Here is a 115343-nt window from a genome sequence, read left to right as displayed (position 1 = left end):
ATAAGGGATTCATCATGGGGGACTGGATTGGACGTGAGGCCAAGGGTGGCCAGGCGTGGCTGACCTATCATCTATCGGGCAACGAGTGGGTTCAACTGGAATATTTGAATAAGAAGACGCCTGCGAACTTTATTCCCGGCGGAACGACGCAGAACCAGTACAAGGCAAGCGTGGTGAAACGACTGGGAAAAGACGTCGAGCTAAACGCATGGTTTCAGTACGAGCAATGGAAGGCGCCGGTCTACATGCCAGGGCTTCAGAAGAATACTTCGACCGCAGTGCAGCTTACGTGGTATCCCCAGTTACGTTCCTATCCTTCGCTTCACTAGCGCCCCGGGCTGAGCGTGTTACGAATCAGGTAACACTTTTGGACCATATAGAGTCCATAGCTCATCTAATCCTCCTTCCCAAAGGCCCCCTCGGGTAGACTAGAGCGAATGGGTTCTAAAAATACGCAGCCGCCGCTTGTGGGTGTTCCGGAAACGAACCAGGCAGGGTTCAGTACTACGGTTACAGATACTACGCTGTCTGAAGCACTGATTGTGCTGCGGAAACGCAAGCTGGTCCTGATAATTGCGGCATTACTTGCACTTGCGTACGGCATCTTCAAAGCAGAATCCCAACCAAAGCTCTATGAGTCCTATGGGCGCATTCAAGTTCGGTCCGGCTCGTCGAATGAATACCGGGTCAGCACGGTGCAGGAGTATGGCGGCGATTCCAACGCGAAACTATTGAGCGAGATCGAGATCCTGAAGAGCGATTCGCTGATGCTGACTGTGTGCCGTCAGATGGATCTTGCCAACAACGCAGACTTTCTCGAGCAGAAGGGCCCTCTGGAGCATGCGAGCCTGGATGACGCCGATACCAGGCAGGATACGGTCCATCGAATCCAGAGCAACCTGCACATCACCATCGTTCCGAAGACTGACATTATCCGCATCAGCTATAGCAGCCTGAATCCGAAGCTTTCGGCGGATATCGTCAACAAGGTGATCGCGGACTATATGCAACACACCTATCAGACGCGATTTGAGTCTTCGCAGCGCGCCTCTGTGTGGCTTTCGGGCACGCTTGATGGCTTGAAGCAGGAGGTCGAGGCATCGCAGGAACAGATGATGGACATGCAGCGTCGGCTCGGCATCCTGGGATTCGATCCGACCCACAATCAGATCACCGCGTCTCTTGACGACCTTGCCCGGGCGGCAGGTGCGGCAAAGCTGCAGCGCATCATCGCCGAAGCCCGCTACCGGGTGGTAAGCGGAATGGATCCCAACACGCTCGAAGGTACGATTGAGTTGACTCCAGGAACGGCGCCAGGAGAGCTCAACATGCTGCGTGGACAGCTCGCGGGAGCAAGAGCGAGCTATGCGACGCTGGAGTCTTCGCTGGGACCGAATCACCCGCAAGCCAAAGCCATCAGGGCGCAGATCGATGAGTACGTCAAAGAGATCGACGACGAGCAAAACCGCCTGATCACGCAGGCGAAGCAGAACTACGTCATCGCGAAGGCGAATGAAGACCAGACGACTGCCGCGCTTGAGACCCAGAAGACCGAGGCCTATAAGCTGCGCGATCAGTTGGTAGAGTACACGCTGCGACAGCGGGAGTATGAGGCCAACCGAACGCTGTATGATGGCCTGCAACAGCGCTTGCGAACGGCCAGTGTGCAGTCAGGACTTGAGTCGCTGGAGGTCGATGTTGTCGATCAGGCGCTGCCACCGGCCCAGCCTCTGCTGCGGCCGCAGTCGACGGTGATCCTGACAGCTCTCGTCTTCGGCCTCTTGGCAGGCGTAGTGGTAGCCTTCCTGATGGAGAGCCTGGACACGGGACTGCGGAGCATCGCGGAGATCGAAAGCATTACGGAGCTGCCATCACTCGCAATCATTCCGCGAGCTCGCAAATCGTCAGTGGATCAGGCCGCGACACTCACAACGGCACAACGAAATGTCGGTATTCTGACACAGCCAAAGTCGCAGTTTGCAGAAGCGTTCCGTTCCCTGCGAACGTCGCTGCTACTCTCCAATACCGGACATCCGCCGAAGTACATCGTTCTGACCAGCGCTACGCCCTCTGAAGGAAAGACGACGGCTGCGAGCAACCTTGCTGCGATCCTGGCGCAACGGGACACTCGCGTTCTGCTGATCGATGGAGACCTTCGCCGGCCCAATATCCATCATCGGTTCGGGTTGAACGGCAAGATCGGGTTGACGACCGTATTGACCGGCGCAACCAAACTGGAGGATACGGTCCAGAGAGTGCCTGAGATTCCCAACCTCGATATTCTGCCGAGTGGACCTGTTCCGCCATTCCCTACGGAGATGCTAAGTTCGGATGCGATGGAGACCATTCTTAAGCGCTGTGGAGATCTGTATGACTACATCGTGATCGACTCTCCGCCAATCCTCTCCGTGACCGATGGCGTGATTCTGGCGCGCCAGGCGGACGCCGTTGTGCTGGTGGTGCGTCATGGCAAATCGAGCAAACATGTGGTGCGAAGAGCAAGAGATCTGCTGCTACGCTCTGGGGCAGCGATTACTGGAATTGTGCTGAATGCAGTTGATCTGAATTCGCCCGAGTACTACGGCTATTACGGCTATTCGGGTTACTCCTACTCAAGTGTGGATTCGGACAGCTGGGAGTCGCAGACTGTCGCCCACGGAGACCACACCAAGGGCGGGGAGACCAAGCGATGAGACAGAAACAGGAAGGCCGAACTGGCGCAAGCAAGCTTGTGAATCAGGTCGTCTGGCGCAGGGTATGGTTTGCTTCAGTTGCTCTTCTCCTGATGGTCGTCTCCGCTCGCTACGCCGAGGCACAGTTCAGCGGGCCTGCACTCGGGATCTCGAGTGAAGTAAATCCCCCCATCACGATAACGACCGATCCGGCAATTTTGTTTCCCGCGGGCCGAGACCCCTATTTGGGGGTCGGGGATGTTTTCTCAGTTCGGATCTTCGGAAACGCGGACTACGTTGCAGGGGCACGGATAGGCCTTGACGGTACAGTCCAACTACCCCTGATCGGGAATGTGACGGTGGACGGTCTGACACTGCATCAGGCCCAGGATCTGATCGCGCAAAAGCTGAAGGCGGCGGGGATGTATCGCGACCCCCAAGTGTCAGTCCAGGTCACAGACTCGCCCAATCAGATCGTCACTGTCATAGGAGAGCTGCACGGCATTGTTCCGGTGATTGGCCAACGGCGACTGTTCGATGTATTGGCGGCACTGGGTTCCGGAGGCGGAGGCGGAGGCGGAGCGACAACAGTTGTATCCGGAGGCGGCGGACTGCCCCCGACGGCAAGCCACGTGATTACGATCAATCGTTATGGCATGGCGGAGCCGATTGTGATCGACCTCGGAACCGATCCTCAAAAGAGCGCGCTGATCAATATTCCGATCTTTCCACGCGACACGATTATTGTGCCTCGGGTCGGCGTTGTTTATCTTCTGGGCGCCTTCAAGACCCAGGGCGCCATTCCGCTGCAACAGAACTCCCCAATCACTTTGATGAAGATAGCGGCGCTGGCAGGAGGGCCCGGATGGGAAGGTAGATTCAACGATCTCAGGATCATCCGCACGACGGGTACAACCCGACAGGTGGTCAAAATCGACCTCTCGAAGGTGATTAACGGGAAGGCACCTGATCCTGTGCTTCAGGCCGAAGACATCGTGTTCCTACCTACCAATCCTATGAAGTCGGCGATCAAGAACGGCGGTATCTCTACGCTGTTGGGTATCGTTTCTATTTTCCTTATCGCTGTTCAGTAGTAGCCGTCACATCGTTAGCTGGTTTTGCACGAGAACCGAAAAAAATATGGTTTTACCACCGTCAGGGGTCGGCAATGGGTTGAAAAACAAGGTGAGGCTGGCCTATCTGGTTAGCCACCCTATCCAGTACCAGGCTCCACTGCTGCGGCGAATCGCGCAGGAGCCGGACATCGATCTGACCGTGTTCTTCGGCTCGGACTTTTCGATTCGCGGCTACCAGGATAAAGGCTTCGGCATCGAGGTAAAGTGGGACGTGCCGTTGCTCGATGGATACCGTCATAAGTTTCTGCCGGTGATTCGTGACGATGGAACGCAAACCGTGACGACTCCATTGAGCTACGGCATCTTCAGCGAGCTTCGCGGCCGCAACGGTGAACCCGGGTACGATCTGCTGTGGACGCACGGCTACAACACGGTGAATGCATTCCATGGAATGCTGGCCGCCAAAGCGCTGGGGATTCCGGTGCTGCTACGAGCGGAGTCGTGGCTGCGCGACCGTTCGCGAAGTGGGCCAAAACTTATTTTGAAGAAGATGTTCTTTCAGTTCTTGAAAAACATGGTGGCCGGTGTTCTGCCGGTCGGGACGATGAACGCGGAGTACTGGCAACACTATCTTGGCGATGATGTGCCGACCTTTCTGATGCCCTACGCAGTCGACAATGAATACTTTCAACGACGAAGCCGCGAAGCGGTCGCAAGACGCTACGAGTTGCGAAAAGAACTAGGGCTCGACGCGGCAAGACCGGTCATTCTGTTTGCTTCAAAGCTGCAACAACGGAAACACTGCGTCGATCTACTGGATGCCTACGAGCGTCTGATCAACGACAAGACGGACCATCCACAACCTTACCTGCTCATCGTTGGCGACGGTGAGGAACGAAATGCACTTGAAGAGAGGACCAAGGCGAAGGGATTAGCCGGCGTGCGATTCTGCGGTTTTCGCAATCAATCGGAGCTGCCAAGATTCTTCGATCTTTCAAGCGTGTTTGTGTTGCCTGCACGTCATGAAGCCTGGGGATTGGTCGTGAATGAGGCGATGAATGCCGCCCGGGCTGTGATCCTCTCTGACGATATCGGGTGTCAGCCCGATCTGGTGACCGACGGCGTGGAGGGATGCGTCTTTCCCGTGGGCGATGTGAACGCGTTGACTGAGGCGTTGCGCCGCGTGCTTGCTACACCTGAGACCGCGGAACAGATGGGCCGGCATGCGCTCGATCGAATTAACGCATGGAGCTTTGAAGAGGACATTCTGGCGCTTCGCGGAGCCATTGCACAGCTGACACGTAAGATCGTTGCGTAGAGTGGGCCGCTAACTTCCATGGGATCTCCTGACCGAAGCCGACAAGGATATGATCGGGCTTCGACAAGCAATCGCATCCGTGACAAGGAGGTTGTCGACGTAACTACCACTTAAGTTCGCGCAGGCTTCGAGGAGAACTCTGCTGCTATGCTTAAGAGTCGATAGTCAAAGATTTATGCGGATTCTGCACATCATTGGAACACTGAACCCTGCGGCAGGCGGCCCTACGGAGTCGGTTCGGGTTCTGCTCAGCTACGGTCCGATCGGCTATACCGGCGAGGTGGTAACGCTGGACGATCCGTCAGCACCTTACCTGAACGATGTCGGATTTCCGGTTCACGCGTTGGGTCCGGTGCGTACCACGTATGGCTTCAACTCAAAGCTGTTGCCCTGGCTGCGCGAAAATCGTCATCGCTTTGACGGTGTGGTGGTGAATGGACTTTGGCAGTACTGCGGGTATGCGGCGTGGCGAACGCTCGCGGGCAACACTCCCTACGTTGTGTTTACGCATGGCATGCTCGATCCCTACTTCAAACACGCGTTTCCGCTGAAACATATCAAGAAGTGGCTCTACTGGATACCGGCGGAGTACTGGATCCTGCGCGGAGCGTATCGGGTGCTGTTTACTTCGAAGGCGGAGAAGCGGCTCGCGGAGCAAAGCTTCTGGCTGCATCGCTGGAATGGCTATGTGGTGCCGTACGGTGCGAGCGGTCCGACGGGCGATCCTGACGTGCAGAGGCGTGCTTTTTTTGCGAAGTGCCCTGAAGCGAAGGGCAAGAGATATCTGGTGTTTCTCGGGCGGATTCATCGCAAGAAGGGTTGCGATATGCTGATCGACGCGTTCGCGAAGGTCGCAGCCGATGACCCCGATCTTTACCTCGTGATGGCGGGACCGGACCAGCAGCAGTGGAGCGCGAAGTTGAAGCAGACGGCCGCGAACCTGGGGATCAAAGACCGGGTCTTCTGGCCGGGCATGGTCACCGGAGATGCGAAGTGGGGAGCGTTTTACGGGTCGGAGGCTTTCATCCTGCCTTCCCACCAGGAGAACTTTGGGATTGCGGTTGCCGAGGCTCTGGCTTGCGGAAAACCCGTCCTGCTGGCCGATAAAGTGAATATTGCCGAAGAGATTGCTGAGGACGGTGCGGGGTTGATGGAACTCGACACCCCCGATGGCACCTTGAAGCTGCTTAGGGGTTGGATCAGTATGACAGTTGCCGAGCGTCAACGCATGGCTGAGCTGGCATATCAGTGTTTCCATCGCCGTTATGACATGCGCGAGAATGCGAAGGCGATCATCCGGTTATTTGGAACGGCTACAGTACTCACTCCCACCGCAGTGGAATCCGAGTAGGAAGCGGCGATGCCGAAGCAGATTCACTACAACGCGGCAGAGCATATCTCGGCGGAGACAGCCGCGGACCCCTATCTGCGTCCGGCGTTTTCGTTGCAGGACAGGCTGCGGCGACTGAACTGGAATCTGTGTTGGGCAATCTTGTATAGAACGTCACCACGCCCGTTACATTCCTGGCGTGCGTTTCTTCTTCGTCGGTTCGGAGCGAAGATGGGGCCGAACTGTCACTTCTACCCGCGCTCGAAGGTATGGGCTCCGTGGAACCTGATCTGTGCCGAACAAGTGACGGCCGGAGACGGCGCCGAGATCTACAACCCCGCGCCGGTGACGCTCGGTTCGCACGCCATCCTGTCTCAGGATGCGTATGTTTGCGCGGCGACCCATGACTATGACGACCCGGCGTTCCCTCTGATCGCTTATGCGATGCAGATTGGGGCATACGCCTGGGTCTGTGCGAGGGCGTCAGTGGCGCCTGGGGTGAATGTGGGTGAGGGAGCTGTCCTCGGGCTGGGATCGGTTGCGACGCGAACTCTCGAGCCCTGGACTGTGTATGCGGGGGTGCCTGCTGTCAAAGTAAAGGAACGACGTCAGTTCCCTGTTTCTTCTTCGACCCAGGAGCAACCGTAATTTTGTTTTTTTAGCAAAAGAAAGCAGGACCGAAGTGGTCCCGCTCTTTTCGTCGTTTCTTATCACGCGGCCGAAGAGTTAGCCGCGCAACTTTGCCAAAAGATCGGTAGGGTGGACGGGCTTCGCGAGGATTTCGAACTCGTGCCCTTGCGCGCGAGCTTTTTCGAGCAGATCCGCAGTAGCGGCCTGGCCTGAAAAGAGCAGGATCTTACAACTCGGCAGCTTGCTCCGGGTGATGATTGCTGCTTCGATCCCGGTCATACCGGTCATGATGACGTCGCTGATGAGCATGTCGGGTTTAAAGCTCTCAAGCGACTCGACGGCCTTCTCGCCGCTGAAGACTGCGCGAGCTTCAAAGCCCGCCTGATTGAGGATTATTGCCAGAGTATTCGCAATCACCTGCTCGTCGTCAGCGACCAGCACCTTGGGCTTGGGTGTTGCGGTAGAGGTTAAATCTGCCATGCTAAGTTTCCCCAAAAGTAGAAGGTTCAAGGTTCAGTTTTAAATTGACGTACGCAGGCAGCAGATTGATATTTCTCCCCGCTCAGTAATGATACGCTGAGCGCAGAGGTGGTTGTCTGACAAACCGCCACAAAAATCCTCAGACTGCTTCCGTACCACCATATTTCCTATGCAGACAGCCATCATACGTGCCGAACGCGTCGAAAAATACTACGCGCAACCAAGCGAAAATCGCATTCAGGTAATCTCGCCGACAGACCTGTCGATCGGGGCCGGCGAGATCGTTGCATTACTTGGGCCGTCAGGCTCTGGGAAATCTACTCTTCTGCGAATGTTGACCGGTTTATCGACGCCTTCTGCCGGCGAAGTTTACTGGCACGAAAAGCCAATTGCAACGGCAAGTGTAAACGTTTCCATCGTGTTTCAAAGCTTCGCTCTCTTCCCGTGGCTAACGGTGCTCGAGAATGTCGACGCGCCACTGAAGGCGCGCGGCATGGAGCCGGCGGAGCGCCGAAAACGCAGCCTCAAGATCCTCGATACGGTTGGTCTGGACGGCTTCCAGGCCGCTTATCCGAAGGAGCTGTCGGGCGGCATGCGACAGCGCGTGGGTTTCGCCCGCGCGCTGGTTGTTGAGCCTGAAGTATTGTTCATGGATGAGCCGTTCTCCGCTTTGGATGTGCTGACGGCAGAGAATCTGCGCAGCGAACTGCTGGAGCTCTGGCAAAACAAAACGATTCCGACACAAGCAATCTTCATCGTTACACATAACATCGAAGAGGCGGTTTTGCTGGCCGATCGCATCATCGTGCTCGGTCGGAATCCCGGCCACGTGAGGACCGACTTCCAGGTCGCAATTCCGCATCCACGCGACCGAAAGGCGACCTCCTTCACGCAACTGGTCGACTACATCTACAAGGTGCTGACGCAGCCGGATGCACAGCCACCGGCGCTACCGCAGACCTCGACCGGCAAGCCCGTACGCGATCAAAGGCAGATGCACTACCAGATGCTTCCGCACGCGCGGCCCGGTGGAATCGCAGGTTTGCTTGAGCTAGTGCTAGACCACAACGGCAAGGACGACATCTACCGCCTAGCCGATGATCTCGCATTCCAAATCGACGATCTCCTGCCCATTGTGGACGCCGCGCAACTGCTTGGCTTTCTGACGGTTACAGAAGGCGACGCTGCCATTACTCCCACTGGCGCCGAATATGCGAACTCAGAGATCCTGCGCCAGAAAGAGCTCTTTCGCAGCGCCGCAGTGGAGAACGTTCTGCTGCTGCGCCAGATCGTGCGCGCGATCGAGTCCAAGAGCGACCGCAGCGTGCCGGAGGAGTTCTTCCACGACATGCTCGACGAGCAGTTCAGCGAAGACGAGACCCTTCGTCAGTTGGAAACGGCGATCAACTGGGGCCGCTACGCAGAGATCTTCGACTTCGATGCGTCTCGACGACGTTTCATTCAGTCCGAGAAGCTGCATCACGACGCGGACACAAGCTCCACCGCGGAGATCGATGCATGATGAAGTTTCCGGAGAGCTTCAGCAACATCCCCGGAAGGGAGACGCTAGCCCGCTCGCAGGTGTTACAGCGCAGCTGGCCTGTGTTTCTCGATCTCTGCGTCGCCGGAATCGGCCTGGCGTGCTTCTACGGCGTCGTCGTGATTGCACGTTATTGGTTCGGTCATCCTGAGCCGGAGATCGTCATCTCGCAAAGCCCGCGCGCGCTGCCGCAATATGCGTTCTATTCCGTCGTGCGCATCTTTCTCGCATACCTACTGAGCCTGATCTTCGCCATCGGCTACGGCTACATCGCCGCGTACAGCAAGCGCGTGGAGCCGTTGATGATCGCAGGACTCGACATTCTACAGTCGATTCCAGTGCTCAGCTTTCTGCCTGGCGTGATGCTGGCAATGGTAGCTCTGTTTCCCACCCGACAGATAGGCGTCGAGATGGGCGCAATTGTGCTGATCTTCACCGGCCAGGTGTGGAACATGGCCTTCAGCTTTTACTCCTCGATCAAAAGCATCCCGCGAGAGCTTACCGAAGCCGCAAACATCTACAAGTTTTCGCGCCTGCAGAAGTTGATCCAGTTAGAGCTTCCCTACGCAGCCATTGGCTTAGTGTGGAACTCGATGGTATCGGTTGCGGGTGGATGGTTCTTCCTGATGGCATGCGAGATGTTCGTGCTGGGAACGCGCGACTTCCGGCTTCCTGGGCTTGGATCGTACCTGCAGACCGCAGCTGGAACCGGAAACTACATGGCAATCACATGGGGATTGTTGACCATGGTTGCGATCATCGTCGCCACCGATCAGCTCGTCTGGCGGCCGGTGATTGCATGGAGCGACAAGTTTAAATTTGAGCAGGTAGAGAGCGCATCGCGAGTGCACTCGCCTATGTTGCATCTGTTCCAACACTCGCGCGGGCTGCAAAGTCTGCGGCGGTATACGGTTGTTCCTTTAGAGGAAAGCCTGTATCGACGACTTGCGGAAGAGCGTGGCGTCGGAGCAAACACAAACGCTGCGAAGCCCGTGCGACGAAAGGCAAAGAACGGAATCTTGTCGACCGTGCTGCGCGGGCTTGTCATACTAATTGCCTCGGCTGCAGTTCTCTACGCGGCCTGGCAGGCGTTGACACTGCTGCGTGAGGTACATGGAAGCCAGTTCGCCGGCATTCTAAAGGGCGCCATGGCCACCTTCCTGCGAGTGAATGTGTCGCTCATTATTGCTGCTGCGTGGACCATCCCAGCCGGCGTTGCGATTGGGTTTCATCCTCGACTGGCACGAATCGCTCAGCCCATCGCGCAGATTGCAGCATCCGTTCCCGCCACCGCGCTCTTTCCCGTCATCCTCCTTGCTCTTATCCGTATCGGCGGCGGCATGAACATCGGCTCAATCGCTCTCATGCTTCTGGGCACTCAGTGGTACATCCTGTTCAACGTGATCGCAGGCGCAATGGCGATCCCCTCCGATCTGAAGGAGGTCGCGACGTTGTTTCACTTCACGACCATTCAGAAGTGGAAGACCGTAATTTTGCCTGGAATCTTTCCGTTCCTGATCACAGGCATGGTGACCGCGTCGGGCGGCGCGTGGAATGCGAGCATTATCGCCGAGTACTTCCGGCTGAAGAATCAAACGCTGCAGACGGTCGGGCTTGGAGCTACCATCAGTGCGGCGACAGACAGCGGACAGTTTCAGATTCTGCTGCTGGCGACGATCGTGATGGCGATCATGGTGGTTACGATCAATCGGCTGGTCTGGCGGCCACTCTATCGACTCGCAGAGACACGTTACAAATTAGGCGGCTGAACGAGCCGAAGCCCAGATACTCATCTCCAACACCTGTCATTGCCCACAGTAAGAGATTGTTTTCCTTATTTTTGCGTTTTCTTTGCACATACAGTGCAGGTAAGTTCATGCGGTCCTACTCTTAGGAATTCCCCAAGCATCCAATCGGAGGAAACATGAACTTTTCGTCTGCCTCAAAAGCCATGACCGCAGCTCTGTATAGAGCTAATCAAGGATTTCGTTGGAATATTATCGTCTTGGCTCTCGTCGGCGTCTCTGCGCTTGCAGTTACGCCCGCTGCTTATGCTGACTCCTACTCTTTCTCATTCAGCGGCGGTGGTATGAGCGGCTCTGGTGAAATCACGTATTCCCCAACAGCAGTCCCAGGCGTACCTGGCGCGTATCAGATCAACGGTATCTCCGGTAGCTTCACCGATACGAATGCCGGAGTCTCAAACGCCGCCATCCTGGGAGTGCAGAGCACAACCCTGCCCACCGTCAACCTGGACGGCACCTTTCTTCCCCCAGGCGGAGACGCTGCGGGACTTCCATACTCGTTTGATAACCTCTTCTATCCCGGCGGAAACTCCCCCGCAGTCTGTCCTCCTCCCGCGCCTGGTGACCCAGAGCCGCCATATCCCTTCGGCGGCGGATATCTCGATATCTATGGCCTGTATTTCAACGTCGCAGGCGGCTACGGTGTCGATCTGTGGAGCAACGGCGTCGTGCCCGGATTCGGTCTGACCTACGGTGTAGGCGATGCTCTCAACGGAACTGGACTCAATACCTACGGAGAACCATTCTCGGGCACCAGCGTAAATGTCTCCGTTGCCCCGACTCCAGAACCAGGTACTCTCTTGCTTTTGGGCACCGGGATGATTGGTTTCGCAGGTTCACTATCTCGGAGACTGCGTAAACGCGCCTAAGCAACAGGCTCACCAGAACATGACGGGAATAGAAAAGCTATCGTTCCGAGCGGACGATAGCTTTTCTGTCTGTGGCGAACTGACTAGACGGAAGAACTCGGCTTGCGAAACGCGAAGATAACCGCGAGCAGCGGGGGCGCTAGCAACACTCCCCAGAATGGGATGAGGATGCCCAGAACAATAGGTCCAAGAAACGCCGCCCACCACGGCACTTTCGTCGTACGGTGCAACACATAAGGCCCGATCACCAGCCCCTCAAGAATCACAATCAGTCCGTAAAGTCCCAGCACAAGACCCAGCCGCCACTCATCATGTCCGCTAAAGGCTACCGCTAGAACCGGCCCGATCAGTGCGATCATGCCCCCAAACGTCGGGACAATCTGGAGGATGCCGCCAAGGATCGCCCAGAACGGAGCGAACGGAACTCGTATCAGTTCGAGGCCGATCAACCACAACACGCCGACGATGAGTGCATCGAGCGTAGCGGCACGCCACCAGTTCAGCAGCGCTCCACCGGCGGTCTTCAGGTGAGTGCCCGTATTGTTGTTTCGAAGGTCCATACCAACCTGAGCATCCTTCCGCGCATCTGACCTGCTGAAGCAGAACTATAAACCAAGCCACTTCCTTCGATGCGAACATGCTGGCGGTATTTTTGCCGGTCCATGAAGCCCCTCGTGCGGACGGCGAACAATGGAGCACGATCAAGATGGCTGTCATGATGCAGGCGTTTTACTGGGATGCCCCCAAGCTGGAGAAAAAAGAAGGCGAATGGTGGAACTTCGTCGCCGAAAAAGTTGAAGATCTGGGCAAGACAGGATTCAACGCACTCTGGCTTCCTCCGGTCTCGAAAGCCTCCGACCACACCTCGATGGGCTATGACCCCTACGACTACTTCGACCTCGGCGACTTCGACCAGAAGGGTGGCACCAAGACCTTCTACGGCAACCGCGCAGAACTGGAAGCGCTGATCGCCAAGGCGCACAAGAACGGAATCGGGCTGTATGCGGACATGGTCATCAACCATAACTCTGGCGCCGACGAGGAAGAGGTCAATCCCCTGGATGGCGAAAAGCGTTGGACAAAATTCAACCCCAAGAGCGGAAAGTTCCCTCGCGACTGGAACTGTTTTCATCCCAGCCGCTATGAACAGGTGATGATCGAAGGCGAGAACTTCGCAGGCTTCCCCCACCTATGCCATCGCAACCCCGTCGTCTACACCGCCATGTTCGAGTACGCCCGCTTCCTCATCGAAGAGCTTGGCTTCGACGGCTTCCGATTCGATTTCGTAAAGGGCTTCGGCGCGTGGATGATCGGCCTGCTATCGAAATACCGTTACGTCAAAGACGGCAAAGACTTCATGCCCTATGTCGTTGGCGAGATGTGGTCGGGCACCGAAGACATCGATAAGTGGCTCGAAAGAGTGAACAGAATCACAGACAACCAGATCGCAGCCTTCGACTTCCCTCTTCGCTACAAGCTGAAGGATGTCTGCGACAAGCCGAGCTACGATCTGCGCAACCTGACCGACGGAGGAGCCGTCGTGATGAAGCGGCCAATGCACGCCGCCACCTTCGTCGACAACCACGACATGGGCGACAACGCGATCATCAACGACAAGATGATGGCCTACTCGTTCATCATGGTGCATGAAGGTTACCCGAGTATCTTCTGGTACGACTACTACAACAACGGCCTGGCGCGACCGCTAACGCCAAACGGTATCGACGCCTTGGTCAACGCACACCATAAATACGCCGGTGGCGACTCTCAGATCCTCCACGCCGATCCCGATCTCTACATCATGCAGCGAGTCGGCTTCAAGGACGACAGCGTTGACCAGCCGGGGCTGATCTATGTCTTGAATAACCTCGGCGACAAGTGGTCGGGGACCTCGGTAAAAACGAAGTGGGCGAACCAGAAGTTCGCTCCAATCGCCTGGGACGGCCACGACACCGCGCACCCAGATGAACGGACGACCGACGCAGACGGCAACTCCGAGTTCCCTGCTCCGCCGCGCGGCTTTGCCATCTACGCCCCGGTCTAAGTCACTTCGTGAAGCGTAACCGGCCTCACCCAGGGCCTCCCGTTAGTCCGCGAAAGATATCTCATCGCGACCAACGGGAGAGCCAACCGAAGGGGTATACAAGTCACGAAGTGACCGCCCCGCGCGCAGCGGGTTTTTGCCTCTAAAAATAAATCCGGAAAACATGGCGTATTTTTAGCACCCAAAAAACGTGGTGCCAAAACTCCACGTCAGCCACGCAAAACACCACGTTCTCACCACAAAAAAACCATCATCTTGCGCGGTGGAAAACAACAAACACCCTGTAAAACCGCACCCGCCACCATAACCATAATTTTTTCCGGATTCGCACCCGTTTTTCGAGCTTCGGCGAGTGAATGCTATCCTTAAAGTATGAAATTTGGCGTTTTGGTCTTCCCCGGGTCCAACTGCGACCATGACACCCACCATGTAGTCGATGCGATCGCGCACCAGCCTGCAACCTACCTCTGGCACGCCTCCGAGGACCTGCAGGGCTGCGACGCCATCCTCGTTCCTGGCGGATTTGCCTACGGCGACTACCTGAGAACAGGTGCCATTGCACGCTTTGCGCCCGTAATGCAATCCGTGAAGAAGTTCGCGCAAAACGGCGGTCTGGTCATGGGAATCTGCAACGGATTTCAAATCCTCTGCGAAGCAGGCCTCCTACCGGGAGCGCTGATGCGCAACGCCAGCCAGCACTACATCTGCAAGCAGACGTTTCTGCGCACCGAAACCAACGACTCGCCGTTTACGCACGGACTGTCTCGCGGGCAGGTGCTGCAGATGCCGATCGGGCACATGGAAGGCAACTACTTCTGTGACGCAGGCACACTGGATGCACTGAAAAAGGAAGACCGTATCGCGTTTCGCTATGCGACGCGCGAGGGCGCAGTGACGGCTCAGACGAATCCGAATGGGTCCCTTGAGAACATCGCGGGCGTGCTCAGCGAAGGCCGCAATGTGCTGGGGTTGATGCCACATCCGGACCGTTCGAGCGAAGCGCTGCTTGGCTCGTCCGATGGTCTGTTGCTATTTCAGGCCATGGCGGAGTCGTTGGCTTCGGCTCGATAGAGTGCGGCCAAACTGACGTGGTGTAACCTAGCTACGCAATGATTGACATTCACCATCACCTTCTGTGGGGCATGGACGATGGTGCTTCAAGCCTCGAGACCTCGGTGGCCATGGCGAAGATGGCTGCGGCGGATGGGATAACTCATATCGCCTGTACGCCGCATTCGAACGGGCAATACTTCTACGACCCTGCTGACATCGACGCAAAGATTGCTGAGCTGCAGGGCATCCTCGATCGTGACGCGGTGGGCCTGAAGCTAGGCCGTGGATGCGACTTCCACATGTCGTACGAAAATATTCAGGAAGCCAAGCTGGACCCGAAGAAGTTCAGCATCAATGGACTGGGATATCTGCTGGTCGAGGTTCCGGACTACGGATTGCCTCGAGGGCTTACTGAGATCTTCTACCAACTGCAGCTTGCGGGACTAACTCCAATTTTGACGCATCCGGAGAGGAACCCTACGCTGCAGAGCGACGAGTCCAGAGTCGCAGAATGGCTGCAGCGTGGCGTGTTGGTGCAGGTCACGGCAGGCTCGGTGCTGGGACGAATGGGCAAGCGCGCCGAGCGGATGGCGCATGAGCTACTGGAGAACCGGTGGGTGCATTTTCTAGCGACCGATGCGCACAATACAACCTCGCGCGTTCCGAAGATGCGGGAGGCGCTCGAGCTAGTAGCTAACAAGTATGGCCCGGACTACGCGCACCTACTGTGCGTGTCCAATCCTCTGGCCGTGTTTCTGGGCAAGCCGATGCCTCCGCAGTTGGAGCCGCTGAAGCTCTACAAAGAGTTCGAGGAGAAGAGCTGGTGGCGCAGGGTGCTGGGCGTTTAGATACTGACGCTACAGGCCCAGTCCACCGTCGACGGCGAGGAGTTGGCCAGTGATGAAGTGCGGCGCGGTTGCGAAGAAGATGGCGGCCGCAGCTACGTCGTCCGCAGTGCCGTTGCGCTGCATCGGGGTCTTGCGCGCCAGGTGCTCGTAGGCCTCGTCGACCTCTCCCTGAACGATCATCCCGGGAGCGATGCAGTTGACGCTGATCTCTGGGGCCCAGGCCTTGGCCATTGTCTGCGAGAGCATGTGCAGAGCAGCCTTCGAGGTGCAGTAGTGGGCATGCGTGGCCCAGGGGTGCAGGCCGCCCAGCGAGCCGATGTTCAGGATCCGTCCTTTGACGGCGCGAAGATGGGCGTATGCGGCTTGGGCCATGAGAAAAGGTGCGCGGGTGTTGGTGGTGAACATCGCGTCCCATTGATCGGCCGAGATCTCTTCAAGGGCCTCGGATGCGAAGATGCCTGCGTTGTTGACGAGAAGGTCGATGCGTCCGAAGTCGTTGATGACGGTGGAGACTGTTTGCTCGATATCTTCGGGGTTGCGGAGGTCGCATCGGATAGCGAGTGCGTCGACGTCGTGGGCCGCGAGTGCGTGCACCGTCTGCTCGGCTTCGGCCTGGGAGGCGAGATAGGTGATCACCACATCCGCGCCGCGTTCGGCAAGGGCCAAGGCAATGGAACGGCCAATGCGCTTAGCCGCTCCGGTTACGAGCACAGTCTTTCCTTTTAGCAGCCTGTCCATAAACTCCTTCTTGCTACTTTCCGTTATTGCTGGGGTGTTGAGTTCGGAGTCGCAGGCTGCTGCGAAGTTGCAGGGGGAGTACTGGGTGCCGGCTTGGCGGCAGGCGTGGTCGGTCTGACTGGCTCCTGGACGCCCGGCTTTCTGGTGGCGTCTTTGCCCTCATTGTTCACATAGGAGGAGATCTGTTCCTTTGGGCGGACCATGGCGATGGAGATCTCTTTGGTGGGATCGTTCACCTGATACTCCTCGGCAAAGGTGGCAAAACCGGGAGCGATGACCTGAACGCGGACGGTGCTGCCGGTGGGGATAACGTCGATGGTCGCTTTGCCGTCGGGGTCGGTTTTGACTTCGAGGTTGCCCTCGTCCTTGCCGTCCATGGAGGGGTTGAAGACGACCGCGGCATTCATGATGGGCTTGCCGTTGAACTTCTTGAGGACAGTGACCTCGATGTGCGAGGTGGCCGGGGGAGCTTTATACTTGCGGCCGCGCTTTACGGGAGCGTCCTGATCCTGAGCCTTAGTCGGGAGACAGGTTGCGAAGGCCAGCAAGAGAACGAGACACGAGAGAGACCAGACGGTGCGACGTGACGACATGGGCTCATTTTACGACTTTTGAGCTTGGATTGTGGGGATAGGTCCCAGACGGGAGAGTCTGGGCGAGGCTTGCGCGAGTTTCACTCACATTTCACGTATTCAGGTTGACAACAAGAGGCGGCCTGACTATCGTTAGCAATCGGAAGGCTTGAGTGCTAACAGCTCTCTGGTTTGCTTGTAAGCCGGGCCCTGTAGCCTGTTCCATTCATTTATTTGCGGCTGCGGCCAGCGGTTGACGGCCGATGCTGCGCTCAACAATCGCGGACGGCTTGCCGTTCGCCAAATCGCACTAAGGAGATGTAAAGCAATGGCGACAACATCGTTTACACCGCTGCACGACCGGATTCTGGTTCGGCGCATTGAAGAGGGCGAAAGCATTCGAGGCGGGATCATCATCCCGGATTCGGCAAAAGAGAAGCCGCAGCAGGGCGAGGTGATCTCTGTCGGCAAGGGCAAGTCGAACGACGAAGGTAAGGTATTTCCGCTGGATGTGAAGGCCGGCGACAGCATTCTGTTCGGTAAGTATTCGGGTACCGAGATCAAGATCGACGGCGAAGAGCTGCTGATTATGCGCGAAGAGGAAGTTCTCGGCATCCTCAAGAAGTAGCGACTGCGCGTCGAGACGAAACATGCTCCGGCGCGAAAACGGAACGTCGCAATATCAACATATTTGATCAGCTCTAGCTGAAAACAGGAGTAAGACAATGGCAAAACAGATTCTGCATGGAGAAGATTCGCGTCAAGCTATCCTGCGTGGTGTCAATATTTTGGCCGACGCAGTGAAGGTGACGCTTGGACCTAAGGGTCGCAATGTCGTTATCGAGAAGAAGTTCGGTTCGCCGACGATCACCAAGGACGGCGTGACCGTTGCCAAGGAGATCGAGCTCGCGAATTCGCTCGAAAACATGGGCGCGCAGATGGTTCGCGAAGTTGCTTCGAAGACTTCGGATGTTGCCGGCGATGGCACCACCACTGCAACTGTTCTCGCCCAGGCGATCTATCGCGAGGGTGTGAAGACAGTTGCTGCCGGAGCGAACCCGATGGCGCTCAAACGTGGTATTGACAAGGCTGTCGAGGCCATCATCGGCAAGCGCGATGAGAACGGCGCTCCGGTTGGCGGAGAACTGAGCAAGCTATCGAAGCCTGTCTCGGGCGATATGATCGCCCAGGTCGGGACCATCTCGGCAAACTCTGACTCTCAGATCGGCGTGATCATCGCGGAGGCGATGAAGAAGGTTGGCAAGGATGGCGTCATCACCGTTGAAGAGTCGCGCACGATGGAGACTCAGCTGGATGTCGTAGAGGGCATGCAGTTCGATCGTGGCTATCTTTCGCCTTACTTCGTAACCGACGCAGAGCGGATGGAAGTTGCCCAGGAGAATCCCTACATCCTGATCTACGAGAAGAAGATTTCGTCGATGAAGGACCTGCTGCCCCTGCTCGAGCAGATTGCACGCACCGCCAAGCCCCTCGTCATCATTGCTGAGGATGTGGACGGTGAGGCGCTTGCAACTCTCGTCGTGAACAAGCTCCGTGGCACTTTGAATGTTGCGGCTGTGAAGGCTCCTGGTTTCGGCGATCGTCGCAAGGCGATGCTGCAGGATATCGCGATTCTGACCGGTGGCAAGGCGATCACGGAAGACCTCGGCATCAAGCTCGAGGGCGTGAAGATCGAAGACCTCGGCACTGCGAAGCGCGTGACGATCGACAAGGACAACACCACCATCGTTGATGGCGGCGGTAAGGATGGCGATGTCGAAGGCCGCGTGAAGGAGATTCGCGCACAGATCGACAAGACCACCTCCGACTACGACCGTGAGAAGCTGCAGGAGCGTTTGGCCAAGCTGGTTGGCGGCGTTGCAGTGATCAAGGTGGGTGCGGCGACCGAGACCGAGATGAAGGAAAAGAAGGCTCGTGTCGAGGATGCGATGCATGCTACTCGCGCTGCGGTTGAGGAAGGTATCGTCCCGGGCGGCGGTGTGGCGTTCATTCGCTGCACGGCTGCGGTTGATACGGTGATCAAGAGCCTTGAAGGCGACGAGAAGATCGGTGCAACGATCATCCGGCGCGCGATCGAGGAGCCCTTGCGCATGATCGTCTCAAACGCTGGCGAAGAGGGCGCAGTCGTGATCGGCAAGATCCACGAATCGAAGGAGGCCAACTACGGCTACAACGCCGCGACTGGCGCCTACGAGGACCTGGTGAAGGCTGGCGTAATCGATCCGACCAAGGTAACGCGCACTGCACTGCAGAACGCGGCTTCGATTGCTGGGTTGATGTTGACCACCGAGGCGATGATCTCGGATATCCCGGAGAAGAAGGAAGCCGGCGGCGGCGGTCATCAGCATGGCGGCGGCGGTATGGACGGCATGTACTAAGAAGTTGTTTCAAGAAAAAAAGTGGAGCCCCGGTGCGCACCGGGGCTTTGCTGTTTTTGTTGGAGTTTTGAGGGGTATTTTGGAAAAAACGTGGTTTTGAACGTGGTTTTTCGATGGTGAAGTTGTGGTGTTTTGCATGGTAAACGTGGTGTTTTGGACGCATGTTTTTCGGTGTCAAAAAATACGCCACATGAATGGAACTTTTCTGTGGAAATTTTGATTTTTCTTGAAAGTGGAGACTATTGGCGTTGCGGAGAGTACCACCGACTGGCCTGGGTTGGGTTCGGACGAAGATTTGACGATTGGCTGACGACGGTGTGACAAGACCAGGGTCGGGGGAGTGATAGTTTTCTCTTGTTCCCATAGTCACGGGGAAGGCTTGTCACAAATGCCACAGGAGATGCCAGTCAGAACGTTGTTGAGGGCGACTCTACCGAAGAGTTTGTATGGAGGGCTTCGTTCCGTTAAGAGTTCTCCTGCACGTGCGTTTCAGTGGACGATGGACCGGTGCGGATTTGTGGTGGCGCGGAAGAGCGACTACTACTCCCCGCTGCCGTCGCGCGAAGCACTGAAGTCTACGAAGAGACGTTGGAGCGGGCCGAGTTCGCTGCTGGGTGTGGAGTACGACCTGGAGAGGATGAAAACGAAGCTGGCGGATCTGCTGGGCCGCTATCTCGGCGAATTTTCCGAGATATTCACCTCGTATGAAGAAGCGCTACAGCTTGGGTTCGGGCCTGGGTATCCGAGGTTCGATGCGGAGGTTCTGTATGCGATGCTGCGGGCGAGGAAGCCTGCGCAGTATGTCGAGGTTGGTTCGGGGCTGTCGACCTACTATGCGAGCCTTGCAGCGATGAAGAACGCGCGTGAGGGCTATCCGATGAAGATTACGTGCATCGAGCCTCATCCATTTGCTGCTCTGAAGACGCTCCCCGGGATTAGCGTCCTGCAGCAGGAGGTGCAGGATGTGGGGTTAGAGGTGTTTACTTCGCTCGGCAAGGACGATGTGCTGTTTATCGACTCGAGCCACATTGTTCGGGTGGATGGGGATGTGCCGTTCCTGTTTCTTGAGGTGCTGCCGGCTTTGCATTCGGGCCCGCTGATTCATATTCACGATATTCCGTTTCCGTATCACGGTCCTTATCCTGCGGAGTACTGGGTCTATAAGAGTGTCTGGCCGATGTGGTGGAACGAGTCGATGCTGCTGCATGCGCTGCTTTGCGGGAACAGCCAGTTTTCGGTGACGTTGTCGACTCCGTTGATTCGCCATCATGATGAGGCGTTTCTGCGGACGGTTGCGCCGGGGTATCGGGGGATCGACGAAGAGCCCAATACGTTTTCTTCGATCTGGATTGAGCGGGTTTAGCGGTGGATCTTTTCGCGGACCAGCTCGCCCCTGTGGAACTTCCGGTATGCAGACCATCCCGGAATAACTGACGGAAAGAGCATTTATCGTTACTCATTGCGTGCGGGACCTTGAGGGTTAGCGCAGCTATCTTTCGGATGATTCGTAGGTTGTGTGAAGTGGCAGGAAGATGCGGATGGTTGTGCCGTGCCGATCCGATTCACAGATGCTCTCAATGCTAATTCGCCCCCCGTGCCCTTCGACGAATTGCTTTGCGACGAACAGTCCAATTCCTGTGCCGACCGTAGCCCGTGTCGTGAAGAAGGCGTCGAAAACCTTCGGCAAATCCGTCGGGGCAATTCCTACTCCATCGTCTTCAACAATCAGGACAACCCCGTCTCCCGTACTCGAAGCATCACTAACGGAAAGCGAGAGCGTTCCACCCCTTGGCATAGCATAGATTGAGTTTGCAATCAGGTTAGAGACTACTTGCATTATCTCGCCCCGGCGAAGCACGATCTTGGTCGAAGGATCGATTGATCTCCTGACGGCAATGTCGACTGCGGTACAGCGCGGTTCGTAGATGGTGAGCGCATGCTCTACGATTTCACTGACAGACGCCAGGCTAGCCGCGGCATGCTCGCGATAGTACCCCAGAGTTTGCTTGGCGATATGGGACACACGTCCGAGTTCTTCTTCCGCGGTCGCCAGAAAGTTGCGGCCTTCGTCATCTGTGATCTTTGTTCGCAGCAGATAGAGCAGGTTCATTACCGCTGCAAGTGGATTGTTGACCTCATGCGCAATCGTCGCGGCCATGCGCCCCGTTGCGGCCATTTTCTCCGCTTGCAGAAGGGATTTCTCCATTCGCTTGCGGCTTGAAACATCACGAAGGATCTTGGATGCTCCAATCACCGTGCCCTCTTCATCCTTGATCGGCGAGACTGTAAGCGACACCTCAACAAGCCTTCCATCCTTGGTGAGCCGGACTGTTTCGAAGTGTTCGACCCGTCGCCCAGCGCGAACGCTTTCGATGATCGTCTTTTCGTCCGAGTGAAGGTGCTCTGGAATCAGTTTAAGAATCGAAGTTCCGATCATCTCGTCCGCTGAGTAACCGAAGACCCGTGTCGCAGCATCGTTCCAGCTCGTGATAGTACCGTTTAGGTCTTTGCTCACAATGACATCGTCGGAGGATGCGACGATCGCTGCGAGTTCGCCAAGACGTTTGGCACTCTCTCGCGTCCTCTCGCCGCTCTCCTGAAGTTGCTGTGCAGCGGTCATTTCACGAGTAATATCCTGGCAAACTACGAGTACACCGAGCGCGTCGCCGCCTGCCCCGAAGATCGGACTGTAGCTGTAGGTCCACCGGATATCCTGCAGTCTCCCATCTCGGAGGATCGGGACGACGGCGTTTTCGTGCGATACCGTCTCTCCATCATGCATGACGCGTTTCAGGTTTGGGCCGACGATATGCCAAGCGTCCCACCAGCACTCCTGGGCCGTTTGTCCCAGCCCCGAGGGATGTCTCTCGGCGAGAAGGGGAATAAAAGCATCGTTGTAAAGCTGTACCAACTCCCTACCCCAGAAAATCAGCGAGGGAAAAGCGCATGAAAGCATGAGGTTGGTCGATAAGAGGAGGGCTTCGGACCAATCTTCGATCGGTCCAAGCGGAGTTGCACTCCAGTCATGAGCCTGGATCAACTCAGCCATTCGGCCTGTGCTGCGTATCAGGCTTTCTGGATTACTTTCGGTTTTGCGATGAACTGACGATTCGATTGGCATTGGGAGAGTGAAACATTCAAACAGCTTGGCTGGATGGGCCAACCGCGAAACCTAAGCATTCACGAAGCTGCTCAGCAGAATACTCCCCGAGAGGAACGTTTCAACAGAGTAATTCCCTCTTCGAGGTGGAGCGGCCCTATCGGTAGCTTCAATATAGGGCAATTTTTGTGCAAATTTCGAACCTCGCTCGCATAAACAGGCTTCCGTGCAGCAGTGTCGCTCGGATGCTTAGTATAAATCGCTGAGTCACTTATCGAGTCTGATTTGTAACGACAACTCGTCATAACGGGAGTAATTCTCAATCCGCAGACGGCGGCTCCTCTTGAGGAGCCGCCGTCCGTGGTGAGATGTTTGTGGATTAGTTCGAAACGATGGTTCCTGGACGTACTTGAGAGGGGGCACGAAGCTTGGTCTTCGGCAGATCGGTTGAGGTTTTCAAACCGACGAGTTTCTTGTTGGAGTCTGCAGAGAAGGTGGCGACGTAGGTATTCGCGATGTCGTTCTGAAACTGTTTGAGGTACGGCGCCATGGAGACGGGGTTCTGGCCGGTGCTTTGGTAGAGGGAGAGGCCGCCGGTTCCCTCTGCTAGTTCAGCCAGGTAATTTTGTCCGCTGAAGCTGCCGCGGCCACGACCGAATCCGGCATCGTTGAAGAAGATGGAGTAGACGGGGACGCCTGCGCGCTGCGCGTCGGTGACCGTGGCGTCGACGTAGGGGCTGTTCTGATTAAGCGGGCTGGTGCTGCCGTTGTAGGGGTCGACGCCGTTGGTGATCATGAGGACGAAGCGTGGCTTGTGGGTGGGGCCTTCGCTACGCTGAACGGGGTTGATCTCATTCTCGGCGCGACCGGGCCAGTTCTTTACGAACTCAGAGAGACAGAAGTAAGGGCTGGCGCTAGAGCCGGGAATGCCGCTGGGAATGCGGATTCCCTGGGCAACGGCTGCGAGATTGGAGGTGAAGCCTGAGGCGCCTGTGCCGGGGAAGACTGTACCGTTCTGCATGTAGCCGACGTAGACTTCGGTGCCTGGGGGGAGGCCGGTGATGAAGGCACGCAGGTTGTTCATCTCGCGTGCGACGCTGGTGCGCAGGCCGTCGTCGATGAGGAGCGCGACCTGGGCACCGCCGGGCGGAATGGCAGTGAGGTTGGTGAGTTGGCTGGCGCGGTTGTCTACTTTGATCGTGAGGTTGTTTGCGGCGGGGCTAACGGGATTTTTCGAGTCGAATGCGACGAGAGCCTGGGTGGCAGTGAGGCCCTCCTGGGCGTTTGCTGCCGTTGCTGCGAGGAGAGTAAGTGCAAGCAGATATCGGGTCATTTTTGTTTCCCTTCGGTGAATTAGACGGTGCAGCGTGGCTCGGTGATTCAGAGAGCGCAAGAACATACAAGATAGAAACACCGAAGAGACAAACTTAGTTGCCACCACCGATACGGATCTTCATTCCGGCTCGGATGGTGAAGGGCAGGCCGGGATAGCCGATGGGGCCGATGTGTTGCTGGCTGAGAAGATTGTCGAGCTGCGTGAAGGCAGTGACGTGGCGGGTGGCGTAGTAGAGGATGTTGAGGTCTAGTTTGGCATAGCCGAAGTCGAGATCGCGGTTGGGGAGCAGGAGTGTGTTGCCGCCGTTGCGATCGTTGTGGAGCTGGAAGGTGGAGTCGTCGCTGCGGCTGGCTAACGCGCCGCTGATAGAGGCGGAGATTTTCTTGGATGAGTATTGGACGGCGAAGAAGCCTGTGTCGGGGGGCAGGCGGAAGGGACGGTTGCCGATGATGGGCGAGAGAGCGCCGATGGGGATGCCGGGGAGTTCGGGGTTGAATGCGGGAGTGACGTTGTCGGAGGTGAAGGACTGTTCGACTTGAGAGTCGAGGTAGGTGTAGCCGCCTCGGAGGAAGAGGCGAGGGAGTGGCTGGTATTGCAGCTCGGCTTCATAGCCGCGGGCGATGTAGGCGAGGGAGTTTAGCGAGGCGCTGGGTATTTGGAGAGCTATGTTTGCGGGGATGCCGAAGAATTGTTCGAGGCCGTTGGGCGCGAGGCGTTCGAGCTGATGGCTGAACTGGTTGTGGAAGTAATCGGCTTTGAGGATGAGCTTCTGACCGACGATGCTCTGGTCGACGCCGATGTCGAAGGTGCGGGAGCGTTCGGCGGAGATTGGGCGGATGTTGTAGGTGGCGATTGCGGATTGATTGCCGGTCTGATCGAGAAGCGTGGAGAGGCTGGTGAATTGATCTTCGAGGGTGGGCTCCTGAACGCCGGTGGCGCCGTTGGCTCGAATGACGGTCCCGCGAAAGAAATCGTTGCCTTGAGGGGCCATAACGTATGTGAGGCCGAAACGCGGTGTGCCTTCGGTGCCGTAGAGGTGATTGCGTTCGATGGCTCCGCCGAAGGAGTAGAAGACTCGATGGTTGAGATCGCCGTGGAGTTGGAAGGTGTATTGATAGTTGGTGCGATCGGCCTGCTGGTTGAAACCGCTGGTGGGGTTGTAGAGGCGGCCACGCTCGTCTTCGTAATGGAAGCCGAAGAGGGTGCCGATGCGGAAGGGAAAGATGTAATCGGTCTGGTAGTAGAACTCGTCACGGTTGTGGACGTTGTCGAGGGTGGGAGAGATGAAGGCAGCCTGACCGGTGGCGGTGTAGCCGTTCGCTCCGCGAAGGGTGACTATGTTGCCGTAGTTGATGGTGGGTTCGGTGATTCCGTCGATAACTGTGGTGGATTGGTCGAACTGCTGCTCTTGTTCGCGCTTGCGGGCGATGCCGTAACGCGCAAGGTTGTGCCAGTTCCCTCCTAGTACGTTTTCGATGGTGAGGCCGGAGTAGAGGTCCTGGTCGGCGTGTTTGCCGGAGGCGGAGAAGCCGTAGATGTCATGCGCCTGGGGGAGGCCGACGGCGGAGTCGGCGTTGCGGATGGTGAAGCGAGCGGAGGTGTTGGAGAGGATGTTGTAGCCGATGTTGGCGGCGCTGGTGATCAGATGGTATTGATCCCGCGGGAGGGCGTTGGAGGTGTTGAAGCGGCTGAAGGCGGCCTGGTAGTCGAGCCTGCTAAAGGCGCCGGAGAGGATGGCTTCGTTGCGGTAGGTGCGGAAGTTTCCGGCGTCGCCGGTGTAGTTGATGGTGGGACTGAGGAAGTTGCTGCTGGTGGTGGCGAGGTTGACGACGGAGGCTTCGGCGCCCGTGCCGTAGAGGGCGCTGTTGGCGCCGCGATAGATCTCGGGACCGTTGAGAGAGGTAGTGGAGACGCGGCTGAAATCGAAGTTGCCGCCTATGTCGGTGGCTGGGATGGTGTCGATGAGGATTTTGTTGGCGTCGGGGGGGCCTCCGCGTACGTAGAGGGTGATGGGACCGCCAGCCTGGCCTGTCTGGACGGCGTTGGTGCCGGAAACCTGGCGGAAGCCGTTGAGGAGATTGACTTCGGTATCGAGGTCTTTTTGCGGGATGAGGGTGATGGCGGCGGGGACCTGCTCGATGGGCGTGGAGATGCCGGAGGCGGTGATGGCGAGCTGTGGAGTGACCTTGGAGTACTCCATGACGATGCCGCGGGTGACGACAGAGGTGCGGCCACCGTAGAAGGCGTCGCTGATGCTGGGTGTGAATGGCGATTCTGCTGAGAGAAGGACGAAGCGACCGGAGAGGGAGCTGCGGATCTCGTAGGTTCCGTCCATGAGAGACATGGTGAAGGCGATGACGCGCTGTCCCTGTACGAGTTGAATACGAGCGTTGCCGAGAGGGGCGCCGAGTGGTGTGGTGACGGTACCTCGGACGACTACAGCTTGGGCAGGTAGAGAAAGAAGAGCTGCCGCGACGAGGGCGATAAGTCTTTTCGTCGCGGAACGGGAATGCACACAGAACATGAAGAAATTGTACGGTGGAGATGAGGTGGCCGCGATCGATCACCTACGAATCTCGGCGGCTAGAGAAGTGCCATGAGATGGAGTGCAGCGAGGGCTACGCACGAGGCCGCGATCAGGTTTGTGGCGAATCCGAGCTTCCTGGCACCGTATATGTAGACGAGAGTGAATGGAACGATGAAGCTGAGTTCGATCCACCAATAGATATTTGCGCCGAGCCAAAATTTTCTTTGGCCGAATGTCCACAGGTTCCAGCCGAGGTGGATGGTTGAGTGGGGATAAAGAGCGAGACGAGCAGGGTGAATCAGGAAGTCGAGCAGCAGATGAGACAATCCTGCGGCCCAGATTGGAAGCATTACCTCCCAGCCTCTCTTCCAGAATATGGCTGCGAACAGAGAGGACCACACGAGGATCATCAAAGCGGAGTGCGACCAGTCATCGAAGAAGGCTTGTGGCGGGGAGGTCGGTTCGATGCCGGCAAGTGCGAAGGCGATCCAGAAGAAATCAGGGAGGAACGCGGCTGTTATGAGAGCCCAGGCGGGAGCAGCTGGGGCTCGTGACTTAATTGCGAGGCCGGCGGCGAAGTGGGCGGTGTACATCAGTTCTTCGTTTGCGGGCCGAAGGTGTTGATCAACGAAAACAAGAGAGCGGGAATCAGGATGAACAGGAGTTGTTGGATGGCCTCTTTCGAATGCATTGAGTTGCCTCCTGCTGACAGAATAATCTGCTCCTCCTGCTTTGGCTTCAGCCTTATCAGGGGATGAGGAGGATTTTGCCTGTGGTTCGACGGGACTCGAGATCACGGTGGGCCTGGGCGGCGTCGGCGAGTGGGTAGACGTGTTCGACGCGGAGCCTTAGTGTGCCGTTTGCGATTGCATCGAAGACATCGTTTGCGCGGGTTTCGAGATCGGCGCGGGTAGCGGTGTAATCCTTGAGGGTGGGGCGAGTGATGAAGAGGGAGCCCATGGTGGAGAGGCGGATGAGATCGAAGGGTGGGACGGCTCCGCTGGCTCCGCCGAAGAGGACCATGACACCACGCGGGCGGAGGCACTGGAGAGACTGCTCGAAGGTGGTTTTGCCGACTGAGTCATAGACGACGGGAAGGCCTTTGTTGCCGGTCAGGGATTTGACCTTTGCGGCGAAGTCTTCCTGGGTGTAGAAGATGATCTCGTCGGCCCCGGCTGCGCGGGCGAGGGTGGCTTTTTCTTCGGTGGAGACGGTGGTGAAGACACGGGCGCCGAGGGCTTTCGCCATCTGGATGAAGAGGAGGCCGGTGCCGCCTGCGCCTGCGTGGATGAGGACCTCGTCGCCTGGCTGAACGGGGTAGGCGGCGCGGAGGAGATAGTCGGCGGTCATGCCCTGGAGGATCGCGGCGGCGGCTTGCTGGGTGGTGACGCCATCGGGGATGGCTACGAGACGGGCTGCGGGAGCGACGGCAAACTGGGCGTAGGTGCCGGGGATGAGGCACCACGCTACGCGATCACCGGGCTTGAAGGTGGTGACGTCGGAGGCGACAGAGACGATGGTGCCGGCGGCTTCCTGGCCGAGGGTGTAGGGGAGTTTCGCGGGGTAGCGGCCCTCGCGGAAGTAGGTGTCGATGAAGTTGACGCCGGAGGCTTCGATGCGGATGAGAGCTTCGCCGGGGCCTGGGGTTGGCGTGGGAAGCTCGGTGAAGGTGAGGACGTCGGCGGAGCCGGTGGTGAGGATCTGGATGGCTTGCATGACTGGTTCAGGGTACAACATGCTAAATTCTTTTTCCGCAGGTGCCAGTCGGAAACGGTTTGTTTAGGAGACTTGATCTTCCGCCATTCTCACAAAACCCTCAGTCCAGTGATCCTGTCCGACTCCGTATGTATGGATCTCAAAGCCTTCGGGATAGTCAACGAACCCCGGCTGCGCATTCAATCGGCTAGTAGCGTCTGCCGCGTTTGCTTCGGACAGGTACACCCCGATCAAGAGTTCTGTGTCCTCTTCATTTTCCCGCTCACGGACATACCAAAGTAAATAGACAATATCCATTTCCACACTGTACTTTCGCCATCTTCCTCTGAATACTAAATAGAGGAATTACTTGCGATTGCAATTCGCCGAGCCATTCAGTTTGAAGCGCGCGGGTAATTTCTTCATCTAAAATTGAGATATCAGATTCGAGAGGCTACCGTTTGGGCTCTCTGTTGTAACCGAGCGATTAGTCTCGAGTCGAACATTGAAGAGGATGTGAAAGAAGATTATGTCCAGCCGTCAGTCTTTGCCTATTGCGATCTATTATGAGCAGCCGATCTGGTTCAAGCTTTTATTTGAGGAGCTGGATCGTCGTGGTGCCAACTACGTGAAGCTGAGTGCGGTGGAACATAGTTATGGGCCGGAGGATCATCCGGAGGAGAAGTACGCGGTGGTTCTGAACAAGATGAGCCCCTCGGCGTGGAATCGTGGGCATGGAGATCAGATCTTTTATACGTTGGGGTATTTGGAGCATCTGGAGAAGCGCGGCGTTCGCGTGGTGAATGGCGTCAGGGCTTTTCGGAGCGAGCTGTCGAAGGCGGCGCAGCTTTCGATGCTTGAGGCGCTGGGGCTGGGGTATCCGAAGGCGCGGGTGATTCATCGGGCTTCGCAGGCTAGCGCGGCGGCGGAAGGGTTGCGCTTCCCTGTTGTGGTGAAGCCGAATATCGGTGGCAGCGGAAGCGGCGTGGTGAAGTTCCAGACGAAGGAGCATCTGGCGGAGGCTTCGGCGACCGAAGACGGGCTGGCGCTAGGGATGGATTCGACGGGGTTGGTGCAGGAGTTTGTTCCGGCGCGTGGATCGTATATCGTTCGCGTTGAGGTGTTGAACGGAAAGTTTTTGTACGCGATTAAGATACATATTACGGGCGAGACGTTTGACCTTTGCCCGGCGGATATCTGCAAGACACCGCTGGGGGTTGAGCTGGATCGTGCGGCTTGCCCGATCGATGCGGCCAAGGATGGGTTGGCGGTGGAGGCCTTCGATGCGCCGCCTGATGTGATTGAAGAGGTGGAGCGACTGATGGCCGCGGCGGGAATTGAGTTGGGCGGTGTGGAGTTTATGGTCGATGATCGCGATGGAGTGAGGATGTACTACGACATCAATGCGCTCTCGAACTTTGTCGCGGATGGGCCGAAGGTGGTTGGGTTTAATCCGTTTGTGAAGCTGGCGGATTGGCTGGAGGCTGAGGCCAAGATCGTCAATGAGCGTCGCGCTGGTGTGCAGGAGCTTGCCGAGGTGGGACGGTGAGTCAAACGGGAAAAGTAGGGATGCGATATGGTTTCTGGTTGCCGGTATTTGGCGGCTGGCTGCGCAACGTCGATGACGAGAAGATGGCCGCGAGCTGGGAGTATGTGCGCGACCTGGCGAAGAAGGCCGAGACGATTGGCTACGATCTGACGCTGATTGCCGAATTGAATCTGAACGACATTAAGGGTATGGACGCTCCTTCGCTCGATGCGTGGTCGACTACAGCGGCGCTGGCTGCGGTGACGGAAAAATTGGAGTTGATGGTTGCGGTGCGGCCTACGTTTCATAATCCGGCGCTGCTGGCGAAGCAGGCCGCTACGGTTGACCAGATGTCGCGTGGACGGCTGACGCTGAATGTGGTGTCGAGCTGGTGGAAGGATGAGGCGACCAAGTACGGTGTTCACTTCGATGAGCATGACGACCGCTATGCGCGGACGTCGGAGTGGCTTGATGTTGTGGATGGGTGCTGGAAGACGCAGGGATTTTCTTATAAAGGCTCCTACTACGACGTGCGGGAGAATGTGCTTTCTCCCAAGCCGGTGAGCAAGCCTCGGCCTACGCTGTATGCGGGCGGTGAGTCAGAGACAGCGAAGAACCTGATTGCCTCGAAGTGCGATGCTTACCTGATGCATGGCGATGCGCCCGAGGCCGTGGGGAAGAAGATTGCCGATATGCGTGAGCGAAGGGAGAAGCTGGGGTTGGGGCCGATGACCTTTGGCGTGGCCGGGTATGCGATTGTGAGGGACTCGGAGGCGGAGGCGCTGCGCGAGGTGGAGCGGATTACGGATGTGAAGCAGTCGGCGCGTGGATATGCGAACTATGAGCAGTGGGTTACGGGTTCGAATCTGCAGACGGAGATCTCGCTGAAGGACTATTCGGTTTCGAATCGCGGGCTGCGGTGCGGGTTTGTGGGGACGCCGGAGCAGGTGTCGGAGCGGATGGAAGAGTTTGCCGCGGTGGGGGTTGATCTGGTGTTGCTTCAGTCTAGTCCGCAAGCGGAGGAGATGGAGCGGTTTGGGGCACAGGTGATCCGCAAAACGGCAGGGGCGACAGCTTAGTTTTCATTGTTTGGTTTTCACGTTGATGAGCGTCCGTCTTGCGGCGGACGCTCTTTTCTTTGTGTGAAACGAGATGTACCGGAAAGGTTAATTCTCCGCGAGCGCGGCGGGTTGGCGGTCGTTAGGTGGAAGGTTATGCTTTGCTATGCTGGTTCGTTCCCTGTTGCTGACCTTCGTCTTTGTCTGCGGTCTTTTTGCGCAGGATCCCGCTGATTGGACCACTCCCCATGTGCCTTTTCGTATCGTCGGCAATGTGTACTACGTGGGAGGCATAGACCTGGCGTCGTATCTGATCACGACTCCGGAGGGACACATTCTGATCAATAGCGATGTGCCGAGAGACATTCCGCAGATCAAGAAGAGTGTCGAAGCGTTGGGGTTCAAGTTCAGCGATGTGAAGATTTTGCTGATCAGCCATGCGCATCGGGATCACTGTGGCGGAAGCAAGCTGCTGAAAGAGCTGACGGGCGCGAAGTATATGGTGATGGATCGCGATGTGCCGGTGGTGGAGTCGGGTGGGAAGGCAGACTTTCAGTATGGCAAAAGATCGGAGAACTGGTATCCCGCTACGAAAGTCGATCGCGTGCTGCATGATGGGGAGGAGGTTCGGCTTGGGGATGTTGTGCTGGTCGCGCACCTGACGCCGGGGCATACCAAGGGGTGCACTACCTGGACCATGAAGGTACGGCAGGCGGGTAAGACTTATAACGTGGTGATTGTTGGAGGTCCGAATGTGAATCCGGGATACAAGCTGGTGAAAAGCACTGTTTATCCAACGATGGCGCAGGACTATGAGTTGACGTTTCGGACGTTGAAGTCGTTGCCGTGTGATGTGTTTCTGGGGGCGCATGCGGGCTTCTTCGCTATGAATGAGAAGTTCGCGCGGATGAAGGCAGGCGATGCGAATGCGTTTGTCGATACTGCGGGGTATAAAGCTTATGTTTCGGATCGGGAGCAGGCGTTTCGGACGGAGTTAGCGAAGCAGTCGGGCAACGGGAATTGAATGTATCGTTGAGGCGAAAATTGAGTGAATGGGCGGAGAGCCGAAGAGTGAGCGCGATACTGCGAGCGGGGAGCATCGCCGGTATTCTGCTGATCGCTGGTTGTCACTCGGGGAATCGAAGTAATTCCTTGCTGGAAGGACTTTCAAGCACTGCGCAGCCGACTGCTTCCAACCTCGGTCCAAATCATCTGGCAGCTGAAGGTTTGGCTACGCTTACGGCCACGTGTGAGAAACAATCCTTTGAAAATGCGCGGACCGGCTTAATCGTGAGCCAAACGGGGTTGCGTGAAGACGTCTTCGCATTGAGAAGCCGAACGTACTCTTCCGTCGCGTTCAGCCTGGATGCTGCACTAAAGCTTGAAGAAGTATTGCGTAACGAGTTGAAAGACAAAAAGCAACCAGGGGAGCAGAGGGAGTGCGTTCAGCAATTTGAAGGGTATCTGGAGACGCTGACCGATCCATTGGTAGAGCAGGACAAGCTGTCCAAGGAACTCGACGCTTCGGCGTTCAAGGATTCGACCAAAGAGGCGCAGGAAGAGCTGAAGAGAGAGAAAGAGACAGAGGAGATGGCCCCGAAAAAATAATGCGGGGCCATCGTCTGTTGGTTATTGGATGAGGCTCTCTTCAGAGCGCAGGCGAAGGATTCGGTCTACCGCGTAGGGTGCGCGGTGGGCGGCTGTGTGAAAGTGCCGTACCTGGAGCTCGCCGAGCAGACCGATCCCCATCATCTGGATTCCGGCGAGGATGAGGACGCCGGCAATGACGAAGAGCGGGCCGTGGAGGCTCATAATGTGCTGGTCAGTAACGATTTTGAGAATCAGAAGCCAGGCGGCCATACCAAAACCGGCAACCATGCCAAATGCTCCGATAGTGCCGAAGAAGTGGAGCGGACGCGTCATATAGCGCAGCAAGAAGCGAATGGTCAACAGATCGAAGAAGACGCGGAAGGTGCGGGAGATACCGTAGTGGCTCTCGCCGAACTCGCGGGCAGGATTGGAGATGGGAATCTCGCAGATGCTGGCTCCGTACCAGGAGGCGAGGGCGGGGATGAAACGATGCATCTCGCCGTAAAGGGGGATATTCTGGATGACCTCGCGGCGGTAGGCCTTGAAGGTGGTGCCGAAGTCGTGGATGTCGACGCCACTGAGGGCGGCCATGAGCCAGTTAGCCGCGCGTGAGGGGATGCGGCGCATGATGAAGTTGTCGCCGCGCTGGGAGCGCCATCCGCTGACAACGTCATAGCCCTCTTCAAGTTTGGCGAGAAAGCCGGGGATTTCGTCGGGGTCGTGCTGGAGGTCGCCGTCCATGGCAAGGATGAAATCACCCTGGGCGTGGTCGAAGCCGGCGGCAAGGGCTGAGGTCTGACCGAAGTTGCGGCGGAGTTTGATGACGAGGACGCGGCTATCTACGGCAGCGATCTCTTCCAGCAGACGATAGGTGCGGTCGCGGGAGCCGTCGTCGACGAAGACCAGCTCGAAGGTCTCGTTGACGTGCTCCATGACGGCCTTGAGGCGGTCGTAAAGGGTAGTTACATTCTCTTCTTCGTTATGGAAGGGTACAACGATCGAATATTTCGGCACTTTTCAATGATACTCCTGTGTTTGTCCTACTTGGATGACGACAGGAGGACAAAAAGATCGGAATTCTTCGGCTTTTCCGGCAGGCGTCTTGCGGTGCAGAAGCTATGCTATCGCTTTTTTCAAGTCCTAGAACCTGAATTTTAAGACGTAATCCATATTTTGAGGTTTGCCCAGGTAGGAACCTGCGACGAACTCGGCCTGTTGGGCAGCCGCGGTGGCTGCCTCAGCCAGGACGGGGTTGCCAAGCTCGACCCTTATCTCGCCGACTTTTCCGTTTTCGAGGACATCGACAATAAGACGGACCTGGCCGTGCGTTCTGTGGCAGGACTTCCCTGACCCGCAATCCGGATTCGGTATGCTGATCAGCCTGGGCGGCACGACCGAAGGCATGCTCTGAGCCTGCAGCGTCATAGTGACGGGCGCCACAAGAAAGATCACGAGAGGAGCGCAGGCTGGATGCATGGCTCATCGTCTCACGAGTTGGCCTGCGCGGAACGTTCATTTTTCGCTCCTGTGGGCTGACACTCGCGCTAGACGATGATCATCCTTACCTGCTTTCGTTGAAACTCCTCGACCAGTTTTGGATCGACGCTATCGTCTGTAATGATGGTATGTAAATCGGTGGTGGCGCAGACCTTTGTCGAGGTGAATATGCCGAGTTTGCTCGCATCGGCAACCGCAATCACCTGCCTGGCGTGCTTCACCATCTCCCCGAGAATCAAGGCTTCCTCGGATTCGATGACGGTGAGACCGTGCTCAGGATGGATACCGCATGCACCCATGAAGACTTTGTCGAAGAAAAGACGCTGTAGCGAGTCGAACGCCGTTGCACCTACCATTGAAAAAGCGCCCGGCCAGCGGATGGAGCCTCCGGTAAGGGTGACGCGTGCGTTCGGGAGGCTGGAAAACTCCATCCCGATGTTGACCGCGTTTGTGACGATATGGATGCCTTCGCGATGCCTGAGGCTGCGGGCCACCTGCGTGGTGGTGGTGCCGGGTGAGAGCGCGATGGTGTCGCCCTCGTTGACCATCTCCGCCGCTGCGATGGCGATGCGCCGTTTTTCGTTCGAAAAGCGCTCTTCGCGCAGCGGAAAGGCGGCGTCAAAGCGGAACGGCTCGTAGGTCATCTTGCCGGCCAGTTCGACGCTGCCGTGGGTGCGGTTTACCAGACCGCGCTGTGCGAGTTTGATCAGGTCGCGTCGAACGCTCGCCGGGGAGGCGTCAATGGTTGTCGCCAGATCTTCAACGCAGCTCTGGCCTTTCTGTAGCAGGAGATGAAGTATCTGGTTCGCGCGATCCTGGGTCTTCTGGGCCATGTCCTGTCCATTCTAATCACGCACAAATCTGCAAATAATTGATTTATTGGCAGACCGGCGGTTCCATTTTGAGTATTTGAACTAATTTTCTTCACAATTGTGAAAAGTCTGTTGACAAATGTTGACACAGATTTCTATCCTCAACCCACAATTTGATTTTTCTGACCGCACAAGCGGATGTTCGGCAGAGGCCAGCCGTAATGCGTGAAGCGGATCTTCCTATCTCCCACAAGACACCCTGGAGTTGTTCAAAGATGAATAAAGCAACGCGAAGCACAAAGTTTCTCAAACGTATCTCCGGGATTGTGATTGCCCTGGCAGCACTGTTCTTTACGTCGGGCCTGCTTGCGCAGACCGTAACCGGAACAATCACCGGCGTGATAACCGACCCGAGTGGTGCTGTGGTTGGGGGAGCGAGCGTAGTTGCCCACAATACCGATACCAACGTGGACTCAAGGGTGACAACCAATGCGTCGGGACTCTATCGAATTCAGTTTCTGCCCATCGGCCGCTATGAGGTGACGGTGGAAGCGAAGGGATTTGATAAGGAGACGATCCCAGCGTTTCAACTCGAGGTGCTGCAGATTACGACGTTCAATGTCACGCTTACGGTTGGATCCTCGGCGGAGGTGGTGAACGTATCCGAAGCGGCGCCGATTTTGAATACCAGCGACGCCACTTTGAGCGGGACCTTTACGGCGAATACGATTCAGAATTTCCCTTTGAATGGTCTCGATTTCTCTGCTCTGACCCTCTATGTCCCGGGCTCGGTAAGCACCGTGGGCACATCGGGCACGACCAGCATTGAACGCAGCACTCAGTCCACCGATTCAATCAATCTGAATGGCAACCGCGCTCAGGCGAACAACTACACGCTCGATGGGATCGATCTGAACGAAACATTCAATAACCTGATCGCGTACAGCCCCGCGCCCGAGGCTTTGCAGGAGATCAAGGTACTGACGTCTAACTCGCCGGCAGACTATGGCAACGTCAACGGTGCCGGTGTGGTCGCCGTTCTCAAGAGCGGAACCAACCAGTTTCACGGTTCGGCGTACGGCTACGTGCAGGACTACAAGCTCAATGCCAACTCGTGGACCAATAACCACCAGAGTCCCATCATCCCCACCAACCCCTTCTCTCAGTCTCAGTTTGGAGGCACCATTGGTGGTCCGATCAAGCGCGACAAACTTTTCTTCTTCGCCGACTATTTAGGATCGCGCTTCCACCAGGGTGGGACTCATTCCGCAAGCGTCTTTACGCAGGCGATGCGCAACGGAGATTTCTCGGCGCTTCTCACTGGTTCGAATCCGATTCAACTGTACGACCCATTGAATGGCTTCGCGCCTTACGTCGGCAATAAGGGTGTACCGATCAACAACCCGGTTGCGCAGTATCTTTTTGCTCATCCGGAGCTCTACCCATTGCCCAATGCCACCCCTTCGGACGGCATCGCGAACAACGATTTTCAGGGACCACAACGAACCTTTAGAGCGAACAACCAGGGCGATATCAAAATCGAGTACACACCGAACAACGCCGATAAGATCAGCGGGTTCTTTTCGAAATCGGATGCCTACGATGGTGCTACCTCGGTTCTGCCTGTCTCATTTCCGAATGGCAGCACCTTCCCGTCGCAGCTGGGCGGCCTGACCTGGGTTCGCATCTTCTCGCCGTCGATCGTCAACTCGGCGCGCATCGGTTTCACGCGCATCAATTGGAACCAGGGACTGCCGATCGATCAAACTGGTGTGTTCGGCAACAACGGAAACGCGGTTGTCGGTATCACTTTCCCCAACCAGGCCTTTCAGGGTTTTACGTTCCAAAATATAAGCGGTGGCTTGAACGGCCTCGGCAACAGTGCACAGAATAATGGCAGCCTGACAGACAACACCTACAGCTATATCGATAACCTCACATGGCAGCGCGGCAAGAGTACGTTCAGCATGGGCGTGCAGGCACTTCGCTACCAGAACAACTATCCGACCAGCAACAATAACGGCTTTCTTGGATCGCTGAACTACACCGGCGCGTTTACTGGCAATCCTTCGCTGGCTAATGCAGGCGGCTATGGAGGCGCGGACTTTGTGCTTGATCGTGTCAGTGGAGCAGCCGCCACGTTGGCGAGCGTGAACGTCGGGCAGCGGCAATGGCGTGTAGCTGGGTTCTTCAGCGACGACTACAAAGCCACGTCTCGCCTAACCTTGAACGCCGGTCTCCGCTACGAGTATGACCAACCCTGGGTGGAGTCCAACAACAAGACCGGCAACATCGACATCGCTACGGGTCAGGTAATTTACGCGAGCAAGATTCCCGTCGGTGCGCCCGTTGGGTCCGGCCTATGCAGCAATCGTGCATGCTACGACGCCAACTACCGCCAATTCACGCCACGTCTCGGCTTCGCCTATCAGGCAACGGATCGCTTTGTTATTCGTGGCGGTTATGGTGCAACCAGCTTCTTTGAAGGCAATTCCTCCAACCAACGTCTGACCTCGATCACTCCGTTCATTCAGGCGGTTAACGTCAACGTCGTCACGCCCACACCTGGCAACCCAGGAGTTCCGCGGACTGCGCAGCAGGGATTTACCGGCGGAACTGTAAGCTCTGGTGGCACCTTCAACGTATATCCGCAGAACATTCAGCCGGCCTATGTTCAGGAGTTCAATCTCACGACGGAGTATGCGGTCACTCGGTCCTTGTCGCTACAGGTCGGTTACGTCGGTGAAATTGGCCAGCATATCGAAGACTACGGCAACCTCAATCAGTGGCGGGTCAATGGCGACCCCACCTCGGCGCCCTACTACAACAATCAGTTCATTGGTATAAATGCGATCGATCCTTCGGTAAGCATCGGCTCCAATAGCCTGCTCATCACGGAGTCTCGTGCAGCGTCGAACTACCAGGCCCTGCAGACGATCCTGCGTCAGCGGACGAATCATGGGTTGGAGTTCACCGTGAACTATTCCTATGGGAAGGCTTTGACCAACAGCGCGGGCAACTATGCGGTGAATACCTCAGGTGCCAGCAACTTCGGTCAGGGTGCCTTCCAGAACTACTACGACAGCGCTGCCGATTGGGGTCCCGCTGCCTACGATGTACGTCACAACTTCAGCGGCACCGGCGTCTATTCCCTGCCCTTCGGCCACGGCAAGCAGTATCTCTCCGGCGTCAACCGCGCGGTGGACGAGGCGATTGGAGGATGGAAGGTCTCGACCGCCGCAGTGGTCTATAGCGGATTTCCGGAGACCATCAACGGACCCGGGAACAACTCCAACAGCTTCGGCAATGCGCGGCCGAACCAGTACCGCGCATTGAAGATCGTGAATCGTACTATCGACAACTGGTACGGCACCGATCCTTCTGCTATTCCCTGCACCACTCCCGGTGTTGACAACGGTCTGTGCGCCTTCGGAGCGCCTGCCCCCAACACCTTTGGTGACGCGAGGAACGGCAACACGCGCGGGCCTCGCTATCTAAACGTCGATATGTCGGCCTTCAAGGACTTCACTATTATCCGTGAGCAGACCCTGGGCTTCCGGTTCGATGCCTTCAATGCCTTCAACATCGCCAGCTATGGCAATCCAGATACAAACATCGGCGACGCCAACTTCGGCAATATCTCAAACCAGGGAACTGCTAACGGAATCCAACAGGCCGTTCGTTCTACGGAACGCCGGCTGCAGTTTTCCGCCAACTATCGGTTCTAGGACGGCGTGAAACAGTCCTCGAATATCGACCAACCGCAGTATCAACATCACAGGGGCAGGGCTTCGGCTCTGCCCCTGTCACTTGCTGGCTGGTGTTTTCAAAAATACCGACGATGTCTTGACGAACTTGCCCAATCGGCTTGCAGAAACTGTACAAAGGTTGCTGCACACGATGTGGCAACACTATCGCGATTAGAAACAAATATCCTGTCTTCGTTGCTGCTATCTTTTTGAAGTTATGGAAAGAAGAGGAATCGGCTTGGCGTTCTATCTTGCACTGGATGTAGGCGGCACAAAGACAGAATATGTATTGGCAGATGACACCCGTGAACTCGCGCGAGTCCGTGGGGGCACCATCAAACGCATGCGCACCGATGCACACTCTGCGACGCAGAATCTCGAGAAGGCGCTTGCCGAGTTGACCGCGTTGACTGGAGTTTCAATGAAGTCGGTCACACGCAGCTGTGTCGGTGCCGCTGGCATAACGGTCGCACTGGTGACCGATTGGATACGGGAAGCCTTCGCCGAGCGCGTCGGCGGTTCGCTGATCCTCGTGGGGGATGTGGAGATTGCGCTCGATGCCGGCTTCTTCGGCGGACCCGGTGTGTTGGTGATGGCTGGCACAGGCTCCAACGTCGCTGGGCGCACCATCCAAGGCGAACTGACCACGGCCGGCGGATGGGGCCCCGCGTTGGCTGACCAGGGTTCAGGCAGCAGAATCGGCCATCAGGCGTTACGCGATACCTTTTTTGCCATCGACGAAGATCGCACGACTGCACTGCTGCCGGCGATTCTTGAGCTGTGGCAGCTTCCCGATCTCGAATCGCTGATAGGTTATGCCAACCAGATCCCTTCCCCTGACTTTACCCGCCTTGCTCCCCTGGTCGTGAGGTGTGCCGCAGAAGGAGATGCTGTTGCGCAGAACGTTCTTCACCGCGAAGCAGAAGAACTGGCTTACCTTGCGCATCTTGTCATCGAGCGCCTGCGGCGGGACCCATCCAACCATCGTCCAGAGTGGGTTCCTGAGCTTGCGTTTACCGGCAGCATCCTCGAACATGTAGCCCCAATCCGTGAAGGAATCGTTTCTGCCCTGCGACGCGACCACCCATCCCTGAAGGTTTTGCCAGGTACTGTCGATCCCATACTCGGTGCGCTCTGGCGCGCGCGTACCGGCTCGCTTCCCGTGGCAGGCTGAGTTAGGAAGGAACGTGGGGGATACGGATCGTGACCGGCTCGCTGCTCGCTCCTGGCTGCGAAACTAGGTAATGCGTTTTCCTTGTCGTTGATATTCTCATAAATGTGATTATTTGAAGTTCAAATTTTCACTTTTTGAAGTTATCCTGTATATCGTTAGAGCTTCTACCCGTCGTTTGCTTCGGGTCGTCGCGTCGACTATTTCCAAGGATCGGAAAGCTTTTGGGGGTTTGTGTAATTCGGATGCGCAAAATCATCTTCGAACTCTGTGCAGAGAGTCTTCAGGCCTGCCTCGCCGCGCGCGAAGGCGGTGCCGATCGCATTGAGCTTTGCACCGCCCTCAGCGAAGGGGGGCTTACGCCGAGTCATGGTCTGACGCGTGCTGCGATTCTTCATAGCGGCCTCCCCGTTCACGTCCTGTTGCGACCGCGAAGTGGTGACTTCCACTACACGGACGATGAGTTTTCCCTGATGCGGGAGGATCTCCTTCACGCGCACAGCCTTGGAGCCAGCGGCTTTGTCCTTGGGATCCTGCGAACCGACGGTACGGTGGACATGGAACGCACACGCCAACTCGTCGAACTCGCCGCGCCACTCGAGATCACCTTTCATCGTGCCTTCGACTACACCATCTCACTGGAGCAGGCTCTCGAAGACGTCATTGCCACTGGCTGCAGGCGCGTTCTTACCTCCGGCGGCGAACCCGATGTGCTGGCGGGAGCAGACAAGCTTGCGCGATTGGTCGAGATCGCTGACGGAAGAATTGATATAGCTGTTGGTGGAGGTCTGCGAATCAAGGACGCTGCAGCCCTCGCGCGGGCTACCGGTGCCAACCATTTCCATGGTTCTCTGCGGCGGAGCGAAGCCAGCAAGATGCAACACGAGCGCCGCTGGGTGCTGGAAGACCCAGATTCGCTCGACGGCACCTCGCGCTTCGTGGTGGACGCCGGCGATGTGCGGACCATGATCGGGAACCTGCGTAGTTCATGAACTTCTGGTCACATGCGACACGGATCGATGCGGGTTGAATCGACCTTGGATGCTAGTCCGGTATGCCTTTAGCTTTGCAGATGGAGCAGCTGCGACGGTGCTCTATAAGAAGCTCCCTGGCTTCGACGTGTTCGCGCTTTACCGTCTGCAACCTTGCCTCGCGGACTAGACGCGGTGATGCGTTTGGAGAAGTACTATCTAGATCGTTCTCGGCGGCGAGAAGTGTTTTGGTAGCTTCTTCATAGTGCCGTTCGACTCTGTAACATTCCTGGTTTGACATGAGTAAGCCTAAAACGTCAGTGACCTTTCCAAGATTGTTCGTATCCTTGCCTTCACGCATCCATTCGAGGATGGCGAGGAAGGCCCTTCGTCATTCGTCACAATCATAGGTGAGCGCTTGCAAAGACGCGCAGAGCGGGCATCGGCCAATGTCTTGCGCCGCTCGGATACTTTCTCGAGTGACAGATCCCTCCCAGCTACTCCGACACAGTTCACGAGACTATCCCCTTCGGCGAAGAACTATCCCTCAAAACAGGAAAGATATTCAGTTTTGCCCTTTTGGCCCACCTATTTGGCCAAGCTAACTGTTTGCAGGGTAGCGAACTCTTGTTTGGCTTGCTTGAGATACATCGCATCGGGGTCGGCGTGAGCCCATAGGCTAAAGAAGTGCTGATAGGCATTAGTAGCCGCAGCGCGATTGCCTTCAGCGGCAAGGGCGCGGCCGAGGCCAAGCCAGGCGAGCGGGATGTTTGCGGAGATGGGCTCGAGGGATGGATGAGCGAGAACCTCACGATACTCTTTCTCCGCACGCAGAGGCTCACCGGCGGCAAGGAAGGTGTCGCCGCGAAGCTCGGGCAGAAAGAGGTCTCTGCCATCGAGGGCGCGAGTAGGCTCGAGGACGGCGACGGCGTCCTTCGGCTTGTGGCTGGCCAGATCGATCTCGGCCTCAATATAGGGAGTCCAGAAGAGGTTGACCAGAGCTCCCTTTGGGTACTTGGCCTGCATCGCCTTGACGCCGGCGAGCGCGCCCTGAGGATCGCCGGTGTAGGCGAGACCGAGCAGATACCAGGGGTCCGCGGGATCTGGGGGCACGCTGTGAAAGAGCTTTTCGCCGGCCTCCTTTTGTCCTGATTCGATGAGCCCGACCACCACGATTCTGGAGTTGCTGTCGGCGACATCGGCCAGACCCTGGGTGCGGAAGAGAGCGGCTGCTTTGCCCAAGAGCCTTTGTTCATCTGCCAGCCTGCCCTCGGCTGCCGCGATCTGAGCCTGGGTAAGGAAGAAGAACGGGGAGTTGGTGTGGGCCGCGCTCCAGGCGATCTGGGTCTGCATGAGCACGTCGTCGCGCTGGTAGTAGGCGAGCTCCATATAGAAGTTGCGCACGCGGTCTCCATCGAGGCCTTTGGCGATAGCGCGATCGAGGGTTGCGCGGGCCGCGGTTGGATTGTTGGCGTGCAACTGCCTGACCGCGAGGTTGACGTACATCGCCTGGTTGGACGGCATGAGTTCCAAAGCTCTCTCGCTGGAGGAGACGGCTTCGGAGACGCGGCCGATCTCGTGTTGTACGCTGGAGAGATTGTTCCATGCAGTGGCGTTGCGGGGATAGATCTCGGTCCAGCTCTGCAGGTTGCGCTCCGCCGCAAAGAGGTCTCCGGTGACCAGGGTGTTGTAGCGGGCCACGATGGCGAATTGCACGGCCTGGCTGACGTAGCTGCGGAGGTTATACGCCTTCTGAATGGCGGCTAGCTCGGCCTCATGATCGCCCGAGCCGCGATAGTTGGTTGAGAGATCGAAGTAGGCCGTGGCGAAGTTGGGATCGAAGGCGATGGCCTGCTTGAGCAGTTCGATGGCCTCGGCCCGCTTTCCGCGTTCGGAGTCGTAAGAGGCGCGGCTGTAGGCTTTGAGAGCATCGAGCGAGGCGGTGTCGGCGGAGAAGAGCGGAGTGCTGAAGCGGGCGATGCTTCTGCGGGACTCGCCCAGCGTCTGCCGCAAGGTTTCGGCCAGGCCATCGATCTCGCGGGGGAGATGTTCGGTGCTTTCGACCTCGCGTTTGGCGGCCCCGATGACAGAGCCATCGACGCAGTTACTGGCTTCCTCCGTGATGAGAAAGTGCTGCCCGACCTTCGCGATATTGCCTGACAAGACACCCTGGCTATTGGTGCGCTCGCAGACCTCGCGGGCCATCGCTGGAGTCATTGCCTCGTCCGGCTTATGCATCATCTGGGTCAGGGTCGCCCCGACGATTGAGCCCGGAACCACCGAGACATAAGGACTCTGCGCCAGATCCATGCGGAGAGCTTGAGTGAGCGATTTGTCTAGGATGGCGTCGCCAGTCGTGCCTTCCATCGGGGTCAGCACTAACTGCACTGGCGCACCGCCCGAACGATCCAGCCAGCGCTGCCAGCCAAACCAGACTGCGACGCAAAGCGCCACCGCAACAACGGATCCACCGGCTATCCAATAGATATGACGCTTTCCAAGGGGAGCGGAGAGCAGCGGCTGGGTGACTTCGAATCTCTGGGACGCCGACTCCGATGTGTCCACTTCTTCTTCAAGGGTGATCCGGGTGATGGATTCGCTGGCGCTGATCACCATGCGATCCACAGGGAGCTGCTCCGTGATGATGGCGGTAAAGCGGTAGCCGCGTCCGGGCACGGTCTCGATGAACTTCAAGCCGGAGTCGTGCCGGGATAGCGCCTTGCGGAGCAGAAAGATGTGCTGGGTCAGATTGCTCTCTTCGACGAATGACTCCGGCCAGAGCGTACGCAGCAACTCTTCCTTCCCCACCACCCTGTCGGCATGGTCCACCAGGTAAAGAAGCAGGTCAAATGTCTTCCGATTGAGCGGCAGGGCCTCGTCACGCCAGCTCAATTGCCATCGTGCGCGATCAATCTCATACTCCTCAAACTTGACTAAACGATTCGCAACAAAGGACATAGACCGATTGAGCCTCAATTGAGGGGTGATTGAGCTGGACTTGAGGACGCCCCTTCGGCAGCCGTGGGAAAACAGGTTGTGCCGAGCGAAGCGGACTCGGAAAACTCTACGAAGTCCAGACGAGCCAAGTATAGCAATGCCGACTCTTAGGACCGGAAACGATAATCCCGCTCCATTGCGCTTCACCAAGGACGCCATGAAAAGAACGAAGCGGCTCTCGATTGAGTTCCAGCACCGTGAGGTCACCATCACGGTTACGGGTCCAGCGCTCCACGTTCAGGGTAGCGAACCGGACACTCCGAACGCACCGAAGGTTTGTCCCGCCTGCGGTAGCCCCTGGATCACCATCGTTGCGCGGGTTGACGGAGATACCCCTGCCACCACAGACCGTATCCACCGCGCGCTCGAGCAATCCGGCCTGCACCTGGAAGTTTCAACAGCCGGTCAGCTACGGATCTGCCAAAGGTCATTTGAAGAACTCAAGGAGAAATTCTGATGCTATCGCCTATTCCCGGAATCTCGCAGTTGGTCTCGCGCTGGATACTGCCCCACTACTTCCGTTCTCTCCGTCACGGCTCCATGAAAGCATATAAACCTTTGCCCCTTCTCGGGCTGATGGTTTTGCTCCTGGTGTCATGGAAGACATTGCCTGCTCAGTTGGTATCGGTGAACGGCCCTATCGCGTTACCTGCTACGAATGTCGCCAGCAGCAGCACACCGCAGAATGTCCTTCTGAAGACAACCTCGGCCGAGACCATCAGCGGCTTCACCGTACCTTTGTCTCAAGGAAACAAGCAGGAGTATACGGTCGGTTCAGTTAGCGGTTGCGCGGTCGATGGCGTGACTTCAAACCCAGTCGGCACGGTCTGCACGGTCCCTATCACTTTCAGCCCTGCATACCCCGGCCAGCGTGCCGTACCCCTGCAGGTAGTCACCAGCGCCGGCAAGGTCAATGTCGGGTTGAACGGCATGGGTATCAGTCCGCTTGCAGTGCTGACCCCGGGAACCATGTCAACGCTGGCTGGCGAGGTCAATGGGCCAAATTGCAATGCTTACAATGGGCCCGCAACGCTTGGCCCAATTTGCAATCCATCCGCGGGGGCAGTGGACTTCGCGGGGAACGTATATGTTGCTTCCTTCTACAGCAACACCGTCAGCAAAATTGATACGAGTGGCAACATCACTGTGATCGCCGGGACCGGTGCCGGCGGTTTGAGCGGCGTTGGCGGTCCTGCGACCAGTGCAACTTTCGATCGTCCCAGCGACGTGATTGTCGATCCGGCGGGCAACGTCTATTTTGGAGCTGAGACTGCCGAGCAGATCTTCAAGATAGATGCCATCACGCAGATACTCACCAGCGTTGCGGGTAATGGAACACAAGGTTACAGCGGAGACAATGGCCCGGCTACCCAGGCGAGCCTGAACCGTCCAGAAGGCATCGCGCTCGATTTGCAGGGCAATCTATATATCGAAGATCAGGACAATAACCTCATCCGCAAGGTGGATACTTCGGGCATCATTACAACGGTTGCGGGTAATCCGGCGACTATCGGTCAAGGCTCTCCTACCTACAGCGGTGATGGTGGCCCGGCTACCCAGGCGAACCTGGCTCTCTGCTGCGAGGGCGTCTATGCGTCCTACGATTCCATCACCGTGGACTCTACGGGCAATCTGTTCATCGGGGATTCCGGCCACCACGTCGTACGAGAAGTAACAACGGACGGCATCATTCACACTGTTGCAGGAAATAACACACTAGGCGCTGGGTTCAGCGGCGATGGCGGAGCTGCAACCAGCGCGCAATTGAATTGGCCGATGGGCGTTGCAGTGGACCCCGCCGGCGATCTGTATATCGCAGACTTTTCCAACAACCTCATCCGAAAAGTGGACGCAGCCACCCAAACCATCACTACCGTCGCTGGCAATGGCACGCAAGGCTCTGCTGGTAGCGGGCTGGCAACGCAGGTCTCTTTGAATGGCCCGCAGAAGGTTGCGTTAGATGGCGAGGGCAATTTCTACGTCGCCGACACCAAGAACAATCTTGTTCGCAAGACCGATGTCAGCAACCCTACGTTGACCTTTGCCACGCCCACTCCTGTCGACTCGACCGACACGACAGACGGCCCGCTGCAAGCGATCGTTTCAAACATCGGCAACGCGCCACTGGCTCTGCCCCCACCTGCGACTGGGTCAAACGCGAGTGTCTCCGCGGGCTTCACGTTCTTCATCGGCAACAGCGGGCCGTGCCCCTTTGAGGGTCCGTCTTCTTCAGCCGGAACGTTGGCGCAAGGAAGTAGCTGCGGACTCTCGGTGGAATTCGAACCAGTCAGTGTAGGTAGCATCACCGGCTCGATTGTGCTGACCGACAACAGTCTGAATGCGGCCAGCCCCTATGCCTCACAGACGATCTCGCTCGTCGGCACGGCAATAGCCGCTGTTAGCACGGGAGCGCTCACCATCGCACCCACCACGCAGACATTTCCAGCGATTCTCGTGGGAAGCACCAGCTCGGCACTTACCTCCACCATCACCAACACCACCAATCAGGCAATCTATCTCAGCAGCGGCTCGCTGACCGACACGACCGACTTCACCCAGACGACCAACTGCAGTGGCATCCTCTCAGCCAACGGAGGCAGCTGCACCGTCACCTTTACCTTTACGCCGCAGAGCGCAGGTCCACTCACCTCCACTTACTCGATTCACGACCTCAACCATCCTGCATCGCCTTTGACCGTAGCGCTCTCCGCCATCGGCAATGCCGTAACAACCTCTGCACCGCAGGCGTCCTTGTCCCCCGCAACCGCCGACTTCGGCAGCATAACGACAAGCGCCGCAAGCTCTGCGCAAACCTTCACCCTCTCGAATACAGGCAATGCATCGCTGGGGATTACATCTATCTCGCTCAGCGGGGCGAACCCGGACAGCTTCATCATTGTCAACGACAGCTGTTCCAGCGGCGGCACAGAAGACGCAAGACCGGCGCGTAGCCGAGCGACTAAACGCGGCGGATCGAGCCCACGCGACCTCCCCGAACTGCCGCCAGGAAGTACCTGCCAGATCCTCATCGTCTTCTCGCCCACCACCGCAGGCCCATCTTCGGCGACGCTCACCATCGTCGATCAGGTGGGAACGCAGACCTCAGCGCTTACCGGTACCGGCGTCGCCTCTGTCACAACAGCTCCGCAGGCCGCACTCACCGCCGCCTCCGCGAACTTCAACACCGTCACAACTGGAAGCAGCAGCGCAGCCCAGACGTTCACGCTCGCCAATGCAGGCAACGCAGCGCTGTCGATCGCGTCCGTAAGCATCACCGGCGCAAACGCTTCTTCCTTCCTGCTTGGGGCCGACACCTGCGGGACCACGCTCGCCGCTGGAGGGTCCTGCACCATCGCGGTTACATTCTCGCCCACTTCTACGGGCAGCTTCGCCGCCAGCCTTGCGGTGACCGACGCGCTGGGAACGCAGACCAGTTCCCTGACCGGCACGGGTGCCGCAGTAGCGCCTGCAGACTTCACCGTAACCGCGACGCCAGCTTCCCAAAGCGTCGTCTCGGGAAGCAGCGCCACTTACAGCGTGTCGGTTGCCTCGACAGGTGGCACCTTTGCCCAGGCGGTAGCGCTCTCCGCCAACGGTCTTCAACCGGGAGCGACTGTCACCTTTTCCCCCGCTTCAGTCACACCCGGAAGCTCTGGCGCTCAGGCGACGATGATCGTCCAGACAACAATTCAACAGGCGGCAGGAAGAGGTGACCTTTCGCCATGGCCTTTCACAGCGCCTGTATTCGCAGCGTTGCTGTTGCTCTTCCCAGGCAGAAGATTCCGGTCGGGGAAGAGAGGCTGGGGAGTCTTTACGAGTCTTGCGTGCTTCGTAGCCTTGCTCGGTATCACGGCGTCAACGATAGGCTGCGGTGCCGGCTTCGCGCTGCCATCGTCGGCCAAAACTTACACCATCACCGTGACCGGTACCAGCGGATCGGACACCCACTCCACCACAGTCACGCTGACCGTGCAGTAAACGAGGACCTATGACCATGCGTTCACTCCTTTCCCTATTGCTCTTGTCGATTGCGTCCGTCAACTTGATGGCGCAGACTCAGCCATCCAACGAGATCGCGTTGGACTACACCTACGTACACACCAACGCGCCACCGGGCGGCTGCGGATGCTTTTCGATGAATGGCGGCAGCGGATCGTATGCGTATCATCTGGGTCCCCAGTTCGCCGCGGTGATCGAGGTTGGAGCCGTGCATGCCTCGAAGATAGATGCCAGCGCTCTCGACCTGACGCTGACGTCCTATCTCGCCGGCCCGCGCTTCTTCTACCGCAGGCCTCATGCTCGCTTTGTTCCTTACGGTCAGATATTGCTGGGTGCAGTGCGCGCAACTGGAGGACTGGCTCCGGCGAACTCGGGCGGAGCCTCGTCGTCGACGGTCTTTGGCTCGACCCTGGGCGGAGGCGTTGAGTTCAACATAAGCCGCACAATCACTCTTCGCGTTGCGCAGGTCGACTACTTCGTGACTACCTTTGACAACAAGGTAGACGACCACCAAAACAACCTTCGGATCAGCACGGGTGCAGCCTATCACTTCGGAAAGCGGTGACCCATGATTAAGGAAATCGGTACTCCGATGCTCAGCAAACGAGCCGTCTCTGGCACAGAAGAAAAGTCCTCCTCCTTACTGCAGGCAAATCGAACATCTCGCTTAAAGTTGCTCTTGGCTTGGTCCATCGTCGTACTGCCGTTGGCGTGGGGACTCTACGCAACAGAGCGGACCACCGCTCCGCTGATCCACACGCTCTTGTCGCATAGTCACTAAACCTTCTATAACCAAAATAATGAGGCCCAACCTATGCAGTCCTGTAGGAATTCTCACCACTTCTCCAGCGCTTTGGCCCTTGTCCTCTTTGCCTCGATCTATTACATGCTTGTGGCTACAGCACTCTTCGCTCAAGTCCCGGCTTCCCATACCCAGGACAGAGAACAGGCTGCAACTTTAGCCAGAGCCACAGCCGTGCGTGATGACTTCGTCGCACGCATTCACGCAAACGGTTTAAATTGTCCAATTCCCGTTCCTACTATTCTGGTCGAGGATGTCCCATCGTTCGGGCAGTACGACGACAAGACGAATATCATTCGCACCTCTGATTGGACCTTGCTTAATCTCCAAGAGAGGGCTTTTTTCTTTCACCTTGCAGGTCCCGGCGCTAAGGAAGCCGACGTCCGTGCCAAGTTCGAACAGGGTGCTCATGGTTGGATTTTCATACACGAGCTGGGCCACTGGCGGCAGGCCTGCCGGAACGTTTCTTTCAGTCGTGACCATTACCAGGTGGAGTACGGAGCAGATCGGATCTCGCTGGCTTACTGGCGCGAGGTCAATCCAAGCGTTGTCGGTGCGATGATGCCAATCTTCCAAAATGTGCTTGCCAATGCACCCAACCCCGTTCCCGTCGGTGAGCATGTGGAGGCTTATTTCAATAAGCACTATGAAGAACTCGGGCCGAGTCCCGCGTATCCGTGGTTCCAATCCCGCATGAATGTCGCTGCATACGAAGAGAAGCCTACACCCACCTTTGCTCAGACTCTTCTAAACGTACCCGGAGATTGAGATCTAATTGCTGGCCAGGGTGCGAAGCGGCGACCTTGATAAACTCCGAGGACACCCTAAAGACCGGTTGAGCGCTAAAGCAGTTTCTTGAGTTCAAAATCATGTGAAAATATTTAACACTGAGAAGCTGGCTACTACGGCAGACCAAGAGAGTGCAGGGCGTGAAAGGGGTCTGGAACGCCTGCAGCGGCAAGTTCAAGGCCGAACTTTCTCATAACCCCGTTTTCCAGCCTACCGGCTACAACGTGGCTGTCCGGACAGAATCTTTGCCAGCGTTATTCCGTTCAATACTTCCCCATACACGTCGCGGCCACCCCGGCAATCAAGACGGAGAGGATCGACGTAAGAAGCTCCTCGCGGTTTACATAGGGAGAGTTTGCGCCGTCTCTGGTTTTCCGGCTTGGAACTTCTCTCGTCCACAGTCGATAGTGCGCCGCAACTGTAAATGGGTAGAAAGCGATCAAGACGTAGCCGCTCCCCAAGACGATCCTCGAGAGCCAATAGTACGACTCGGTCACCATAGGCAGTACAACTAGACAGCCGACCGTTGCGAACAGGCTCATGATGTTGATCACATCCGGAAGAGGGATAACAGTTTGCCTCTCGGTATTTGGGACATTGATCTCACGGTTCACTTTCCATCCGAGGGCCAAAAATTGTAGGCCGATCAACGGCGGGGCGAGTCTGTAGAGGGTTTCTGGTGTCATCATGTGCCGTTTAGACGGATGGAAGTGGCGAAACGTATGAAGAGCAGGAATCCCTGGGTAGTTCTTGGTAAGTTAACGGATCAAGTTACCGAAAGCCCCGTTTTGATGACGAAGGCAGATCAAGCTGGCGACACACCGCTCTTTGTCGGTGTCTAACAGGGAGAGGTGACGTCGATGAGCGGTCGTTTAAAGCGGCCTTCCGTCATTTATTCAATGGTTCTGCTGTGTCCTCTCTTGGTTGCACCCGACCTCGCAGCACAGGAAAGCAAACCTCAGCGAACACCCGGGGCCCTGACTATGGGCTCGAGCCTTGGGTTTGGCGCAGCCTTCCCAGTGATTCAGAACAGACCTTATATCGCTACAGTGCGAGTGCAGAGCGTCGAGACGACAAGAGCTGGAGTCAGAGTCCTGCGCGAAGCCCTCAACATACGCATGAGAGATTTCGCAGGGCGTATACGCGACGAGCAGCTTGCATCTACGCCTGATGCGCAGGGTGCTTTCACCCAGGGCACAGTTCACATATTGGACCCGATCAGCATGCGCGACACCCAATGGAATGAGGACACGAAAACTGTTCTTGTCTCAAACATTGCTGCCAACCCCACGCACACACAGGAGAGTCCTGTTCCCGAATGCAGTCAGCGCATGCGGACCGGAAATGCTGAGTCTTCGAGCGACGATCCCGACCGCGATCAAGTGAGGTTTGAATATCTTGGAAGGCGCGACATGTACGGGCTCGATGCTGTCGGCTGCCGTATCACCCGCATCGTTCCTAAGAGATCGGAAACTGTCTGGTCAGGGACCTCTGTCACCGAGATTTGGAACTCCCCGGACCTGCAGATGAACCTCTTGATAACGACAAAGGAGTTAGACGGGACAGAGCAAATCACCACCATCAGTGATCTTCACGAGGTAGAACCTAGCCCTGCTCTCTTTCAAGTTCCGACTGGTTACACTGACCCGACGAAACCGCCAAGCCAGCCGAGCTCTCAGACTCATTGATGACACCTTCCTCAAAGTCACGTTTTCGGCAAGGTCGCCTCAAAGTTTCCGAAAACTCCGTTTCCAAAGAAATACGGGACGTCACTTGTCCGACAAGCCGACTATTCGGCAAAGTGACAGCTCAACGCCATCGGATCAATGAACACTACGGCGTTTTTGGTTACTGATCTACCCGGAAGCGCCACACTGAAGCTAGATGGGTGCATTGCCCTGTTATCGCCGGTTAACCCGTCTGTTTCAAAGATTTGGTGGAAGATGTCAAATGTTCCTGTATTTTTCGACTCGCAGCCCGAGCTTCACTCCTCACGTAGCAGCATCAAAGGATCGGCTCCTAACGCGCGTTGCGCTGGAATCCAGGTGGCCACCAGGCCAAGCAGCATCATGGCCAGAACAACACCAACCAATACCAGCGGGTCGCGAGGAGTTGCCTGATAGACGATCGAAGACAATACCCTGGTCGCAGCAATCCCCAGAAGCAGGCCAACCGCGGAGCCGAAAACCAGTAAGCGCCAGGCTCTTCCCAACGCGGAGTGCAACACTTCCTTGCGTTGCGCACCTAGTGCGATGCGAATTCCCAGCTCTCGCATTCGTTTGCTTACCGAGTAGGAGGCCATGCCGAAGATTCCCGTCATCGCCAGCATTGCACCTAATCCGCCCAACACCCCGAGAGATATCGTGGCGACGCGCGAAGCGAACAGAGCGCTGTCCATCTCTTTGTCCCACGTCCTGATTGAGAAAGGCAGCCCGGCATCCAGACTTCGCAGGCTTCCCTCGATTGCAGCAGTTAGTTCCTGTGGGTCGCGGTCCGAGCGAACGATAAGCCACGTTGAACTTGATGGTGATTGCAGAATAGGCAGAAACGCCGCCGGCTGTTGATCTTCGGTGAGCATTCTGTATCTTCCGTCCTCGACCACACCGACCACCTGTATTCGGGTTCCGTCCATTGACTTGTAGAATCTGCCGACCGCCGCGGCCTCGGAGCCAAAGACTCTGCGCGCAAACTCACGGTTGACGACTGCCACCTGCGGCGCATGTTTATCGTCATGCACGGTAAAGGTTCGTCCGGCCAATAAAGACGTGCCGGCGGCGCCAAAGTATTCCGAAGATATGTTCTGCGTATACGTGTTCAGGACGGCATTCGACGGACGAAGATCAGTCTCGCTGTCTTTGAAGACGGCGACGTTGCTGAAATCCTGTCCACCGAGAGGGAGCATATCGGAGGCGGCCGCGGCCGTTACTCCTGGAATCGCTCCAACGATGTCGATCAGGCGCTTCTGCATGATAGGTACCTGGTCGCCGCTGTAGCCGGCCATATCCACATCGGTCTCGACGAGCATGGCATTCTGTGGGACGAAGCCGAAGTTGCTGTGCAGCGAACGCAGCAAGCCGCGTACAGCCACGAGCGACGATGTGACAAGCACAGCGCAGACCGCTATCTGCAGAACAAGCAGAAGGTCGCGGAGGTTGAGCCGCCGCCCAATCATGTCGGCAGGGCCCGCCTTGACGGTCTGCCACGGATTCGTCCGTAACACCTGCCGCACCGGCACAATCCCAAAGAGCAATCCGCTTATGAGTGCGAGCAGGAGAGCGACTGCATACACCTTTGCGTCTGGATTCACTGGAACATTCGCAGGGAAGCTCGATATGGGCCGCCATACGCTGAGCCACCGGAGCAACACGACGGCTCCCAAAAGCCCGGCAGAGCCTCCCATCAATGAGACCAGAACTGCCTCCGTGAGCAACTGGCGCAGAATGCGTTTGCGGCTCGATCCCAAGGCCAGCCGAAGAGCGATCTCCCTGGACCGATCCGCCGCCCGAGCTGCCGAGAGATTGCCCAGGTTCGCGCATGCTGCCAACAAAATCAGCCCGGCCAGCAGCATCATTCCCGAAAGAAACGCGCGGACGGGACGGCCAAGAAAGTCGCCCATCAAACCTGGACGAGCAAGAGAGAAGACCATCTTTTCGTCGTCCTTCGGGTAGCTCTTCGCGAGATATGCCGCGATGGAGTTCAGATCTGCATCGGCCTGCGCCGTGCTGACTCCTGGCTTCAAACGGCCTATCAGCGACAGCTCGCGGCCTCCGCGTGTGTTTAGATCATTTCCGCCTCCGACTTGCTCCTCGTTCACGAGTGGCACCCAGAAGTCGGGCGTGAAGTACAGTTCAGTGCCGCGGAAGTTTGGCGGCGCGACGCCAAGAACGGTAAAGGGATGCTTGTTCACTTCGACTGTTCGCCCTACAAGGTTGCGATCCCCCTGGAAGTGGCTCATCCAATAGGCGTAGCTGAGCACAAGATAAGGACTGCTGTCGGGTCCGTGCTCATCCGATGCGTGGAAGAACCGACCGAGATATGGTCGAATTTGCAGCACATCAAAGTAGTTTCCGCTGGCCTCATACAGCCACGCGGTAGATGCCTCGCCACTAGTGTTGAGGCCCACCCGAGAGAAAGCATATGCGATGACACCATCGAAGGACCGGTTCCGATCGCGCAGATCGAGATAATCCGGATACGACTGGAGTGGAGAAGGATCCTGGCCGTGCTGGATGGTAAACAGCCTTTGCGACTGCGGCACATTGAGCGGACGAAGAATCAACCCATTCAACACACTGAAGACAACTGCATTGGCGCTGATTCCAAGTGCGAGCGTAATGACGGCGACTGCGGTGAAGGCCGGAGATTTGTACAGCATCCGAAGGCCGAAGCGGATGTCCTGATGAAGGGTTTCAAAGAATTGCCCGCCGACAGCTTCGTAGCTCTCCTGCTTGTACCGCTCATAGCTGCCGAACTCCACGCGTGCGCGGCGCTCGGCCTCTAGACGAGAAAGGCCTGAGCGTTCGAGGTCGTCGGCGCGATGCTCTATGTGTGAGCGAAGCTCCTCGTCCATTTCGGCGCCGATCCGGGAGCGTGGGAAGAGCGTTGAAACGAAAGAGCGAAGAGAGACTAATAGGCTCATATTTCCTCCGGTCGAGCGGCGAGGGCGGAGGCCATGGCTGCCGCGAGACGGTTCCAACCCTCCGTCTCTTCCTGGAGACCTCTTCGGCCCGCCGCGGTGAGTTCGTAAAATTTGGCCCGGCGATTGTTCTCCGATATCCCCCAGCTCGCCTTCAGACGCCCCTGGCGCACAAGGCGAAACAACGCAGGATAAAGGGCCCCCTGTTCAATGATCAAAGCGCTGTCGGAGATCTGTCCGATGCGCAGAAGAACACCGTAGCCATGGAGCGGGCCGAGAGAGACTGTTTTCAAGATGAGCAGATCGAGAGTGCCAGGAAGAAGCTGGGCTTGGTCGGACACGGCGTCGCCCTCCTAAGATGATTAGGAAACTAATCCACTCTCTCCTAAGTTGTCAAGGAGAGCGAACTCTGCACTCGCCCCCAGCCGTGGGCCTGTGGTCGCCGTACAGACGCGCGTCACGTGTTTTTAGGTATCGGCGAAAAATCGCCAACACTCATCGAGACCCGATTAGTCCCGATATTTTCGGCCAGTGTTTACAAATCCCGTCCACATGGACGAAATGACCGGCTATTAGGAAAGGTGAAGCCGAACCCCCTGAAAGTCTCGTCTTCGGCAAGTTAGATGTTTTAGGCGTTTCGGACCACAGGGACGTAGTCGGAGTCAGGCGCTGGAGAGTAAGGTGCATTCGGTGACCTCCAGCCTGACGGAGATGTCGAGGAGCGCGAAGGGAGAGGGGAACCTTCTCCCCTCTTCTAACTGCTCTCTGAAGTCCGTGGCTGCAGATGCCCCCTCCGCAATGATCGTTCTTTCATCATCACGAAGAAGACGGGCACCAGGATCAGAACGTGGATAGTGGAGGTAATCATGCCGCCGGCGATAGGCGCGGCAATCGGCTTCATCACATCCGAGGCGATGCCAGACTCCCAGAGGATCGGAACGAGACTGGCAAGCACAGCGCAGACGGTCATCAGCTTTGGCCGCAGACGATGGACAGCGCCTTCGATGGTTGCGGCCTCCACAGACGCATAGAGCAAATGGCGATTCCGCACCTGACCCTTGCAGTTGTGGAAGTCGTCTGAAGTTCAAGAAGTGCTGCCTGTAAAAGTAGGGCTCGCAGGACAACGCGTTACTTCTGATCAATCTTCGCAAAGAACTTCCGTATATCGGCAACCAAGAGATCGGGCTGCTCCAGAGCAGCGAAGTGTCCGCCCTTCGGCATGCCAGTTTTTTGTACTATGTTGTATGTTTGAGTAATCCAGCTGAACGGCGGGACAGCCACCTCCTTCGGAAAATCCGCATACCCCACAGGAGTCTCCAGGCGTGGCGTTGGCACCATTTCCTCTATGGTGAGCCGGTTCTCACGATAAATTCGCATGGCGGAGCCGATGGTGCCGGTGGCCCAATAGAGGGTGACATCGGTTAAGAAGGTGTCGCGATCCACGGCCGTAAGAAAATCGCCGTTGTTGTCTGTAAGTAGTTGGAATTTGCCAATCATCCAGGCCAGCCACCCCACTGGGGAGTCAGTAAGGGCGTAGGCAAGAGTCTGCGGTTCACTGGCTTGGAGAAAAAAGAAGCTGCTCTCTTCCCGGTCAAAGTAGGAATACCGTTTCCGCTCAACATCGCTCATTTTCGCAACAGCTTCCTGGTTCGGCGGTGGCAGGTAAATCAGGTTCAGATGCAACCCGATTACGTGCGTGGGCGCCAGGTAAGCCATGTCCTGGGCTATTGCCGAACCCCAGTCACCACCCTGTATGCCGTATCTGGAATAGCCCAGACGATCCATCAGAACAACTAAAGCCTTCGCCATACGCTGTGGGCCCCAGCCACGGGTTATGGTGGGCCCGGAATATCCAAAGCCAGGAAGCGAGGGAATAATGACGTCAAATGCCGGACTATTTATGTCCTTGGGATGGGTGAGCGGCGCAATGAGCTTCTCAAATTCCAAAATCGAGCCGGGCCATCCGTGAATCAGCATCAAGGGTACGGCGTCCGCGCGGGGGGAGCGCTGATGGATAAAATAAATCTGCTGTCCATCAATTTCAGTTGTGAACTGGTCAAACTGATTGATCTTCGATTCTTGCGCACGCCAGTCGTAGCCGTTCTGCCAATAGTCCGCGAGTTCCCGAACCTTCTTGATGTCGACGCCGTACTCCCACGTCGTGCCCGGAAGTTGATCGGGCCATTTGGTTTCCGCCAAACGGCGGCGAAGATCGATTAGAACACGGTCGGGAACATGCATCTTAAACGGCCGGATTGGAGAAGGTTCAAGCTTCTTCGTCGCTTGAATTTGTCCAAGTGCGATTACTGAGTGTAAAAGCAACGCGGCCAGCAGTAGCTTCTCACACTGCCAACCTGTCCTTTTCGTTTTCTCGAATCCAGTTTTCATCATGCTCTTGCTTCACTCAATGATTTTGAGGTTGTTCTCAAATGGCCATCCTTAAATCTGATGCGGCGTTCCATCCCACGACGCGCCGGTGAGAATGACGAAGATCCATCGGTTCTGGCTTATCTAGGAGCTGTGAACCGAAATATAGGCGTGGTCGAGAACTTGGACGAGACATAGATTTATGTCGTATGTCGGATTTGCACCAGATATTGCGCCACGCATGACCCGACGTTCGGTTGTTGGCGATTCAGGGTTAGGTCGATATTCGACGTGACCCATCTTGTCCCGCACATTCTCCGGCCTTGCGCCTTCGCGCGGCATACAGTTGAAATGCAAGGTCCGAAGGTGTCTTTAGCCCGTGGTTGGCGGAGTCCGACGTTCCTCGACAACAGCTGCTGGCGAGCATTCGCGGGCATCGTCGGTGCGGTCATTGAAAAGCCGTGAGGCGTGCCGTTTGACACGTCTCACGGGCTCGTGTTCCCACCCCTGCGTGCCGTCGCGTCTGGGGGTAAACCTGGGAGAGTTCAGACACATACGCAAGGGAAAGAATGCCTTTATCGCTGGAGTCGGGCAGGTCCGAATCTCTGCGAGGAGTGATTGCAAGCATTCGCGGGTAGAGCGGAATGCGGGTGTGTACGTGCGTAATCTGCCATCGAGGCGCCGAAGTGTATGCCTGTCGGGGTCAAAAGGAAGGCATGGACTTCGCCCTTATGGGGACCGTTTTGCACCGTTGCCATGCCTGAGATTTGTCCGAGCTCATTGATATTGCTAGCCGCGATTATGAGGAGGTTGGAATCGTCGGGAATTACCGTATTAAGGTCGGTGATCACATCGTCCTGCCAGACGAAGCCGTGGGACCAGTCTCCTTTCGAGTCAAAGGTGCTTCCCACCACCTGACCCCGGTTGTTGATGCCGGTGGCAAAGGCGGCAGAATCTCCCGGCAGAAGTTTGAGGCTTACGACTTCCCCATCTGCGCCCTGCGGCCAAAATGCGGCAAAGTAGCCCGCAGCACTGCCGATTTGCCCGACGATCTGACCGCTGTTGTTAATGGCGTATGCGGAACTGAAAACTCCGTAATCCTTAAGCGGGAAGACAGTCTTGTCTTTCCAAACTACGGCGTGAGCCTCGCTGCAGTTTCCTGAATAGCCTACGGCGTGGCCTCGTTCGTTAATCCCGTTCGCAAAACCGTCGACATCGCTTTTACTTGCCAGAGGAAGAGCTTTGACGTTGCCTCTTTCCCACAACGCCGGCAACGTAATTCGATTGTTCTTCACGGTGTCTCCGCATGTAGGGTCCAGGGCACCGTCTTCGGCAAATCCGACGATTTGTTCGCGGTTATTGATGGCGTTAGCCCACCCATTAATTCCGCCGAGCGTGGGAAGCGCACTCATGTGGCCGTCTCGCCAAAGAAACGGAAGGCACTGAAGATGTGTGCCAAAGCCGCAAATGTCTTCGCCGTTCGGATCCGGCACCGCTGTTTCGGAGAGACCAACGGCTTCCCCGAGGTCGTTGATCCCGCCATAGTCAGTCCAACTGTTGGCGTCGGGTTTTCCAAGCGTGCCCAGATCGATGTTGAATCCGTAGATGCTGATCACGGCGCGGCCACTTGCAATTGTCGTAGACGTACTTGTCTCAGGAGGGTTCACGATTCCATCCATGTTCTCCGCCCAACCTAGATTGTTGAGACCCATGACCATGGCGAAGTTGTTCGTGTTCTTGTTATTGCCCAAGTCGGTGATTCTGTAGCTCTGTTGAGCGAACGCATTGCTGAAGCAAGCCAAAGCAATCGTTGTCACCCACAGTGTCCGGAAATTCCGCAACTGTATAAGCATGTTCATATCTCCTTTTTCCTCCAGTAAAGTTGTGTTTCCGAGATGATTGGCGTATTACGTCAGGTACCAGTCGGCGCTCTGACAGTTAGCGTGCAATTGACAGCAGAATTGGCTCACAACTTCACGGATTCCTGTTGAGTGAGAAGTGCATGTGGTGTTCCACGTTCGCAACGATTACGTGAGACTACAGGCCCAGCTCTTCAGAGTCCGAAAACGACTGGCGAACTAACAACCTCGTTCAAATCGTGTTCAGAGCCTAGCTCAATGAAGTTGATAAGCCAGGCCTAATCTGCCCGGCGATTGAGAAATGCGATGAGCCGAGGGTTTCGTGCGTCAGGCCGTGGAATGCCGATTCACACTTTTAGCTAAAATGCTATGCATGAATCGACAGAATGTCCTGAACGTGCGGTCTTTCTGGCAAATCCAGATCATTGGATGGTGCTGCTTTTATTTTTTCCACCTTCTGGAATCCATTCATGCGTTCTTGACTAAGCGTGTGTTCTTCCGTGAAGAGACGGTGCCTGTCTTCTTCATGTTCCTGGGAAGTTTTGTCCTGCGGCCTTTTTGCCGTTGGCTGCTGAGACAATCGCGGTCCTGGATCGCTTTTGAATTGAAAGCAGCCGCGGCGGCCATGGTCATATCCATTCCTGTAGCCTCTGCAGCCGGTCTCATTTTGCAGAATTTCAACCATGTGCCTTGGCACGCTTTGGTTACAGTTTGGGCGTGGTCTTTTTTTGTGCTCTTCATGTGGTGCAGTCTGTACTTCAGCATTAAGCAATGGCAGCAATCGAGCATGGAAAAGGAGCGGCTACTTCGCGCCGAGTCTGAACTCAGAGAGGCGCGCTTGCTTGCACTTCGCTATCAGTTGAATCCACACTTCCTGTTCAATTCGCTCAATGCCGTCTCCACTCTCGTTCTGGATGGAAATGCGCCTGCGGCCACACGGATGCTGGCACAGATCGGAGATCTTCTGCGTACAAGCCTGGACTCCGAAGTCACAGCAGAGGTGACGCTTTCTCAGGAACTGGCCTTTACCGAAGGGTATTTGGCGATCGAGCAAACAAGGCTGGGGAAGCGGCTAAAAATCGATATGGCTGTTCCATTGGAAACGCGGGATGCCCTAGTGCCGAATATGTTGTTGCAACCGCTCGTTGAGAACGCAGTGCGCTACGGAGTGGCGCCATTGATCGAAGGTGGGTGGATTGCGATCAAGAGCGCGCTCGATGCCGACAGGTTGCGAATTGTCATCGGGAACTCCGGGCGGCGTGGTGAGGGCGAGCAGAAGAAGAATGGAAATGGAATCGGTCTCGGAAACACGGCGGAGCGCCTGAAAACACTTTACGGGGCGAATTTTGAGTTCTCGCTTGGGTGGCCTGAAGCGGGCGGTTGCGAGGTCGTGCTGGAATTGCCGTTACGCAGGACTCGGAACCTGCTGGAGGCTTCCCCGTGCGCGCTCTAATCGTCGACGACGAACCCTTGGCGCGTCGTGGCGTCGTTCTCAGGCTACGCAAATTCAGGGATGTCGAGATTGTTGGGGAATGCGCAGATGGGCATTCCGCAGTGGAAAGAATTATGGAACGATCTCCCGATGTTGTGTTCCTCGACATCCAGATGCCCGGAATGGACGGTTTTGAGGTGCTGCGGGCGGTGCCTCGAGAAAACCTGCCCGCAGTCATTTTTCTGACAGCGTATGAGCAGCATGTTTTGCGGGCATTCGATGCTCATGCGCTGCATTACTTGTTGAAACCGGTGGACGACACACGCTTCGCAGCAGCGGTTGGTCGAGCTCGTGATCTGGTCGACTCCGCATCAAAGGCCGACATGGCACAGCGGGTCATGAAAATGTTGGACCGCACCTCAGATGGATTCGCGTCCCGGTTTACGGTGCAAGCTGGATCCCGCATTCAAATCGTCATTGCGGAGGATGTTGAGTGGATTGGGGCTGCTGGCGATTATGCTGGACTCCACGTCAACGGTCGTTCTTACCTGTTACGCGAGACGATGGCGTCTCTCGAACAGCGGCTCGACCCGGCAAAGTTTATCCGCATACACCGCTCCCGAATTGTGCAGTCCAAAGGCATACTGGAGCTGCGATCGATCGAGAACCGCGAGTTCACGGTGAAGCTTTCGGACGGCTCGGAGCATCGCTCGAGCCGCACCTACGCGGATCGACTTGAGCGCTGGTTGTCATCAGGTAGGATCTGACACAAATAGCTAACGGTAAACCCAGAGGGTGGGTTGGAACTCCTGACGTCCGTGGGAGACTCCATTCTTTAGTTAATGACCGGCGCATATTGGTACGTCAATATTTGAGATGATCAACCTGAAGGGCGTGCGTTTGAGGAGAGACAGAACTCGAATCCTACAGATCCAAGCCGCTCCTGGAAGTTCAGTTGCCTACGAACCAGCCGGATGGTCCAGCAAAGAGTCGCATTACTTGATACGGTAACTGGACAGCCAGCGCAGCACCAGCGCTAACTGACACCTCGATCCTGAATATGCGTGCGAACGACGACCACGCTATTGTCGTTCGCAGACGATCGCCGCCCCGGCAACGCCATTACAGCGCCGGAGAGCCCAAATTGAGGCGATCAATCGGCTCGCGATGGCGCGGGGAATGAGACGCTCGAGTGGCAGATGAGAAACGACCCCTGGCGGGTGTGGATTCGATCTCCACAAATAAGGAAAACGGCCACGAGAGATGATCCGGTGGCCCTTTCTCTTCCGATTCAAATCCTTATTGTTCCCAGCTTTCGGGATGGGTCCACCGTAAGTCATTGAAAATATGGTGGGCAGTGAGGGACTCGAACCCCCGACATCCTGCTTGTAAGGCAGGCGCTCTAACCAACTGAGCTAACCGCCCGTTGCGGTTCTGTGGGACTTAAGACAGTGTATTGGAGCGGCGCCATGGATGCAATGCGTCTCGCGTAGGCACGCGATACCCCCGGTTTGGGGTAGGTATAGAATATTTCCTGAATACCCCTGGGGGGTATATGCATCTACTCAGTAGAAGGAGAAATTTCATGCAGGAAGCAGTTGCGTTGTCGATTGAAGGAATGCATTGCGGTGCTTGTGTTCGCAGAGTTACCGCTGCTTTGGGAAAGGTGGAGGGGGTTCAGGTGAATTTCGTTGAGGTCGGATCGGCCAGCGTAACGTTCAATCCGGAACAAGTCACTGTGGAGAAGATCGCCGGTGCGGTCAACAAGATCGGGTTCGAGGCACGCACCGAAAAGTGAAAACGAGGATGCTATGTCCGGCAGTTTGATGATCAAAGACGGAACCGTCGGCAATGCCGTAGCTTCCGGCGTGGCTAAGAACGTCACGATTCCCGTCACCGGGATGACGTGTGCGACGTGCCAGTCCTTCCTCCAGCGGGAGCTTGCCAACCAGGCTGGGGTGAAGGATGCGACGGTAAGCCTGATGCTGCATAACGCCACGGTGAGGTTCGACCCGGGTGCAACATCGATCTCCGCATTGGTAGAGGCAATTCGTGGCACCGGCTACGGCGCGGATGTTCCTCTGGAGCACCAATCGGTTCTTGACGAACAGGAGGAGCACGACGAGACGCAGTTGAGGGAGTATCGGCAACTGAGACAGAAGGCCGTGGTAAGCCTCATCGCCGGTGGCGCCGCCATGCTCTTGTCGATGCCTCTAATGGCGATCAACAGTGGTACTGGAACGGAGCGGATGAAAGATCCGCTGATGAACTGGACCATGCGATTAGTTGATCCGCTGTTGCGTAGCTTGCTGCCCTGGATGTACGACCTCAATGCGGACACGATCCGCTGGTTCCTTTTTGCTCTCGCAACGTTCATCCTCAGCTGGGCAGGACGAAGGTTTTACATCAAAGCGTGGTCTGCTCTCCGGCACAAGACGGCGGACATGAACACACTTGTGGCTCTTGGTACGGGAGCCGCATATCTCTACTCTGCAGCCAGTACGATTGCTCCGGGATTTTTTGTCGCCCACGGCATCGCTCCCGATGTTTATTTTGAAGCCGCGATTCTGATCATCGGATTGGTGCTGGTTGGCAATACGCTTGAGAGCAGGGCGAAGGGGCAGACGGCAAGCGCTCTGCGAAAGCTCGTCCAGCTGCAGCCGAAGACTGCGACTGTTCTACGTGATGGAATCGAGACCAGCGTACCGCTTGAGTCGATTCAGAACGGAGATCACGTGGTGGTGCGACCCGGCGAGCGAATACCCACAGATGGCGAGGTGACCTCGGGTCGGAGCAGTGTGGATGAATCGATGCTTACAGGCGAGTCCTTACCCGTCGAGAAGGCGACCCGCGACAAGGTAATAGGGGGAACGTTGAACCAGCGCGGATCGCTGCAGTATCGAGCGACAAGTCTGGGCGCAGACGGCATGCTGTCACAGATCGTGCGCCTCCTACGCGAGGCTCAGGGATCTCGTGCTCCGATTCAACGCATCGCAGACCGCATCAGCGCGGTTTTTGTTCCGACGGTTCTGGGTATTGCGATCGTCACCTTCGCTGCATGGCGTGTGTTGGCTACGCACTCAGGAGTGATGCAGGCGTTCGTGGCTGCCGTTACAGTCCTCGTGATTGCCTGTCCATGCGCGATGGGTCTGGCGGTTCCGACAGCCGTCATGGTTGCAACGGGACAGGGAGCCAACTATGGAATTCTCATTAAGGGTGGCGAGGCTCTTCAGCGACTGGAGAAGATCGATACCGTTGTGCTGGATAAGACGGGAACCATCACAGCTGGCCGTCCTGAGGTTACCGACTTTTTACTCCTTTCAAACGGCAGTGATATGGCAACGAACCAAAGCACGAGCCTCGCCGGGCACCATGTCCTTCGCACTGCCGCGGCACTGGAGCGCGCGAGTGAACATCCTCTCGCTGAAGCGGTCGTTCGATACGCAGCAGAACGTGGTTTGAACCTGCCCCAGGCGCACGACTTCGAGTCGTTCCCTGGACTTGGCGTCGTAGGAGTCGTCGATGGCGAGATCATATTGATCGGCAACCCTGCGCTTATGAAGAAACGCGGTGTCACCACTGAGCCGCTGAAGGCAACGGCAGAACGAATGTCAAAGGAAGGAAAGACTCCGTTATGGATCGCGATCGATGGAGAACTTGCTGCCATTCTCGCTGTTGCGGATACGATCAAACCCAGTTCCATCGAAGCTATTCGCAAGATGCATGACGAAGGGCTGCGTGTGGTGATGCTTACAGGCGACAACGAACACACGTCTCATGCCATTGCCCGGCAGGTCAAGATCGATGAAGTGATTGCGGGTGTGCTTCCTGCGGGTAAGGTTGAAGCAATCAGGCGCTTGCAAGGAGAACACCGCGTGGTTGCCATGGTAGGAGATGGAGTCAACGATGCCCCTGCGCTCGCACAGGCTGACGTGGGACTGACTATGGCCAGTGGCGCTGACATCGCGATGGACGCTGGGGATGTGACGCTGATGCGGAGCGATCTCAATGGCGTCGCGGCGGCGGTGACTCTCTCGCGCCACACCATGCGAGTCATTCGACAGAATCTGTTTTGGGCCTTCGCTTATAACGTGATTGGGATTCCAGTTGCCGCTGGTGCACTCTATCCAGCCTTTGGAGTGATGCTGAGCCCGGTGATAGCCAGCGCAGCCATGGCCCTCAGCTCTTTCAGTGTTGTCACAAACAGCTTGCGATTACGCCGGCTGCAGCTTCGCTAAGGAAAAAAATGCCGACGAAGAAAGCAAATCCTAAGCAAAACGTCGCGATCGTGGAATCGTGCGGCTGCGAGATAGGCGAATCGGACCGCAGGGCGGTTGGAGTCGATCCTGAGATCAAGGCCTCCAACCTGCGTCGGCTGCGACGTCTCGAAGGGCAGATCCGGGGTCTCCAGCGCATGGTCGAGGAAGATCGCTACTGCACCGACATTCTTACTCAAGTCTCTTCAGTGCAGGAGGCATTGCGTTCGGTGGCCAGAGCGTTGATGCGGAACCATCTCTCTCACTGCGCAACTCAGGCAATTCGCACCGGATCCACAGAGGAGAGGCAGGCAATGTACGACGAGTTATTGGAACTCATCTACAAAAACGCACGCTAATCAAGATCGGATCACTGCCTTCGGCGGCCGAGTAGTCGTTAACACGACGCCAGCGATCCACAGTTGGTTCCACTTTTTGGTCCGGTTAGAGGGAATGGACACCAAAGGCCGCCATCTTCTGGTAAACTCAATCTTGTCGTTGCGTCGAGTTCCAAACATCTCCGAAATCGAGTCCCGCAGCGACAAGGTAGAAAAAGGCGAAAGTAGCGAAGGTGCGAAACGCTTGCTTCTATGTGACATATCCAAAGTGTTGAAAACACTCTTGGGGACGTAGCTCAGTTGGTTAGAGCGCTGCCCTGTCACGGCAGAGGTCGCGGGTTCGAGCCCCGTCGTCCCCGCCACAGATCCTAAAAGACCTAGGATCATATGGAGTGGCAAGAGCAAGGACACCGACGATGGAACTTGGCCGATAAAGTAGCTCTTTTCGGTATACGAGCCAGTAGAAAGTGCGAAAAAGGCCCCAAAGTACGGGAGCCATTTTTGTTTAATTCTCTGGATGGATGTACTCCGTCGGGAAAACGAGATCCCCGATTACTCTGCTCGGTGCGGACCGCTTCCCTCTACTTCCCTACCGACCTACGCCAAGCCTAATTCCGCTCGTGGCATAACCCAGTCCTTACTTACCGTTACGTCTCGTCGCCCTCACCGAGGGTCGAGGCCATCAGTGCCTCCGTGTGCTATCCGATATGCTTTCTGACCCGGCCTTTGCACTCATCTAAGTCGTTGAAAACATACCCTCAATAGAGGGCATGGCAGGCTCTCAGAGCTGGGCTTCAGTGCATTGTCTACACCTGTCACTGTGAGCCACCATCGCCCTGTGAGCGATCAAAAGAGAAGCAAGATTTCCGCTAGTCCGCCCGAGACCAAGATTATTTACACACTCGCCAGCTGCCTCCAGGAATGTGCGCACATGCACCATGCCTTCGTCGCAGCCTGGAGGAATCTCAAGGGTCCAAAGGGACAATAGCTGATTTTGTTCAATTCGCATTATTCCAACCCCTGCCTTTTTCAATTTTGCATACCGCACGTCTGTCAGAGAGCCAAATCGACCCTCTCCTTATAGTGACCGCAAACTAAAAAGCGTTTCACTTCGGATTGAACATCACTTGGCGTGTACGAAGGTTTGTTCTTATGCGGACGGCTCATTGCGAAACTGAATGCCAATCGAACTTCACCAGCTGTATTACTTTCCGAATTCCTTGTCGCCGAAACAAAACCTAATCAAGAATTGAAGATTTTGAGTGATTCTCTTGGGAAAAAGCTATACCCTGTACCCCGGAGATCTCAACAGCCTCGATCGAAAAGTTGAACTCTCGCAAAAGTACCTTAGTAAGTTACTAAGCCGTATTTGCATTTCTAATTGTGTGCGCAAGTCTGGAGAAATAGACTCTGCGTGAAATTTTGGCTAGGGAGCACGTGCTAGTTATGTCGACTCAAACCATCTCGAACGACCTTCTCGAAGAGTGCTGGATTACAACCGATAGTGATCGGATGAGCAGTGGCTTCGATCGCGAACACTTCGAGATCACGCATAGCCTGGCGGAACATCCACTCCTGCAGATCCCTGAACTCATGGAGTTGGCGGATCGAACGAAAAAGACCAGACCAGACGGCATCTACTACGACGCTGGTAAGGACATCCGGGTCGACCAGCGATGGGATCAGATGCCCACAAAGCAGTTTTCGGTCCTCGAAACCATGGAACGTATCGAGACCTGTGGGGCTTGGCTCCTGTTCAAAGACGTCCAGAAGGATCCCAAATACAAGATATTTCTCGGCAGTGGATGGGAAAAGATCAAATCGAAGATTGACCGTGATCTACAGACTCGAATTCTTCGCGAAGATGCTCTCATCTTCGTCACTTCTCCGAAACGCGTTGCAACGTATCACATCGATCGTGAATGCAGCTTCCTGCTCCAGATCAAGGGTACAAAGACAATTCACATCTTTGATCGCGCCGATCGCGAGGTTCTTCCTGAAGAGGAGATTGAGCGTTTTTGGACAGTGGATAACAATGCGCCTGTCTACAAGCCGCAATTTCAAGCCCGGGCTACTTCCTATAAATTGCGCCCCGGAAACGGCGTGCATATTCCAGTAAATTGTCCCCACTGGGTCGAGAACGACGACAACGTCTCTGTTTCGCTCAATGTAAACGTTCAGTTTCGAGACACTCTTCGGGCGAATACCTATCGCGCAAATCACGCACTTCGAAGACTCGGTCTGACTCCACGTCCGCCCGGCCAGTCTCCGTCGATCGACTACCTCAAATCTCACTCCATGGTTGCCGTGGTTGCTGCGAAGGCCGCCTTGCACAAGCTTGCTTCCTTGAGAAAACCTTCTTAGGGAGATTCTGCGACGGGCGGCACTCACGTTCATTCAGAGGTCATCCGAGCCGCTGCATCGTGTCGCCAGATGAGCGTTCTCGAAATGCTATGAGATTATTCGAAGTTATTTTGATTGCGATCCTGCTTGCTGCCGCAATAGCACAGATGACAAAATCGTTCCCCGGTTGGTCGAGACCTCTTACAACTCTCGCAGTCCTGGTCGCTTTCTGGCACGTAATTCATGAGGGAACACACTGGCAGATGTTCCCTGTCCTGGCAGGACTCATCCTGCTGGTTGCCTGGCAACTGATACCTGTGTCTCGTCGAACTTCGCGCTATGCCGCGATGAACAAACCTGTCGCCGTCGCCGTCGCGGTGCTTTCAATTGCTACGTTTGGAATGCTCCTAATCGTGCCCATGTTCTCTCTGCCCAAACCAACGGGAACGTATCCGATAGGAACACGAATCGTTTATCTAAAGGATTCCAGTCGCACTGAAGACAAAGCAGAGAAGCCCGGAACATCCAGGGAACTCATGGTGCAGATATGGTACCCGGCTGATCCCTCGAACAATCATCTCGCCGCCTACGAGAGATTGTCAGAAACAATTCCAGCTACGTCCTATCGCAGCGTCCTCTGGACAAACTCCAGAGAGGATGCTCCCGTGGCGACTCAGGGCGGTCCATTTCCGGTCCTGCTCTTCAACCACGCATGGGGAGGAAGGCGCACCCAGAATACGTTTCTTACCGAGGATCTCGCAAGCCACGGTTATGTCGTCGCTTCGATTGACCATACCTACAACGCAAGTCGTGTCGTGCTGCCTGGAGATCGTGTCATCAACGACATCAATGGTGGCGACGCAATCGACCCGAACCTGCATTCGGCAAGCGACATCACAGCAATTTGGAACAAAGAGCTCAGTAAATGGGTAGCAGACGAGATCTTTGTCCTGAACACGCTGCAAAGCGACGACCTCGACCAAAAGAGTCCATGGTATGGTCGACTCGATACACACCGAGCCGGCGCTCTCGGCCATTCCTTCGGTGGTGCAGCCGCCGTGCAGTTGTGCTCCGTAGATCCTCGAATTCAATCTGCACTGAATATGGATGGCTGGACATTCGGAGATATCCGGCAGCGTGCGGCAAGCCAGCCCGCCATGTTTCTCTACGGAATAACAACTAGCACTGAGCAGCAGGATCCAAACGCCATGGGAGCCGAGGCCGAACTGGATACAACCGATCGCAACGAGGTCGATGCAAGCCTCAGACAATTTGGTGGATACAAGGTGTCCATCAGCAATACCTCACACATGGACTTCACAGATCATCCCCTGGTCAGCCCGTGGCGCAGATGGACGCAGCCTGGTCATATTTCGCCGGCGCGGATAGAAACCATCGTTCGCGCGTATGTCCTTGCATTCTTCGATCAGACAATTCGAGGCGCAAACCCTTCCCTGCTACAGTCAGGAACACCGAGTCCGTTTCAAGAGGTCCAGATAGAGTACTGGAGCTCAGAAGCCAAGGCAGCGTCGATTGAAACCCTGAAGCCGCCCCTGCCTCGATAGAGCGTTCTTACGAATAAAACGTTACCCTGTCGGTTCATCAAATCGCCTGAGGCATCCATGAATCGCCTTCGCGAGCACGTCGATTCCCGGACCAGACAAAACTTGCCAGTGATCTCCGGGAACTTCGTGAATTTCGACTCCCTCTTTGAAGATCGGCGACCAGCCATTGTCGGAGGGAATGCTGCTATCTGCCTGATTCGCGGCCCGAAAAAGAGTCAGCCGGCGTGAAAGCGGTTTCACCTTATAGTTTCGCGCAGCGACAGCGTTGATTTCATGCGTATTCTTCAGGAAGGCTGGCAACGTAGAGAACATTCGTGCAGCAAGCGTAATTGTGTAACGAACTCTGCGTTCCTGGAGGTCTTTGACAAAAAACTCCCACCATCCTTTTGCGCTCCCATGGCCGAGGTGGCTGCGAAAAAATCCTGCAAGAGCGCCATGTTGGCTCCCGCGCCCATTGTTCGAGGATGATTCTGTCGGCCGATCTTCGATGTAGTCCCTCGCTCTCGTGTCCAGCATGCCCAACAGGCCAACCGCTTCGCCCGCAGCGAGTAATTGGTGGGCCATCTCGAGTACTACAATTCCGCCAAAGGAATAGCCGAGCAAGTGATAGGGGCCCTTTGGCTGAACTCGTCGAATCTCCATCAGGTAGTGCGCGGCCATATCCTCGAGGCGCAGCAGCGCTGGCTGGTCCACCTCAAGCGCCTGTGCCTGCACTCCATAGACTGGTAGATCTGCGCCAATTCTTGTCGTGAGGCCATAGAAGTTGACTACATTTCCTCCAGCACCATGGACAATATAGAGAGGGCGCTTCGTGCCCACGGGTTGGATCGGCACGAGCGACGTCACCGTGTTAGGCGCGTAACGTTTGCGTACCAACTCCGCGACCATCTTAATCGTCGGTGCAGAGATTAGGCTGGCGAGGCCGAAACCCATGGAATACAGGCTGTTCATCCTGGTGACGAGCCGAAGAATTGAGAGCGAACTTACTCCAAGCGTAAATACATTGGTTTCCGCGGAGATGCTTTCGACACCCAGCATTGAGCGCCAAAGCTCGAGCAGCTGAACCTCGATCGGGTCGCTGATGGTCGCAACCTGGTCTTCCAGCTTCTCCATGATTTCGGCGCCACCATCGAATTGCTTTTCTTGGAACGGCTGCGCGTTTCTGCGAGTTACAATTCGGCTCCGGATATCAGGAAGTGTCGCGGGAAGAAAATCGTCTGACGGAGCCATCTTCTCCAAATGTGTTGACGAGTCTCGGACGGCAGACTCTAGTAACGCGATGAAACTCATCAGATAACGTTGAATAGTTTTCGGACGAAAGTAGTTTGGGTTGTATTCAAGTTGCAGCCGCGGCCCTTCCTCCGGCCGGTCGACGATGGCGAACATCCACTCGAAAACAGCACCAGGACTCATCGATCGCAGTGGCGTAATTTCAAGCCCGGCAACGCGCTGAATCACCATGAAAGACTTTTGGTAGAGAAAGAAGATTGGAATTTCGAACGAAGTATTGTCGTAAGAAAAATGAGAATCGTAGATCAGCTCCTCGAATGGGAGCTCCTGATTTTCGTAAGCGCCAAGGGTCCAATCCTGCACCTTCGTAAGCAAAGATCGAAAGGTCTCATGGGCCTCGATCCCGACACGAAGCACTTGGATATTCATGAAGAGACCGATCAGCTCTTCGGTGTCCTCGTTCCTGTTCGCACATGGAGACCCAACGACAATGTCCCGCTGGCCAGTTACCCGGTGAAGAAGAGCGCAAAATATGCTGAACAATAGAATATTCAGCGTCACATTTTGATCTTTGCAAAACTCATGAGCTCGCGCGGTGAGCTCAGGGGAGATAAGAAACGTCTCGATATCTCCTGACTCGGAATCTGTCAGAGTATCTCGCACTCCCTCAGGAGTAGCATCATGCGGAAGCTCGATACGCCCAAAGTTTGTCCCGAGTGTCTTGCGCCAGAAGTTGAGCGACGTTTCTGCTGCCTCGCTTTTTCGCCACTCCTCTTGCCATACAGCAAAGTCAGCAAACTGGATGGGCAACTCCGGCAGAACAGCTTCCTTCTCTTCCATCAAAGCTTCATAGAAGACGGCAATATCGCGCAAAAGTATGCCAAGAGAGATGCCATCACAGATGATGTGATGCATCGTGACTAATAACAGATGATGCTGTGGAGCGAACTTCAGAAGTTTAAGTACGAGAAGCGGTCCGCTATGCAGATCCATGCGATAGGCCGCATGTTCGCGAATTAGTTTCCCCACCTCCGGTGAGTTAGCTGCATCAGGTATGTGCTGCAGGTTTTTAACAGGTAACGCAACGCTGTAAGGCCCTCCGATGATCTGCGAAAGTTTTCCATCCACCATCGCGAAGGTCGTTCGCAGCATCTCGTGCCGGCGCACCGCCAGAGTAAAAGCCTTGGCCAGCAAATCTACATTCAATTCGCCCCGGCACTGCCACATCAGCGGCATATTGAGCGCGGGGTTCCCGGGATGCATCTGGTCCAAAGACCAGAAGCGAATCTGTCCCTGCGTGGCGGCCATCACGTACACTTCGTCCGCCGGCGGCACCATCGAGGCTACGACGGGCATTTCCTCTGGAGTGTTCGTAGTGCCCCCCGTCGCCGCTTGAGATTGTTGCTTCATCCGCGCGTCCCACCTTCACCGCGATAGCTCTTCCGTGGAGCGACAGCAATACGCGGCGCTACCTTAATCATGTTGGAATTCGTCACCACATGTGGTCCCAATCCATCGGACAACGCCAAAATCGTCCGATATTTGAATATCTGCGCTGCCGTTACGTTCAAACCTTCCTTCTGAGAGCGTGCGGCGATTCGGAAGATGAGCAAAGAGTCCGCACCCAGCTCAAAGATACTATCTGTGATGCTAACGCGATCGAGCATCAACACCTCGGCCCAAATCTCAGCAAGCTTTTTTTGTTCCGGCGTTGTGGCGGCAGCGAACGGTCGTTGCGCGAAGTGAAGACCTGCCTTGAGAAAGGTCTCTGCATCCGGCAAAGTCTTGCGGTCTATCTTTCCATTCGGAGATCGGGGAAGTTGTGGCAGCGGCAGAATCGTAGCAGGAATCATGTACTCGGGCAGCGAGCCAGCGAGCATCGTGAGCAGATCTGCTGTAAGCGCAGAGGCGTGCTCTGCGGAATTGCCCGCATCGACATAAGCCACCAACCGAGTGATTGCCGTCCCCGCGCCCTTGCTCGTGTGAGCAACGACGACAGCCTCGCGGACTGCAGGGTGCCTGTTCAAGGCAACCTCAATCTCCCCCAACTCGATTCTATAGCCGCGAATCTTCACTTGGAAGTCTGTGCGGCCGAGCAACTCAACCCTTCCCTGTCCTTGTGCATCGATATGCCAGCGACCAAGGTCCCCCGTCTTATACATACGACCCTGCGCAAATGGGTTAGCCAGGAAACGTTCGGCCGTTAGATCAGGGCGCTTCCAATATCCACGCGCCAGCCCCATACCTCCGATGTAAAGCTCCCCCACAACTCCCACAGGCACGGGCTGCAAACGATGATCGAGCACATAAAACTGCGTATTCGCTATTGGCGGTCCGATCAGCAGCGGCCCCGTACCAGCTGTAACGCGCGTAGCAGACGACCAGATCGTCGTTTCAGTCGGCCCATAGACGTTCCACACCTGATCACTTCTCTCCACCAGTTGATCCGCTAAATCCCGCGGCAGCGCTTCACCACCGCATAATACCTTCAACGGAAGCTCGCGGCTCCAGCCTGCATCGATCAACATTCTCCATGTGCCGGGAGTGGCCTGCAGTACGGTCGCTTTACTACTCTGCAACAGTTGCAACAACAGGTAGCCATCCGCAACCCGCTCTTCGTTCGCAATCACCAGCCGCGCTCCCGTCAACAACGGCAGCAGCAGCTCCAATCCTGCAATATCAAAGGCAAGAGTCGTCACCGCCACCAGGACATCCGCCCGACTCAACCCAGGCTCACGCTCCATCGATCGCAACAGGTTCATCAGTGCGCTGTGCTCAATGGCGACGCCCTTCGGCCTTCCCGTCGTACCAGAGGTGTAAATCACATACGCCAGCGAATCTGCGGCAGTCGACAATTGCGGCGACGAGTCGCTCTCCTCCGCTATCTTTGCGTCCAACACCACAATCTTTGCAGTCGTTCTAAATGCGGGCTGCGCCGATGCGAACGAACTACCCACCACCAGCAGCGGAGCGCCAGCGTCATCGAGCACCATCTCCAGCCGCTCTTTCGGATGCCGCGGATCGAGTGGCACATAGGCGCCTCCGGCCTTCAGCACCCCAAGCAGCGCCCCCAACATCTCCACCGATCGCTCCACGCAGAGCCCAACCAGGTGTCCTGCCTTCAGCCCCTCGCGTTGTAGTCTGTGAGCGACACGATTCGCATACTGATCCAGTTCTCTTCCCGTCCATCTCTTCGCGCCGCATTCGACGACGACTTCGTCCGCTTGTTCCTTGGTTCGCATCTCCGCGTACCGGTGGATCGGAATAAACTCGCGACCGAACTCCACCTCAGTCCGGTTCCAGCCCTCTACTATCTCCAACCGGTCTTCCTTGTCCAGCAACTGCAGCTCATCCACCCGCACCGTCGCATCTCGCACGACACTGTGCAGCAGAATGGCATATTGGTGCATCCAGCGACGAACGGTCTCTTCGTCAAAAAGGTCAGTGTTGAAGTCGCAATCGAACTTGAGATCATCTTCTGTCTCGATCACGTTCAAAAACATATCCGTGTTTACAAACTGCTTCGGATTCGCCTTTACCTCCGCCGCCAGACCGTCAAAGCCAATGCGAGCCCCAATCTTCTCGAGGTTGAACTGAACCTCGATCAGCGGAAGCCGTGCCGCATCTCTCGGTATCGAAAGTTTCTGAAGAAGGCTGCCATAAGTAAATTCCTGATGATCGAACGCGTCGAAGAGCGCATTGCGAGTCGCAGCAAGATGGCTCTTGACCGTCTCCTCCTCGGTCAACTGGCTCAGCATCGGCAAAAAGTGAACGCAGTGTCCAACGAGACTCGCGTTCTGATACAAAGCCTGCCCTGCAGTCGAAATCCCAACCACAACCTCCTGTTGACGAGTTAACCGGTGCAATAGAAGCTGAAAGCCCGAAAGCAACGTGACATAGAGCGTACAGCCCAGACGCGCGCTTGCGCCCTTCAGGTCTGCGTAGAGTGCGGTCCCAAGACTCCCTTTCAGAGTCGCCCCGTGATAGGTCTTGTTCATCGCACGAGACCTGTCTGTTGGGAGATCGAGTACCGGCGCAAGGCCGGAAAACTTATTGACCCAATACGCTTCGTTGTCTGCGAACTCACCCGCCTTATGACGGGTCTGCTCCTCGATGGCATAACTGCTGAACGGAAGAAGAGGAAGCAATTCAGGCGCACTTTTCTTCGCGTTGTAGAACTTGCTGATCTCTTCGAAGAGTTGGTTTACAGACCATCCATCGAGAACAATATGATGACCGGTAAACAACAACACCGCCTCATCCGCAGCGATCCTGAAGATCGTGGCACGCGCAAGCGGTCCTTCTGTCAGTGAAAACGGCGTCTTCCCTTCTCGCTCAATCGCCTCTTGCAACGCCCGCTCCCGAGATTCGGCCGTTGCGAAAGACGCAAGGAGATCGACGTTTTTGATCTCGCCCGCAAAAGCAGACGCAATCAAGATTGACTCACCGTCCTCGCTGATTCTGCTCCGCAATGCATCGTGCCGCGCAAACCCCGATTCGACCGCGCGCTGCAACTCCTTTTCATCGACGTTGCCACGCAAACGAAGCGTCACCGATTCGTTGAAAGCGCAGTTCATCTCATCGCCGAGCGCGGCGGCGAAATAAATCTCTCGCTGAGCCTCAGTAATTGGAACCTGTGCCTGTGTCTCTTTCAAAGCAGCGGGGTGCATAGCAACCACATGCGCCGTTGCGGTTGGAACATGTTGCTCCCCGTGACTAGGCAGAGCATTGCTCCGCTGCATCTCCTCCACCGTCTCGCGGAACACGGCTTCAACCCTCTCCAGGTCTTCATCCGAGTGCGCCGTGGTCAGGAAACAGGGATACCCCTCCTGAATATGAACTCCCTTCTCACGCATCGCGTAGTACAGCAGACTGCCCAACCGGGCATCGCCATGGAAGGTAAAGTAAAACCACGAGGCGAAGTGATGAATACGGCTTGGCACACCGTGTTCAACAAAGAAATTATCGAGCCTCGTCGCTAGCTCGGCGGTCTTTCGATTCAGATCAAGCTGAAGCTGCGGCCCAGCAGCCTTCAAATGATTGAGCACAGCACGAGCCGCCGCGAGCGCCTGCGGATGCCTCACGAAGGTCCCGGCAAAGAAGGTTACGCCAACCTCTGGAATCGACGCATCCCCATACTGCCAGGCCCCGCCATCAAGCGCATCCATATACTGCGCCTTGCCCGAAAGCACGCCGATCGGATACCCGCCGCCGATCACCTTGCCATATGTAGCAAGGTCAGCGCGAACCCCAAACACCTCCTGCACACCGCCAGGAGCAAGCCTGAAGCCAGTAACAACTTCGTCGATGATAAGAGCAATCTCGGCCTGCTCAGTAATCTCCCTCACGGTTTTGACAAACGCAATGGGCTGCAAGCCGGGGTTGCGGGTCTGCACCGGTTCAATCAAAACCGCAGCGATATCAGAAGCATTTTTACGGATGTAATCAAGCGATGCGTCGGATCCGTACTCAAGCACGACCACGTTTCCTGTGTTTGCCAGAGGAATTCCCGGCGCTAGCGGTACTGTCCCACGTGGCGTGTTGCGAACGAGAACCTCATCGAAGGTGCCGTGATAATCACCGGCGAAATAGACAATCCGATCGCGTCCCGTAACCGTGCGAGCCACGCGAATGGCAGCCATCACAGCCTCGGATCCCGTGTTGCAAAAAGTCACACGCTCGTTTCCCGTCAGCTCGCAGATCTGCGCCGCGACCTCACCGGCCAGTGGTGACTGTGGCCCAATCGCAACCCCTTCTTCAATTTGCTTATGCACGGCATCCAGCACGAACTGTGGAGAGTGGCCGAACATGATCGCACCGTATCCATTCACGATGTCGATATATTCGTTGCCGTCGACGTCCCAAATTCTCGATCCTTTGGCGCGCTCGGTAACAAGCGGGTACACCATCTCCTTCCACTGCGGACGGAACCCGGCAACCGCGCGTGGATCTGCAAGATGAACCCGCGCCTTGTCCGTCAAACGTTTCGACCCCGGCGTCTTCTTCTGGTACTTCGCTAGGAGTGCGTCGAGATATTCTTGTTGATCGCTATCCAGATCCTGCTGAACCCGCGGCTGCAATGGTCTGTAAGAGCCATGCTTGACCTCTGCGGCATCGCCTGTGGATGATGGCGCGACGGACGTCGACGCGGCAGAGGACACCGGCGCCGTAGCTGGTGTCGCAGTTGGCGTTGGAGCCGCAGCCACTGCTGGCAATCCAGTCGTCGCACGCAACGCCGCCATCTGCTGTTCGAAGACCTTCGACATCATCGCCATCTGCTCACTGAAGAGCCGCTCAGCTGGAGACCCGGCCGGCATCGACGAGCCGGAGTTCCCGAAGTTCGCAGCCGGAACGGAAAAGCCCACTGGAGATGTCGACGCCTGCACTGGAGCAGCTTGCACCTGCGCCGCAGCCGGAAACGCGTCGGGTGGAAGCACGCTGTCAAGATAGCCGGCAAGACTCGCAATCGTTGAGTACTGCTCCATAATCTGGCGGAAGGTCAGCTTCACTCCAAACTTCTTTTGAATACCCTGCGTAGCTTGCGTGAGAAATAGCGAATCGAGCCCAAGCTCCAAAAACTGATGCTCGACTTGATCGGGTGTCACTTCAATCCCGCTCAATTGAGTAAATACCTCTGAAACAATAGGCTGCAGCCGCAGCTTGCGTTCTTGCATCGGTTCCTCTTTCAACGGCTCACTCGCGTCGGGGGCGTCTTCACCTGCGCGTTGTGCATCGAGCTTCTCTGCTCTAACAACAATTGGTCGTTCGTCGATCTGCGAGTTTGAAGTGTGAGCTGGCGGATCAACCCAGTACAACTTACGTTCAAATGGATAGGTCGGCAGAGAGACTCGTCTTCGCTGCTCCTGCGCGTAGACCTTCGTCCAATCCGGCGTCGCTCCAGCAAGCCAGAGTTGCCCAAGCGCCTCTTGGATCGATCCTGTTTCAACAGGCGATTTTTCGTCCCTCTGCGATAACGAAGAGACGATAACGGCCGCATTGCTATTGGGCTGTTGTCGCGCGAGCGTGCCGAGCGTGTTCCCAGGCCCCACCTCCAGCAATATCTGCGGAGTCGACATCAGCGTCTTCAATGCATCGGCAAATCGAACCGGATTGCGAACCTGGTCCGCCCAAAACCGAGGACTCGCCGCCTGCTTCGGCTCAATCCATGTACCGGTGAAGCTCGAAACATAGGGGCGAGCAGGTCGGTGCAGCGTGATCTTGGCAACCTCCGCCTCAAACCCCGCCAGCATCGGATCCATCATGGACGAATGAAATGCGTGCGAGGTCCGCAACCTGCGAAAGAGCGCTCCATCCGAGGTAAGCCTTTTCTCCACCTCTTCGACAGCCTCGAGCGGACCAGCAAGAACACTCAACTTCGGAGCATTCAGTGCAGCAATCGAAATGTCTGCAGAGAGATAAGGCTGAAGCTCCGCCTCGCTCAGCCGCACTCCCACCATGCCTCCTCGAGGCATCTCCTGCATCATCCGTCCGCGAATACTCACCAGCTTGAGAGCATCCTCACGACTCATGACGCCCGCAAGTTCAGCTGCCACATATTCGCCAATACTATGGCCCGCAGAGGTTCGCGGTTCGATCCCCCACGACTGCCAGAGTCTCGCCATCGCGAACTCCGTCACGAAGATTCCGGTCTGCGCAAACTGCGTCTGCTGAATCCGTTCCGCAGCCTCCTGCGAAGAAATATCGGCTGGAAAAAGAATCTCCCGCAGGTCCAGGCCAAGCAGAGGCCGAAGAATCTCAGAGCACTCGTCTACCTCGCGGCGGTACAACGGTTCGCTCTCGTACAACGAACTGCCCATGCCCGCAAACTGCGATCCCTGACCCGGAAAAAGAAACGCGACCTCTAGCCGCTTTGCAGGCACAACTCGATTCGATTGCGGATTTGCCGACGAAAGTTTCGCAACGGCATCTTCAACGCCCGTGCAGACAAACGCCGCGCGGTGATCAAACGGCTTTCTTCCAACTGCGAGCGTATAAGCCACATCTTCGAGCGGAACTTCAGGATGCTCCGTGATATACCGAGCTAGATTTTCACTAGCAACCTTCAGCGCAGACTGTGATCTCGCCGACACGCAAAGCAGCTGTGCCGAACGCAAGGAGGGTATCGAGGATGACGGAGCGGGCGCCTCCTCCAACACAACATGAGCATTCACACCACCAACACCGAATGCGCTCACGCCGGCGCGCCGTGGCCCGTCAGACCGCCAAGGACTCAACTCGCGATTGACATAGAACGGAGAGTTTTCGAAGTCGATATTAGGATTCGGCATTTCAAACTTCGCCAGAGGAGGCAACGTCGCTTTGCTCAGTGAGAGCGCTGTCTTGATCACTCCCGCCACGCCCGCAGCTGCATCCAGGTGCCCAACGTTCGCCTTCGCCGTCCCAATCGCGCAGAATCCCGACGCATCTGTGCTCAGCCGAAACGCTTTCGTCAGTGCGGCGACTTCAATAGGATCGCCCAGCGGCGTCGCGGTTCCATGAGCTTCGATGTAGGTGATCGAGCCGGCATCCACTCCGGCCATCGCCTGCGCCGCAGCGATCACTCCCGATTGGCCGTCCACGCCCGGAGCCATGTATCCGGCCTTCATCGACCCGTCGTTATTCACTCCAAATCCACGAATCACGGCCGTAATATGGTCGCGATCCGCGATTGCATCCTCCAACCGTTTCAACAGAATCACACCCACACCGTGACTAAACACCGTACCCGTCGCGGCTGCGTCAAAGGGCTGGCAGAATCCATCCTTCGATCCAATACTTCCTTCGGAGTACAGATGTCCGCGTTTCTGCGGAAACGTCACCGAAACTCCACCAGCGAGCGCCATGTCGCACTGGTAGTTCAACAGACTCTGACTCGCCTGAGCGATCGCCACCAGCGACGTCGCGCATGCTGACGCCACACTGATGCATGGCCCGCGCAGATTCAACTTGTAGGCAACGCGAGTCGTCAGGAAGTCTTTGTCGTTTCCCATAAACGACCGGAATTCGCCTACCTGATAGCTCCCGGTCACCTCATCGATAAACGCTCGATCGTGACACAAGTTCGCCAGCAGATAAGTATTCAGACTGCATCCACCAAAGAGTCCAATCTGTCCCGCGTAGGTCGATTGGTCGTACCCTGCGTCTTCCAATGCATTCCAACAGGTCTCGAGAAAGATCCGATGTTGCGGATCCATGCTCTCCGCATCACGCGGCGAGATGCCAAAGAACTCAGCATCGAACATGCCGGGGTTCTCAAGCACTCCACGCGCAGCCACATAGTCAGGACCGCTCTCGAGCCCGGCACTATTTCTAGCTTCCAGCTCGGACGCAGAGAAGTGAGAGATCGTGACCTTCCCCGCGGCAACATTCTGCCAGAACGCCTCCACATCCGAAGCTCCCGGAAACCTCCCTGACATGCCAATAATGGCAACGCAATCCAACAGCTGCTCTTCGCCTCCGTTTTGGCCCGTTACCCGAGTTTGATCGTTAAGCTCATTCATGACGCCACACCCTTCGTTGCCCGAGCTCGCGCGAACGCGCCTCTCGCCCTCTGTGCCTGCTGCTGGACTGCGCTTTTCTCTGATGCAGAAGACCCCTTGTCCGAAAGGCGCCTCGCCAGCGACCGGACCGTCGGGCACTCGAACATCAACGTCACGGGAAACAGCCTCTCGAAGTGCGCCTGCAATCGCAGATGAGCGCTGATAAGCAGCAGGGATGTTCCCCCGCAATCGAAGAAGTTGTCATCCAGGCCAATCGCCCGCAGATCGAGAACATCCATAAACACTCGCGACACCTGCTCCTCTGTTTCAGACAACGACTGTGGTGCGGAATCCATCGGAGCAACGTTGCCGGAGCCGATTGAAGGAGCAGGCAATGCTGCTGCGTCCAGCTTGCCGTTAACCGTGAGCGGAACTTTCTTCAGAGGCGTGTAGGACGAAGGCCTCATGTGCGCAGGCATCCTTGCGATAAAAAACTGCCCGAGAGTACGCGCAGACAATTCAACACCCGGACTCGCAACAAAATAAGCTGCCAGCCGCTGCGTTCCAGTTTTATCCGTATGCGCCACCACGCAAGATTGCTGCACTCCCGGAACCTCGGCCAACGCCGCCTCAACCTCGCCCAGTTCGATGCGAAAACCGTTTATCTTCACCTGGCTATCGTTGCGGCCCAGATACACCATCTCACCATCAGGCCGAACCCGCGCAAGATCGCCAGTGCGATAAAGCCTCGCGCCAGCCGCCCTCGCAAAAGGATCAGGAATAAAGCGCTCTGCATTCAACTGCGGACGATTCAGATAACCGCGCGAAACTCCGCCACCGCCCACATAAAGCTCACCCACCTCGCCCTCTCGCACCGGCTTCTTCGCGTCATCCAGAAGGTAAAGCTGCATATCGGGAATAGGCACCCCGATCAGGCTCTCCTGAACCAACTCCGCCTCCGCCGCGACAATGGGGCGATATGTCACATGCACAGTCGTCTCCGTGATCCCATACATGTTCACCAGCTGCGGCGCCGTGTCCCCGTGACGCTCGAACCACGGAGCGAGCTTGCGATACTGCAAAGCCTCTCCCCCAAAGATCACCAGACGCAGGGATAGCGGTAGAGGAGTACTATCCTGCTCCACCTGAATCAGCATGAAGAATGCGGACGGAGTCTGATTAAGCACCGTCACCCGCTCCCTCGAGAGAAGCTCGTAAAACTCACGCGGCGAACGGCTCACCGCAAAAGGCACGATCACGAGCCTTCCTCCAGTCAGCAGCGGTCCCCATATCTCCCAGACTGAAAAATCAAATGCGATGGAGTGAAACATCGTCCAGACATCGTCCACTCCGAAGTGAAACCACGCCTCCGTCTGCTCTAGAAGACGAAGCACGTTCCGATGCGTGACCATCACACCCTTCGGCTTGCCAGTCGAGCCCGAGGTGTACATCAGGTACGCTAAATCCTCGCTGGCGCGTGCACGCGGTGAATCCTTCAGCCACGAAGACTCCGTTAGCGCATCAACGCTGTCCATCTCGACAACCGGAATAGACAACGCGGAAAACTTTTCAGATAACTCCGACGCAAGAGTTGCTGCGGTCAATATAGCCGCCGGCCTCGCATCCTCCAGCATCTCCAACACTCTGGTCGCCGGATACCCAAAGTCTATGGGAAGGTAGGCGCCGCCAGCCTTCAAGATGCCAAGTATCCCCACCAGCATCTCGGGCGAGCGGTCCAGATAAATTGCAACGAAGGAGTCCGTTCGAACGCCAAGTTCTCGTAACCGTTCAGCAAGTTGGTTCGACTTTGCGTTTAGCTCACCGTAAGTCCAGCAAACCTCTCCACAAACGATCGCGACCCGATCCGATTTTGCCGCAGCCACTCGCTCAAAGACACTCACGATCGTGTCCAGAGTGCTCCCGATGAAGCCGTTCTTCCCTGGAGTCTCCGGGGGCTGGGAACGACCGATCAGTCGCCCGCCCTCAGTGGCCGAATTCTTAACATATTCATCGTTCTCCATCGTGCCCCACGCAGATCAAAAAACGCAGCAGAACAAAATTGACTCAGCGTGCTCTCCGTGTTGGCTACAAGATCGCAGATTTCGCTTACGCAGCTCAACGTCTTAAAGGATGCAGCTGCAGCGAAAGGTACCGTCGGATGCGCTCGAAGTCAACTCGTTCATGTTGCCTAATTGTACGCACAATTCGAAAAATCGATGAAGTCTGTTGCTCACATAGATACCCGAAAGTTGTAGATTTCCCAAGATTTCATCGTGTCCTCAGCCTGCTGCAGAACTAAAGTACCTGAGCAACTGATTATGATTGCAATACACCTTACGAAGCCACCGTATCTCTTATGCTGAGTGACTGGAAACAGATCGACATCCTTCCGCCACTCGAGGCCGACGAGGTCCAACTCTGGCGGATCGATCTCGCTGGTGCCACGGGTCTGCACAACTATCTCACCACACACCTCTCCCCCTCCGAACAACTCCACGCAAGCCGTTACAGGCTAGAGCAGGCGCAAATTCATTTCTCAGTCGGACGGGCCTGCCTGAGAACCCTTCTCGGAAACGTGTCAGGGCTCAATCCTCTTTCCATCGCGATCGCAACTGGAGTTCACGGAAAACCTGAATCCCCAAACCTCAACGGACACCGCGTTGCATTCAACGTAGCTCATTCCAAGGACACAATCCTCATCGTACTGAGCCGTAACGGCCCCGTTGGGGTCGACGTAGAGTACTTCGACCGACCGACTGACATCATGGACGTCGCCAAACACAACTTCACAGAAACCGAAACCAGTTCTCTGGAAGCGATCGCCGACCCTCAGACCCGCCACAAAACCTTCTATCGCTACTGGACTCGCAAGGAAGCGGTTCTCAAAGCAGACGGCCGTGGCCTCATCGCTTCACTCGCCTCCTTCGAAGTATCGTTCGAGTCACTCCATCAACACCCCATCCTTATGCGCGAATCGACAGATGATCAAGGAAAGCTCTTCTTCGTCAGCGACTTGACCTTGGGCATCGAGGCAGCCGCAGCCATCGCACTCGAGTCGCCCGACTATCCCATCAAACAGCTAGTCTTCCCTCTAAAGCTAGTCTTCCCTTTAAATCGTCTGTGGTGATTCATCTTTCTTTAAACACGCATCCTGATACGTCTATAAATTGAGGAACAGATGGCCCTTCAGACAAGCTCCCCGACGCGCCCCGCGACTACCGCTCCAGGTAACAGACGAACCTGGCTCCTCACCGCCACCAGCTTCGTCTTCATCGTTCTGCAGAGCGCCTGCACGGCCGTCATCGCCCTCAGCGGGGTTCGTGTTGCCATTGGACTCAGTGCCCTGGCCGTCGCGACCTTCGGCGTCCACGCTCCCGCCGTCGGGTTTCACCAGGACGCAATCCGAATCCCCATGATGATCGCCGCGACCCTCGGCTCCCTCATCAATCTTTACGTCATCTGGCGGATTCGCTCACTGCGCGCCCGGCCCTCCTCGCAATGGCGCACCCAGCCCGCCACCCCCTCCCAACGGCGTTCGGAGTTCCTCCAGATCGCGCTCGCCATCCTCACTCTCATCCTTGTGGCCGCCGAATGGATCACTCACTCCATGATTCACCGCGTCCCCTAGGTATCACCCTCGTCCCCCGCGGCGGCGGCTCCGTACGAAAAGCCCTGCATCTCCGCCTCCAGCCTCGCGTGGAGCCGCTCGCTAAAACCCAGCGGAAGTTCGAAGACACGCTCATCCGCCGTCAGAATCAAAATATTGCGCGTCGAATCCAGAATCGCTGAGCAAATCTCGCAGTGTTCAAGATGCTTCTGCACCTCTTCCAGTACTGCCGCATCCAGATTTCCATCAAGATAGCCGGAGATGTGCTCCCACACATGCTTGCACTCTAGAACCATGGCAACCACCTCCGCTTCGGCATCACCCGTTTCAACTCCGGTGCGAGCCGCTTCTGCAACATCAGCCTCGCACGATGCAGCCGCACCTTTGCCGCCGCAACACTGATGCCCAGCGCCTCTGCCGATTGGTTGACGCTCAAATACTCCATATCGCGCAGCACAAAAACCTCGCGATAGATCACTGGGAGATCGGTGATTGCGTCCTGCAATAGCAGCCGCACCTCCTGCCGCTCCAGCGCCTCGGAGGGAATCTCCCGCCAATCCCGCAGCAGCGCCGGCGACACATGCCCGCCCTCGGTTAGCTCATCCAGCGAATCCGTCTTTGCAGTCTTCTTGTGCCGTAGCCGGCTCCGGGCCTCGTTCAGCGTAATGCTGATCAGCCACGTGCTGAACTTCGCCTCGCCCCGAAACTTGTCCAGATTGCGAAACGCCTTGAGAAACGCCTCCTGCGCGGCATCCTCTGCATCCGCCTCGTTTTGGAGCATCGACAGCGCCATGCTATAAACGCTCCGCTCGTATGGCTGGATCAGGGTATGAAACTCATGCGTATTGCCCGCAAGTATGGAGGCGATCATTTGAGCTTCATTCCTGTTCTCGATGCTTGCGTTCATTGCTTCTCGATCCATCCTCGATACCGCTTCTTCAACAACGCATCTACGGAGAACACCCCTGCGCCGAACACCAGAACCATCGCAGATGCAAACAGAAACGTATACGGATCGGCGTTGTAAAACTTGCCTGGATCTGAGAACACGGCAACCAGCGCGTCTCGATCCGCCGTCCAATATGCCACCAGCATATTCACGGAAAGAATCAGCCCGATCAGCCGCGAGCCAAGCCCCAGAATCAGCAACAGCCCACCAACAAACTCCAATCCCGAGACGAAATGAGCCGTCACACCAGGTGCCGGAAGATTCAGGCTCGCAAAGAAGTCGGTCACCTTATCCAGATGATGCAGCTTCCCCCAACCGCTCTGCATAAGCTGCCATCCCCAGTAGAGGCGCACCACCAGAAGGAACGGAGACTGAAGATAAGAGACCAGCACCGCAAATCTTTCATACACCTCAAGCAGTTTTTTCATCACAGATCCTCTTGACTCCAATCCTATGGGTAGCGCAATCAAAACGATGCAGTCTTTAAGCAGGCCCCGCACTGACGCAGACTCGACCAGGAGCCTGTGGGGCCTGCACATACTTAGAATCCCGGCGACCGAATTGGTTACACCGCCCGCCACACTGAACTAATGCGCGTGAGCTGCCTTGTCGCGCTCAAGCTCACCGAGAACATCTGCCGCCGTCGTTCGATCGCCATGCTCGCGACTGACCTTCCTAAAAAAAACAGCGCCCTGTCCGTCGATCAGGAAGGTTGAAGGATAGGCAGTTTCATGCGGGGCATCCCAGCGCAGCCCATACTGATTCGTAAATGCGTAGTCAGGGTCGACGACAAGGTGAACATTAGCAGGCAGCGGATTTTGCTTCGCCAGGAACTCCTTCGCATGCTGATCGAGATCCGCAGGCGGTCCAGGATAGACCAGAAGAACCTCCGCCCCGGCCGCCGCAAACTTATCGCCGTTCAACAGAAAGTCATGTACCTGCTTCTGGCAATACGGACACTGATAGCCAGGAAACCCCCGAAGCACGACCAACACCACTGTTCCCTTCGCAGTAAATTCCGACAGCCTCACAGGGTGACCATCCGGTGTTGACAGCCTAAAATCCGGCGCCTTCTGTCCGATTTCGGGCACCTCTGCCGTTACTGACGACGAAAAACCAATCATCAAAATCCCTAAAGCTAATACCCAGAATTTCCTGGCGATCACTCTTCAACTCCAGTCAACACGCCATGATCCGGCGCGTAGTGTTCAGATTTGAACATCATGTCCCGGTTTGAGTGGCTCCGTGCCAAAAGGTTACAGACAGTGATAGGCTTCCGATGTTCCACGTCCTTGTAACCTTTGTGTCTTGGCGAAGTCGAATGCAGCGGTAAGGAAAATCCGGCGAATCATCTTCGTTGCGAATTGAATCCGAACCACGGGCCCTCGCCGTTAACTAATTGCTACGATCTGCGTAGCCATCATCCACGTCCGGCACGTTCTTTCGCGTGCGGCTCAACCAGGAAAGGCTCATCTCAATGAAGAATTCAGCACAATCTCTCGCTCTGGCCGCAGCGTTTGCAGGTCTGTTGGGCGGTACCGCTGTCCGTATGAACGCTCAGACCGCGCCGGCCAACAACACCCCCACCACCACCGCGCATGCTGGCGTTCTCATCGCCCAGGACAAGCCGGATCTTCCGAAGCACTCCTGCAAGGGCAAGAACGACTGTAAAGGCCAGGGCGGCGGCAAGCACCCCGGCAAGAACGACTGCAAAGGCAAGGGCGGATGCGCCACCGACGGCTCCAAGCCCTCGCTCGCCTAAACACCTCCCCTGTCTGGAGGCTTGGTCTTCATCGTTCAAGCCTCCAGGTTGTCTTCATCTTTTAACAAAAGGGGAGTCATGCCAGCCAATCGCTTCAACGGATTCAGCGACTACGGCGTAGGGATCGGCCTTCGCGTCCCGCACTACGACCACATCTTCGCCGAAAAACCCGTCGTCGACTGGTTCGAAATCATCTCCGAAAACTACATGGTCGACGGCGGACGAGCGCTCAAAGTCCTCGACCAGATCCTCGAACGTTATCGCGTCGTCCAGCACGGCGTCTCCATGTACTTTGGCTCCGTCCAACCCGCAGACCGCGAACATCTCAAGCGCCTCAAGACCCTCACACGCCGCACCAAGACCCCCTGGCTCTCCGACCATCTCTGCTGGGGCAGCGTCGACGGCCGTTACACCCACGATCTTCTCCCCATGCCCTACACCTTCGAAGCCGTGAAGGCTACAGCGGCCCGTATTCGCGAAGTACAGGACTACCTCGAGATCCCCATCGCCGTCGAGAACGTCAGCAGCTACGCTGAATTCCACGAGTCTCAGATGACCGAGTGGGAGTTTCTCAACGAAGTCGTCGAAGCCGCCGACTGCGGCATCCTGCTCGACGTCAACAATATCTATGTCTCGTCGCAGAATCACGGATTCAATCCCTTCGACTATGTCAACAGCGTTCCCGCAGAGCGCGTCGCGCAGATTCACATCGCCGGTCACTCCAAGTTTGAAAAATACATCCTCGACACCCACGATCATCCCGTCCTCGATCCCGTATGGCATCTCTACGCTCGAGCCATTGAACGCATAGGTCCCACCGCAACCCTCCTCGAATGGGACGACAACATCCCCTCCTTCGACGAAGTTCACTCCGAAGCCCTCAAGGCGACCCAATATCTCACGCCAACCGAACCTCTTCCCCTGAACCAGACAGCAGAAGATCTTCGAGAGGTCGTCCACCAATGAACCTCCTCGAACTGCAACGTCGTATGGCCGAAGACGTGATGCGTCCCCTCACATCGGACTTCCAAATGCAGCCGCAATCCTCCGATGGGCGCTCGACCGATGAACTTGCCAACAGCTACATCAAGCCCAACGATCGCCTCTCCTCCTTCAACCGCCTCGAAATCTACAACCGCCAATACTGGTTCCGCGTCATCGGAGCGGTCTCAGAAGATTTCCCCGCGGTCGGCGCTGTCCTCGGAGCGAAGAAGTTTGACGCCATGATCCTGGCCTACCTTCGCGAGAATCCATCAACCTCCTTCACCCTGCGCAATCTCGGCTCAAAGCTGCCAACGTGGCTCGAAGCACACCCCGAGTTCTCGCCGCGTCGTCACAAACTCCTCCTCGACGTCGCCCGCCTCGAATGGGCTTACGTCGAAGCCTTCGACGGAGCCGACCTCCCGCCCCTCACTGCCGCCGACTTCGGGGACCTCGGTGGCGCGTCGAAACTCCACCTCCAACCTCACTTGCAACTGCTCGACCTCCGCTACCCCGTCGACGAACTCGTCCTCGCCGTGCATCGCCAGACGGCGCCCAGCGACATCATGAGCAACGCCGTGACCGAGCGCAAGCAAGCTAAACGAACACCTCTTCCCCAGATGCGCCGCTCTCAGATCCACCTTGCAGTCCATCGCTACGACAACTCCGTCTACTACCGGCGAATAGATCCGGAAGCTTTCCGCCTTCTCTCCGCCCTTCAAAGCGGCACTCTGCTCGGCGAAGCTCTTGAACTCGCTTTCACCGGAAGCTCCCTCTCACCCGAAGATCAGGCGGCGAAGATTCAGGAATACTTCGCCCACGCCTCGGAGCTGGGTTGGTTCTGCAAACCGCAGGAAAGCTGACTCCAACCCCAAAAAAACCTCCAACTCTGACGACGTTCTTCAAGCTGACACCTGAAGCGCGTATGATCACGGACACTGAAGTTTGCGTCGGTAAAGTGCGTCGGTTGCGACACCCGCAGAAGCCTGTCATCCTTATTCCAAACTGTTGACGAGGCATCCATTTCGTCTCAATTGGCTTCCGACGATGCAGGCCGATCTTTGTGGCCAACGTCTTCTCTAAACACCACAAAAACCAATCCATTAGGATTGGAGCGCGACTAAGGCACCACCTGCACGAGGAACCCTGCATGGAATTCCATATCTCCGGCGATCTCCGAAAAAAACTGGACCTTGAAGATCTGCTCTTCAGCTACACCGGAAACATCGTCTTCGGCAACGTCGCTGCCAGCCGAAACCTGGCCAAACAGCTCGAAGAGCTGCGCAAACAGCAGACTGGCCAACCGGGAGTCGTCAACGCCGGCGCACTCTTCGCGATGGGCCTGATCGACGAACTGAATCACGCAATGATCGCCCGCTATCGTGAGGAGATCGACCCAGCCGTCTTCGCCGACGCAGTACGCTGGTTCACCGGCCACGCAAAACCCGAAGAAATCCAACGCCTCCTCCTCAAATTCACCGAGCAGTTTCCCAACGTAGCCATACATCGCGGCGAACAAACCGCAGCTGAATGGCTAAACGGTACAACTGACGGTCAACCAAACCGTGAAGCCGCTCTCGAAGAGCTCCTCCTACTCTGGCTCGCCAACATCAACCCCGGCTTCTCCCCCTTCCGCGAGCTCTTCGAAGACACCCCCCTCAAGCAGCAGACGATCTATCAAACCGTCACCGCCGGCTTCCCCGACTACTTCGTCACCCGCCCGCCCCTCTCCGAAGCCGGAACCCTCCTCGACGCCCTCCGCGCTCCCCTGCTCGCCTCCCCCGACTCCCTTACCGGCCAGCTCGACTACATCCGCGAATACTGGTCCAAATATCTCGGCGAAGACCTCCGCCGCGTCCTGCTCGCCATCGACGTCCTGCGCGAAGAAGATCTCGCGATCTGGCTTCGCTTCCATCCACCCGGACCAGACCAATACCGCCACGGCGCGCCCGGCCGCGGAGGCGAAGGCTTCGTCGGCGACGAGTACATCGGCTTCGAAGACGAGTACATCAACGGCCCCGACGGCAGGCAACGACGCTACGGCCACGACTATCAGGCCCCCCTCAACGAGTACGAAGCCTTCAGCGCCGACCAGGCCTGGATGCCCACCGTCGTCCTCATGGCCAAGAGCACCTATGTCTGGCTCGAGCAGCTCTCAAAAAAACATCTCCGCCACATCCACCGTCTCGACCAGATCCCCGACGAAGAGCTCCATCTCCTCGCCGACCGCGGCATCACCGGCCTATGGCTCATCGGCCTATGGGAGCGCAGCGTCGCCTCCCGCACCATCAAGCGCCTCCGCGGCCACCACGACGCCGTAGCCTCCGCCTACTCGCTCAAGGAGTATCAAATCGCGGAAGACCTAGGCGGCAACCACGCCTACGAAAACCTCCGCGACCGCGCCGCCCGCGCCGGCATCCGCCTCGCCAGCGACATGGTCCCCAACCACATGGGCATCGACTCCAACTGGGTCATCGAGAACCCCGACTGGTTCCTCTATCGCTGGGAGAGCCCCTTCCCTGTCTATCGCTTCGAAGGCCCCGATCTCTCCACCGACAGCCGCGTCGAGATCAAAATCGAGGACCACTATTACGACCAGTCCGACGCCGCCGTAGTCTTCCGCCTCCGCCACCACCGCGACGGAGCCACCCGCTACATGTACCACGGCAACGACGGCACAACCTTCGCCTGGAACGACACCGCACAGCTCGACTACTCCAAAGCAGCCGTCCGTGAGCACGTCATCCAGGTCATCCTCCACGTCGCCCGCCTCTTCCCCATCATCCGCTTCGACGCTGCGATGGTGCTCGCCAAACGCCACGTTCAGCGCCTGTGGTTCCCTCTTCCCGGTACCGGCGGATCCATCCCCTCGCGCGCCGAAAACGCCATGCCTCAGGACGAGTTCGAAGCCCTCATGCCCCACGAGTTCTGGCGCGAGGTCGTCGACCGCGTCGCCGCGGAAGTTCCCGGCACCCTCCTCCTCGCAGAAGCCTTCTGGCTCCTCGAAGGCTACTTCGTCCGCACTCTCGGCATGCATCGCGTCTACAACAGCGCCTTCATGAACATGCTGCGCGACGAAGAAAACGCCAAATACCGTTCCTACCTAAAAAAGACCATCGAGTTCGATCCCGACATCCTCAAGCGCTATGTCAGCTTCATGAGCAACCCTGACGAACGCACCGCCATCGACCAGTTCGGCACAGGCGACAAATACTTCGGTGTCTGCACTCTGCTGGCCACGCTCCCCGGCCTGCCCATGTTCGGCCACGGCCAAATCGAAGGCTACACCGAGCGTTACGGCATGGAGTTCAAGCAAGCCAAGATGGAAGAGTGGCCCAAAGAGAACCTCGTATCCCGCCACCAACACGAGATCGCGCCTCTCCTCAAAAACCGCCGTCTCTTCGCCGAAAGCACTAACTTCGTCCTCTACGACTTCTGGACCGACTTCGGCAGCGTCGACGAAAACGTCTTCGCCTATTCCAATCGCGCCCACGGCGAGCGCGCGATCATCCTTTACAACAACAGCTACGGCAGCACACACGGCACCATTCACTTCTCCGCGGCCTCCATCGACAAAGCCACCGGCCACCTCCGCCAGAGAAGTCTCTCCGACGGACTCGACCTCCCCTACAACTACTTCACCTTCTTCGCCTACCGCGACACCGCACACGGTCTCGAATATCTCTGCCGCAGCACCGATCTCCACCACACCGGCCTCTCCATCGATCTGCGCGGCTATCAATATGCGGTTCTGCTCAACTGGCGAGAACTCCGAGCCACTGTCGATCAACCCTGGGATCAGCTCTTCGACGCACTCAACGGAGCCGGCGTCTACAGCGTCGAAGAAGCGCTATCCAAACTTCGCCTCCGTCCGCTGCATGAAGCCTTCCGCCAGGCTCTCAGCGAGAATCACATTCGGGCATTCACAAGCGTAGCTTCGGAGCTGGCAAACAAAGGAGCCGCATCCACCACAACGAAACTCGCCGCGTCGAACGGCAACGACAAGACTGCAACGGCAGCCCCTGCAACAAAGGCACAACAGCCAACAGCCAGCGTTCAAGCGCCCGCAGGAGACACCCCTCTCCCGCCATCTGAACAACTCCCGCTCCACCCTCGACTCCAGCCATTCGTGAAGTGCAGTCAACGCTTCTTCGAAAAAGTGCTCCAAAATCTTCCCTCCGAAGCTGACGAATTCACATCGCAATCGAACGACGCCACCGAAGCGATTTCGAACTACAAGAATCTATGCGAGACGATGACGAAGGCTGCCCTTCATCTCATCTCGATCTCTCGAAACTTCTCCACCACCTTGCCGCCAGCCGCAAGCCGTTTCCTCCCCGGTGCCAAAACGACCGTTCCGACAGAGCAAATCTGGGCGCCTGTTCTGACCTGGATCACTCTCCACAGCCTCCCGCGTCAGGACGATCAAGCAGCTCTCTTCGACAAGCTCCAGTTGCGCTCAGCACTATCGGAGACATTCACCGCCATCGGGATAGAGGGAGAAAACACCTGGCGCGCAGCTGCTCGAGTACGAATCCTTCTATCGCAAACCGACACGTCTCCCACCAAGTCCGAACAGTTCTGGTCCGACCCAGACGTTCGCTGGCTCACAGGAATCAACGAGTCCTCCGGCGTCACTTACTTCAACAAAGAGGGATTCGAAGAGCTACTAGGCTGGCTTCAGCTTCCCGCGCTCATCAACCTCGCGCAGCAGTCTCCGATCAATCTCGATTCGATCAAGACGCTCGAAGCAGCCGTCTTGGAATCCTGCAAATCAGCGCAGACAGCCGGGTACAATCTGGATCGCTATCTCCATCCGGAACCACTCAAAGTTCCCGCGACGCAAGTCGCCAGCCATCCTAAACCAACGCCGGCCCCTGCTTCGGAGGCAAAGCCGGCGCCGAAGAAACCGAAGAAGCCGGCGCCGACGACCCGTTGATCGATGAAACTGCCCCATCGCTCAACAGTTTTAGGGCCCTTCCCCCAACGATGATCTTCCCGTCAACCTCCGTGCAGGCAAAGGGATTGTCAATATTTTCGGTATCGATCACCTCACACCATGGTTTTCCCGAAGGCGACACGGGTAGCACATACTCAACTCCGCCTTCGGCCGCATTCACAACCAGAAAAAAGCTGTCGTCCATGACACGTCTGCCGTCCTCGTCGGACACCTGCAGTGTCCGGCCGTTGAGTAGAACAGCCACGGAGCGGTTCCACTCCGTATTCCAGGCTTCGTCCGAAACCTGCTTGCCATCGGTACTAAACCAGGCAACATCCTTGATCACGATATCCTCGCCCTTCCTGCGAATCTCGCGATCCTGAAAAAACTTCCGCCGGTGCAGATTCGGATGAGCGAGGCGAAAGTGTATCAACTGACTCGTAAAATCGAGCACTCGCTTACGAGGTTCATCGAGATTCCAGTCGTGCCACGTAAGCTCGTTATCCTGGCAGTAGCAGTTATTGTTGCCCCGCTGTGACCGCGCTATCTCGTCGCCGCCACTCAACATCGGCACTCCCTGGGACAGCATCAGCGTCGTCAGAAAATTTCGCGTCTGCCTCTCTCGCAAGACGTTGATCTTTGCGTCGTCGGTCGGACCCTCCGCTCCCATGTTCCACGAATCATTGCTGTCCGAACCATCTCTGTTGTCTTCGCCGTTGGCCTCATTGTGCTTCTGGTTGTAGCTAACCAGGTCACACAGCGTAAAGCCGTCATGCGCCGTAACAAAATTGATGCTCGCATAAGGCTTGCGCCCATCATCTTGATAGAGATCGCTCGATCCCGTCAGACGATTTGCAAGAGCGGACAACTGTCCCCCGTCCCCCTTCCAGAAGCGCCGAACTGTGTCGCGATACTTTCCATTCCACTCCGCCCACAGAACAGGAAACTGGCCGACCTGATATCCCCCTTCACCAACATCCCACGGCTCGGCGATCAGCTTCACGTCCGCAAGCGTAGGGTCCTGGTGAATCGTGTCGAAGAACGACGACAACCGGCTGACATCATGAAGCTCCCGCGCAAGCGTCGCGGCCAGATCGAAACGAAAGCCATCGACATGCATTTCGGTTACCCAGTAGCGCAGCGAGTCCATCAGCATCTTCAAAACCTGCGGAAGCCGCACGTTCAACGTATTGCCCGTGCCTGTGTAGTCGATGTAATAACGTGGATTGTCCTCTTTGACTCTGTAATAGGTAGTGTTACAAACTCCCCTCCAGCACAGCGTCGGACCAAGCTCGTTGCCTTCGCACGTATGGTTGTAGACCACGTCGAGTATGACCTCGATTCCCGCCGCGTGAAGCGCCTTCACCATTCGCTTGAACTCATTCACCTGGCCGCCAATATCTTCGCAGGAGCTGTAACGGGCCATCGGAGCAAAATACCCCAGCGTGTTGTAGCCCCAGTAATTCACCAAGCCATCGCCGACAAGGCGTCGTTCATCGATGAAATGATGAATCGGCATAAGTTCAACCGCAGTCACTCCAAGCTTCTTCAGATAATCGATGCTTGTCGCACATGCGAGACCCGCATAGGTGCCGCGAAGCTCTTCCGGAACCCCAGGATTCAGGATACTGAAGCCCTTCACATGCATCTCGTAGATCACAGAATCAGCCAGTGGAGTCTCAGGGCAACAGTCATCACCCCAGTCAAACTGGCTGTCAACCACAACGCTCTTCGGCACGCCATCCGCGCTGTCGTTCTCATCCATCTTCAGATCGTCACCGGACGCGACATCATGCCCGAAGATTGGCTTCTGCCAATCAACCTCGCCCGACAAAGCTTTGGCGTAGGGATCGATCAGCAGCTTATGTGCATTGAAGCGATGACCCTTCTCCGGCTCCCAGGGCCCATCGATCCGATAGCCGTAGAGCTGCCCCGCTTTGATATTGCGGACAAGGCCATGCCACACATAGGCAGTTCGCTCACGCAAATACACAGAATCAACCTGCCTGCCTTCCGCGTCGAAGAAACACAGCTCAACCCTGGTCGCGCCCTCAGAAAAAATAGCGAAGTTCGTGCCTTTGCTCGTCACAGTCGCGCCGAGAGGATACGGCCGGCCAGGTAAAAGTGTGCGATTCATATTCTCTTACTCTCTTCGATGCAGTGAGCCGTCTACAGTTACCGCGAAGTATCAAAAACCATCCTCACACATGTCCATCTAAAAATTCGCCGCCATTCAGAATCTCCCCGACAGCTAGCCCCTCATTCCAAGCGACCGTCTCCCCACGCCGCGCGACCTGGCCTACAATCAGATCAGATGGATCTCGCCGCCAAATCCGCAAAGCTCCACGAGACCCTGCAGCAACTCGGGAGCGTCCTTGTCGCCTACTCCGGCGGCACAGATTCCGCCTACCTCGCCTACGCCGCCCACCAGGCCCTCGGCGAAAACATGCAGGCTGTCATTGCCGACTCCCCCTCCCTCCCCCGCGCCGAACTCGCCGCCGCCCTCGCCTTCGCCGCCGACCACAACATCCCCATCCAAATCCTCCGCACCAACGAGCTCGAAAGCCCCGACTACCAGCGCAACGACTCCCAGCGCTGCTTCCATTGCAAAGACGAGCTCTTCCAGCAAATGGAGCAAGCCCGAGCCACCCGCAACTTCACCCACATCGCCTACGGCATGAACCTCGACGACCGCGCCGAATTTCGCCCCGGCCAGCAAGCCGCCGCACAACACCACGCCGTCGCGCCCCTGGTCACCGCCGGCCTCACCAAACAAGAGATCCGCACCCTCGCCCATAAGGCTGGCCTCAAGCTCTGGGACAAGCCCGCCAGCGCCTGCCTCTCCTCACGCATCGAATACGGCCGCCCCGTCACCCGCGAAAATCTCTCTCAGGTCGAGCAGGCCGAAGCGGCACTCCACGCCCTCGGCTTCCCCCAGGTCCGCGTCCGTCACCATGGCGACCTCGCCCGCATCGAAATCGCCCGCATCGATCTTCCCCGCGCCCTCACTCTCTTCACTCTCCAGGCCATCACCGCCGCCATCAAGCCCCTCGGCTTCCTCTACGTCACCCTCGACACCGAAGGCTACCGCTCCGGCTCCATGAACGACGCCCTCCTCTCCGCCTCCTCCATCCAGGCCGCTCGATAACGCCACACTCCGAACATGAAACAATAATCTCCATGCGCATCGCCTACCTCGACTGCTTCGCCGGTATCAGTGGCGACATGTTTCTCGGAGCCCTCCTCGACGCCGGAGTCGACCCAAACATCCTCCACGAAGCCGTAACCGCCCTCAATCTCAACGCAACCCTCAAAATCGAAAAGGTCGACCGCAGCGGAATCTCCTCCACGAAGGTCCACGTTTACGAAGGCTCAACCCTCGCCGAGCAAACTCAAACACACACCCACGAACACGAAGAAGACGACACCCACCAACACTCCCACACGCACCAACACCACCCCAAAACTCAGCACCAACACAAAGCCGGCCACACCCATACCCATGAACACAACCACACCCACGGCCGCTCGCTCACCGTCATCCGCGACCTGATCAACGCCGCATCCCTGTCTCCCGCCGTTAAACAAACAGCCATCCACACCTTCGAACTCCTCGGCGTCTCCGAAGCAAAGATCCACAATGTCCCCATCGAGAAAATTCACTTCCACGAAGTAGGCGCAGTCGACGCCATCGTCGACATCGTCGCCTCCTCCGCCGGCATCCACGCCCTCGCCATCGACAAGTGGTTCTCCTCCCCCCTCAACGTCGGCGGCGGCATGGTCGACTGCGCCCACGGCCGCTTCCCCGTCCCCGCCCCCGCCACAGCCGATCTCCTTCGCGGCCTCCCCACCTACTCCGCGCACATCGAAAAAGAGCTCGTCACCCCCACCGGCGCCGCCCTCATCCGCGCCCTTGCTCCCACCTTCGGCCAGCAACCCGCCATGCGTGTCGAACGCATCGGCTACGGCGCCGGAACCCGCAACCCCAAAGACTTCCCAAACGTGCTGCGCCTCAACATAGGTGAAGCCGACGACACCATACACCCCACTCCATCCCCGAAACACGCGCCCTCCAAACACGACGCCCACGAATCACAAACCGTCACAGTCCTCGAAACCGCGCTCGACGACCTCTCTCCCCAAATCCTCGCCTACGTCTCCGAAACCGCACTCGCGCAGGGCGCACTCGACGTCATGCTCACTCCGGTCATCATGAAAAAGGGCCGCCCTGGCACCCTCCTCACCGTCCTCTGCAATCCATCCGACAGCGAAGCTCTCCAACAATTAATCCTTCGCGAAACCAGCACCCTCGGCCTTCGCATCCATCAGGACAGCCGCGTCTGCGTCGACCGCCACCACGCCCACGTCACCACCCCCTACGGCGACATCCGCGTAAAGATCGGCACACTCAACGGACAAGAGTGCAACATAGCCCCAGAGTTTGAAGACTGCCGCACCGCCGCCACAAAACACAACGTGCCTTTGAAGCTCGTTCAACAAGCAGCCCTCGCCGCGTACCTCAAGTAATTCGCCCGCAACACACAACCTGCATCAAACCGGAGAGCAACTCTCTAACCCGAGGAGCATCGATCATGGAGCGTAGAGACTTCCTCAAGACCGCAACCGCCGCCAGCGTAAGCGCAGCGATCCCGCTCAACGCGCAGACCTCTCAGGCCACCAGTCAACCCACAAAGAGACCCGAATCGCCCAACATGATCTACCGCGAACTCGGCACCACAGGCGAGCGCGTCTCCGCCATCGGCATGGGCGGCTACCATCTCGGCAAACAGAAGGACTCCGCCGAAAGCATCCAGCTCCTCCACTCTGGCATCGACCGCGGCATCACCTTCCTCGACAACTGCTGGGACTATAACGACGGCATCTCAGAGGTCCGCATGGGTCAGGCCCTCCGCAACGGTTACCGCCAAAAGGTCTTCCTCATGACCAAAATGGATGGCCGCACCGCCGACGAATACAACAAGCAACTCGAACAATCCCTCGGCCGTCTCCAGACCGACATGATCGACCTCGTTCAGTTCCACGAGATCATCCGCATGGAAGACCCCGACCGCATCTTCGCACCCGGCGGAGCCATCGAAGCCGCCGTCGCCGCCCGCAGCGCGGGAAAGATCCGCTACATCGGCTTTACCGGACACAAAGATCCCGTCGTCCATCTCCGCATGCTCGAGACTGCGCAGAAACACAACTTTCACTTCGACACCGTCCAGATGCCAATCAACGTCATGGATGCGCACTTCCGCTCCTTCGAAAAAGAAGTCATGCCCGTCGCGCTCAAACAGGGCATCGGCATCCTCGCCATGAAGACCTTCGGCGATCCTTACATTCTCAAAAGCAACACCGTCCAACCCATCGAAGCCCTCCACTACGGCCTCACCCAACCGGTCTCGGTCGTCATCACCGGCATCGACAACACCCAGACTCTCGACCAGGCCTTCGAAGCTGCACGCACCTTCGAACCCCTCGACCAAGCCCAGATCAGTTCCCTGCTGGCCCGCACCGCCACCGCCGCAAGCGAAGGCAAGTTCGAACTCTTCAAAACCACCAACCACTACGACGGGACCGCTGCCAACCCAAAGTGGCTGGGATAACCGATAAACTAGAGGCATGGTCAGACCGGTAGCTTTGATCTCAGGCGTGAGCCGCACCGCGAGTATCGGAGCTGCCGTCGCCAGGAAACTTGCGACTGGCGGATGGGATCTCGCGCTTACCTACTGGGCGCCCTGCGACGAGCGTATGCCTTGGGGAGCCCATCCCGAGGACTTGGAGAACTTGAAGGTGGAACTCCTGTCAACAGGTTCCCGCGTGGTATTCATCGCTTCGGACTTGGAGCAATCACATTCTGCTTCCGGGCTTTTCGGAAAAGTCACGGCCGAACTAGGACCTGTCTCAGCTCTTGTGCTCTCTCATTGCGAATCGGTGGGATCGAGCATCATGGATACAACTCTTGAAAGTTTCGAACGACACTTCGCCGTCAACGTGCGAGCAAGCTGGCAATTGATACAACAACTAGCAGTTCAAACGCCAGAAAGCGGCGGCCGCATTGTGGCTCTGACGAGTGACGATACTGTCGGCAACTTGCCCTACGGCGCGAGCAAAGGTGCGCTCGATCGAATCGTGTTGGCAGCAGCACGCGAACTTGCCCATCTGAACATCACGTCAAATGCAGTGAACCCAGGACCAATTGATACGGGTTGGATGGATGACCAGACTCGCATCTCCTTGACGCAGCGACAACCAACTGGCCGTTTAGGGACCGCTGCAGACGCCGCGAATCTGATTGCATTCTTACTCTCACCTGAAGGCTCATGGATCAACGGCCAACTTATAAAATCCGACGGCGGCATTTCAGCGTAGCGTCAGATTGCCCCTCTCACGACTAACATGACGAATTGCCGTCACAACCGACATCACGAAGGTCTCAAGCAACAATCATGAACAAAGCCTCCCTCCTTGAACTCCTCGCCGCCGTCCAGTCCGGAACCATCACCCCCACCGCCGCCACCCAGCGCCTCGCCGACATGCCCTACGAGGACATCGGCCACGCCCGCATCGACCACCACCGCACCCTCCGCATCGGTCTCCCCGAGGTCATCTACGCCCAGGGAAAATCCCCACAGCAAACCACGGACATCTTCACCCGCATGGCCGCCGCCGGAACCGACGTCCTCGCCACCCGCGCCGACGCCGAAACCGCCGCCCTCGTCCTCGCATCCTTCCCAGCAGCCGCCCACCACCCCTCAGCCCGCGCCATCACCCTCAAACAATCTCCTCCCGAAGATCCAAAGGGCCACATCGCCATCCTCAGCGCCGGAACCAGCGACCAGCCGACCGCCGAAGAGGCTGCCGTCACCGCCGAACTCTTCAACGCCAAGGTCACCCGCCTCTACGACGTAGGCGTAGCCGGACTCCACCGACTCCTCTCCGTCCGCGACCAACTCGTCCACGCAGACGTCGTCATCGTCTGTGCCGGAATGGAAGGCGCCCTCCCGTCGGTCGTAGGCGGATTGGTCGGCGTCCCCGTCATCGCCGTCCCCACCTCAGTCGGTTACGGAGCCAGCTTCGACGGCGCCGCTGCACTTTTGGGAATGCTCAACTCCTGCTCCCCCAACGTTACCGTAGTAAATATAGACAACGGCTTCGGAGCGGCCTACACTGCCGTATTAATCGCTCGTGCGTCTGTCCGTCGTAGCTGAAAGAACGGGCATTGTTAGCAGAAATCGCTATCGACGCATGACGAAAGGCGGTTCGAAAATGCTTCCCAATGACGACAAACCCTGGGCAAAGACCCTTGCACGCACCGTTATCTGCGTGACGATTGTTGCGCTGATCGGCCTATCGCTCTTTCTTGAGAGCCGAAACATGTTTCACATCCCAGAGATGGTCGGCGTCTTCCTGCTCTTCCTCACCATCGTTCCACCAAACCTTGCGGTTCTCTATCCCTGGATCCTTCCCACCCAACACAAAAACGGTAACAACCAGATCACTAAATCCACGGTTCGATAGGCATCCGTCGTTTGTCCTCTATCCGTTCTCACCCATCCTGAGCCATGCTGTGGAAGATTGATCCTGCGTCTCCACTTTGCTCTTCACACCTTCGCCTTTCCCGTTGTGCTTTATTGTCTTTGTCGACATGCCAGAAACCTGTCAACCCCTCATCGCCATCAACCCCATTTGAAACAATAAGATATCCCTTGCGCATGAGTTATAGCCAAACAGCTATACTGGAAATACCGAAGAAAACGAGCAAGCAATGAAGCCGCGGACACCCGCGGCTTTCATTGCTTTAACCAGAGAATTGCACCGCAAGTCACACATTTAAAGTATTTTAGCCGTAAGCCATTTAGAATGAATAGGTTACGAGCAGCACCTCCCTGTAAGCCACAGAAAATACGCAGCTTACGCGCAAAATAACCCCCAAGGGGGAGGGGGAGGGCACCACCGAACGAAGAGAAGCGGCTCAATCAATCCATCAGTGGCAGACAGGCCCTACTGGTTCACTCCGCTGGCAAGAAAACCGCCATCGACGACAAGAATTTCTCCTGTGATAAACGCCGAGGCATCACTCGCAAGAAAGATCGCCGCACCCACCAATTCAACAGTCTTTCCGAAGCGCCCCATGGGGGTGCGCATTAACAACTCTTTACCCCGTTCGCTCTCGTCCAGCAGCTTTTGATTCAACGCGGTCCGAAAGACGCCTGGAGCGATCGCGTTCACGGTCACACCCTGCGCGCTCCACTCCACCGCCAGAGACTTGGTCAACGCCCCAACCGCAGCCTTGCTCGCCGCGTATGCCGTCACCTCTCTCAGGCTAACGAAGGTATTCAGCGAAGCGATGTTGACGATGCGCCCATAGCCGCGCTCCAGCATGTGCCTGCCGAAGATCTGACATGCCCGAAGCGTCCCCGTCACATTCGTATCCATGATGCCGTCCCAGGTCTCCTCCGAGACCGTCAGCGTCGGCTCCCTCTTGATCCTGCCCGCGCAGTTGACCAGGATATCCACCTTGCCGAACGCCTTCACTGTCCCATCCAGCAGAGCCTGCAGACTCTGCCGATCTGCCACATCCGAGGTCAGCCGCAGCGACCGCCGCCCCGTCGCCTCAATCGCCTTCGCCGCCTCATCCACCTGCTCCATCCGCCGCGAGGTCGCCACCACATCCGCGCCTGCCTCCGCCAGACCGACCGCCATCGCCAACCCGATACCCGACGTCCCCCCCACCACCACCACCGACTTGCCACTCAAATCAAACAACGGATGCCCCATAGAAAATTGCCTCTTCTTACCTCAAATTATTCTCAAAAAACTCAGTTCTTTCCCGACAAGACCTGCGTAAGAATCTGACTGACGACCTCATCTGGGGACCGATCATTCACAACCCGAACAGCATCGCTCGGTATCTCGAGGGTCGCAAGCTGACTCTCCAAGAGCTTCGCACTCATGAACTCATGTTTTCGCTCTGCCAGACGAGCCGCAAGCATCTCCTTTGACGCCTCAAGCACAACAAAGCTTACCGCACCGTTCGGCATACCCGCTTGCAGCGTAACCCGATAACTCGCCTTCAATGCAGAGCAGGCCAGAACACCGCTCTTCCCTTCTGCAAACCACTCTCGCAAGAGCTGATTCAGCACCTCGAGCCACGGCTGACGATCCTCATCGTTGAGCGGATGGCCTGCTGCCATCTTCTGCTTGTTCGCCACAGGATGATAATCGTCTCCATCGGCAAACACGGCGCCCGCACGCTTAGCCAGCAGCGTCCCGATAGTAGTCTTGCCAGATCCGCTTACACCCATCAACACAACAATCATCCAACAGCATCCTCTCGATCATCATCATTAACGGCAACCATGCAGAATCTAGCTCTGGAAGCGACCCTGATAAGCCCAGAGCCCAAGACCAGGATTAGAGATATAGAAGATCTCTTCCCCATCTACTGTGTTCCAACCGTCTGCGAGCGTTGCGGGGTTGTACTTTGACGTCATCTCCGTCAGGTCTCCATACTCGAAGTGAACGCCCTCGATCTCCTCGCGGGTCAAATGTCCCGGGCAATATCGGATCGTGAAACGGCCTTCGCTGGAACCATGGATGAGGTGGGCCGCCGCGCTCAGGTTCCCAGCCAGCTGAGGATCCTCTTTGGCAGCTTCAAGGGTCCGGGGGGTTCCACAATAGCCGTACTTCCTAATCAGCGCATCAATGGTGGAATCTTCCCCGAATTCGTGGACCCCCGGAGCCAGGACGATTAGTTCGGCGTGATCTGCGAGGGCCATGCGAGTGCGATAGATGCTCTTGTTCCCCAGCCACGTGCTTTTGAACTCAAGGGGATCGAGAAAAACAACCGCCTTCTTGATCTCCCGATCCATCATCTTGAAGTTGACCTTGAGGCTGAGATCTGCGGCGAGTTCGAAACATTCTGAATCGTCACCGATGTATAGACCGCGAATGACGAGCTTTCCATCGACGTTCTTGCCTACGACCGTCTGCACATAGACGATCGGCATCCCGCCAGCAAAGTGTTCGCTAGCGTAGTTGAGTACACGACGAACAGGTGTATCGGCACGGCCCATCATGCGTTCCATACCGTACACCGCGCCGAGGAAGTGGCTGCGATGAATTCCGATAGCACCGCCTGTGCCTATGAAGATGTTTTTATTGTAGTTGGCCATGCCGACGACTTCATGGGGAACGACCTGGCCTATAGAGAGGATGAGATCGTGGCCACCGTCTCGTAGCAATTTGTTCACTTGGGCTGGCCAGGTGTAGTCGAGCTTTCCTTCGCTCACTTCGTACATGAATTCGCCTGGAACTTCTCCCAGCGTAACGACGTCCTTTCGCCAGTCATGGTTGCGGAAGAGAGTTCGCGGAGTTGCGCCGTACATCGTCGCAATTTCCTGATCGGTCATGGGCTTGTGAGTCCCCAGTGCGGGGAGGATGTCGACGAGTTTGTCTCCGTAGTATTGCCAGACTAGTTCGGTAAGGACGCCGCTTTGAGAGTGCATTCGCGTGAAATCAGGAGGAACCGCAACGACCTTATTGCGCTGACCTAGTTTGTCCAGAGCCTGGAACAGGTTTGATCGCACTTCTGTGGGCGACATCTCTGTTGTTGGACTTCCGGCAGCGAAAAAGAGGCTCATGGGTTTTGATCTTACTCCCGGTACTCGTGGTGGGGTGCGTTGAGTGGAGGCGATGGCCAGTTGGAAAAAATTGTGGCTTGCGCAAAAAAAATCTGGTGGTGTGTGGTACCGCTCTTCATCCATTTTGCTGTGTTTTTGAGGGGGGGGCGGCCGAAAATGGGTGAGTTTGCGATGGTGTTTTGGTGGTGAGAACGTGGTGAAATGTGTGGCTAACGTGGATCAGGAACCGCGTTGACTTGGATCGAGAAAAATACGCCACGATTTTCAATTATTTTTTTTGAACGTTGGCCACGGTTGCTCAGTGCGCCGATAGGTCGTAATCCTCCCTCTTTGTCTGATAATTCATGGACGCATCACAGCTTGTAGGCCTTCCTGACGAGGTTGACGGTGAGGTCCTGGATTACTTCGAAGGCTTCCTCTTCATCGAGGCGATGTTCTGAGACCAGGCGGGCGAGGAAGGCGCAGTCGATGCGGCGTGCTACGTCGTGGCGGGATGGGATGGAGAGGAGAGCGCGGGTGTCGTCGTTGAAGCCCACCGTGTTGTAGAAGCCGGCCGTCTCGGTGGCCTGCTCGCGGAAGCGCATCATGCCCTCTGGGGAGTCGTGGAACCACCAGGGAGGACCAAGTTTGAGCGCGGGATAGTGGCCGGCGAGAGGAGCCAGTTCGCGGGAGAAGGTGGTCTCGTCGAGGGTGAAGAGGATGAAGGTCAACCGCTGGTCGTTTCCGTAACGATTCAGCAGAGGCTGAAGGGCGCGGACATACTCGGTTGGCGAGGGTATGTCGGCTCCCTTGTCGCGTCCGAACCTCTCGTACAACTGCCGGTTGTGGTTGCGGACAGAACCGGGGTGAAGCTGCATCGTGAGGCCGTCTTCTACGCTCATGCCGGCCATCTCGGTAAGCATTTGAGCGCGGAAGAGCTCCTGCTCTTCTGGTACGGAGCGACCCGAGAGAATTCGAGTGTAGAGAGAGGCTGCAGCGTTTGGGTCGAGATCGGCGGTCAGGGCCGTTGGGTGGCCCTGATCGGTTGCAGTCGCTCCCATGGACTTGAAGAAGGCACGGCGGTTGCGCAGAGCATTGAGGTAGCCCTTCCAGGTGCCGATGTCTTCGCCGGTAATCTGGCCTAGCTTCTGGATGTTGTCGAGGAAACCGATGTAGTCGGCGTCGACCAGCGAGTCTGGCCGGAAGGTCGGCAAAATGCGACCTCGCCAACCCGACTCGCGAGTGGCTTTGTGGTATTCGAGGGTGTCGAGGGGGGAGTCGGTGGTGGAGAGGACCTCGATGTTGAACTGCTCGTAGAGCGAACGGGGCCGGAACTCGGCGGTCTGTAGTTTTTTCGCGATGACTTCGTAGTATTCGTCCGCATTCTCAGAGCTGAGACGTTTGGTCAGGCCGAACTGATTTTCTAAGGAGTAGTCGAGCCATAGACGTGTGGGGGTGCCGCGGAAGAGATAGTAGTTTTTTGCAAAGATGCGCCAGACTTCTTTCGGGTCGACTGAAGCGGCTGTGCCGTGGAGCGGAGAGATGCCAAGCGACTCCAGAGAGATTCCCTGGGAGTAGAGCATTCGAAAGATGTAGTGATCAGGCTGAATGAGGAGGGCGGTAGGATTGGCAAAGGGCTCGTTTTCGGCAAACCAGCGCGGGTCGGTGTGCCCGTGTGGCGAGATGATCGGCAGATTCCGGACTGTTTCGTAGAGTTTTGCGGCGATTGACCGTGCTTTGCTCTCCGCAGGAAAGAGCCGTTTTGGATCGAGAATCATCCTTCATCACCTCTTGAGCAACGTGCATGCGTCAAAAAACGTCGCACCAGAAGCGTACCAAAGATTTGACCGTACCTCGAACAAAAGGTTGTCAGGGGTCGATTCCTCTGCCTTAGCGGGGTGGGATGCTGGTTCAACAGGTGCGTGGAGGAAAGAGCGATTTCACGAAGCGCAAGCGTGTGAAATGGAAGTACACTGCCTAACAGTAACCGGTCCAGCATCAGATTCGACTTAAATCCTCAAAAGGATAGGAACTGTCATGCGCGGTCTCATAAGGTTTCTGCTGGTTTTCTCCATGGTCAGCACCCATTTGGCCATTGCCCAATCCAAACTGCCTAACACGCCAGTGCGAGCCGTGACAGACGACTACTTCGGCACGAAAGTGGCCGATCCCTACCGATGGCTTGAGGATACGACTGCTCCCGACGTCGTGGCCTGGATGAAAGCTCAGAACGATTACACGCGCAGTGTGCTGGCAAGCATACCGGGGCGAGGCCCGTTGCTGGATCGTATCAAGGCGCTGGACAACGCGGGCGATGTTGTCTCGGCGCTGCAGGTGTGGGGTGGACGATATTTTTACTTCAAGACCCAGCCCGGATCTGATAACCGGAAGCTTTATGTGCGGGATAAATTGAATGCACCGGAGCGTCTGCTCGTAGATCCTGAAAAGTTGACCCAGGCAGATGGAAAGCATTTTTCGATTGACTACTTTCAGCCGTCGCTTGACGGGAAGTATGTGGCCTATGGCATCTCGGTTGGCGGATCGGAAGAGAGCATACTGCATGTGATCGAAAGTGCCAGCGGGAAAGTGCTTCCTGACACGATCGATCGCGCTCAATTTGGGCAGCCCAATTGGCTGCCTGATCATTCATTTTTCTATACTCGAACCCAGAAATTGACGGCGGATTCAGCACCGACAGCGAAGTACCAGAAACTACGTACCTATCATCATGTTCTGGGCGCCAACCCGGACAAAGAAGATGCCGTCTTCGGATACCAGGTGTCTGCTGACGTAAAGGTGACTGAGGACGACTTCCCTCTCGTCGCATTTTCTCCAGGCGCCCCCAAGTATCTTGTCGGAGTGATATTTCACGGGGTGAAGCACGAGAAGGATTTGTATGTTGCTCCATTCCAGGCGGACGCGAATGCAAAGATGATCTGGAAGAAGGTTGCCGATCAATCGGATGCGATTACAGGGTTTGACGTGCGTGAGGACAGTCTCTTCCTGGTGTCTCATAATCAGGCGTCTCGCTTTAAGGTTTTACGAACCGCTCTCGACAAGCCAGACCTCGATCATGCGACGGTGATTGTTGCGCCGAGCAATGTGGTTGTTGTCGGTATTGCAGCTGCGAGCGATGCGCTTTATGTGCAGGACCTGGACGGAGGGATCGGACGACTGCGGCGGTTGTCTTATCGCGACGGGGCTATTGAGCCGGTGAAGCTGCCGTTTGATGGAGCGATTCAGACGCTGGTCACGAATCCAACGGAAGCCGGGGCCTGGCTGGAACTGACGTCGTGGACGAAGTCGCCACTGTGGTATGCGCTGGATTCGCGGTCACAGAAGCTGACAGACACGGGGCTCGTGGCTCAGTCGCCGGTCGACTACTCGCAGGTCGAGTCAGAAGAGGTGAAGGTAAAGAGCGCGGACGGAACGATGGTGCCGCTGTCGATTATTCACAAGCGTGGACTAGTGCTTGATGGATCGCATCCGACCTGGCTGGACGGCTATGGGGCCTATGGGATCACACTCGATCCGCAGTTCAGTCCTATACTGCTGGCATTTTTTGAACGCGGAGGCATATCCGCGGTGGCTCACGTCCGCGGCGGCGGCGAATATGGCGAGGATTGGCATCTGGCGGGGCAGAAGTTGACCAAGCAGCACACGATTGATGACATGGTGGCGGCGGCTGAATACCTGATCGAGCACAAATATAGCTCTCCGGCGCACCTGGCCGGCGAAGGCACCAGCGCCGGCGGAATCACAATTGGAGGCGCCATTACGCAGCGTCCAGATTTATTTGGCGCGGCTTTGATTCGAGTCGGGGACTCCGATTCGCTTCGCTCCGAACTGATGGCCAGTGGGCCAGCAAATATTCCGGAGTTTGGAACGGTCAAGGAGCCAGATGGCTTTAAGGCGCTGTATGCGATGGATGCATATCAACATGTAAAACCAGACACGGCGTATCCAGCGATACTGCTGACTACTGGAGCCAACGACCCACGCGTTGCGCCGTGGCAGGCAGCAAAGATGACGGCGCGCTTGCAGGCTTCTACTAGTAGCGGGAAGCCAATTTTACTGCGCGTCGACTATGACGCGGGACACGGAATGGGTTCGACCAAGACGCAACGGGACGAAGAGCGGGCGGATGAAATGGCTTTTCTATTTTGGCAATTCGGTGTGTCCGGATTTCAGCCGACGTTAGCGACCAAGTGAGTCGATTATTTTAGAAGAAGTTCAGGAGTGCGGATTCAGTGGACTATTGCTGGATCGTCGGTGTTTCAATTTGGTTCGGCGTCTCAGTATGGAGAATAAAAAAAGCACCCCGAAGGGTGCCTTTTTTATGTGGTGCGAAAGCTACTACGGGAGGTAGTAACGGAGGCTGGTGAAGACCATGTTGTTGTTGGCCTTCGGCGCGCCACCAACACCGGCCCAGCCGACCCGCTGCAGGTAGCTGTACTGCATGGCATACTGCAGACGGCCGAATTTGGGGTTGTTGTAGAAGCGATAGACGAACTCGCCGGTGAGCTCGGAGACTGCCCGGGTTGCACCCAAGCAATTCGCAGGAGTACCGGGGCTGTAAGGCGGGTTTCCGGCAACACCGATGCTGCCAAGACCGGAGGTTGGGGTCGTAGGCAGAGTCTCGATACCGCAACCAGTGTTGGCACTGGTGATTGGAGCATAACCGACGATTTTGCCGGCATCTGCACCAACGGTGCTGAGGTAGGTGGTGCGCTGCGCGTATTCCGTACCGTAGTACATATCGAGATCGAGCTTCTTCTGCGGGTGAAGTTCGAGCGAGCCCAGGAACTGGTAGTTCTTGATGGGCGCGAGCGTTCCATCGGGATGCACGGTAGTGTCGGGCAAGGTCGAGGTGCCATAACGGCCTACGCCAGTGCCGCCAAGGAAGTGGAGGCCAAAGTCAGCATAGTGAGTGATAGGCGTCCGGGCGTTGGCGAAGAAGCCGCCGCCGACCTTGGTGTTGTTGGTGCCACCCACAGCGGATGGAACAGTGAGGGTCTGGTTGGGATAGTACCGGTCGCGGAAAAAGCGAACCAGGCCGCCGGCCTCGAAGTGGGCAGCTCCCATATCGTAGGTAGTCTTTACGATCACGTCTGGGGCGATGTTGTTGGAGTAGTTGGCAGTGAGGTTATAGAGACCACCGCCCGCACCTGCGTTGCCGATGAAGAAGTTGGCGTTCGCATTGGTTGCCGAGTAGATGATTTCGGCTTCCTCGAGTGAGGCCGCAGCGGTGAATCCACCGATCTTCTGCTGGAACCTTACACCGGGCTGACGCTCCCAGCTAAAACCGACGTTGTACTGAGCGTCGATGACAGCGGGCAGGTTCTCGGTGCGGTTGTCTGTGCTCTTCTTGGTCTCGGTGACGAGTGACCACATCTGACCGCCGGTTACAGTGAACCCGCTGTTGGTTCCGAACTGACCGAAGATCTGACGCTGGCGAAGAACGTAGCTGTTGCTTTGATTTTCGTTGCTGCTGGCGCCGGCGCCGAGGAAGTCAGCTTCGACGTAGCCTGCGAAGTGGTACGGTCCGGGGTTGGCCTGGAAGAGTGCGCCGATTCTGCTCTGGCGACCAGAGAGGTTGAACTCGCTGGTGTGGGCCTGGCCTGCGCCGTCGTAAGGGGTCGCGTTGAACGGCGTATTGACGTCGGCGTTCATCGCGCGCTGCCGGTAAACAGATTCACCCGCGAAGAAGCCAACTGGTGTGAGGGTGACGCCTTTGTAGTGGATGGCGAGAGGCGACTCGAGTTCGTCGGTAAGCTGCTTCTTTGTATCGCTGATGGTCTGGGCGAGGCCGACGTTGGTGGTCTTGAGGTCGGTCACAGTGCTGTTCAGACTGGAGACGGCATCAGCGTTGGTCGAGACGGACGAGCTGAGGCTATCCGCCTTAGCCGATGCACTGGCAGCAGCAGCTTCAGCAGTCTGAGCCGCCTGCTGAGCGGCAGCAAGCTTCGCGTCCTTATCGGCGTTCTGCTGTTTGAGAGCGTCGATCTGGGCCTGCTGGTTCTGCATCTGCTCGCGCAGTTCGCGGATTTGGCGCTCCACCGGGCTCTCTTTCGGCGCCTTTTTGTGAGCGGTCGCCGTACCGGTCTTCTGTGTTGCCGTGCTCGTTTGCGCCTGGAGAGATATTGAACTGATAACCAATATCGCCGCCATGGTCGCTCGTAGTTGCTTCGTCATGGAACCTCGCAGAAAGATGAAAGGCACAAGGACAACAAGAGAGCGGGAAGGCCTTCTGGCCTCTCCAACTTTCTTCCTTTGCTCTTTGAACCATGCTCACAAAGTCGTGTGAACAGAGGAATAATTTGTGCTGTATTCATGGAGAAAATACGTTGCTCTGTGGAAATTTTACGAAAGGCTGACATTTTTTGAGATTTTGGCGGGAACTGAATAGGTGACTGCAAAGGTCGCAGAACTAATTTACCTTTGTCCTCATGTATTTTTTTCGCTTCGGAACCCTGCTGGTTGGCTTTGGTGTGCTTGTCTCCTCTGCTTCGGCACAACCCTCTACTAAGTTGATTCCGATCCCGCGCGAGATTCGTGCGACGACCGACCAGCCGTTGCCGCATGGCGTTCGCATCGTCTGTGCAGCCCCTTGCGCTGCCGAAGATCAGTTTGCCGCCGACGATCTGGCGATGACGCTACAGACGCGGGGTATTCAAGCTGCTTCGGCAACTGGGATTCAGATCCAACTGACGCGACTCGCTGGACACCCGGAGGCTCGGTTTACCGATGAGATGAAGGCGGAAGGCTATGTGATCGCCGCGAGTGGGGACGGACTGACGGTCATTGGGGATACGGCTGCCGGAGTGTTCTACGGAGCGCAAACCGTCAAGCAGCTGATTGAAGGGGACGGCGCTCGGGCGGTGCTCCATGGGGCAAATATCAGGGACTGGCCGGCGATGAAGTACCGCGGGCTCGATGATGACCTGTCGCGAGGACCGGTGACTACGCTGGAGTTTCAGAAGCATCTGATTCGGACGCTGGCTGCTTATAAGGTCAATCAATATTCTCCTTACTTCGAACATACGCAGCAGTATGCGTCGAACCCTTTGATGGCGCCGCCAGGGGGGGGCGTTACGGCTGATGAGGCCAGAGAGCTGGTTGCATATGCGCGGCTCTACCATATTGATGTGGTGCCTGAGCAGGAGGCGTTTGGTCACCTCCACCACAATTTGACGTGGGAGCAGTATCAGCCGCTGGCGGAGACTCCACATGGGGCTGTGCTGGCGCCGGCACAGCCGGGGTCGATTGCGCTGATCAAACAGATGTTTACTGAGCTTGCGGCACTCTATCCAGGACCATTTCTGCATATTGGAGCAGACGAGACGGTCGATCTGGGTTTGGGGCAGACCAAGGAAGATGTGGATGCTCGCGGGCTGGGGGCGGTCTATCTGGATTTTCTGCAGAAGATTGTCGCGGAGTTGAAGCCGCTCAATCGCCGGTTCCTTTTCTGGGGAGATATCGCTCAGGATTCACCGGATCTGCTGAAGGGTCTGCCCCAATCGTTTAAAGATTCCACGATCGCCATTGCGTGGGTCTATAACCCGGAGCCTCGCGGGTATGACCGCTTTTTAACACCGTTTACAAACGCGGGAATGGAGACCTGGGTGGCACCGAGCGTCAACAACTTCCGCAGGGTCTATCCGAACAATAACTATGCGCTTTCCAATATTCAACGCTTTACTGCGGATGGGCAGCGGCTGGGGTCGACGGGACAGCTGAACACGATATGGAACGATGACGGCGAAGGGCTCTTCAACCAGGATTGGTATGGAATTCTGTTTGGTGCTGCGGCGGCCTGGCAGAAGGGGGAGTCGTCGATTCCGAACTTCCAGGATTCTTATGCGCAGGTGTTTCATGGTGACGCGACGGGCGATCTAAATGAAGCGCAGAAGGAGATGATGCTGGCTCATTCGGTGCTGAAAGATCAGGCGAAGGAAGGCGATGGAACGAACAGCATCTTCTGGCTGGACCCGATGTCGAAGGATGGGTTGAGGATTGGGGCGCAGGTGCTTCCGTATGCACATGAGTTGCGGCTGCATGCGGAGCGAGCGCTGACTTTGATCGCGCAGGCGAGGGCTGCTGCGCCGGCGCCAGCACCAGTTTCGACGGAGCCTAAGGCTTATGATCCGGCGGACTCTTATCCGAGTGCGCCTACGACGCTGCGTGAGACTGCAGCGATCGACGCACTGGAGTTGGGAGCGCGGAGGATGGATCTGATCGGGCTGAAGTTTCAGCTGGCCGAGGAGATTGCGGAGGGTTATCAACGCGCCTACGCGATGCAGAACACGACGGACAAGAAACAGCGCATGAATGTAGGCCGTGAGCTTTCGGACATAAATGGGGCGAATGGACGAATTCAGGATTACATCGACGCTTATTCCCTGCTGCGTGATCTGTACGAGCAGGCGTGGTACCGCTCCAACCGTGCGTATGGGCTGCGGCCAGTGCTCGAACACTACGATTACACGATGGGGATATGGGAGGCCCGTAGCGACAGACTTCGCAGCGCGCAGCGTCAGTGGTCCGATACCCATACGCTTCCGCCGGCAGCCGATCTGGGCATACCGCCGCCGGCTCCGGCTCCCGCTCCGAAGTAAGTTCGTACCGGAGAGCGAGTAGCGCTTAGGTCGGAATATCTGGCAATCTAGAAGACCATGCTTTCGACGCACTCCATCGGCCACGCACTCGGAATTGATTTCGGCACTACGAACAGCTCAATCGCTTCTGCTCGCGGAGACGGGATGGTTGAGCTGGCCTCCTTCCCTACTGCGGCAGCAGCCACGGAGTCGTTTCGTTCTGTGCTTTACCTGGAACAGCATAAGCATTCGGGTCGCACGCAGATTAAGGGATTCACGGGACCACAAGCGATCGAGCATTATCTTCATGCCGAACACAAAGGTCGTCTGATTCAGTCATTGAAGTCTTACCTCACCAGCAGGACACTGACTGGCACAGAGGTGTTTGGACGACGGTACACGATTGAGGATTTGATCTCGCGCATCCTTAGCGATCTGCGGTTGTCTGCAGAACGGCAGTTTGGGCATCCTGTTCGACAGGCTACGGTGGGGCGTCCGGTTCGATTTGTGGGAGCCGACAGCGTTGAGGACGATGACTTCGCAGTGCAGCGGTTGCGGCAGGCGTTTCTTCATGCAGGTTTCGAGTCGGTCGAATTCGAGATGGAGCCAATTGCCGCGGCTTATGCGTACGAGTCAACCCTCGATCACGACGAATTGATCCTGATTGGGGACTTCGGTGGGGGTACCAGCGACTTTTCGCTGCTGCATGTCGGTCCTGGTGTCCGCGCGCGCGGACGGACGGCAAAGGATCTTTTGGGCAACAGCGGATTGGGGCTTGCGGGCGATAGCTTCGATGCAAGGATCGTCCGCAAGCTGGTCTCTCCGGCGCTGGGCTCGGACAGTTTCGAACGTTCTTACGCGCAGGCACCAGACCGTCCGGCAAGCATTATCCCGGCGGCTCCGGCCTGGATTTACGCCAATCTCGAACGCTGGCACTATCTTTCTTTTCTAAAGACACGGAATGTGGCTGAGATACTGAAGAGCGCTCGAGCACGGGCGCAGGAGCCGGAGAAGATCGAAGCACTTATTAACTTGATCGAAGAGGATCTTGGATATCAGCTACACCAGGCTGTGCAGCGTTTGAAAGTGGACCTGTCGAATCATGAAACGGCCAAGTTCCGTTTCCGCGACGGCAGCATGGATCTTGTTGCGACCGTTGAGCGCACGGAGTTTGAAGGCTGGATCGCCGAAGACCTGCAATCGATCGAGAGATGCGTGGACACTCTGCTCGCTACCAGCAACATCTCTACACGAGAGGTGGACCGCGTATTCCTGACTGGAGGGACTAGCTTCGTACCGGCAGTTCGACGCATCTTCGAGTCAAGATTTACCTCGTCGCGAGTTCGCACTGGCAATGAATTTACGTCAGTTGCGCGAGGGCTTGCTCTGCGAGCCGAAGAGGCCGGCGTAGGGGGATACTAACGATGTTACGGAATTGGATGATAGCTCGCGTCTGCTGCGTGTAGGGACGCTGTCGCTATACACTGGCACGAATGTATGCTGCCGCAGTTCCAACGCGCCTTCACCCCTTCGATCTTGCACTGATCGTCGTCTACCTGGTCGGAATCACGCTGTTTGGTCTGCGCTTTCGGAGTGGCAAAGATCCGAACGCGAGATCACTCCGAAGCTACTTTCTCGCGGATCAAACAATTCCGTGGTGGGCGATTGCGCTGTCTATCGTTTCGGCGGAGACCAGCACGCTCACGATCATCAGCATTCCCGGTGTGGCGTTTGCTGGAGACTTTGGGTTCCTGCAGATCGTGATCGGCTATATGCTGGGCCGCGTGGTAGTGGCACTCATCTTTCTGCCGAAATACTTTGAGGGACGGATGCTAACGGCGTATCAGTTGATCGATCAGCGCTTCGGACATACATTGCACAAGGTGACGGCAGGATTGTTCCTGTTGACCCGGGCGGCGGCGGAAGGGGTGCGGGTGTTCGCGGTGAGCATCGTGGTGGGGATCGCGATCGGGACGCGCGATGTGCTGTCTATCGGGATCATTTCGGCTCTTACGCTGCTCTATACGTTTGAAGGCGGAATGGCGGCGGTGATCTGGACTGATGTGGTTCAGATGGCAATTTATATCGGCGGTACGATGGTTGCGATTTTTACTCTGGGGACACATGTGCCCGGGGGGTGGTCGCATATTCACGAAGTCGCAGCGGCCGCGGGAAAGTTTCGGCTGTTCCATTTCGCGCTGAACTTGACACAGAGCTACACCTTTTGGTCGGGAGTGCTGGGGGGAACGTTCCTGACGATGGCCTCGCATGGGACGGACCAGCTAATGGTCCAGCGAATGCTGGCCGCGCGGAACCTGCGTGAGTCGAGACTAGCGTTGCTTTCGAGCGGGGCCGTAATCTTTCTTCAGTTCACGCTTTTTCTGCTGATCGGCGTCGGGCTTTATGTTTTCTACGGACTACATCCGGCGGTCTTCGCTTCGGCGGATCGAATCTTCCCAACGTTTATTGTGCGAGAGATGCCGATCGGGATTGCCGGGCTGCTGGTGGCTGCCATTCTCGCTGCGGCGATGTCGAATTTGAGCGCGGCTTTGAATTCCCTCTCGTCGACGACTGTGGTGGATTTTTATATGCACTGGAGGCCGGAGGCAGATGACAGGGAGCGCATGTTGATCTCGCGGTCGAGCACGGTGGTGTGGGCGCTGGTGCTGTTTGGAGTAGCTGTATATAGCGTATTCGCCGGGGGTAAGGGCCACGTGGTGGAGGTGGGGTTGTCAATTGCTTCGGTGGCCTATGGTGCTTTGCTCGGCGTATTTCTGCTCGGAACGCTGACCCGCTACGCTACGCAGACGGGGGCGATTCTTGGAATGATCTGTGGATTTGGGCTGAACCTTTTGCTTTGGCTCTCTCCTGGTGTGATCAAGGTTGGACCGATCACGATTCCACATATTGCGTTCACCTGGTACGTCCTGATCGGCTCGATCGTTACGTTTGTGGTGGGGTCCCTCGGCAGTCTTTTGTTCCGTGGGAATCGAGCTGATAAGTTGCCACAAAAGACTGCTGCGAAGGTCGCTCTTTTGTTGTTCGCTGCTCCTTTTTTTCTCTCATCACGCGACATTGCTGCGGAGACTCAAGCGGCCTCTCATGAGAACTACGATTTCAGCGCTGTTTCTACGCTGTTCGATGAGGCGATAAGCGCGAAGAAGATACCGGGTGCGGTGGTGCTTGTGGGCCACGATGGAAAGACGATCTTTGAAAAGGCGTACGGGAATCGTGCGCTGGAACCTGCGGTGGAACCGATGACAACCGATACCGTCTTCGATATGGCTTCGCTGACGAAGTGTCTGGTTACGGCTACGGCGGTGATGCAGCTTTATGAGGCGCATAAGCTTCAGTTCGACGATGCGGTGGCGAAGTATCTGCCGGAATTCGCGGTGAACGGGAAGCAGGCGGTTACGATTCGGGAGTTGCTGACACACTACTCAGGTTTGCCGGAGGATATCGACCTAAAGGACCCCTGGGGACTTGCCGCTCCTGATAAAGCGGAGGGTGTACGGCGGGCAATGAATGCCACGTTGGAGACGCAACCTGGTACGCATTTCAAATATTCGGATATCAACTACATTACGCTTGGCGTGCTGGTGGAAAGGATCAGCGGACAAGCTTTGAACGAGTATGCGCAGGAAAAGATATTCAATCCATTGGGGATGACACACACTCGTTATCTGCCGTTTCTGAGCGCGTGCGGGGTCAAGGATGTTCACGGATCAGCCGTGTCTGTTCCCTCTCCGTTGCCGGTCGCGACGAATGTCTCCTGCACGTTTGATGGCTCTCCGGGGAGTCGAGGTGGGTGGGTTCCTGGTGTTTGGATTCCCAATATCGCGCCAACCGCATACGACAATGAGGGATCGGCACTCACGAATCCGGACTACGACAGAATGCTTCGTGGAACAGTTCATGACCCGACTACGCGACGAATGGGTGGGGTCGCCGGACATGCGGGAGTGTTTTCCACGGCGGGAGATATTGCGTTGTTTGCTCAGGCCCTTCTCGATCGGCTGGCGGGAAGGCAAAGCAGTTTTCCGTTGGAGCAGGCGACGCTGAAGTTGATGACGGAGCCGGAGCAACCTACCAGCGCGGTTTCAGGGGCGACGATCTTTACTGCAGATGGTAAGACGACGACCGGAGTGGCAGCACGGGGATTCGGGTGGGATATTAATTCTGCGTTTTCGCGCCCCCGCGGTGAGGTCTTTCCAATTGGAAGCTTTGGGCATACGGGATTTACCGGCACTTCCTTATGGATGGATTCCAGGAGCGACAGCTTCGTCGTTATTTTGTCGAATGCGATTCATCCCCGCGGAGCAGCTCCTATCTCGCCCCTGCGGGGACAAGTTGCTTCGGCTGCAGCCATTGCGCTTCATCTTTATCAAAAGTGTCCGGCGGACAGCGTCTGCAATTCTGAAGCCGCCGTCTCTGGTGGTAACGTCCTTACCGGAATCGATGTGCTTGAAGCCACTCACTTCGACGTGCTTGCGCAGGCTGCAAAACGCCATGATAATCACTTGCGGCTGGGCCTGCTGACGAACCAAACGGGCCTTGATCGCGAGGGCCGAAGAACTATCGACGTCCTGCAGCATAGTCTTCCTGGAGTTGAATTGAAGACGCTGTTCTCTCCGGAACACGGCCTTTTGGGGACAAAAGATACAGTCAAGATCGGTAACGATGTAGACCCTGCTACGAATCTTCCTATCCGGAGCCTCTATGGCGCAAAGCCTGAACAGCGCCATCCGAGCATAGAGTCCCTGAAGGATCTCGATGCTGTGGTGATCGACCTGCAAGATGTCGGAGTTCGGTTCTACACCTATGAGGCACTCGTTGGATACTTTCTCGAAGCCGCGACACAGACGCATATCGAGATTATCTTGCTCGATCGGCCGAATCCTAACGGTGGTATAGCTGTGCAGGGGCCCGTGTCCGACGCTGGAGCGGAGTCTTATAACAACTACATGCCGATGCCCGTTCGCAATGGAATGACTCTCGGAGAGCTGGCCCTCTACTTCAACAGCGAACGGCGAATTCCCAGTGCAACTTCGAGCAATATTTTGGTCCCGATTCATGCCCAACTTACCGTCGTGCCGATGCAAAACTGGTCTCGAGGGCAATATTTTGATGAGACGGGGTTGAAGTGGACAAATCCAAGCCCGAATCTTCGGACCCCGGCCGCCGCCACTCTTTACCCTGCGGTGGGCCTGACTGAAATGACTAATATCTCTGTCGGTCGCGGAACAGACAAGCCGTACGAGCATATTGGAGCACCCTACATTAATGCGCCGGAGCTAGCTGCATACCTTACTGCGCGCAAAGTTCCCGGCGTGAGCTTTGCGCCGACGAATTTTGCGGTTGCGGAGGATGTGAACCACTA

Annotated in this window: 84 protein-coding genes and 2 tRNA genes (2 of these 86 running past the window's edge); 53 read left to right on the top strand and 33 right to left on the bottom strand. The window is 56.6% G+C overall.

What is annotated here, in order from left to right; genetic code table 11:
* The 6 genes from RBB77_RS11465 to RBB77_RS11440 all read left to right on the top strand — a co-directional run.
* Positions 1–329: the 3' end of a capsule assembly Wzi family protein gene (locus tag RBB77_RS11465; protein ID WP_353067510.1), read on the top strand. 1408 nt of this gene lie to the left of the window's left edge; the window shows 329 of its 1737 coding nt (coding positions 1409–1737); its start codon lies beyond the left edge, outside the window; the stop codon is at positions 327–329.
* A 108-nt stretch (positions 330–437) separates the two neighbouring features.
* The gene (locus RBB77_RS11460) at positions 438–2693 is read left to right on the top strand and encodes a GumC family protein (protein ID WP_353067508.1); all 2256 of its coding nucleotides are present in this window, start codon (positions 438–440) and stop codon (positions 2691–2693) included.
* Positions 2690–3766, top strand: coding sequence for a polysaccharide biosynthesis/export family protein (locus tag RBB77_RS11455; RefSeq protein ID WP_353067506.1), 1077 nt, complete (start codon positions 2690–2692; stop codon positions 3764–3766). The genes RBB77_RS11460 and RBB77_RS11455 overlap by 4 nt, the downstream gene beginning before the upstream one ends.
* A gap of 46 nt (positions 3767–3812) precedes the next feature.
* On the top strand, positions 3813–5066 hold the full coding sequence (locus tag RBB77_RS11450; protein ID WP_353067504.1) for a glycosyltransferase family 4 protein: 1254 nt from the start codon (positions 3813–3815) through the stop codon (positions 5064–5066).
* 175 nt (positions 5067–5241) lie between these two features.
* The gene (locus RBB77_RS11445) at positions 5242–6417 is read left to right on the top strand and encodes a glycosyltransferase (protein ID WP_353067502.1); all 1176 of its coding nucleotides are present in this window, start codon (positions 5242–5244) and stop codon (positions 6415–6417) included.
* 9 nt (positions 6418–6426) lie between these two features.
* Positions 6427–7044, top strand: coding sequence for a putative colanic acid biosynthesis acetyltransferase (locus RBB77_RS11440; protein WP_353067500.1), 618 nt, complete (start codon positions 6427–6429; stop codon positions 7042–7044).
* Between the two features lie 78 nt (positions 7045–7122).
* On the opposite strand, the gene RBB77_RS11435 is transcribed toward RBB77_RS11440, so the two are convergent.
* Positions 7123–7506, bottom strand: coding sequence for a response regulator (locus RBB77_RS11435; RefSeq protein WP_183980255.1), 384 nt, complete (start codon positions 7504–7506; stop codon positions 7123–7125).
* A 169-nt stretch (positions 7507–7675) separates the two neighbouring features.
* Here RBB77_RS11435 and RBB77_RS11430 point away from each other — a divergent pair, with 169 nt between their 5' ends.
* The 3 genes from RBB77_RS11430 (at position 7676) to RBB77_RS11420 (ending at position 11720) form a co-directional block, all read left to right on the top strand.
* Positions 7676–9028 (top strand): ABC transporter ATP-binding protein, encoded by a 1353-nt coding sequence (locus RBB77_RS11430; RefSeq protein WP_353067497.1) that lies wholly within the window; start codon positions 7676–7678, stop codon positions 9026–9028.
* Positions 9025–10815: an ABC transporter permease gene (locus tag RBB77_RS11425; RefSeq protein WP_353067495.1), complete on the top strand. Its 1791-nt coding sequence runs from the start codon at positions 9025–9027 to the stop codon at positions 10813–10815. The genes RBB77_RS11430 and RBB77_RS11425 overlap by 4 nt, the downstream gene beginning before the upstream one ends.
* Before the next feature lie 155 nt (positions 10816–10970).
* Complete coding sequence (locus RBB77_RS11420; protein ID WP_353067493.1) at positions 10971–11720, top strand: PEP-CTERM sorting domain-containing protein; 750 nt, start codon at positions 10971–10973, stop codon at positions 11718–11720.
* Positions 11721–11803: 83 nt separating this feature from the next.
* Here the strand turns inward: RBB77_RS11420 and RBB77_RS11415 are convergent, their stop codons facing one another.
* Positions 11804–12280 (bottom strand): AI-2E family transporter, encoded by a 477-nt coding sequence (locus RBB77_RS11415; RefSeq protein ID WP_353067491.1) that lies wholly within the window; start codon positions 12278–12280, stop codon positions 11804–11806.
* Between the two features lie 77 nt (positions 12281–12357).
* On the opposite strand from RBB77_RS11415, the gene RBB77_RS11410 reads away from it, so the two are divergent.
* From RBB77_RS11410 to RBB77_RS11400, 3 genes are all read left to right on the top strand, one after another.
* Positions 12358–13764 (top strand): alpha-amylase domain-containing protein, encoded by a 1407-nt coding sequence (locus tag RBB77_RS11410; RefSeq protein ID WP_353067489.1) that lies wholly within the window; start codon positions 12358–12360, stop codon positions 13762–13764.
* Between the two features lie 372 nt (positions 13765–14136).
* Complete coding sequence (purQ, locus tag RBB77_RS11405) at positions 14137–14835, top strand: phosphoribosylformylglycinamidine synthase subunit PurQ (RefSeq protein WP_353067487.1); 699 nt, start codon at positions 14137–14139, stop codon at positions 14833–14835.
* Positions 14836–14873: 38 nt separating this feature from the next.
* On the top strand, positions 14874–15665 hold the full coding sequence (locus RBB77_RS11400; protein ID WP_353067485.1) for a tyrosine-protein phosphatase: 792 nt from the start codon (positions 14874–14876) through the stop codon (positions 15663–15665).
* Between the two features lie 9 nt (positions 15666–15674).
* Here RBB77_RS11400 and RBB77_RS11395 read toward each other — a convergent pair whose 3' ends face one another.
* On the bottom strand, positions 15675–16403 hold the full coding sequence (locus RBB77_RS11395) for an SDR family NAD(P)-dependent oxidoreductase (protein ID WP_353067483.1): 729 nt from the start codon (positions 16401–16403) through the stop codon (positions 15675–15677).
* Between the two features lie 23 nt (positions 16404–16426).
* Positions 16427–16996 (bottom strand): carboxypeptidase-like regulatory domain-containing protein, encoded by a 570-nt coding sequence (locus RBB77_RS11390; RefSeq protein ID WP_353067481.1) that lies wholly within the window; start codon positions 16994–16996, stop codon positions 16427–16429.
* Between the two features lie 307 nt (positions 16997–17303).
* On the opposite strand from RBB77_RS11390, the gene RBB77_RS11385 reads away from it, so the two are divergent.
* From RBB77_RS11385 to RBB77_RS11375, 3 genes are all read left to right on the top strand, one after another.
* Positions 17304–17603: a co-chaperone GroES gene (locus RBB77_RS11385; RefSeq protein WP_020713919.1), complete on the top strand. Its 300-nt coding sequence runs from the start codon at positions 17304–17306 to the stop codon at positions 17601–17603.
* 97 nt (positions 17604–17700) lie between these two features.
* Positions 17701–19374, top strand: a complete 1674-nt coding sequence (gene groL / locus RBB77_RS11380) for a chaperonin GroEL (RefSeq protein ID WP_353067479.1) — start codon at positions 17701–17703, stop codon at positions 19372–19374.
* A gap of 388 nt (positions 19375–19762) precedes the next feature.
* Complete coding sequence (locus RBB77_RS11375) at positions 19763–20737, top strand: class I SAM-dependent methyltransferase (protein ID WP_353067477.1); 975 nt, start codon at positions 19763–19765, stop codon at positions 20735–20737.
* Positions 20738–20863: 126 nt separating this feature from the next.
* Here the strand turns inward: RBB77_RS11375 and RBB77_RS11370 are convergent, their stop codons facing one another.
* The 5 genes from RBB77_RS11370 to RBB77_RS11350 all read right to left on the bottom strand — a co-directional run bounded on the left by RBB77_RS11370 (position 20864) and on the right by RBB77_RS11350 (position 28074).
* A complete protein-coding gene (locus RBB77_RS11370) occupies positions 20864–22423 on the bottom strand; it encodes a PAS domain S-box protein (protein ID WP_353067475.1) in 1560 nt (519 codons plus the stop codon).
* A 430-nt stretch (positions 22424–22853) separates the two neighbouring features.
* Positions 22854–23807, bottom strand: coding sequence for a hypothetical protein (locus tag RBB77_RS11365; RefSeq protein WP_353067472.1), 954 nt, complete (start codon positions 23805–23807; stop codon positions 22854–22856).
* Between the two features lie 94 nt (positions 23808–23901).
* Positions 23902–26325, bottom strand: a complete 2424-nt coding sequence (locus RBB77_RS11360; protein ID WP_434557109.1) for a TonB-dependent receptor plug domain-containing protein — start codon at positions 26323–26325, stop codon at positions 23902–23904.
* Between the two features lie 68 nt (positions 26326–26393).
* Entirely contained in the window at positions 26394–26930 is a 537-nt protein-coding gene (locus RBB77_RS11355; RefSeq protein WP_353067468.1) for a hypothetical protein, read from the bottom strand.
* 154 nt (positions 26931–27084) lie between these two features.
* Positions 27085–28074, bottom strand: a complete 990-nt coding sequence (locus RBB77_RS11350) for a quinone oxidoreductase family protein (RefSeq protein ID WP_353067466.1) — start codon at positions 28072–28074, stop codon at positions 27085–27087.
* 487 nt (positions 28075–28561) lie between these two features.
* Between RBB77_RS11350 and RBB77_RS11345 the strand changes: the two genes are divergently transcribed.
* The 4 genes from RBB77_RS11345 (at position 28562) to RBB77_RS11330 (ending at position 32226) form a co-directional block, all read left to right on the top strand.
* The gene (locus tag RBB77_RS11345) at positions 28562–29581 is read left to right on the top strand and encodes an ATP-grasp domain-containing protein (RefSeq protein ID WP_353067464.1); all 1020 of its coding nucleotides are present in this window, start codon (positions 28562–28564) and stop codon (positions 29579–29581) included.
* 20 nt (positions 29582–29601) lie between these two features.
* A complete protein-coding gene (locus tag RBB77_RS11340; RefSeq protein WP_353067462.1) occupies positions 29602–30639 on the top strand; it encodes an LLM class flavin-dependent oxidoreductase in 1038 nt (345 codons plus the stop codon).
* Between the two features lie 145 nt (positions 30640–30784).
* Positions 30785–31642 carry a subclass B3 metallo-beta-lactamase gene (gene bla, locus RBB77_RS11335; RefSeq protein WP_353067460.1) on the top strand — a complete coding sequence of 286 codons (858 nt, stop codon included), beginning with the start codon at positions 30785–30787 and terminating at the stop codon, positions 31640–31642.
* A 128-nt stretch (positions 31643–31770) separates the two neighbouring features.
* Positions 31771–32226, top strand: coding sequence for a hypothetical protein (locus tag RBB77_RS11330; RefSeq protein WP_353067458.1), 456 nt, complete (start codon positions 31771–31773; stop codon positions 32224–32226).
* A 21-nt stretch (positions 32227–32247) separates the two neighbouring features.
* Here RBB77_RS11330 and RBB77_RS11325 read toward each other — a convergent pair whose 3' ends face one another.
* The 3 genes from RBB77_RS11325 to RBB77_RS11315 all read right to left on the bottom strand — a co-directional run bounded on the left by RBB77_RS11325 (position 32248) and on the right by RBB77_RS11315 (position 34538).
* Complete coding sequence (locus tag RBB77_RS11325) at positions 32248–33222, bottom strand: glycosyltransferase family 2 protein (protein WP_353067456.1); 975 nt, start codon at positions 33220–33222, stop codon at positions 32248–32250.
* A gap of 126 nt (positions 33223–33348) precedes the next feature.
* Positions 33349–33684, bottom strand: a complete 336-nt coding sequence (locus tag RBB77_RS11320) for an energy transducer TonB (RefSeq protein WP_353067454.1) — start codon at positions 33682–33684, stop codon at positions 33349–33351.
* A gap of 68 nt (positions 33685–33752) precedes the next feature.
* On the bottom strand, positions 33753–34538 hold the full coding sequence (locus RBB77_RS11315; protein WP_353067452.1) for a DeoR/GlpR family DNA-binding transcription regulator: 786 nt from the start codon (positions 34536–34538) through the stop codon (positions 33753–33755).
* 254 nt (positions 34539–34792) lie between these two features.
* On the opposite strand from RBB77_RS11315, the gene RBB77_RS11310 reads away from it, so the two are divergent.
* From RBB77_RS11310 to RBB77_RS11300, 3 genes are all read left to right on the top strand, one after another.
* Positions 34793–38245 carry a TonB-dependent receptor gene (locus RBB77_RS11310; RefSeq protein WP_353067450.1) on the top strand — a complete coding sequence of 1151 codons (3453 nt, stop codon included), beginning with the start codon at positions 34793–34795 and terminating at the stop codon, positions 38243–38245.
* A 259-nt stretch (positions 38246–38504) separates the two neighbouring features.
* On the top strand, positions 38505–39440 hold the full coding sequence (locus RBB77_RS11305) for an N-acetylglucosamine kinase (protein ID WP_353067448.1): 936 nt from the start codon (positions 38505–38507) through the stop codon (positions 39438–39440).
* Positions 39441–39682: 242 nt separating this feature from the next.
* The gene (locus RBB77_RS11300) at positions 39683–40429 is read left to right on the top strand and encodes a copper homeostasis protein CutC (protein WP_353067446.1); all 747 of its coding nucleotides are present in this window, start codon (positions 39683–39685) and stop codon (positions 40427–40429) included.
* A gap of 567 nt (positions 40430–40996) precedes the next feature.
* On the opposite strand, the gene RBB77_RS11295 is transcribed toward RBB77_RS11300, so the two are convergent.
* Positions 40997–43366: a winged helix-turn-helix domain-containing protein gene (locus RBB77_RS11295; RefSeq protein ID WP_353067444.1), complete on the bottom strand. Its 2370-nt coding sequence runs from the start codon at positions 43364–43366 to the stop codon at positions 40997–40999.
* Between the two features lie 136 nt (positions 43367–43502).
* Here RBB77_RS11295 and RBB77_RS11290 point away from each other — a divergent pair, with 136 nt between their 5' ends.
* The 5 genes from RBB77_RS11290 to RBB77_RS11275 all read left to right on the top strand — a co-directional run bounded on the left by RBB77_RS11290 (position 43503) and on the right by RBB77_RS11275 (position 48974).
* Positions 43503–43862 (top strand): hypothetical protein, encoded by a 360-nt coding sequence (locus RBB77_RS11290; protein WP_353067442.1) that lies wholly within the window; start codon positions 43503–43505, stop codon positions 43860–43862.
* The gene (locus tag RBB77_RS11285) at positions 43862–47383 is read left to right on the top strand and encodes a choice-of-anchor D domain-containing protein (RefSeq protein ID WP_353067440.1); all 3522 of its coding nucleotides are present in this window, start codon (positions 43862–43864) and stop codon (positions 47381–47383) included. The genes RBB77_RS11290 and RBB77_RS11285 overlap by 1 nt, the downstream gene beginning before the upstream one ends.
* A gap of 16 nt (positions 47384–47399) precedes the next feature.
* Positions 47400–47969: an outer membrane protein gene (locus RBB77_RS11280; protein WP_353067438.1), complete on the top strand. Its 570-nt coding sequence runs from the start codon at positions 47400–47402 to the stop codon at positions 47967–47969.
* Between the two features lie 3 nt (positions 47970–47972).
* Positions 47973–48185: an MFS transporter small subunit gene (locus RBB77_RS23705; RefSeq protein WP_434557108.1), complete on the top strand. Its 213-nt coding sequence runs from the start codon at positions 47973–47975 to the stop codon at positions 48183–48185.
* A 195-nt stretch (positions 48186–48380) separates the two neighbouring features.
* Positions 48381–48974, top strand: coding sequence for a hypothetical protein (locus tag RBB77_RS11275; RefSeq protein ID WP_353067436.1), 594 nt, complete (start codon positions 48381–48383; stop codon positions 48972–48974).
* 284 nt (positions 48975–49258) lie between these two features.
* On the opposite strand, the gene RBB77_RS11270 is transcribed toward RBB77_RS11275, so the two are convergent.
* A complete protein-coding gene (locus RBB77_RS11270) occupies positions 49259–49684 on the bottom strand; it encodes a hypothetical protein (RefSeq protein ID WP_353067434.1) in 426 nt (141 codons plus the stop codon).
* Between the two features lie 294 nt (positions 49685–49978).
* On the opposite strand from RBB77_RS11270, the gene RBB77_RS11265 reads away from it, so the two are divergent.
* Complete coding sequence (locus RBB77_RS11265; protein WP_353067432.1) at positions 49979–50683, top strand: hypothetical protein; 705 nt, start codon at positions 49979–49981, stop codon at positions 50681–50683.
* A gap of 296 nt (positions 50684–50979) precedes the next feature.
* Here RBB77_RS11265 and RBB77_RS11260 read toward each other — a convergent pair whose 3' ends face one another.
* The 3 genes from RBB77_RS11260 to RBB77_RS11250 all read right to left on the bottom strand — a co-directional run bounded on the left by RBB77_RS11260 (position 50980) and on the right by RBB77_RS11250 (position 54682).
* Entirely contained in the window at positions 50980–53634 is a 2655-nt protein-coding gene (locus RBB77_RS11260; RefSeq protein ID WP_353067430.1) for an ABC transporter permease, read from the bottom strand.
* Positions 53631–53972: a PadR family transcriptional regulator gene (locus RBB77_RS11255; protein ID WP_353067428.1), complete on the bottom strand. Its 342-nt coding sequence runs from the start codon at positions 53970–53972 to the stop codon at positions 53631–53633. Before RBB77_RS11255 ends, RBB77_RS11260 begins: the two co-directional genes overlap by 4 nt.
* Positions 53973–54385: 413 nt before the next feature.
* On the bottom strand, positions 54386–54682 hold the full coding sequence (locus RBB77_RS11250; protein WP_353067427.1) for an efflux RND transporter permease subunit: 297 nt from the start codon (positions 54680–54682) through the stop codon (positions 54386–54388).
* Here RBB77_RS11250 and RBB77_RS11245 point away from each other — a divergent pair.
* On the top strand, positions 54640–54735 hold the full coding sequence (locus tag RBB77_RS11245; RefSeq protein WP_353067426.1) for an SEC-C metal-binding domain-containing protein: 96 nt from the start codon (positions 54640–54642) through the stop codon (positions 54733–54735). The two genes, RBB77_RS11250 and RBB77_RS11245, sit on opposite strands and share 43 nt — an antisense overlap.
* 24 nt (positions 54736–54759) lie before the next feature.
* On the opposite strand, the gene RBB77_RS11240 is transcribed toward RBB77_RS11245, so the two are convergent.
* Positions 54760–56022 (bottom strand): epoxide hydrolase family protein, encoded by a 1263-nt coding sequence (locus RBB77_RS11240; protein ID WP_353067424.1) that lies wholly within the window; start codon positions 56020–56022, stop codon positions 54760–54762.
* 551 nt (positions 56023–56573) lie between these two features.
* Entirely contained in the window at positions 56574–57851 is a 1278-nt protein-coding gene (locus RBB77_RS11235; RefSeq protein ID WP_353067422.1) for a hypothetical protein, read from the bottom strand.
* A 328-nt stretch (positions 57852–58179) separates the two neighbouring features.
* Here RBB77_RS11235 and RBB77_RS11230 point away from each other — a divergent pair, with 328 nt between their 5' ends.
* A complete protein-coding gene (locus RBB77_RS11230; protein WP_353067420.1) occupies positions 58180–59310 on the top strand; it encodes a sensor histidine kinase in 1131 nt (376 codons plus the stop codon).
* Complete coding sequence (locus tag RBB77_RS11225) at positions 59298–60056, top strand: LytR/AlgR family response regulator transcription factor (RefSeq protein ID WP_353067418.1); 759 nt, start codon at positions 59298–59300, stop codon at positions 60054–60056. Before RBB77_RS11230 ends, RBB77_RS11225 begins: the two co-directional genes overlap by 13 nt.
* Positions 60057–60637: 581 nt before the next feature.
* On the opposite strand, the gene RBB77_RS11220 is transcribed toward RBB77_RS11225, so the two are convergent.
* Positions 60638–60714 (bottom strand) — tRNA-Val (locus tag RBB77_RS11220).
* A 160-nt stretch (positions 60715–60874) separates the two neighbouring features.
* On the opposite strand from RBB77_RS11220, the gene RBB77_RS11215 reads away from it, so the two are divergent.
* From RBB77_RS11215 to RBB77_RS11190, 6 genes are all read left to right on the top strand, one after another.
* Positions 60875–61087, top strand: coding sequence for a heavy metal-associated domain-containing protein (locus tag RBB77_RS11215; RefSeq protein ID WP_353067416.1), 213 nt, complete (start codon positions 60875–60877; stop codon positions 61085–61087).
* Positions 61088–61100: 13 nt separating this feature from the next.
* The gene (locus RBB77_RS11210) at positions 61101–63527 is read left to right on the top strand and encodes a heavy metal translocating P-type ATPase (RefSeq protein ID WP_353067414.1); all 2427 of its coding nucleotides are present in this window, start codon (positions 61101–61103) and stop codon (positions 63525–63527) included.
* An 8-nt stretch (positions 63528–63535) separates the two neighbouring features.
* Positions 63536–63904, top strand: coding sequence for a metal-sensitive transcriptional regulator (locus RBB77_RS11205; RefSeq protein ID WP_353067412.1), 369 nt, complete (start codon positions 63536–63538; stop codon positions 63902–63904).
* Between the two features lie 264 nt (positions 63905–64168).
* Positions 64169–64245, top strand: a tRNA-Asp gene (locus RBB77_RS11200).
* A 1084-nt stretch (positions 64246–65329) separates the two neighbouring features.
* A complete protein-coding gene (locus RBB77_RS11195; protein WP_353067410.1) occupies positions 65330–66247 on the top strand; it encodes a hypothetical protein in 918 nt (305 codons plus the stop codon).
* A gap of 89 nt (positions 66248–66336) precedes the next feature.
* The gene (locus RBB77_RS11190) at positions 66337–67791 is read left to right on the top strand and encodes an alpha/beta hydrolase family protein (RefSeq protein WP_353067408.1); all 1455 of its coding nucleotides are present in this window, start codon (positions 66337–66339) and stop codon (positions 67789–67791) included.
* 21 nt (positions 67792–67812) lie between these two features.
* On the opposite strand, the gene RBB77_RS11185 is transcribed toward RBB77_RS11190, so the two are convergent.
* Genes RBB77_RS11185 through RBB77_RS11175 form a run of 3 tightly spaced genes read right to left on the bottom strand, consistent with a single transcriptional unit; the run spans position 67813 to position 80521 of the window.
* The gene (locus RBB77_RS11185; protein ID WP_353067406.1) at positions 67813–70431 is read right to left on the bottom strand and encodes a condensation domain-containing protein; all 2619 of its coding nucleotides are present in this window, start codon (positions 70429–70431) and stop codon (positions 67813–67815) included.
* Positions 70428–78521 carry a non-ribosomal peptide synthetase/type I polyketide synthase gene (locus RBB77_RS11180; protein ID WP_353067404.1) on the bottom strand — a complete coding sequence of 2698 codons (8094 nt, stop codon included), beginning with the start codon at positions 78519–78521 and terminating at the stop codon, positions 70428–70430. Before RBB77_RS11180 ends, RBB77_RS11185 begins: the two co-directional genes overlap by 4 nt.
* On the bottom strand, positions 78518–80521 hold the full coding sequence (locus tag RBB77_RS11175; RefSeq protein WP_353067402.1) for an amino acid adenylation domain-containing protein: 2004 nt from the start codon (positions 80519–80521) through the stop codon (positions 78518–78520). Before RBB77_RS11175 ends, RBB77_RS11180 begins: the two co-directional genes overlap by 4 nt.
* Positions 80522–80856: 335 nt before the next feature.
* On the opposite strand from RBB77_RS11175, the gene RBB77_RS11170 reads away from it, so the two are divergent.
* Both RBB77_RS11170 and RBB77_RS11165 read left to right on the top strand, forming a co-directional pair.
* Complete coding sequence (locus RBB77_RS11170; protein WP_353067400.1) at positions 80857–81627, top strand: 4'-phosphopantetheinyl transferase family protein; 771 nt, start codon at positions 80857–80859, stop codon at positions 81625–81627.
* A gap of 51 nt (positions 81628–81678) precedes the next feature.
* Complete coding sequence (locus RBB77_RS11165; protein WP_353067398.1) at positions 81679–82128, top strand: hypothetical protein; 450 nt, start codon at positions 81679–81681, stop codon at positions 82126–82128.
* On the opposite strand, the gene RBB77_RS11160 is transcribed toward RBB77_RS11165, so the two are convergent.
* From RBB77_RS11160 to RBB77_RS11145, 4 genes are all read right to left on the bottom strand, one after another.
* Positions 82125–82403 carry an anti-sigma factor family protein gene (locus RBB77_RS11160; protein WP_353067396.1) on the bottom strand — a complete coding sequence of 93 codons (279 nt, stop codon included), beginning with the start codon at positions 82401–82403 and terminating at the stop codon, positions 82125–82127. The genes RBB77_RS11165 and RBB77_RS11160 overlap by 4 nt on opposite strands.
* Positions 82394–83014 carry a sigma-70 family RNA polymerase sigma factor gene (locus RBB77_RS11155; protein ID WP_353067394.1) on the bottom strand — a complete coding sequence of 207 codons (621 nt, stop codon included), beginning with the start codon at positions 83012–83014 and terminating at the stop codon, positions 82394–82396. Before RBB77_RS11155 ends, RBB77_RS11160 begins: the two co-directional genes overlap by 10 nt.
* Positions 83011–83484: a DoxX family protein gene (locus RBB77_RS11150; RefSeq protein ID WP_353067392.1), complete on the bottom strand. Its 474-nt coding sequence runs from the start codon at positions 83482–83484 to the stop codon at positions 83011–83013. Before RBB77_RS11150 ends, RBB77_RS11155 begins: the two co-directional genes overlap by 4 nt.
* A 159-nt stretch (positions 83485–83643) precedes the next feature.
* The gene (locus tag RBB77_RS11145) at positions 83644–84222 is read right to left on the bottom strand and encodes a peroxiredoxin family protein (RefSeq protein WP_353067390.1); all 579 of its coding nucleotides are present in this window, start codon (positions 84220–84222) and stop codon (positions 83644–83646) included.
* A 311-nt stretch (positions 84223–84533) separates the two neighbouring features.
* On the opposite strand from RBB77_RS11145, the gene RBB77_RS11140 reads away from it, so the two are divergent.
* The 4 genes from RBB77_RS11140 (at position 84534) to RBB77_RS11125 (ending at position 90738) form a co-directional block, all read left to right on the top strand.
* Positions 84534–84818, top strand: coding sequence for a hypothetical protein (locus tag RBB77_RS11140; RefSeq protein WP_353067388.1), 285 nt, complete (start codon positions 84534–84536; stop codon positions 84816–84818).
* A 78-nt stretch (positions 84819–84896) separates the two neighbouring features.
* Positions 84897–85784 carry an MNIO family bufferin maturase gene (gene bufB, locus RBB77_RS11135; RefSeq protein ID WP_353067386.1) on the top strand — a complete coding sequence of 296 codons (888 nt, stop codon included), beginning with the start codon at positions 84897–84899 and terminating at the stop codon, positions 85782–85784.
* Positions 85781–86662: an HvfC/BufC N-terminal domain-containing protein gene (locus tag RBB77_RS11130; protein WP_353067385.1), complete on the top strand. Its 882-nt coding sequence runs from the start codon at positions 85781–85783 to the stop codon at positions 86660–86662. The genes bufB and RBB77_RS11130 overlap by 4 nt, the downstream gene beginning before the upstream one ends.
* A 287-nt stretch (positions 86663–86949) precedes the next feature.
* The gene (locus tag RBB77_RS11125) at positions 86950–90738 is read left to right on the top strand and encodes an alpha-amylase family glycosyl hydrolase (RefSeq protein WP_353067383.1); all 3789 of its coding nucleotides are present in this window, start codon (positions 86950–86952) and stop codon (positions 90736–90738) included.
* On the opposite strand, the gene glgX is transcribed toward RBB77_RS11125, so the two are convergent.
* The gene (gene glgX / locus RBB77_RS11120; RefSeq protein WP_353067381.1) at positions 90659–92875 is read right to left on the bottom strand and encodes a glycogen debranching protein GlgX; all 2217 of its coding nucleotides are present in this window, start codon (positions 92873–92875) and stop codon (positions 90659–90661) included. The two genes, RBB77_RS11125 and glgX, sit on opposite strands and share 80 nt — an antisense overlap.
* A 177-nt stretch (positions 92876–93052) precedes the next feature.
* On the opposite strand from glgX, the gene larE reads away from it, so the two are divergent.
* The 6 genes from larE to RBB77_RS11090 all read left to right on the top strand — a co-directional run bounded on the left by larE (position 93053) and on the right by RBB77_RS11090 (position 98262).
* Entirely contained in the window at positions 93053–93886 is an 834-nt protein-coding gene (larE, locus tag RBB77_RS11115) for an ATP-dependent sacrificial sulfur transferase LarE (RefSeq protein ID WP_353067379.1), read from the top strand.
* A gap of 32 nt (positions 93887–93918) precedes the next feature.
* Positions 93919–95265 (top strand): nickel pincer cofactor biosynthesis protein LarC, encoded by a 1347-nt coding sequence (larC, locus tag RBB77_RS11110; protein WP_353067377.1) that lies wholly within the window; start codon positions 93919–93921, stop codon positions 95263–95265.
* A 65-nt stretch (positions 95266–95330) separates the two neighbouring features.
* Positions 95331–96347 (top strand): aldo/keto reductase, encoded by a 1017-nt coding sequence (locus RBB77_RS11105; RefSeq protein ID WP_353067375.1) that lies wholly within the window; start codon positions 95331–95333, stop codon positions 96345–96347.
* 16 nt (positions 96348–96363) lie between these two features.
* On the top strand, positions 96364–97113 hold the full coding sequence (locus RBB77_RS11100) for an SDR family oxidoreductase (protein WP_353067373.1): 750 nt from the start codon (positions 96364–96366) through the stop codon (positions 97111–97113).
* A gap of 77 nt (positions 97114–97190) precedes the next feature.
* Positions 97191–97952, top strand: a complete 762-nt coding sequence (gene larB, locus RBB77_RS11095; protein WP_353067371.1) for a nickel pincer cofactor biosynthesis protein LarB — start codon at positions 97191–97193, stop codon at positions 97950–97952.
* A 58-nt stretch (positions 97953–98010) separates the two neighbouring features.
* Positions 98011–98262 (top strand): hypothetical protein, encoded by a 252-nt coding sequence (locus RBB77_RS11090; protein WP_353067369.1) that lies wholly within the window; start codon positions 98011–98013, stop codon positions 98260–98262.
* A gap of 483 nt (positions 98263–98745) precedes the next feature.
* Here the strand turns inward: RBB77_RS11090 and RBB77_RS11085 are convergent, their stop codons facing one another.
* From RBB77_RS11085 to uxaC, 4 genes are all read right to left on the bottom strand, one after another.
* Positions 98746–99522 (bottom strand): SDR family NAD(P)-dependent oxidoreductase, encoded by a 777-nt coding sequence (locus RBB77_RS11085; RefSeq protein ID WP_353067367.1) that lies wholly within the window; start codon positions 99520–99522, stop codon positions 98746–98748.
* Between the two features lie 41 nt (positions 99523–99563).
* On the bottom strand, positions 99564–100064 hold the full coding sequence (locus RBB77_RS11080) for a gluconokinase (RefSeq protein ID WP_353067365.1): 501 nt from the start codon (positions 100062–100064) through the stop codon (positions 99564–99566).
* Between the two features lie 48 nt (positions 100065–100112).
* Positions 100113–101387, bottom strand: a complete 1275-nt coding sequence (locus RBB77_RS11075) for a lactate racemase domain-containing protein (protein WP_353067363.1) — start codon at positions 101385–101387, stop codon at positions 100113–100115.
* Positions 101388–101740: 353 nt separating this feature from the next.
* Positions 101741–103144, bottom strand: a complete 1404-nt coding sequence (gene uxaC, locus RBB77_RS11070; RefSeq protein ID WP_353067361.1) for a glucuronate isomerase — start codon at positions 103142–103144, stop codon at positions 101741–101743.
* 259 nt (positions 103145–103403) lie between these two features.
* Between uxaC and RBB77_RS11065 the strand changes: the two genes are divergently transcribed.
* Positions 103404–105578: a prolyl oligopeptidase family serine peptidase gene (locus RBB77_RS11065; protein ID WP_353067359.1), complete on the top strand. Its 2175-nt coding sequence runs from the start codon at positions 103404–103406 to the stop codon at positions 105576–105578.
* Positions 105579–105722: 144 nt separating this feature from the next.
* On the opposite strand, the gene RBB77_RS11060 is transcribed toward RBB77_RS11065, so the two are convergent.
* A complete protein-coding gene (locus RBB77_RS11060; protein WP_353067357.1) occupies positions 105723–107561 on the bottom strand; it encodes a hypothetical protein in 1839 nt (612 codons plus the stop codon).
* Between the two features lie 254 nt (positions 107562–107815).
* Between RBB77_RS11060 and RBB77_RS11055 the strand changes: the two genes are divergently transcribed.
* The 3 genes from RBB77_RS11055 to RBB77_RS11045 all read left to right on the top strand — a co-directional run.
* Positions 107816–109984: a beta-N-acetylhexosaminidase gene (locus RBB77_RS11055; protein WP_353067355.1), complete on the top strand. Its 2169-nt coding sequence runs from the start codon at positions 107816–107818 to the stop codon at positions 109982–109984.
* 57 nt (positions 109985–110041) lie between these two features.
* The gene (locus tag RBB77_RS11050; protein ID WP_353067353.1) at positions 110042–111385 is read left to right on the top strand and encodes an Hsp70 family protein; all 1344 of its coding nucleotides are present in this window, start codon (positions 110042–110044) and stop codon (positions 111383–111385) included.
* Between the two features lie 71 nt (positions 111386–111456).
* Positions 111457–115343, top strand: partial view of a sodium:solute symporter family transporter gene (locus RBB77_RS11045; protein WP_353067351.1) — the 5' portion only. Its footprint extends 271 nt past the window's final position; the window shows 3887 of its 4158 coding nt (coding positions 1–3887); the start codon lies at positions 111457–111459; its stop codon lies off the right edge, out of view.

It is taken from the genome of Tunturibacter psychrotolerans, from assembly GCF_040359615.1.
Lineage (GTDB): Bacteria > Acidobacteriota > Terriglobia > Terriglobales > Acidobacteriaceae > Edaphobacter > Edaphobacter psychrotolerans.
Note: the sequence above shows the minus strand (reverse complement) of the source record. Positions and strands in the feature narration are given on the sequence as shown.

What these genes read in the sequence shown, in the direction of transcription:
- RBB77_RS11460 (WP_353067508.1), top strand. Translation starts at nt 438, where the DNA reads ATGGGTTCTAAAAATACGCAGCCGCCGCTTGTGGGTGTTCCGGAAACG.
- RBB77_RS11455 (WP_353067506.1), top strand. Translation starts at nt 2,690, where the DNA reads ATGAGACAGAAACAGGAAGGCCGAACTGGCGCAAGCAAGCTTGTGAAT.
- RBB77_RS11450 (WP_353067504.1), top strand. Translation starts at nt 3,813, where the DNA reads ATGGTTTTACCACCGTCAGGGGTCGGCAATGGGTTGAAAAACAAGGTG.
- RBB77_RS11445 (WP_353067502.1), top strand. Translation starts at nt 5,242, where the DNA reads ATGCGGATTCTGCACATCATTGGAACACTGAACCCTGCGGCAGGCGGC.
- RBB77_RS11440 (WP_353067500.1), top strand. Translation starts at nt 6,427, where the DNA reads ATGCCGAAGCAGATTCACTACAACGCGGCAGAGCATATCTCGGCGGAG.
- RBB77_RS11435 (WP_183980255.1), bottom strand. Translation starts at nt 7,506, where the DNA reads ATGGCAGATTTAACCTCTACCGCAACACCCAAGCCCAAGGTGCTGGTC.
- RBB77_RS11430 (WP_353067497.1), top strand. Translation starts at nt 7,676, where the DNA reads ATGCAGACAGCCATCATACGTGCCGAACGCGTCGAAAAATACTACGCG.
- RBB77_RS11425 (WP_353067495.1), top strand. Translation starts at nt 9,025, where the DNA reads ATGATGAAGTTTCCGGAGAGCTTCAGCAACATCCCCGGAAGGGAGACG.
- RBB77_RS11420 (WP_353067493.1), top strand. Translation starts at nt 10,971, where the DNA reads ATGAACTTTTCGTCTGCCTCAAAAGCCATGACCGCAGCTCTGTATAGA.
- RBB77_RS11415 (WP_353067491.1), bottom strand. Translation starts at nt 12,280, where the DNA reads ATGGACCTTCGAAACAACAATACGGGCACTCACCTGAAGACCGCCGGT.
- RBB77_RS11410 (WP_353067489.1), top strand. Translation starts at nt 12,358, where the DNA reads ATGCTGGCGGTATTTTTGCCGGTCCATGAAGCCCCTCGTGCGGACGGC.
- purQ (WP_353067487.1), top strand. Translation starts at nt 14,137, where the DNA reads ATGAAATTTGGCGTTTTGGTCTTCCCCGGGTCCAACTGCGACCATGAC.
- RBB77_RS11400 (WP_353067485.1), top strand. Translation starts at nt 14,874, where the DNA reads ATGATTGACATTCACCATCACCTTCTGTGGGGCATGGACGATGGTGCT.
- RBB77_RS11395 (WP_353067483.1), bottom strand. Translation starts at nt 16,403, where the DNA reads ATGGACAGGCTGCTAAAAGGAAAGACTGTGCTCGTAACCGGAGCGGCT.
- RBB77_RS11390 (WP_353067481.1), bottom strand. Translation starts at nt 16,996, where the DNA reads ATGTCGTCACGTCGCACCGTCTGGTCTCTCTCGTGTCTCGTTCTCTTG.
- RBB77_RS11385 (WP_020713919.1), top strand. Translation starts at nt 17,304, where the DNA reads ATGGCGACAACATCGTTTACACCGCTGCACGACCGGATTCTGGTTCGG.
- groL (WP_353067479.1), top strand. Translation starts at nt 17,701, where the DNA reads ATGGCAAAACAGATTCTGCATGGAGAAGATTCGCGTCAAGCTATCCTG.
- RBB77_RS11375 (WP_353067477.1), top strand. Translation starts at nt 19,763, where the DNA reads ATGCCACAGGAGATGCCAGTCAGAACGTTGTTGAGGGCGACTCTACCG.
- RBB77_RS11370 (WP_353067475.1), bottom strand. Translation starts at nt 22,423, where the DNA reads ATGGCTGAGTTGATCCAGGCTCATGACTGGAGTGCAACTCCGCTTGGA.
- RBB77_RS11365 (WP_353067472.1), bottom strand. Translation starts at nt 23,807, where the DNA reads ATGACCCGATATCTGCTTGCACTTACTCTCCTCGCAGCAACGGCAGCA.
- RBB77_RS11355 (WP_353067468.1), bottom strand. Translation starts at nt 26,930, where the DNA reads ATGTACACCGCCCACTTCGCCGCCGGCCTCGCAATTAAGTCACGAGCC.
- RBB77_RS11350 (WP_353067466.1), bottom strand. Translation starts at nt 28,074, where the DNA reads ATGTTGTACCCTGAACCAGTCATGCAAGCCATCCAGATCCTCACCACC.
- RBB77_RS11345 (WP_353067464.1), top strand. Translation starts at nt 28,562, where the DNA reads ATGTCCAGCCGTCAGTCTTTGCCTATTGCGATCTATTATGAGCAGCCG.
- RBB77_RS11340 (WP_353067462.1), top strand. Translation starts at nt 29,602, where the DNA reads ATGCGATATGGTTTCTGGTTGCCGGTATTTGGCGGCTGGCTGCGCAAC.
- bla (WP_353067460.1), top strand. Translation starts at nt 30,785, where the DNA reads ATGCTGGTTCGTTCCCTGTTGCTGACCTTCGTCTTTGTCTGCGGTCTT.
- RBB77_RS11320 (WP_353067454.1), bottom strand. Translation starts at nt 33,684, where the DNA reads ATGCATCCAGCCTGCGCTCCTCTCGTGATCTTTCTTGTGGCGCCCGTC.
- RBB77_RS11315 (WP_353067452.1), bottom strand. Translation starts at nt 34,538, where the DNA reads ATGGCCCAGAAGACCCAGGATCGCGCGAACCAGATACTTCATCTCCTG.
- RBB77_RS11310 (WP_353067450.1), top strand. Translation starts at nt 34,793, where the DNA reads ATGAATAAAGCAACGCGAAGCACAAAGTTTCTCAAACGTATCTCCGGG.
- RBB77_RS11300 (WP_353067446.1), top strand. Translation starts at nt 39,683, where the DNA reads ATGCGCAAAATCATCTTCGAACTCTGTGCAGAGAGTCTTCAGGCCTGC.
- RBB77_RS11295 (WP_353067444.1), bottom strand. Translation starts at nt 43,366, where the DNA reads ATGTCCTTTGTTGCGAATCGTTTAGTCAAGTTTGAGGAGTATGAGATT.
- RBB77_RS11290 (WP_353067442.1), top strand. Translation starts at nt 43,503, where the DNA reads ATGCCGACTCTTAGGACCGGAAACGATAATCCCGCTCCATTGCGCTTC.
- RBB77_RS11285 (WP_353067440.1), top strand. Translation starts at nt 43,862, where the DNA reads ATGCTATCGCCTATTCCCGGAATCTCGCAGTTGGTCTCGCGCTGGATA.
- RBB77_RS11280 (WP_353067438.1), top strand. Translation starts at nt 47,400, where the DNA reads ATGCGTTCACTCCTTTCCCTATTGCTCTTGTCGATTGCGTCCGTCAAC.
- RBB77_RS23705 (WP_434557108.1), top strand. Translation starts at nt 47,973, where the DNA reads ATGATTAAGGAAATCGGTACTCCGATGCTCAGCAAACGAGCCGTCTCT.
- RBB77_RS11270 (WP_353067434.1), bottom strand. Translation starts at nt 49,684, where the DNA reads ATGATGACACCAGAAACCCTCTACAGACTCGCCCCGCCGTTGATCGGC.
- RBB77_RS11265 (WP_353067432.1), top strand. Translation starts at nt 49,979, where the DNA reads ATGGGCTCGAGCCTTGGGTTTGGCGCAGCCTTCCCAGTGATTCAGAAC.
- RBB77_RS11260 (WP_353067430.1), bottom strand. Translation starts at nt 53,634, where the DNA reads ATGAGCCTATTAGTCTCTCTTCGCTCTTTCGTTTCAACGCTCTTCCCA.
- RBB77_RS11240 (WP_353067424.1), bottom strand. Translation starts at nt 56,022, where the DNA reads ATGATGAAAACTGGATTCGAGAAAACGAAAAGGACAGGTTGGCAGTGT.
- RBB77_RS11235 (WP_353067422.1), bottom strand. Translation starts at nt 57,851, where the DNA reads ATGCTTATACAGTTGCGGAATTTCCGGACACTGTGGGTGACAACGATT.
- RBB77_RS11215 (WP_353067416.1), top strand. Translation starts at nt 60,875, where the DNA reads ATGCAGGAAGCAGTTGCGTTGTCGATTGAAGGAATGCATTGCGGTGCT.
- RBB77_RS11210 (WP_353067414.1), top strand. Translation starts at nt 61,101, where the DNA reads ATGTCCGGCAGTTTGATGATCAAAGACGGAACCGTCGGCAATGCCGTA.
- RBB77_RS11205 (WP_353067412.1), top strand. Translation starts at nt 63,536, where the DNA reads ATGCCGACGAAGAAAGCAAATCCTAAGCAAAACGTCGCGATCGTGGAA.
- RBB77_RS11195 (WP_353067410.1), top strand. Translation starts at nt 65,330, where the DNA reads ATGTCGACTCAAACCATCTCGAACGACCTTCTCGAAGAGTGCTGGATT.
- RBB77_RS11190 (WP_353067408.1), top strand. Translation starts at nt 66,337, where the DNA reads ATGAGATTATTCGAAGTTATTTTGATTGCGATCCTGCTTGCTGCCGCA.
- RBB77_RS11185 (WP_353067406.1), bottom strand. Translation starts at nt 70,431, where the DNA reads ATGAAGCAACAATCTCAAGCGGCGACGGGGGGCACTACGAACACTCCA.
- RBB77_RS11180 (WP_353067404.1), bottom strand. Translation starts at nt 78,521, where the DNA reads ATGAATGAGCTTAACGATCAAACTCGGGTAACGGGCCAAAACGGAGGC.
- RBB77_RS11175 (WP_353067402.1), bottom strand. Translation starts at nt 80,521, where the DNA reads ATGGAGAACGATGAATATGTTAAGAATTCGGCCACTGAGGGCGGGCGA.
- RBB77_RS11170 (WP_353067400.1), top strand. Translation starts at nt 80,857, where the DNA reads ATGCTGAGTGACTGGAAACAGATCGACATCCTTCCGCCACTCGAGGCC.
- RBB77_RS11165 (WP_353067398.1), top strand. Translation starts at nt 81,679, where the DNA reads ATGGCCCTTCAGACAAGCTCCCCGACGCGCCCCGCGACTACCGCTCCA.
- RBB77_RS11160 (WP_353067396.1), bottom strand. Translation starts at nt 82,403, where the DNA reads ATGGTTCTAGAGTGCAAGCATGTGTGGGAGCACATCTCCGGCTATCTT.
- RBB77_RS11155 (WP_353067394.1), bottom strand. Translation starts at nt 83,014, where the DNA reads ATGAACGCAAGCATCGAGAACAGGAATGAAGCTCAAATGATCGCCTCC.
- RBB77_RS11150 (WP_353067392.1), bottom strand. Translation starts at nt 83,484, where the DNA reads ATGAAAAAACTGCTTGAGGTGTATGAAAGATTTGCGGTGCTGGTCTCT.
- RBB77_RS11140 (WP_353067388.1), top strand. Translation starts at nt 84,534, where the DNA reads ATGAAGAATTCAGCACAATCTCTCGCTCTGGCCGCAGCGTTTGCAGGT.
- bufB (WP_353067386.1), top strand. Translation starts at nt 84,897, where the DNA reads ATGCCAGCCAATCGCTTCAACGGATTCAGCGACTACGGCGTAGGGATC.
- RBB77_RS11130 (WP_353067385.1), top strand. Translation starts at nt 85,781, where the DNA reads ATGAACCTCCTCGAACTGCAACGTCGTATGGCCGAAGACGTGATGCGT.
- RBB77_RS11125 (WP_353067383.1), top strand. Translation starts at nt 86,950, where the DNA reads ATGGAATTCCATATCTCCGGCGATCTCCGAAAAAAACTGGACCTTGAA.
- glgX (WP_353067381.1), bottom strand. Translation starts at nt 92,875, where the DNA reads ATGAATCGCACACTTTTACCTGGCCGGCCGTATCCTCTCGGCGCGACT.
- larE (WP_353067379.1), top strand. Translation starts at nt 93,053, where the DNA reads ATGGATCTCGCCGCCAAATCCGCAAAGCTCCACGAGACCCTGCAGCAA.
- larC (WP_353067377.1), top strand. Translation starts at nt 93,919, where the DNA reads ATGCGCATCGCCTACCTCGACTGCTTCGCCGGTATCAGTGGCGACATG.
- RBB77_RS11105 (WP_353067375.1), top strand. Translation starts at nt 95,331, where the DNA reads ATGGAGCGTAGAGACTTCCTCAAGACCGCAACCGCCGCCAGCGTAAGC.
- RBB77_RS11100 (WP_353067373.1), top strand. Translation starts at nt 96,364, where the DNA reads ATGGTCAGACCGGTAGCTTTGATCTCAGGCGTGAGCCGCACCGCGAGT.
- larB (WP_353067371.1), top strand. Translation starts at nt 97,191, where the DNA reads ATGAACAAAGCCTCCCTCCTTGAACTCCTCGCCGCCGTCCAGTCCGGA.
- RBB77_RS11090 (WP_353067369.1), top strand. Translation starts at nt 98,011, where the DNA reads ATGCTTCCCAATGACGACAAACCCTGGGCAAAGACCCTTGCACGCACC.
- RBB77_RS11085 (WP_353067367.1), bottom strand. Translation starts at nt 99,522, where the DNA reads ATGGGGCATCCGTTGTTTGATTTGAGTGGCAAGTCGGTGGTGGTGGTG.
- RBB77_RS11080 (WP_353067365.1), bottom strand. Translation starts at nt 100,064, where the DNA reads ATGATTGTTGTGTTGATGGGTGTAAGCGGATCTGGCAAGACTACTATC.
- RBB77_RS11075 (WP_353067363.1), bottom strand. Translation starts at nt 101,387, where the DNA reads ATGAGCCTCTTTTTCGCTGCCGGAAGTCCAACAACAGAGATGTCGCCC.
- uxaC (WP_353067361.1), bottom strand. Translation starts at nt 103,144, where the DNA reads ATGATTCTCGATCCAAAACGGCTCTTTCCTGCGGAGAGCAAAGCACGG.
- RBB77_RS11065 (WP_353067359.1), top strand. Translation starts at nt 103,404, where the DNA reads ATGCGCGGTCTCATAAGGTTTCTGCTGGTTTTCTCCATGGTCAGCACC.
- RBB77_RS11060 (WP_353067357.1), bottom strand. Translation starts at nt 107,561, where the DNA reads ATGACGAAGCAACTACGAGCGACCATGGCGGCGATATTGGTTATCAGT.
- RBB77_RS11055 (WP_353067355.1), top strand. Translation starts at nt 107,816, where the DNA reads ATGTATTTTTTTCGCTTCGGAACCCTGCTGGTTGGCTTTGGTGTGCTT.
- RBB77_RS11050 (WP_353067353.1), top strand. Translation starts at nt 110,042, where the DNA reads ATGCTTTCGACGCACTCCATCGGCCACGCACTCGGAATTGATTTCGGC.